The sequence below is a fragment of the Rhizobium sp. 01L419 genome (genome assembly GCF_056400025.1).
Genome location: NZ_JBFTSM010000013.1, coordinates 115,344 through 220,414 on the forward strand (window position 1 = coordinate 115,344; position 105,071 = coordinate 220,414).

The 105,071-nt window shown below is 59.8% G+C and carries 92 protein-coding genes, 5 pseudogenes and 1 riboswitch (1 of these 98 only partly in view); of the genes and pseudogenes, 32 read left to right on the forward strand and 65 right to left on the reverse strand.

Annotated features, from left to right (window positions below; all coding sequences use genetic code 11):
- The 3 genes in view from AC1DUP_RS24120 to AC1DUP_RS24130 are tightly spaced (at most 12 nt apart) and all read right to left on the reverse strand, a layout consistent with a single transcriptional unit that may run on beyond the window.
- Nucleotides 1-1,941, reverse strand: partial view of a sarcosine oxidase subunit alpha family protein gene (locus tag AC1DUP_RS24120; protein ID WP_477834971.1) — the 5' portion only. The gene continues 993 nt to the left of window position 1, outside the view; only the first 1,941 of its 2,934 coding nucleotides appear in the window; it begins with the start codon at nt 1,939-1,941; the stop codon falls past the left edge of the window.
- Entirely contained in the window at nt 1,938-2,216 is a 279-nt protein-coding gene (locus AC1DUP_RS24125) for a sarcosine oxidase subunit delta (RefSeq protein WP_477834973.1), read from the reverse strand. Before AC1DUP_RS24125 ends, AC1DUP_RS24120 begins: the two co-directional genes overlap by 4 nt.
- A gap of 12 nt (nt 2,217-2,228) precedes the next feature.
- A complete protein-coding gene (locus tag AC1DUP_RS24130; RefSeq protein WP_477834975.1) occupies nt 2,229-3,479 on the reverse strand; it encodes a sarcosine oxidase subunit beta family protein in 1,251 nt (416 codons plus the stop codon).
- Between the two features lie 88 nt (nt 3,480-3,567).
- Here AC1DUP_RS24130 and AC1DUP_RS24135 point away from each other — a divergent pair, with 88 nt between their 5' ends.
- The 14 genes from AC1DUP_RS24135 (at nt 3,568) to AC1DUP_RS24200 (ending at nt 17,678) form a co-directional block, all read left to right on the forward strand.
- Entirely contained in the window at nt 3,568-4,527 is a 960-nt protein-coding gene (locus AC1DUP_RS24135) for a GlxA family transcriptional regulator (RefSeq protein ID WP_477834977.1), read from the forward strand.
- Nucleotides 4,528-4,602: 75 nt separating this feature from the next.
- The gene (locus AC1DUP_RS24140) at nt 4,603-5,286 is read left to right on the forward strand and encodes a helix-turn-helix domain-containing protein (RefSeq protein ID WP_037098373.1); all 684 of its coding nucleotides are present in this window, start codon (nt 4,603-4,605) and stop codon (nt 5,284-5,286) included.
- A gap of 90 nt (nt 5,287-5,376) precedes the next feature.
- Complete coding sequence (locus AC1DUP_RS24145) at nt 5,377-6,273, forward strand: class II glutamine amidotransferase (protein ID WP_439018217.1); 897 nt, start codon at nt 5,377-5,379, stop codon at nt 6,271-6,273.
- A gap of 55 nt (nt 6,274-6,328) precedes the next feature.
- Entirely contained in the window at nt 6,329-7,015 is a 687-nt protein-coding gene (locus AC1DUP_RS24150; protein WP_477834980.1) for a protein GlxC, read from the forward strand.
- 17 nt (nt 7,016-7,032) lie between these two features.
- Nucleotides 7,033-8,361: an FMN-binding glutamate synthase family protein gene (locus tag AC1DUP_RS24155; RefSeq protein WP_477834982.1), complete on the forward strand. Its 1,329-nt coding sequence runs from the start codon at nt 7,033-7,035 to the stop codon at nt 8,359-8,361.
- A gap of 80 nt (nt 8,362-8,441) precedes the next feature.
- Nucleotides 8,442-9,749, forward strand: a complete 1,308-nt coding sequence (glnT, locus tag AC1DUP_RS24160) for a type III glutamate--ammonia ligase (protein ID WP_113309952.1) — start codon at nt 8,442-8,444, stop codon at nt 9,747-9,749.
- A gap of 101 nt (nt 9,750-9,850) precedes the next feature.
- A complete protein-coding gene (gene purU / locus AC1DUP_RS24165; protein WP_477834985.1) occupies nt 9,851-10,735 on the forward strand; it encodes a formyltetrahydrofolate deformylase in 885 nt (294 codons plus the stop codon).
- Between the two features lie 3 nt (nt 10,736-10,738).
- Entirely contained in the window at nt 10,739-11,638 is a 900-nt protein-coding gene (gene folD, locus AC1DUP_RS24170; protein ID WP_477834987.1) for a bifunctional methylenetetrahydrofolate dehydrogenase/methenyltetrahydrofolate cyclohydrolase FolD, read from the forward strand.
- A 114-nt stretch (nt 11,639-11,752) separates the two neighbouring features.
- On the forward strand, nt 11,753-12,886 hold the full coding sequence (locus tag AC1DUP_RS24175; RefSeq protein WP_477834989.1) for an aminomethyl transferase family protein: 1,134 nt from the start codon (nt 11,753-11,755) through the stop codon (nt 12,884-12,886).
- Between the two features lie 11 nt (nt 12,887-12,897).
- Nucleotides 12,898-13,503, forward strand: coding sequence for a dimethylamine monooxygenase subunit DmmA family protein (locus AC1DUP_RS24180; protein ID WP_477834991.1), 606 nt, complete (start codon nt 12,898-12,900; stop codon nt 13,501-13,503).
- Nucleotides 13,500-14,465, forward strand: coding sequence for a PDR/VanB family oxidoreductase (locus AC1DUP_RS24185; protein ID WP_477834993.1), 966 nt, complete (start codon nt 13,500-13,502; stop codon nt 14,463-14,465). The genes AC1DUP_RS24180 and AC1DUP_RS24185 overlap by 4 nt, the downstream gene beginning before the upstream one ends.
- Nucleotides 14,466-14,498: 33 nt before the next feature.
- Nucleotides 14,499-15,539: a heme-dependent oxidative N-demethylase family protein gene (locus AC1DUP_RS24190; RefSeq protein WP_477834995.1), complete on the forward strand. Its 1,041-nt coding sequence runs from the start codon at nt 14,499-14,501 to the stop codon at nt 15,537-15,539.
- Between the two features lie 83 nt (nt 15,540-15,622).
- Nucleotides 15,623-16,960 carry an NAD(P)-binding domain-containing protein gene (locus AC1DUP_RS24195; RefSeq protein ID WP_477834997.1) on the forward strand — a complete coding sequence of 446 codons (1,338 nt, stop codon included), beginning with the start codon at nt 15,623-15,625 and terminating at the stop codon, nt 16,958-16,960.
- A gap of 118 nt (nt 16,961-17,078) precedes the next feature.
- Complete coding sequence (locus AC1DUP_RS24200; RefSeq protein WP_477834999.1) at nt 17,079-17,678, forward strand: PAS domain-containing protein; 600 nt, start codon at nt 17,079-17,081, stop codon at nt 17,676-17,678.
- Nucleotides 17,679-17,684: 6 nt separating this feature from the next.
- Here AC1DUP_RS24200 and AC1DUP_RS24205 read toward each other — a convergent pair whose 3' ends face one another.
- Complete coding sequence (locus tag AC1DUP_RS24205; protein WP_477835001.1) at nt 17,685-20,054, reverse strand: DUF1989 domain-containing protein; 2,370 nt, start codon at nt 20,052-20,054, stop codon at nt 17,685-17,687.
- Between the two features lie 246 nt (nt 20,055-20,300).
- On the opposite strand from AC1DUP_RS24205, the gene AC1DUP_RS24210 reads away from it, so the two are divergent.
- The 3 genes from AC1DUP_RS24210 to AC1DUP_RS24220 all read left to right on the forward strand — a co-directional run bounded on the left by AC1DUP_RS24210 (nt 20,301) and on the right by AC1DUP_RS24220 (nt 23,097).
- Nucleotides 20,301-22,085, forward strand: coding sequence for an APC family permease (locus AC1DUP_RS24210; protein ID WP_477835003.1), 1,785 nt, complete (start codon nt 20,301-20,303; stop codon nt 22,083-22,085).
- A 375-nt stretch (nt 22,086-22,460) separates the two neighbouring features.
- Complete coding sequence (locus AC1DUP_RS24215) at nt 22,461-22,643, forward strand: CobW C-terminal domain-containing protein (RefSeq protein ID WP_477835005.1); 183 nt, start codon at nt 22,461-22,463, stop codon at nt 22,641-22,643.
- The gene (locus AC1DUP_RS24220) at nt 22,597-23,097 is read left to right on the forward strand and encodes a hypothetical protein (RefSeq protein WP_477835087.1); all 501 of its coding nucleotides are present in this window, start codon (nt 22,597-22,599) and stop codon (nt 23,095-23,097) included. The genes AC1DUP_RS24215 and AC1DUP_RS24220 overlap by 47 nt, the downstream gene beginning before the upstream one ends.
- Before the next feature lie 860 nt (nt 23,098-23,957).
- Here AC1DUP_RS24220 and AC1DUP_RS24225 read toward each other — a convergent pair.
- The 8 genes from AC1DUP_RS24225 to AC1DUP_RS24260 are packed head-to-tail and all read right to left on the reverse strand — an operon-like array spanning nt 23,958 to nt 31,472.
- Nucleotides 23,958-24,311, reverse strand: a complete 354-nt coding sequence (locus AC1DUP_RS24225) for a cupin domain-containing protein (RefSeq protein WP_477835007.1) — start codon at nt 24,309-24,311, stop codon at nt 23,958-23,960.
- Nucleotides 24,304-24,972: a cysteine hydrolase family protein gene (locus AC1DUP_RS24230; RefSeq protein WP_477835009.1), complete on the reverse strand. Its 669-nt coding sequence runs from the start codon at nt 24,970-24,972 to the stop codon at nt 24,304-24,306. The genes AC1DUP_RS24225 and AC1DUP_RS24230 overlap by 8 nt, the downstream gene beginning before the upstream one ends.
- Nucleotides 24,972-26,522, reverse strand: a complete 1,551-nt coding sequence (locus tag AC1DUP_RS24235; RefSeq protein ID WP_477835011.1) for an ABC transporter ATP-binding protein — start codon at nt 26,520-26,522, stop codon at nt 24,972-24,974. Before AC1DUP_RS24235 ends, AC1DUP_RS24230 begins: the two co-directional genes overlap by 1 nt.
- Nucleotides 26,519-27,220, reverse strand: a complete 702-nt coding sequence (biuH, locus tag AC1DUP_RS24240; protein ID WP_477835013.1) for a biuret amidohydrolase — start codon at nt 27,218-27,220, stop codon at nt 26,519-26,521. The genes AC1DUP_RS24235 and biuH overlap by 4 nt, the downstream gene beginning before the upstream one ends.
- A gap of 11 nt (nt 27,221-27,231) precedes the next feature.
- On the reverse strand, nt 27,232-28,248 hold the full coding sequence (locus tag AC1DUP_RS24245; protein ID WP_477835015.1) for a formamidase: 1,017 nt from the start codon (nt 28,246-28,248) through the stop codon (nt 27,232-27,234).
- Nucleotides 28,249-28,267: 19 nt separating this feature from the next.
- Nucleotides 28,268-29,194, reverse strand: a complete 927-nt coding sequence (locus tag AC1DUP_RS24250) for an ABC transporter permease (protein ID WP_113309967.1) — start codon at nt 29,192-29,194, stop codon at nt 28,268-28,270.
- Entirely contained in the window at nt 29,194-30,324 is a 1,131-nt protein-coding gene (locus AC1DUP_RS24255; RefSeq protein WP_477835017.1) for an ABC transporter permease, read from the reverse strand. Before AC1DUP_RS24255 ends, AC1DUP_RS24250 begins: the two co-directional genes overlap by 1 nt.
- A gap of 20 nt (nt 30,325-30,344) precedes the next feature.
- A complete protein-coding gene (locus tag AC1DUP_RS24260; RefSeq protein ID WP_477835019.1) occupies nt 30,345-31,472 on the reverse strand; it encodes a BMP family ABC transporter substrate-binding protein in 1,128 nt (375 codons plus the stop codon).
- Nucleotides 31,473-31,807: 335 nt separating this feature from the next.
- Here AC1DUP_RS24260 and AC1DUP_RS24265 point away from each other — a divergent pair, with 335 nt between their 5' ends.
- On the forward strand, nt 31,808-32,485 hold the full coding sequence (locus AC1DUP_RS24265) for a GntR family transcriptional regulator (protein ID WP_477835021.1): 678 nt from the start codon (nt 31,808-31,810) through the stop codon (nt 32,483-32,485).
- Nucleotides 32,486-32,568: 83 nt separating this feature from the next.
- Here AC1DUP_RS24265 and AC1DUP_RS24270 read toward each other — a convergent pair.
- From AC1DUP_RS24270 to AC1DUP_RS24330, 13 genes and pseudogenes are all read right to left on the reverse strand, one after another.
- Nucleotides 32,569-33,352, reverse strand: a pseudogene (locus AC1DUP_RS24270) (ABC transporter ATP-binding protein).
- A gap of 139 nt (nt 33,353-33,491) precedes the next feature.
- On the reverse strand, nt 33,492-35,303 hold the full coding sequence (gene atzF, locus AC1DUP_RS24275) for an allophanate hydrolase (protein WP_477835023.1): 1,812 nt from the start codon (nt 35,301-35,303) through the stop codon (nt 33,492-33,494).
- A gap of 3 nt (nt 35,304-35,306) precedes the next feature.
- Nucleotides 35,307-38,846 carry an urea carboxylase gene (uca, locus tag AC1DUP_RS24280; RefSeq protein ID WP_477835025.1) on the reverse strand — a complete coding sequence of 1,180 codons (3,540 nt, stop codon included), beginning with the start codon at nt 38,844-38,846 and terminating at the stop codon, nt 35,307-35,309.
- A 2-nt stretch (nt 38,847-38,848) separates the two neighbouring features.
- Complete coding sequence (locus tag AC1DUP_RS24285; protein ID WP_477835027.1) at nt 38,849-39,499, reverse strand: urea amidolyase associated protein UAAP2; 651 nt, start codon at nt 39,497-39,499, stop codon at nt 38,849-38,851.
- 10 nt (nt 39,500-39,509) lie between these two features.
- Nucleotides 39,510-40,331, reverse strand: coding sequence for an urea amidolyase associated protein UAAP1 (locus tag AC1DUP_RS24290; protein ID WP_477835080.1), 822 nt, complete (start codon nt 40,329-40,331; stop codon nt 39,510-39,512).
- Entirely contained in the window at nt 40,319-41,152 is an 834-nt protein-coding gene (locus AC1DUP_RS24295) for an ABC transporter ATP-binding protein (RefSeq protein WP_477835029.1), read from the reverse strand. Before AC1DUP_RS24295 ends, AC1DUP_RS24290 begins: the two co-directional genes overlap by 13 nt.
- On the reverse strand, nt 41,149-41,967 hold the full coding sequence (locus tag AC1DUP_RS24300; RefSeq protein ID WP_113309975.1) for an ABC transporter permease subunit: 819 nt from the start codon (nt 41,965-41,967) through the stop codon (nt 41,149-41,151). The genes AC1DUP_RS24295 and AC1DUP_RS24300 overlap by 4 nt, the downstream gene beginning before the upstream one ends.
- A 56-nt stretch (nt 41,968-42,023) precedes the next feature.
- Nucleotides 42,024-43,097 carry a putative urea ABC transporter substrate-binding protein gene (locus tag AC1DUP_RS24305; RefSeq protein ID WP_477835032.1) on the reverse strand — a complete coding sequence of 358 codons (1,074 nt, stop codon included), beginning with the start codon at nt 43,095-43,097 and terminating at the stop codon, nt 42,024-42,026.
- Between the two features lie 74 nt (nt 43,098-43,171).
- Nucleotides 43,172-43,282, reverse strand: a riboswitch (guanidine-I (ykkC/yxkD leader).
- 235 nt (nt 43,283-43,517) lie between these two features.
- On the reverse strand, nt 43,518-45,290 hold the full coding sequence (locus AC1DUP_RS24310; protein ID WP_115038048.1) for an adenylate/guanylate cyclase domain-containing protein: 1,773 nt from the start codon (nt 45,288-45,290) through the stop codon (nt 43,518-43,520).
- A 464-nt stretch (nt 45,291-45,754) separates the two neighbouring features.
- Nucleotides 45,755-46,780, reverse strand: coding sequence for an ABC transporter permease (locus AC1DUP_RS24315; protein WP_113309977.1), 1,026 nt, complete (start codon nt 46,778-46,780; stop codon nt 45,755-45,757).
- 41 nt (nt 46,781-46,821) lie between these two features.
- A complete protein-coding gene (locus AC1DUP_RS24320; protein ID WP_113509905.1) occupies nt 46,822-48,363 on the reverse strand; it encodes a sugar ABC transporter ATP-binding protein in 1,542 nt (513 codons plus the stop codon).
- A 72-nt stretch (nt 48,364-48,435) separates the two neighbouring features.
- The gene (locus AC1DUP_RS24325) at nt 48,436-49,401 is read right to left on the reverse strand and encodes a sugar-binding protein (protein WP_113295880.1); all 966 of its coding nucleotides are present in this window, start codon (nt 49,399-49,401) and stop codon (nt 48,436-48,438) included.
- Between the two features lie 948 nt (nt 49,402-50,349).
- Nucleotides 50,350-50,622 (reverse strand): hypothetical protein, encoded by a 273-nt coding sequence (locus AC1DUP_RS24330; RefSeq protein ID WP_162805116.1) that lies wholly within the window; start codon nt 50,620-50,622, stop codon nt 50,350-50,352.
- A gap of 320 nt (nt 50,623-50,942) precedes the next feature.
- Here AC1DUP_RS24330 and cmoA point away from each other — a divergent pair, with 320 nt between their 5' ends.
- Nucleotides 50,943-51,836 carry a carboxy-S-adenosyl-L-methionine synthase CmoA gene (cmoA, locus tag AC1DUP_RS24335; RefSeq protein ID WP_477835036.1) on the forward strand — a complete coding sequence of 298 codons (894 nt, stop codon included), beginning with the start codon at nt 50,943-50,945 and terminating at the stop codon, nt 51,834-51,836.
- The gene (locus AC1DUP_RS24340) at nt 51,800-52,600 is read left to right on the forward strand and encodes a methyltransferase family protein (protein ID WP_477835038.1); all 801 of its coding nucleotides are present in this window, start codon (nt 51,800-51,802) and stop codon (nt 52,598-52,600) included. The genes cmoA and AC1DUP_RS24340 overlap by 37 nt, the downstream gene beginning before the upstream one ends.
- A gap of 741 nt (nt 52,601-53,341) precedes the next feature.
- Here AC1DUP_RS24340 and AC1DUP_RS24345 read toward each other — a convergent pair.
- Together AC1DUP_RS24345 and AC1DUP_RS24350 are read right to left on the reverse strand one after the other, a co-directional pair.
- On the reverse strand, nt 53,342-54,295 hold the full coding sequence (locus AC1DUP_RS24345) for a sulfonate ABC transporter substrate-binding protein (RefSeq protein WP_113509902.1): 954 nt from the start codon (nt 54,293-54,295) through the stop codon (nt 53,342-53,344).
- A 159-nt stretch (nt 54,296-54,454) separates the two neighbouring features.
- Nucleotides 54,455-54,547, reverse strand: a pseudogene (locus tag AC1DUP_RS24350) (zinc-binding dehydrogenase); the annotation flags it as partial.
- A 31-nt stretch (nt 54,548-54,578) separates the two neighbouring features.
- On the opposite strand from AC1DUP_RS24350, the pseudogene AC1DUP_RS24355 reads away from it, so the two are divergent.
- Nucleotides 54,579-54,861: pseudogene (locus AC1DUP_RS24355) on the forward strand (IS110 family transposase); the annotation flags it as partial.
- Nucleotides 54,862-54,954: 93 nt separating this feature from the next.
- Here AC1DUP_RS24355 and AC1DUP_RS24360 read toward each other — a convergent pair.
- The 7 genes from AC1DUP_RS24360 to AC1DUP_RS24390 all read right to left on the reverse strand — a co-directional run bounded on the left by AC1DUP_RS24360 (nt 54,955) and on the right by AC1DUP_RS24390 (nt 63,343).
- On the reverse strand, nt 54,955-56,709 hold the full coding sequence (locus tag AC1DUP_RS24360) for a GGDEF domain-containing protein (protein ID WP_477835040.1): 1,755 nt from the start codon (nt 56,707-56,709) through the stop codon (nt 54,955-54,957).
- Between the two features lie 158 nt (nt 56,710-56,867).
- Nucleotides 56,868-57,614: a ribonuclease activity regulator RraA gene (locus AC1DUP_RS24365; protein WP_113295874.1), complete on the reverse strand. Its 747-nt coding sequence runs from the start codon at nt 57,612-57,614 to the stop codon at nt 56,868-56,870.
- A 21-nt stretch (nt 57,615-57,635) separates the two neighbouring features.
- Nucleotides 57,636-58,799: a mandelate racemase/muconate lactonizing enzyme family protein gene (locus AC1DUP_RS24370; RefSeq protein WP_113509899.1), complete on the reverse strand. Its 1,164-nt coding sequence runs from the start codon at nt 58,797-58,799 to the stop codon at nt 57,636-57,638.
- Between the two features lie 33 nt (nt 58,800-58,832).
- Entirely contained in the window at nt 58,833-59,930 is a 1,098-nt protein-coding gene (locus tag AC1DUP_RS24375; protein WP_113295872.1) for an ABC transporter ATP-binding protein, read from the reverse strand.
- Nucleotides 59,931-59,941: 11 nt separating this feature from the next.
- Nucleotides 59,942-60,832, reverse strand: a complete 891-nt coding sequence (locus AC1DUP_RS24380; RefSeq protein ID WP_113295871.1) for a carbohydrate ABC transporter permease — start codon at nt 60,830-60,832, stop codon at nt 59,942-59,944.
- Nucleotides 60,829-61,788, reverse strand: coding sequence for a carbohydrate ABC transporter permease (locus AC1DUP_RS24385; protein WP_113509898.1), 960 nt, complete (start codon nt 61,786-61,788; stop codon nt 60,829-60,831). The genes AC1DUP_RS24380 and AC1DUP_RS24385 overlap by 4 nt, the downstream gene beginning before the upstream one ends.
- Nucleotides 61,789-61,864: 76 nt before the next feature.
- A complete protein-coding gene (locus tag AC1DUP_RS24390; protein ID WP_113509897.1) occupies nt 61,865-63,343 on the reverse strand; it encodes an ABC transporter substrate-binding protein in 1,479 nt (492 codons plus the stop codon).
- Between the two features lie 208 nt (nt 63,344-63,551).
- Between AC1DUP_RS24390 and AC1DUP_RS24395 the strand changes: the two genes are divergently transcribed.
- The 4 genes from AC1DUP_RS24395 to AC1DUP_RS24410 all read left to right on the forward strand — a co-directional run bounded on the left by AC1DUP_RS24395 (nt 63,552) and on the right by AC1DUP_RS24410 (nt 68,130).
- Nucleotides 63,552-64,262, forward strand: coding sequence for a GntR family transcriptional regulator (locus AC1DUP_RS24395; RefSeq protein ID WP_113295930.1), 711 nt, complete (start codon nt 63,552-63,554; stop codon nt 64,260-64,262).
- 54 nt (nt 64,263-64,316) lie between these two features.
- On the forward strand, nt 64,317-65,483 hold the full coding sequence (locus tag AC1DUP_RS24400; RefSeq protein ID WP_477835045.1) for a mandelate racemase/muconate lactonizing enzyme family protein: 1,167 nt from the start codon (nt 64,317-64,319) through the stop codon (nt 65,481-65,483).
- 68 nt (nt 65,484-65,551) lie between these two features.
- A complete protein-coding gene (locus tag AC1DUP_RS24405) occupies nt 65,552-66,913 on the forward strand; it encodes a mandelate racemase/muconate lactonizing enzyme family protein (protein ID WP_113295867.1) in 1,362 nt (453 codons plus the stop codon).
- A 17-nt stretch (nt 66,914-66,930) separates the two neighbouring features.
- The gene (locus AC1DUP_RS24410; protein WP_477835048.1) at nt 66,931-68,130 is read left to right on the forward strand and encodes a mandelate racemase/muconate lactonizing enzyme family protein; all 1,200 of its coding nucleotides are present in this window, start codon (nt 66,931-66,933) and stop codon (nt 68,128-68,130) included.
- Nucleotides 68,131-68,266: 136 nt separating this feature from the next.
- On the opposite strand, the gene AC1DUP_RS24415 is transcribed toward AC1DUP_RS24410, so the two are convergent.
- The 9 genes from AC1DUP_RS24415 to AC1DUP_RS24455 all read right to left on the reverse strand — a co-directional run bounded on the left by AC1DUP_RS24415 (nt 68,267) and on the right by AC1DUP_RS24455 (nt 78,024).
- Entirely contained in the window at nt 68,267-68,593 is a 327-nt protein-coding gene (locus AC1DUP_RS24415) for a hypothetical protein (protein ID WP_477835050.1), read from the reverse strand.
- 495 nt (nt 68,594-69,088) lie between these two features.
- Nucleotides 69,089-69,901, reverse strand: coding sequence for a DUF1206 domain-containing protein (locus AC1DUP_RS24420; RefSeq protein ID WP_477835052.1), 813 nt, complete (start codon nt 69,899-69,901; stop codon nt 69,089-69,091).
- Between the two features lie 462 nt (nt 69,902-70,363).
- Complete coding sequence (locus tag AC1DUP_RS24425; RefSeq protein ID WP_113295863.1) at nt 70,364-70,702, reverse strand: slr1659 superfamily regulator; 339 nt, start codon at nt 70,700-70,702, stop codon at nt 70,364-70,366.
- A 7-nt stretch (nt 70,703-70,709) separates the two neighbouring features.
- Nucleotides 70,710-71,270, reverse strand: a complete 561-nt coding sequence (locus AC1DUP_RS24430) for a slr1658 superfamily regulator (protein WP_113509891.1) — start codon at nt 71,268-71,270, stop codon at nt 70,710-70,712.
- A 3-nt stretch (nt 71,271-71,273) separates the two neighbouring features.
- On the reverse strand, nt 71,274-73,631 hold the full coding sequence (locus AC1DUP_RS24435; RefSeq protein ID WP_477835082.1) for a SpoIIE family protein phosphatase: 2,358 nt from the start codon (nt 73,629-73,631) through the stop codon (nt 71,274-71,276).
- Complete coding sequence (locus AC1DUP_RS24440) at nt 73,631-74,803, reverse strand: class I SAM-dependent methyltransferase (RefSeq protein WP_477835055.1); 1,173 nt, start codon at nt 74,801-74,803, stop codon at nt 73,631-73,633. The genes AC1DUP_RS24435 and AC1DUP_RS24440 overlap by 1 nt, the downstream gene beginning before the upstream one ends.
- A complete protein-coding gene (locus AC1DUP_RS24445; protein WP_113295860.1) occupies nt 74,800-75,291 on the reverse strand; it encodes a hypothetical protein in 492 nt (163 codons plus the stop codon). Before AC1DUP_RS24445 ends, AC1DUP_RS24440 begins: the two co-directional genes overlap by 4 nt.
- Nucleotides 75,278-76,954, reverse strand: a complete 1,677-nt coding sequence (locus tag AC1DUP_RS24450; protein ID WP_477835056.1) for a putative bifunctional diguanylate cyclase/phosphodiesterase — start codon at nt 76,952-76,954, stop codon at nt 75,278-75,280. The genes AC1DUP_RS24445 and AC1DUP_RS24450 overlap by 14 nt, the downstream gene beginning before the upstream one ends.
- A 335-nt stretch (nt 76,955-77,289) precedes the next feature.
- Nucleotides 77,290-78,024, reverse strand: coding sequence for an SDR family NAD(P)-dependent oxidoreductase (locus tag AC1DUP_RS24455; protein WP_477835057.1), 735 nt, complete (start codon nt 78,022-78,024; stop codon nt 77,290-77,292).
- A gap of 167 nt (nt 78,025-78,191) precedes the next feature.
- On the opposite strand from AC1DUP_RS24455, the gene AC1DUP_RS24460 reads away from it, so the two are divergent.
- The 3 genes and pseudogenes from AC1DUP_RS24460 to AC1DUP_RS24470 all read left to right on the forward strand — a co-directional run.
- The gene (locus AC1DUP_RS24460) at nt 78,192-78,548 is read left to right on the forward strand and encodes a winged helix-turn-helix transcriptional regulator (protein WP_477835084.1); all 357 of its coding nucleotides are present in this window, start codon (nt 78,192-78,194) and stop codon (nt 78,546-78,548) included.
- Nucleotides 78,549-78,886: 338 nt separating this feature from the next.
- Nucleotides 78,887-79,126, forward strand: a complete 240-nt coding sequence (locus AC1DUP_RS24465) for a hypothetical protein (RefSeq protein ID WP_113295857.1) — start codon at nt 78,887-78,889, stop codon at nt 79,124-79,126.
- A 324-nt stretch (nt 79,127-79,450) separates the two neighbouring features.
- Nucleotides 79,451-79,679, forward strand: a pseudogene (locus AC1DUP_RS24470) (LysR family transcriptional regulator); the annotation flags it as partial.
- 74 nt (nt 79,680-79,753) lie between these two features.
- On the opposite strand, the gene AC1DUP_RS24475 reads toward AC1DUP_RS24470, so the two are convergent.
- The 9 genes from AC1DUP_RS24475 to AC1DUP_RS24515 all read right to left on the reverse strand — a co-directional run bounded on the left by AC1DUP_RS24475 (nt 79,754) and on the right by AC1DUP_RS24515 (nt 88,021).
- On the reverse strand, nt 79,754-80,581 hold the full coding sequence (locus tag AC1DUP_RS24475; RefSeq protein WP_113310001.1) for an inositol monophosphatase family protein: 828 nt from the start codon (nt 80,579-80,581) through the stop codon (nt 79,754-79,756).
- Nucleotides 80,565-81,365, reverse strand: coding sequence for a glycerophosphodiester phosphodiesterase family protein (locus tag AC1DUP_RS24480; protein ID WP_113310002.1), 801 nt, complete (start codon nt 81,363-81,365; stop codon nt 80,565-80,567). The genes AC1DUP_RS24475 and AC1DUP_RS24480 overlap by 17 nt, the downstream gene beginning before the upstream one ends.
- 16 nt (nt 81,366-81,381) lie before the next feature.
- Nucleotides 81,382-82,248: an ABC transporter permease gene (locus AC1DUP_RS24485; protein WP_162748542.1), complete on the reverse strand. Its 867-nt coding sequence runs from the start codon at nt 82,246-82,248 to the stop codon at nt 81,382-81,384.
- A 1-nt stretch (nt 82,249) separates the two neighbouring features.
- Nucleotides 82,250-83,167 carry an ABC transporter permease gene (locus AC1DUP_RS24490; protein ID WP_113310003.1) on the reverse strand — a complete coding sequence of 306 codons (918 nt, stop codon included), beginning with the start codon at nt 83,165-83,167 and terminating at the stop codon, nt 82,250-82,252.
- Nucleotides 83,164-84,180: an oligopeptide/dipeptide ABC transporter ATP-binding protein gene (locus tag AC1DUP_RS24495; RefSeq protein ID WP_113310004.1), complete on the reverse strand. Its 1,017-nt coding sequence runs from the start codon at nt 84,178-84,180 to the stop codon at nt 83,164-83,166. The genes AC1DUP_RS24490 and AC1DUP_RS24495 overlap by 4 nt, the downstream gene beginning before the upstream one ends.
- Nucleotides 84,177-85,124, reverse strand: a complete 948-nt coding sequence (locus AC1DUP_RS24500) for an ABC transporter ATP-binding protein (protein ID WP_113310005.1) — start codon at nt 85,122-85,124, stop codon at nt 84,177-84,179. The genes AC1DUP_RS24495 and AC1DUP_RS24500 overlap by 4 nt, the downstream gene beginning before the upstream one ends.
- Before the next feature lie 56 nt (nt 85,125-85,180).
- Nucleotides 85,181-86,746 (reverse strand): ABC transporter substrate-binding protein, encoded by a 1,566-nt coding sequence (locus AC1DUP_RS24505; protein WP_113310006.1) that lies wholly within the window; start codon nt 86,744-86,746, stop codon nt 85,181-85,183.
- Between the two features lie 44 nt (nt 86,747-86,790).
- Nucleotides 86,791-87,564 (reverse strand): DeoR/GlpR family DNA-binding transcription regulator, encoded by a 774-nt coding sequence (locus AC1DUP_RS24510; RefSeq protein WP_113295849.1) that lies wholly within the window; start codon nt 87,562-87,564, stop codon nt 86,791-86,793.
- Nucleotides 87,565-87,880: 316 nt separating this feature from the next.
- Nucleotides 87,881-88,021, reverse strand: a complete 141-nt coding sequence (locus AC1DUP_RS24515; RefSeq protein WP_162748543.1) for a hypothetical protein — start codon at nt 88,019-88,021, stop codon at nt 87,881-87,883.
- Nucleotides 88,022-88,470: 449 nt separating this feature from the next.
- Here AC1DUP_RS24515 and AC1DUP_RS24520 point away from each other — a divergent pair, with 449 nt between their 5' ends.
- Entirely contained in the window at nt 88,471-90,753 is a 2,283-nt protein-coding gene (locus AC1DUP_RS24520) for a caspase family protein (protein WP_477835063.1), read from the forward strand.
- Nucleotides 90,754-90,853: 100 nt separating this feature from the next.
- Nucleotides 90,854-91,678 (forward strand): MipA/OmpV family protein, encoded by an 825-nt coding sequence (locus tag AC1DUP_RS24525; RefSeq protein WP_113295846.1) that lies wholly within the window; start codon nt 90,854-90,856, stop codon nt 91,676-91,678.
- Here the strand turns inward: AC1DUP_RS24525 and AC1DUP_RS24530 are convergent.
- The 11 genes from AC1DUP_RS24530 to AC1DUP_RS24580 all read right to left on the reverse strand — a co-directional run bounded on the left by AC1DUP_RS24530 (nt 91,619) and on the right by AC1DUP_RS24580 (nt 101,780).
- A complete protein-coding gene (locus tag AC1DUP_RS24530) occupies nt 91,619-92,956 on the reverse strand; it encodes an SAM-dependent methyltransferase (protein ID WP_113310020.1) in 1,338 nt (445 codons plus the stop codon). The genes AC1DUP_RS24525 and AC1DUP_RS24530 overlap by 60 nt on opposite strands.
- Complete coding sequence (locus AC1DUP_RS24535; RefSeq protein ID WP_113310009.1) at nt 92,956-93,381, reverse strand: EamA family transporter; 426 nt, start codon at nt 93,379-93,381, stop codon at nt 92,956-92,958. Before AC1DUP_RS24535 ends, AC1DUP_RS24530 begins: the two co-directional genes overlap by 1 nt.
- Nucleotides 93,381-94,526, reverse strand: a complete 1,146-nt coding sequence (locus tag AC1DUP_RS24540) for a GNAT family N-acetyltransferase (protein ID WP_113310010.1) — start codon at nt 94,524-94,526, stop codon at nt 93,381-93,383. The genes AC1DUP_RS24535 and AC1DUP_RS24540 overlap by 1 nt, the downstream gene beginning before the upstream one ends.
- Nucleotides 94,507-95,322, reverse strand: a complete 816-nt coding sequence (locus AC1DUP_RS24545; protein WP_113310011.1) for an alpha/beta fold hydrolase — start codon at nt 95,320-95,322, stop codon at nt 94,507-94,509. Before AC1DUP_RS24545 ends, AC1DUP_RS24540 begins: the two co-directional genes overlap by 20 nt.
- Nucleotides 95,312-96,184 carry a fatty acid desaturase gene (locus AC1DUP_RS24550; RefSeq protein WP_113295842.1) on the reverse strand — a complete coding sequence of 291 codons (873 nt, stop codon included), beginning with the start codon at nt 96,182-96,184 and terminating at the stop codon, nt 95,312-95,314. Before AC1DUP_RS24550 ends, AC1DUP_RS24545 begins: the two co-directional genes overlap by 11 nt.
- Complete coding sequence (locus AC1DUP_RS24555; RefSeq protein WP_113295841.1) at nt 96,181-96,534, reverse strand: DMT family transporter; 354 nt, start codon at nt 96,532-96,534, stop codon at nt 96,181-96,183. Before AC1DUP_RS24555 ends, AC1DUP_RS24550 begins: the two co-directional genes overlap by 4 nt.
- Nucleotides 96,531-97,484, reverse strand: coding sequence for an arginase family protein (locus AC1DUP_RS24560; RefSeq protein ID WP_113310021.1), 954 nt, complete (start codon nt 97,482-97,484; stop codon nt 96,531-96,533). Before AC1DUP_RS24560 ends, AC1DUP_RS24555 begins: the two co-directional genes overlap by 4 nt.
- Before the next feature lie 4 nt (nt 97,485-97,488).
- Nucleotides 97,489-98,910 (reverse strand): aminotransferase class III-fold pyridoxal phosphate-dependent enzyme, encoded by a 1,422-nt coding sequence (locus tag AC1DUP_RS24565; protein ID WP_113310012.1) that lies wholly within the window; start codon nt 98,908-98,910, stop codon nt 97,489-97,491.
- A gap of 23 nt (nt 98,911-98,933) precedes the next feature.
- Complete coding sequence (locus AC1DUP_RS24570; RefSeq protein WP_113310013.1) at nt 98,934-99,617, reverse strand: MtnX-like HAD-IB family phosphatase; 684 nt, start codon at nt 99,615-99,617, stop codon at nt 98,934-98,936.
- 133 nt (nt 99,618-99,750) lie between these two features.
- Nucleotides 99,751-101,127 (reverse strand): ATP-binding protein, encoded by a 1,377-nt coding sequence (locus tag AC1DUP_RS24575; RefSeq protein WP_113310014.1) that lies wholly within the window; start codon nt 101,125-101,127, stop codon nt 99,751-99,753.
- Nucleotides 101,124-101,780, reverse strand: coding sequence for a response regulator transcription factor (locus AC1DUP_RS24580; RefSeq protein WP_113295925.1), 657 nt, complete (start codon nt 101,778-101,780; stop codon nt 101,124-101,126). The genes AC1DUP_RS24575 and AC1DUP_RS24580 overlap by 4 nt, the downstream gene beginning before the upstream one ends.
- Before the next feature lie 149 nt (nt 101,781-101,929).
- Here AC1DUP_RS24580 and AC1DUP_RS24585 point away from each other — a divergent pair, with 149 nt between their 5' ends.
- Complete coding sequence (locus AC1DUP_RS24585) at nt 101,930-102,247, forward strand: hypothetical protein (RefSeq protein ID WP_477835070.1); 318 nt, start codon at nt 101,930-101,932, stop codon at nt 102,245-102,247.
- Nucleotides 102,248-102,425: 178 nt separating this feature from the next.
- Here the strand turns inward: AC1DUP_RS24585 and AC1DUP_RS24590 are convergent, their stop codons facing one another.
- The gene (locus tag AC1DUP_RS24590; protein WP_113310022.1) at nt 102,426-103,076 is read right to left on the reverse strand and encodes an alpha/beta fold hydrolase; all 651 of its coding nucleotides are present in this window, start codon (nt 103,074-103,076) and stop codon (nt 102,426-102,428) included.
- Nucleotides 103,077-103,659: 583 nt separating this feature from the next.
- Here AC1DUP_RS24590 and AC1DUP_RS24595 point away from each other — a divergent pair.
- Entirely contained in the window at nt 103,660-104,574 is a 915-nt protein-coding gene (locus tag AC1DUP_RS24595; RefSeq protein ID WP_113310023.1) for a phosphotriesterase family protein, read from the forward strand.
- A gap of 369 nt (nt 104,575-104,943) precedes the next feature.
- Here AC1DUP_RS24595 and AC1DUP_RS24600 read toward each other — a convergent pair.
- Nucleotides 104,944-105,071: pseudogene (locus AC1DUP_RS24600) on the reverse strand (acetyl-CoA C-acetyltransferase); the annotation flags it as partial.

The window sequence follows — 105,071 nt, forward strand, 5'->3', positions numbered from 1 at the left end:
GATCTTGCCGAGGGTGGAGACGTCGCAAATGCCGGCATTCTGCCGGATGTTTAGAACCTCGCGATCGACGCTCTCTCGCCAGCTCGTCTCTCCCGCACGTGGAAACCAGGAGGAGCGGTACCACAGCCCGGTCTCGACGAAGACGGCGCCATTCTTCTTGGCCCAGCCATGTAGTGGTGACCTGCGCACCGGCTGGAAATGACGACCGCGCGAGCCGCCCGTCAGCGCGCCGAAGGAGACCGGCGTATAGAAGGGACGGAATGTGGTGGTGCCGACTTCGGCAGGCGACATGCCGCGGGCCTCGGCCAGGATGCCGATGGCATTGATATTGGAAAGCTTGCCCTGGTCGGTTGCCATGCCGCTGGTCGTATAGCGTTTGGCGAGTTCGACATGCCCATATCCCTCGCGAACGGCAAGGCCAAGATCTTTGAGGTGTACGTCGTTCTGATAATCGACGAAGGCCTTGCCCTTTCCGCCCTTGACGGACCAGAGCGGCTTCGATGATGCCGCGGTTTCCTCGACAGGCGCGAAGGCGGCCACGACCTTTGCGAAGCCGATCGCCTGCAGTGCCTCGACGGCCTTGGCCGCGCCATCGCCGAGGCAGGCTTCCGTCGAGCCGAGCCCGGCCGCAGAGCCGGCGATCGAGAGGCCCTGCTGGCGTTCCGGCGCCAGGAAGGCTGCCCTTTCCTCCGACCAGACCGGCTTGGCGCCGCGATGGCAGGCAAGGTGGATGATCGGGCTCCAGCCTCCGGACATGGCAAGCGCGTCCGCCTCGATGCGCTGTGTTGCCGAAGCGGTCTCGATCGTGACATGGCGCAGGCGTTTGCCGCCATGCGCGTCGCGCACCCGGCTGCCGTTCAGCACGCGGGCGCGTCCGGACCAGGTATTGTCGGCCGCATCGCGGCTGTCGACGATAGCGGCGACATCGACACCGGCGGCTTCGAGCGCGGCCGCCGTGCGATAGCCGGACGCATTACCGGTGAATATCATGGTGCGGGTGCCGGGCGCCACGGCCTGACAGCTGAGATAGCTGTGCATAGCACCAGCCATCATCACGCCTGGAATATCGTTGCCGCCGAAGACGAGCGGACGCTCTTCGGCCCCCGAGGCGAGGATTGCCTGCTTGGCGATGATACGCCAGAGGCGCTCGAGGGGCCGATGCGGATCGGGCAGTGCCACATGTTTTTGCACACGCTCGACGGCGCCGAAGACATTGTCGTCGTACCAGCCGACGACGGTGGTGCGCGCCAGGAGACGGACATTCGGCAGGCCCTCGAGTTCGTCGAGCATGTCCAGCAATGCGGTCCCGCTTTCGAGAAGCAGGCTGCCGCCGAGCGTAAAACCTTCGTCGGCGAGGATGACGCGGGCACCGGCGCGTCCTGCCGTCAGCGCCGCTGCAAGGCCGGCAGGCCCCGCACCGACGACGAGCAGATCGCAGTGAGCCCAGCGTTTTTCGTAGGAATCCGGATCCGGCTCGTAGGAAGCCCTGCCGAGGCCTGCAGCCTTGCGGATCAGCGGCTCGTAGAGCTTTTCCCAAAGGGCGGCCGGCCACATGAAGGTCTTGTAGTAGAAGCCCGCACTCAGGAACGGCGACAGCAGGCTGTTGACGGCGCCGATGTCGAAGTCGAGCGAGGGCCAGCGGTTCTGGCTGCGGGTGATGAGCCCGTCATGGAGTTCGATCATCGTCGCACGTGTATTGGCTTCAGTGCGACCGCCGGTACCCGTCGTCACCAGCGCGTTGGGCTCGGCCGCACCCGCCGTCAGGATGCCGCGCGGCCGGTGATATTTGAAGCTGCGGCCGACGAGCTGGATGCCATTGGCAAGAAGGGCGGAGGCGAGCGTATCGCCGGGATGGCCCGTCAGTTGTCTGCCATCGAAGGTAAAGTTCAGCGTGCGCGATCGGTCGATCCGGCCGCCGCTGGGAAGCCGCGAACTCGTCATGCCACACCTCCGAGCTTGGCAAGCGCGGCGTCGCTGACGGTATGAACGGCATGGGTGACAGTGTCGCGCTCGACAACCAGCCAGCGGCGGCAGCCGGAGGAATGGTGCCAGTACTCCTTGTGCCGTCCCCTCGGATTGTCGCGCAGATAGACGTAATCGTACCAGGCGTCGGCGTCGGCATCCGCTGCCGGCCGGGCGAGGCTCGCATCACCACGAATAGTGAATTCTTCCTTGGGGCGGACACCGCAATGGGGGCAGGAAATCAGGCTTGCCATGGCGTCAGGTCCTCAATGCAGGTTTGGCTGGGCGCCGACGCCCTTTTCGTCGATCTGATGGCCACGCCGGAAACGATCGAGGCGCAGCTCGCGCGCCGTCTCGTGCGGCTCGTTGCGTGCGATCAGATGGGCGTAGCAATAGCCGGAGGCGGGTGTCGCCTTGAAGCCGCCATAGCACCAACCGGCATTCAGATAGAGATTGTCGATATGTGTGCGGTCGATGATCGGCGAGCCGTCCATGCTCATGTCCATGACGCCGCCCCAGGTTCGCAGATACCTGACCCGCGTCAGCGAAGGGATCATTGCCACGCCGGCTTCGGCGACGTGCTCGACAGTGGCGAGATTGCCGCGCTGGGCATAAGAATTGTAGCCGTCGATATCGCCGCCGAAGACGAGGCCGCCCTTGTCCGACTGTGAAACGTAGAAATGGCCGGCGCCAAATGTGACGACGGTGTCGATGAAAGGTTTCAGCCCCTCGGTGACGAAGGCCTGCAGCACATGGCTTTCGATCGGCAGGCGCAGGCCCGCCATGTCGGCGACCACGGTGGAATTACCGGCGGCAGCGAGCGCCAGTTTGCCGCAACCGATGAAGCCCCTGGTGGTCTCGACGCCTGTCACCCTGCCATTCTCGCTGCGAATGCCTGTGACTTCGCAATTGGTGATGATGTCGACGCCGCGGCTGTCGGCGCCGCGGGCATAGCCCCAGGCGACCGCATCGTGGCGCACCGTGCCGCCGCGCGGCTGGCGGAGGCCGCCCATGACGGGGAAGCGGGCATTGTCGAAATCGAGGAAGGGCAGCATCTTGCGCACCGCAGCCCGGTCGAGAAGTTCTGCATCGACGCCGTGCAAGCGCATGGCATTGCCGCGCCTTGTATAGGCATCGCGCTGCGCATCGGAATGGAAAAGGTTCAAGACGCCACGCTGCGAAACCATGGCGTTGAAGTTGAAATCCTGTTCCAGCCCTTCCCAGAGCTTCATCGACAATTCGTAGAAAGGGTTGTTGGCGGGCAGCAGGTAGTTGGAGCGGATGATCGTCGTGTTGCGGCCGATATTGCCGGAGCCGAGATAGCCCTTCTCCAGCACGGCGACATTGGTGATGCCGAAAGTCTTGGCGAGATAATAGGCCGTCGAAAGGCCATGGCCGCCGCCACCCACGATGATGACGTCATAATGCGGCTTCGGCGAAGGCTGGCGCCAGGCGGGTGCCCAGCCATTGTTGCCGCGAAGCCCGTTTAAGAAGATGGAAAGAGCGGAATAGCGCATGGATAGATCCGGTGGGAGCTGATGCCATGATGCCAGAAAGGCGAGGCGCGACTTGCCTGTTTGGGACATTTATCGATAAGAAAGGGACATGGCGTCTATCGAAGCAAAAAACCTGCATTCCATCGGCTTCATTCTTCTGCCGGGATTTGCCCTGATGTCCTATGCCTCGGCGAGCGAGCCGCTGCGAGCCGCCAACCTGCTCGCCGGGCGGGAAATCTACCGCATCTCATGTTTTTCGCCGGAAGGCGGGGCGGTCTTGTCTTCCGGTGGTGCACCTGTTCCGGCCGCGCCGCTTCCCGGTCGCGGTTTCGGGCTCGGCACTGTCTTCGTCTGCGCCGGCGGTTCTCCGCGCGACTGGCACTATCCGGCCGTGCTTTCCTGCATACGGCAGCTCGCGCGCGAAGGCGTGCGCATCGGCGGCATTTCGGGCGGTCCCTATCTGCTGGCCGCGGCCGGGCTGCTGACAGGCCGTGACTTTACAATCCATTGGGAGCATGCGCCGGCGCTTCTCGAAGCCTTTCCCGACCTGTCGCCGCGCCAGGCGCGTTTCGTCGTCGACGGCAACCGCATTACCTGCGGCGGCGGCATTGCGCCGCTCGACATGATGCATGCGCTGATCGCCGAGCGTATGGGGCCGGATTTCGCCCGCCGGGTCAGCGACTGGTTCCTGCATGCCGAGGTCGCTCAGCCGACAGCGCCGCAGCGCGCTTCCCTTGCCGAGCGCTACGGCGTGCACCATCCGGGCTTGCTGAGCGTCGTAGAGAAGATGGAGGAAACCATCGAGATGCCGCTCAACCGTGCAGCCATGGCCCGCATTGCCGGGGTGACGCCGCGCCATCTCGACCGCCTGTTCGCCGCTCACCTCGATACGACCTTCCTCGAGCAATACAGACGCATCAGGCTGCAACACGCCCGAAGGCTCCTTGAGCAGAGCCCGCTGTCGATCTCCGAGATCGCCATTGCGACAGGTTTTTCCGGCGCCGCGCATTTTTCGCGCCTCTTTCGCGGCCTCTACGGCACCAGTCCGAGTTCAGTCCGCAGGCTCTGACTTTCTTCAGGGTTGAGAAGATTTCACTCTGGCGATAGGGTGCTTGCAAAGAGCGAGTGCGCGAAGGACCGTGAATTGAAGATCAAGCTGGATGAAACGTCGAGCCAGGAGCATGCCCATGCGGTTCGTCAGGCCCTGTCCCAGAATCCGCATGCGGTGCGCGAGCCGAAGGAAAACAATCTCGAAATGGCGATCGGCCATGAGGTTCGCGCCTATCGCAAGAAGCTCGGCATTACCGTAACCGACCTTGCTGCCGCGACTGGCATTTCGCTCGGCATGCTGTCGAAGATCGAGAACGGCAATATCTCGGCATCGCTGACGACATTGCAATCGCTCTCGCGCGCCCTCGGCGTGCCGTTGACGGCCTTCTTCCGCCGTTACGAGGAGCCGCGCAACGCCGTCTTCGTGAAGGCGGGGCAGGGCATCGAGCTTGAGCGCCGCGGCACGCGCGCCGGCCATCAGTATAATTTGCTCGGCCATATCGACAACAACAGCAGCGGCGTGATCGTCGAACCCTATCTCATCACGCTGACGACGGATTCGGATGTCTTTCCGACCTTCCAGCATGAGGGCATGGAGCTGATCTACATGCTGGACGGAGAGGTCGTTTATCGCCATGGCGACCAGCTTTTCCCAATGCAGCCGGGCGACAGCCTGTTCTTTGATGCTGATGCGCCGCACGGGCCGGAAAAACTTGTGAAATTGCCGAGCCGATATCTCTCCATCATCAGCTATCCGCAACGCGGCAAGAATGACTGACTTGCCTTAAAAGAAAAAAATATTCCTGCAGGTTGAAAACCCAAAACAGACCTGATAGTCATTTTGCAGACGCGAAATGGAGGTTCTGTCATGTGCGGAATTGTGGGTCTCTTCCTGAAGGATAAAAGCCTGGAGCCGGAGCTCGGCGCGATGCTGTCATCCATGCTGGTGACGATGACGGACCGCGGGCCCGATAGCGCGGGCATTGCGATCTATGGCGCAAGCAGCGGCGACAGCGCCAAGATCACCGTCCAGTCCGCCAAGCCGAAGAAGGATTTCTCGGGCCTTGAGGCTGAGCTGGAGAAGGAACTCGGCACGGAGGTCTCAATCGACATCAAGAGCACCCACGCTGTCGTCACCCTGCCGAAGGACATGCTCGAAGAGGGCCGCGCCGCTATCGCCGAGCTGCGCCCCGACATCCGCATTATGAGCAGCGGCGACGCGATCGAGATCTACAAGGAAACCGGCTTGCCGAAGGACGTAGTTTCCCGTTTCGCCGTCAATTCCATGGCTGGAACGCATGGCATCGGCCATACCCGCATGGCGACGGAATCGGCAGTCACCACGCTCGGTGCCCATCCCTTTTCCACCGGCTCCGACCAGTGCCTCGTCCACAACGGCTCGCTCTCCAACCACAACAACCTGCGCCGTGAACTGAAGCGCGAAGGCATGACTTTCGAGACCGAGAACGACACGGAAGTTGCCGCCGCCTACCTGACCGCCGAAATGGCCAAGGGCAAGAATCTCGGCGAGGCGCTGGAAGGTGCCGTCGACGATCTCGACGGTTTCTTCACCTTCGTCGTCGGCACCAAGTCCGGCTTCGGCGTCGTGCGGGATGCCATCGCCTGCAAGCCTGCCGTCATGGCCGAGACCGACCGTTACGTCGCCTTCGGTTCGGAGTACCGCGCGCTCGTCAACCTGCCCGGCATCGATGCCGCGCGCGTCTGGGAGCCGGAGCCTGCAACCGTCTATTTCTGGGAACGCTGAGGGCTGCTGCGGTCGCTCTCATCCCATCGACTCGATTTCATTTCAGGACGATTTCATGCCCACATTCGATCTTGCGGTGACGCCGCTTCGTGACCTCAATCAAGCCCTGCATGACGTGGCGTCAGGCGATAACGACCTGCAGTTCGACGTCGTCAATCCGCGCGGCCACCATGCCGTCGCCGCCGGCGTGCATACGCCCGTCAGCATCGATATCCACGGCAGCGTCGGCTATTACTGCGGTGGCATGAACGAGGAGGCGGTCATCACCGTGCACGGCTCGGCCGGTCCTGGTGTTGCCGAAAACATGATGTCCGGCCGGATCACCATCAAGGGTGACGCCAGCCAGTATGCAGGCGCCACCGGCTGCGGCGGCCTGCTCGTGATCGAGGGCAATGCTTCTTCGCGCTGCGGCATCTCGATGAAGGGCATCGATATCGTCGTGCGTGGCAATATCGGCCACATGTCCGCCTTCATGGCGCAGGCTGGCAACCTCGTTGTGCTCGGCGACGCCGGCGATGCGCTCGGAGATTCCCTTTACGAGGCCCGCATCTTCGTTCGCGGCAAGGTCGAGAGCCTCGGCGCGGACTGTATCGAGAAGGAAATGCGGGCAGAACATATCGAGCTTCTCTCCGCTCTGCTCGCAAAGGCGGGCATTACCGATGCGCTACCGGAGGAGTTCAGCCGCTACGGTTCTTCCCGGAAGCTCTACAATTTCAACGTCGACAATGCCGACGCCTATTGAGTTTATCGAGGTTTTCCATGAGCTATCAGAACCCGCCCACAAAGCCTCGCCTTTCGGCAACCTTCGATGAATACACGATGTCGGAAATCCGCCGCGCTGCGGCGACCGGCATCTATGATATTCGCGGTGGCGGCGCCAAGCGCAAGCTGCCGCATTTCGACGATCTCTTGTTCCTCGGCGCCTCGATCTCCCGCTATCCGCTCGAAGGTTACCGCGAGAAGTGCGGCACCAATGTCGTGCTCGGCTCGCGTTACGCCAAAAAGCCGATCGAACTCAAGATCCCGATCACGATCGCCGGCATGAGCTTCGGTTCGCTCTCCGGTCCGGCGAAGGAGGCGCTCGGCCGTGGTGCCACGATCGCCGGCACCTCGACGACAACGGGCGATGGTGGCATGACGGAGGAAGAGCGCGGCCATTCCCAGACGCTCGTCTACCAGTACCTGCCGTCGCGCTACGGCATGAACCCGCGAGATCTGCGCCGCTGCGACGCGATCGAGATCGTCGTTGGCCAGGGTGCCAAGCCCGGCGGCGGTGGCATGCTGCTCGGTCAGAAGATTTCCGACCGCGTCGCCGAAATGCGCACGCTGCCGAAGGGTATCGATCAGCGTTCGGCAAGCCGTCATCCCGACTGGACCGGGCCCGACGACCTTGAGATCAAGATCCTTGAACTGCGCGAGATCACCAACTGGGAAAAACCGATCTATGTGAAGGTCGGCGGTGCGCGCCCCTATTACGACACGGCCCTTGCGGTGAAGGCCGGTGCTGATGTCGTCGTGCTCGACGGCATGCAGGGCGGTACTGCGGCAACGCAGGAAGTCTTCATCGAGCATGTCGGCATGCCGACGCTTGCCTGCATCCGCCCGGCCGTGCAGGCGCTGCAGGACCTCGGCATGCACCGCAAGGTGCAACTCATCGTTTCTGGCGGCATCAGGAATGGCGCCGATGTGGCGAAGGCTCTGGCGCTCGGCGCCGACGCCGTCTCTATCGGCACGGCCGCCCTCATCGCCATCGGTGAGAATGATCCGCGCTGGGCGGCCGAATATGAGGCGCTGCATACGACGGCGGCTGCCTATGACGACTGGCACGAGGGCAAGGATCCGGCCGGCATCACCACACAGGATCCGGAACTGATGAAGCGCGTCGATCCGATCACCGCCGGTCGCCGCCTCGCCAATTACCTCAAGGTCATGGCGCTAGAGGCGCAGACGATCGCGCGCGCCTGTGGCAAGAATCATGTCCACAATCTGGAACCGGAAGACCTCTGCGCATTGACGATCGAGGCTTCCGCAATGGCACAGGTACCGCTCGCGGGAACGAGCTGGATACCGGGCAAGGGAGGCTACTGATTTCTACCGGCCGGGCAAAAAGTCCGGCCGCTTCGCATCCATAACCAAAGTGTCTCTGAGAAATCCAAAGGGGAACGAGAATGACACTGGACCTTGCTGCTTTTGCGAAAGACAAAGGCATCAAATATTTCATGATCAGCTATACTGACCTCTTCTCCGGCCAGCGTGCCAAGCTGGTGCCGGCGCAGGCGATTGCCGGCATGCAGGAAGAGGGTGCGGGTTTTGCCGGGTTCGCTACCTGGCTCGACATGACGCCCGCCCATCCCGATCTCTTTGCCGTTCCCGATGCCACCTCCGTCATCCAGCTTCCCTGGAAGAAGGACGTCGCCTGGGTAGCGGCCGATTGCATGATGGAGGGCACTCTCGTGGCGCAGGCGCCGCGCAATGTGCTGAAGAAGCTCGTCAATAAAGCCGAAGCGGCGGGCAAGCGGGTCAAGACCGGCGTCGAGGCCGAATTCTTCCTGATCACCGCGGACGGCGAACAGATTTCCGATGGCCGCGACACGGCTGAAAAGCCCTGCTACGACCAGCAGGCCGTCATGCGCCGCTACGACGTCATCGCCGAGATTTGCGACTATATGCTGGAGCTCGGCTGGGGCGCCTATCAGAACGACCACGAGGATGCCAACGGCCAGTTCGAGATGAACTGGGAATTCGACGATGCGCTGAAGACGGCCGACAAGCATTCCTTCTTCAAGTTCATGGTCAAGTCGATCGCCGAAAAGCACGGGCTTCGCGCCACCTTCATGCCGAAGCCCTTCAAGGGCCTGACCGGCAATGGCTGCCATTGCCATATCTCGGTCTGGGACAATGATGGCGAGGTCAACGTCTTCGCCGACAGGACAGCCGAATTCGGCTTGTCGGCGGAAGGCAGGCACTTCCTCGGCGGCATCATGAAGCACGCTTCGGCGCTTGCTGCGATCACCAATCCGACCGTCAATTCCTATAAGCGCATCAATGCGCCGCGCACGACCTCGGGCGCCACATGGTCGCCGAATACGGTAACCTGGACCGGCAACAACCGCACCCACATGGTGCGCGTGCCAGGCCCCGGCCGCTTCGAGCTGCGCCTGCCTGATGGTGCGGTCAACCCCTACCTGCTGCAGGCAATCATCATTGCGGCCGGTCTTGACGGGCTGAACAGCAAGGCAGATCCCGGTCCGCATCACAATATCGACATGTATGCGGAAGGCCATCTGGTCAAGGATGCGCCGCGCCTGCCGCTGAACCTGCTCGACGCGCTGCGTGCCTATGACGCCGACGAGGGTCTGAAGGCTGCGATCGGAACCGAGTTCTCCGCCGCCTATCTCAAGCTCAAGCACCAGGAATGGAATGCCTTCTGCTCGCATTTCACCCAGTGGGAACGCGACAGCACGCTCGATATCTAAGCCGACCGGTTGAGGTTTTGACATCATGTGCCTGCGGGCCGGAGCAGCAAAGCACCGGCCCGCAGGCGGCCTATGCTTCAAGTGACGAAGGAAGAGATGGCATGAAGAGCTACGTACTGACAGTATCCTGCAAGTCGACGCGCGGCATCGTTGCGGCGATCTCGGGGTATCTCGCCGAACAGGGCTGCAACATCGTCGACAGCTCGCAATTCGACGATCTGGACACCGGCCAGTTCTTCATGCGTGTATCCTTCATTTCCGAAGAGGGCATCTCCGAGGCCGATATCCGCGCCGGCTTCACCAGCATCGCCACACGCTTCGGCATGACCTACGATTTCCATGACAGCGAGAAGCGCATGAAGGTGCTGCTCATGGTCTCCCGCTTCGGCCATTGTCTCAACGACCTGCTGTACCGCTGGAAGATTGGCGCCCTGCCGATCGATATCGTCGGCGTCGTCTCCAACCATTTCGATTACCAGAAGGTCGTCGTCAACCACGACATTCCCTTCCACCATATTCCCGTCACCAAGGTCAACAAGGTGCAGGCGGAAGCCCATATCATGGAAGTGGCCGAGCAGACCGGCACGGAACTGATCGTGCTCGCCCGCTACATGCAGATCCTGTCGGACGAGATGTGTCAGAAAATGTCGGGCCGGATCATCAACATCCACCATTCCTTCCTGCCGAGCTTCAAGGGTGCCAATCCCTACAAGCAAGCCTATGAGCGCGGCGTGAAGCTGATCGGCGCCACGGCGCACTACGTGACGGCCGATCTCGACGAAGGCCCGATCATCGAGCAGGACACGGCCCGCATCACCCATGCGCAGAGCGCCGAAGACTACGTTTCGATCGGCCGCGATGTCGAAAGCCAGGTGCTGGCGCGCGCCATCCACGCCCATATCCACCACCGTACCTTCATCAACGGCAACCGCACCGTCGTCTTCCCGGCAAGCCCGGGCAGCTACGCTTCCGAGCGCATGGGCTGAGTCATGGTCACGCTCATCGATGGCAAGCAGGTTGCCGCTTTCGTAATCGAAACCGTGAAATCGGCAAATACCGCACTTGAAGCCGCCAAAGGCATCAAGGCCGGGCTTGCAGTCATCATCGTCGGCGACGATCCGGCGAGCCACACCTATGTCAGCTCGAAGAGCCGCATGGCCAAGGAATGCGGCTTCAAATCCATCCAGCACACGTTGCCGGTGGAGACGAAGCAGGAAGAACTTGCAGCGCTCGTCGCCTCGCTCAACGCCGATCCCTCGATCCATGGCATTCTCGTGCAGCTGCCATTGCCGAAACATCTCGACAGCGAGCCGATCATCCAGTCGATCCTGCCGCAAAAGGATGTCGACGGCTTGAGCGTCGTCAATGCCGGCAAGCTTGCGACCGGTGATCTGAAGACCGGCCTCGTTTCCTGTACGCCGGCCGGTGCCATGGTTTTCGTTCGTCGCACCCACGGTGAGGATCTTTCGGGCCTTAACGCGGTCGTCATCGGCCGCTCCAACCTGTTCGGCAAGCCAATGGCGCAGCTTCTGCTGAATGCCAATGCGACGGTCACCATCGCTCATTCGCGCACGAAGAATCTCGCCGAGATCTGCCGCAACGCCGATATTCTGGTGGCCGCCGTCGGCCGTCCGGAAATGGTCAGGGCCGATTGGGTGAAACCCGGCGCCACCGTCATCGATGTCGGCATCAACCGCATCGCGGCGCCGGAGCGCGGTGAGGGCAAGACCCGCCTTGTCGGCGACGTCGCCTTTGCGGAGGTCGCGCCGGTTGCTGCCGTCATCACCCCGGTGCCGGGTGGCGTCGGCCCGATGACGATCGCCATGCTGATGGCCAATACGGTGATTGCCGCCCATCGCTCGGCTGGGCTGACGCCGCCGATGTTCTAACGAAAGTGCCGTTGGGACAGCCGACAAAAATCATCGGGATCGGCTTGCCACGGCGTGAAAGACGAATATAGTCAGGAAATAAATATTCCGTAGAGGAAATAAGAGGGAACGGAAATGGCATTATCTTGGCGTTTCTCCGCCTTGGCGGATCGGCATCGGGCTCTGGGATCGAAGCTAGAGGACTGGAGCGGCATGGGAACCGCCTGGACCTACGACAAGAACATGTCAGACGAGCATGTCGCGGTCCGCACCAAGGCCGGCATCATGGATGTCTCGGGCCTGAAGAAGGTGCATCTGGTCGGCCCGCATGCGATCGCCGTGCTCGACTATATCACCACCCGCGATATGACGAAGATCTATCCCGGCCGCTCGGTCTATGCGGCCATGCTGAACGATCGCGGCCACTTCACCGACGATTGCATCGTCTATCGCACCGGCCCGAATTCCTGGATGCTGGTACACGGCTCCGGCTCAGGCCATGAGGAACTCGTCAAGCAGGCGGCGGGCCGAAACTGCGCCGTGCTCTTCGACGACGACCTGCATGACCTGTCGCTGCAGGGCCCGATCGCGGTCGATTACCTCGCCAAATATGTGCCTGGCATCCGCGACCTCAAATATTTCCATCACATGCAGACGACGCTGTTCGGCGCTCCTGTCATGATCTCGCGCACCGGCTATACCGGCGAGCGCGGCTACGAGATTTTCGTGCGCGGCCAGGACGCCGTCATGGTCTGGGACCGGATCGTCGAGGAAGGCAAGGAGATGGGCATTATTCCCTGCTGCTTCTCAGTGCTCGACATGCTGCGTGTCGAAAGCTACCTGCTGTTCTACCCCTACGACAATTCGCAGATGTATCCCTTTGCCGACCAGCCGCCCGGCGACAGCCTGTGGGAGCTCGGCCTCGATTTCACGGTCAGCCCCGGCAAGACCGGCTTCCGTGGCGCGGAGGAACATGCACGGCTGAAGGGCAAGGAACGCTTCAAGATCTTCGGCATGCTGATCGATGCCGACGGCCCGGCCGATCTCGGTGATGAAGTCTATGCCGACGGAAAGAAAGTTGGCGTCATCACCTGCCCGAGCTATTCTGCGTTGACGAAGAAGTCGATGGCAATCGCCCGCCTCGACGTCGACAAGGCTGTGCACGGCACGAAGCTTGAGGTGCGCGGCAAGACCCTGAAGACCAGCGCGACCGCCCATACACTGCCCTTCGACGATCCGGAGAAGAAGAAGAGGACTGCCGTAGGTTAAGGAGCACGCGAATGCTCGTTGCAGGCATCAAGAGCCGACCAGTCTACAAGGGCCTGACCATCCAGCCGCACGCCCGGCGGCACATTTTCGCGCTCGAAGGGGAGGGTGCCAAGGCTCTCCTCGATCAACGGGCAGCACTTGACGACGCGGCCCGTTCCCGCAGCGAGGTCCTCTATGTCGCCCGCGGCTCTAAAGCGTCCGGCCTGGACGAGGCACTCCGCCATCTCGGCTCCGACATGTTCTTCACCGCGCCGACAATCGCAACGCTGCTCTTCCGATTAAAGGGTTCGCTCGCCACCGCCCATATGGGCACGCGGCTATATATCGCGGGCACGGAAGGCTTCATCGGCCAGGCGATGCTCGTGGCGCTCGACTGCGGCATGGACCATGCCTCTGTCATTACTGAGCATCGCGGCTCGCTGGCCCGGCGCGTGCAATGCGTCCATTGCAAGGGCATCACCGACGACGTCACCAGCAGCCCGTTTGCCTGCAGCCATTGCGGGCTGACGCTTCTGGTGCGCGACCATTATTCGCGCCGGCTCGCCGCCTTCCAGGGCGTCAATATCGATGCGGAAGAGCCTGGCAGCGCGCCCGATCCGGAGGAGTTGTTCCTTTGAGCGGTGGTACAGAAATTCCCGTCCGCGTGGCGCGGATCACACCGATCGCCGAACGCGTCAAACGTTTCCGCTTCGAGCGCCTGGATGGCAAGCCGATGCCCTATTTTTCCGGCGGCGCCCATATCATCGTCTCGATGAACGATGGCGGCCATATGCGCCGCAACGCCTATTCGCTGATGTCACCGCCGCATGATTGCGCGGCCTACGAGATCAGCGTGCTGCATGTCGAGGATTCACGCGGCGGCTCCACCTTCATGCATGAGAAGGTTAGCGAAGGCGACGAGCTGAAGGTCAGCTATCCCGTCAACCTCTTCCAGCCGGACTGGCGCGGGCGCAAGCATCTTCTCATCGCCGGCGGCATCGGCATTACGCCCTTCATCGCGATGATGGAGCAGTTTTCCCGCGCAGGCGCCAATTTCGAACTGCATTATGCCATACGCACGCGCGACCGCGGCGCCTACTGGCGGGAACTCCAGGAGCGCTACGGCGGACATCGCATCAAGATCCATTGCGATGCCGAAGGCGGCGCCATCCCCCTGACGCGTCTGCTCGACAGCCAACCGCTCGGCACGCATCTCTATGTCTGCGGCCCCTCCGGCATGATCGACGGCGTGCTGAAAACCGGGCTCAACGCCGGCTGGCCGGAGCAGAACCTGCATTCGGAACGGTTCCTGTCATCGCTGCCCGGCAAACCCTTCGCGATCGAGTTGCTGCGGTCCGGCAAGACCGTGAAGGTCGGCCATCACGAAAGCATGCTGGAGGCGATCGAGGCGGCGGGGGTCGACGCGCCCTTCCTCTGTCGCGGCGGGGCCTGCGGTCAATGCGAAACCGCAGTCGTCACCTGCGACGGCAAGCTGCTGCACAATGACGTCTATCTGACGAGCGAAGAAAAAGCATCCGGCCGCAAGGTGATGATCTGCGTTTCCCGTTTCGAGGGAAACACGCTGCATCTTGATCTCTGACGGCATTGGGAAAGCGGAACAAGGAGACCGGACATGGCAATCGTCTTCAAGCAGGAAACCTTCCGGAACGATTTCAGCTATCGCAACAGCCCCGAAAACATCCGGCGTTTTCCGTTTCCCTTCGACCGCGACGAATACATGTATTCGGTCAATATGGAACAGCATGTGCACGGCCGGGCGGGAACCGTCTACGAAAGCCTGATCGACGTCGACGAGCATTACGTCGCCGAGATGCACGACCGGGCGCTGGTGTTGAAGGAAGATCCGCTGCGCTACCAGGCGCTGCCGCATATGATGAGCGCGCAGTGGGATACGCTCGAACTTTTGATGGAAGAGCAGGCGGCAGGTTATCCCGATCACTTCACGCTAATCCGCAACGGCGACCAGTGGCGCTGGATCAACCGCCCGCTCGGCATCGACGACAGCTTCACCTTCGGCGATGCTTCGACGCTGCCCTACGAGCCGTTCGAATATATCACCCGCCAGGCCCAGGGCGATTTCTGCATCGTCGACCAGCGCGACGGCAATCTCTGGATGGATGCCGGCATGGTGACGACGCAGGCCGACTGGTCGCTCGATTTCGATATCGGCATGAACTTCATGGAATGGCATGGGCCAGTGCCACTCGCTCACCAGATCGGCGTCTTCGACCGGGCTTTGAAATTTCTCCTGAATCTGCAGCAGGGCAAGCCGACGCGGCGCTTCAACTGGACGATGACCATCAATCCGCGGCTCGACACCAGCCCGGAGAATTATCACAAATGGGGTCCCGACCGCACGACGGTGACATCAGACAATGTCGGCGAGAAGGTGCATCTGCGCGTCGAGCTGCAGAGCCTGTGGCGCCTGCCGCGCTCGAACGCCATCCTCTTCGTCATCCGCTGCTATCTGATGAACATGGAAGAACTCGTCACCGTGCCGAAATGGGCGCGGCGCTTCCCGCGCGTGCTGAAGACGTTGCCGCCAGAGCTCATCGACTACAAGGGCCTCACCCGCTTCCGCGAGACGACGATCGACTGGCTTTCCAAATATGACGACGGGGCCCCGACCAGCCCCGGCATCTATCCGGACTGAGGCGCGGCAATGCGCACCAGCGCCGTGCGTCTTCTCAGACGCGCAACCCATGCAATGACATATAATCAAGAGGGGAATGCTTTATGACAAGAGTAGCCGTCATCGGTGCCGGTCCTTCCGGGTTGGCGCAGCTGCGCGCCTTTCAATCGGCCGCCCAGAAGGGCGCCGAAATCCCGGAGATCGTCTGCTTCGAAAAGCAGTCGGACTGGGGCGGGCTCTGGAATTACACCTGGCGCACCGGGCTCGACGAATATGGCGAGCCGGTCCACGGCAGCATGTATCGTTACCTCTGGTCGAACGGTCCGAAGGAATGCCTCGAATTCGCCGATTACTCCTTCGAGGAGCATTTCGGCAAGCCGATCGCCTCCTATCCGCCACGCGCCGTGCTCTGGGATTATATCAAGGGCCGCGTCGAGAAGGCGAATGTCCGCCAGTGGGTGCGGTTCAGCACGCCGGTGCGCATGGTCCGCTTCGACGAGCAGATGAAGAAATTCACAGTCACTGCGCATAACCGCATCGAGGACCGGATGTATGACGAGGAGTTCGATTATGTGGTCGTCGCCTCCGGACATTTCTCGACGCCGAATGTGCCTTACTTCGAGGGCGTCAAGACCTTCAACGGCCGCGTGCTGCACGCCCACGACTTCCGCGACGCGCTGGAGTTCAAGGGCAAGGACATCCTGCTTGTCGGTCGCAGCTATTCGGCCGAGGACATCGGCTCGCAATGCTGGAAATACGGCGCGAAATCGGTGACGACGAGCTACCGCTCGAAGCCGATGGGCTTCAAATGGCCTGAAAATTTCGAGGAGCGGCCACTGCTGACCAGGCTCGAAAACCGCACGGCGCATTTCCTCGACGGCTCGACCAAGGAGGTCGATGCGGTGATCCTCTGCACCGGCTATCAGCACCATTTCCCCTTCCTGCCAGACGATCTCCGGCTGAAAACCGCCAACCGCCTCTGGGCCGATAGCCTCTACAAGGGCGTGATCTTCGACAGGAACCCGCAGCTTTTCTATATCGGCATGCAGGACCAGTTCTACACCTTCAACATGTTCGACGTGCAGGCATGGTGGGTCCGCGACGTGATGATGGGCCGCATCACCCTGCCGCAGGAAGAGGAGCTTAAGGCCAATTTCGACGCATGGCGCGCCCGTGAGGAGACGCTCGAAGATGCCGAGCAGATGATCTGGTATCAGGGCGACTATGTGAAGGAACTGCTCGCCGAGACCGATTATCCCTCTTTCGACATCGAGGGGACGAACAAAACCTTCATGGAGTGGGAACACCACAAGGCCCACAACATCATGGGCTTCCGTGACCATGCCTACCGGTCGCTGATGACCGGCAACATGTCGCCGACGCATCACACACCCTGGGTCGAGGCGCTCGACGATTCCATGGAGGAATATCTGCGCAACTGATCTTTCCCAGGCTCCCGCGTAACCGAGAAAGGGTCGTCCGTCGCGGCCCTGTCCGGCGTGTTTGAAATGAGACGAAGCAAACCCGATCTGCAACTCATTTTCTCAAGGCGTGGTCTTCATGGATTTTCAGAGCAGTGTTCTCGGCCGCATGAGCGGTTTTCTTTATCGCTGCCGTGCGGATGAAAACTACACGATGCTGGAGATGACCGATGGCATCGAACGCATCTTCGGCTATCCGGCCGAAGAGATCATCGGCAACAGCACACGCACCTTCACCTCGATCATGTGCGAGGAGGACGTGCCGCTAATGGATGAGGTCGTCGGCAGCGCGCTGGAAAGCCGCACCGACTGGACGATGGAATATCGTATCCGCCACCGCGAGGGACATCATGTCTGGGTGACGGAGACGGGCGGAGGCGTCTGGGACGAAAACAGCGAGCTGCTCTATCTCGAGGGCAGCATTATCAACATCGAGTCGCTCTACCAGCGCATTGACGAGCAGACTGCGGGTATGCGCATCACTGCCTCGAAGACCAACGAGATCCTGCACTCGCTGCGCTATCTGAAGCTGCTCGCCGTCAATGCCGGTATTGAGGCGGCAAGGGCAGGGACGGCGGGATCCGGCTTCGCCGTGCTCGCCGCTGAGATGCGTCAGCTCGCCAATTCCTCCGAAGAGGCCGCAAGGGCAATTACCAGTGCCCAGCGCAGGGCGGAATAAAGGTTTTTACGAACGCGGCCGGGTCTTCTGCGGGTCGTAGTGCGACAGCGGCACCACGGTCGCCGGCAGGCGTTTCTGCTGGCCATCGAGCTTGCCGATCTCAACCTCGGTGCCGATGGCGGCATGGGTGACGTTGATACGGGCAAGTGCGATCGTCTTGCCGAGGATCGGAGAGCGCGTGGCGCTGGTGATAACGCCGATTTGGGCGCGGCCAACATGAACGCAATCGCCATGGCCGACCGCATCGTTCGCCTGTATGTCGAGACCGACCATCAGGTGGCGCGGATGCTCCTTGCGGGCTATCAGCGCCTCGCGGCCGATGAAATCGTCCTGCTTGGACTTGAGCGGCACGGTGAAGCCGATGCCGGCCTCGAAGGGATCGGTCTGATCGTCGAATTCGTGATGGGCGAAGATGAGACCTGCCTCGATGCGGACCATGTCGAGCGCTTCCAGTCCCATCGGCTTCAGCCCGTAAGGCTCGCCGGCCTTCCAGACGGCATCGAAGACGGTCAGCGCATCCTTCGGATGACAGAAGATCTCGTAGCCGAGTTCGCCGGTATAGCCGGTACGCGAGACGACCACAGGGGCGCCTTCAAAGCCGCTGATCCGGCCGACCGTGAAGCGGAACCATTCGAGCTCGCCGATATCAGGCTGGCGCGGTGCCGTCCAGATGATCTCCTTGAGAATGTCGCGGCTCTTGGGTCCCTGCAGGGCGATGTTGTGCATCTGGTCCGTCGAGGAGCGGACCCAGGCCTTGAAGCCCTTCTTCTCGGCCTGTTCGCGCAGCCATATGCCGCTGTAGTCGTCGCCGCCGATCCAGCGGAAATTCTTGTCGCCGAGGCGGAAGAGCGTGCCGTCGTCGATCATGCCGCCGTGCTCGTAGCACATGGCGGAATAGACGACCTGTCCGGTCGACAGCTTGCGCACGTCGCGCGTCAGGCAGTATTGCAGCAGTTCCTCGGCATCCGGGCCCGTGACTTCGAATTTGCGCAACGGCGACAGGTCGATGACGGCGGCCTTCTCACGGCAGGCCCAATATTCCTCGGCGGGACCTGCGGAGGAAAACCGGTTTGGCAGCCAGTAGCCGCGATATTCGGAGTAATCCCGCGTCAGTGCCGAGAGGCGGGGGTGGAAGGCGGTTTCCCGCGTCAGTTCTGCGTCGGCGTCAGGGGTCATGCGATAGGCTACCGCTCTTGAGAATTTTTCTTTTCCGGAGAAGGTGCGCACGTGGATATCGGTCGGATCCCAGCCGTTGGCGGCGTCGATATCGTCGGGGCAGGAGGAGGAGACGCAGACGAGATCGGTCAGCGCCCGCATCAGCACATAATCGCCCGGCCGCGACCATGGCTCGTCGAGATAAAGCTGGTTGTTGTGGTCGATATTCGTATTGTAGAAATAATTGAGCGCCTCCCAGCCCTTCCGGCCGGGTATGCCGTAGGGCGCCAGCACCGCATTGAAATTGTCGGTGCAATTGACATGGCCGGGATAGCCCATGTCGTCATAGTAGCGCGAATTGCAGGCGGTCGCGAAGGCATCATGGCGGCCGACCGTATCCTGGACGATCTCCACCAGTGGCTCGAAATCGCGGTCGAAAGCCTTGGACGGCAGGCCGGGGGCGGGATAGCTGCGGCCAAGCAGGGTGCGGGTGACAGTGGAATCGAGCGCAAGATCAAGGCCCTTGTCGACTTTGCGGGCGGCAAAGGCCTGGAAATCGGTGCATTGCCGGCCGTAGACATCAATGATCTGGATGAACTCTCCGGCACGGACGAAATAGGCCGATGCTGTCGCCGCCCTGATGCGGATGTCCTCGATCGGATCGGCCATCGGCTCGGGGAGGGCCGCGGCATAGTCGCGGATCAGCGTGCTGCGCCTGATGCGGATCTCGATCGGCGTTGCCGTATCCTGCGCGTCAGGCGACATCGCTGCTGCCGGTGCGGCGGCAATCAGCAGACCCTTCATCGTGATCGCAAACTCCGCGCTGCTGCCGGGAGTGGAGGCTTCGCTGAAAATGCGGATCGCACCTGCCGGGGCGAGATCGGCACCGCGTCGCTCAAGCGCCGTGCGGGTCCGGGCGGCGCCCTCATAACCTGAAGAGAGAATGGCCTTTAGTCCTTCGGCCGAACCGGTGAAGGCTGCGCCGAGGCCGGCCGATTGAAACTGGCCATTTTCGTCGAGGAAGGAAAGCTCGCAGGCTTGTCCGCCTTCGCTGTCGATCAGGGTGACGTGGTCGCCTGCCTCGACGCGAACAACAAGGGATCCACCGCCCTTGCAGCGGTAACGCTCGACACCTTCGGGGAGCGCGGGGATACCGGGATAGCGAATGATGCTTGCCGACACGGGTCGCACCCCTGATATCCCGGGATGGAGATCTCGCATGTGGTCCTCATGAGATTGATGTGCCCTCCGGCACGGAAATCATGCTGACAAAATGCCGCCCGAAAGTAAAGGGATGTTGACTAAAAAGAAAATATCTTCACTATGCATAAAGGGTCGAGACTCGGAAATCCGCTCGGGAGCGCGGATCGAGAAAATGCCGGGCAGCCCATGCATGCCACGGGAGGCACGTTCAGGGAGACGTACGCAAAGCTACGTCCCGAACAAATAGAATGGGGAATTTCATCGATGACGGATATCGTGGACGCCGGCGTTGCCGCCGGCACCGAAGGTAAACTTATACGCGCGCTTGACTGGAAGGGCGCGTTCTGGGTGGCAGCCGGCGTGCCACCGCTTGTTCTCTTCTCCATCGGCGGTATTGCAGGCACGACCGGCAAGCTCGCCTTTGTGGTCTGGATCATCTCGATGATCATGGGCTTCCTGCAATCCTTCACCTATGCCGAAATCGCCGGCATGTTCGCCAACAAGTCCGGCGGCGCCTCTGTCTATGGCGCCACGGCCTGGCTGCGCTATTCGAAGTTCATCGCGCCGCTATCCGTCTGGTGCAACTGGTTTGCCTGGTCGCCGGTGCTTTCTCTCGGCTGCGCCATCGCGGCCGGATACATCCTCAATGCCTTCTTCCCGATCCCGGCGGCGGATTCGCAGGCGGTCCTCGCCTGGATCAGCGCGCATGCCGCTTCAATTACGGCCGATAGCCCCCGCGTCGCCGAATATATTGCTGCCCATGCCGGCACTTCGCCTGAGGATGCGGTCAAGGCGTTGCTGAGCGCTGACGGTATCGCCGCGCTGACGCCGGCAGTCCGCAGCTGGTCACTCGTCAGCTTCAGCATTCCCTTCCTCGCCACCGCCAATATCAATGCCACCTTCTTCATCGGCGGCATCCTGATGCTGATCATCTTTGCGATCCAGCATCGCGGCATCTCCGAGACGGCGAGCGTCCAGAAATGGCTGGCGATCATCGTGCTTGTGCCGCTGCTCATCATCGGTCTCTATCCGATCATCAGTGGCCAGATCGTCAGTGCCAACGTCACCGGGCTGGTTCCGCCGACGGCGGCCTATGCCGGCACCGACGGTACCTGGAGCAATGGCGGCTGGACGCTCTTCCTCGGCGGTCTCTATATCGCCGCCTGGTCGACCTACGGTTTCGAGACTGCGGTCTGCTATACACGCGAACTGAAGAACCCGAAGACGGATACCTTCAAGGCGATCTTCTATTCGGGCCTTGCCTGCTGCCTGTTCTTCTTCCTCGTCCCCTTTGCCTTCCAGGGCGTGCTCGGTCATGCGGGCATGCTTGCGCCGGGCATCATTGACGGGACGGGTGTCGCCGAGGCGCTCGGTGGACTGATCGGCGCCGGCCGTGTCGTCACCCAGCTTCTCGTCGTGCTGATGATCATGGCGCTTTTCCTCGCCATCATGACGGCGATGGCAGGCTCCTCTCGCACGCTCTACCAGGGCTCGAAGGATGGCTGGCTGCCGAAATATCTCGACCATGTCAACGAACACGGCGCTCCGACCCGGGCGATGTGGACAGACTTTGCCTTCAACCTTTTCCTGCTGGCGATCGCGTCCGATGCTGGCGGCTACTTCTTCGTGCTCGCGGTCTCCAATGTCGGTTATATCATCTTCAACTTCCTGAACCTCAATTCCGGCTGGATCCATCGCATGGATTCCGGTCATGTAGAGCGCCCCTGGAAGGCCCCCACCTGGCTGATCGGCGTCAATACCGTGCTTGCCTTCGTCAACGCGCTCTTCCTTGGCGCCGGCGCCAAGGTCTGGGGCTATGCCAACGCGCTCTGGGTCGGCTTCATCTTTGCCGCGCTTATCCTGCCGGTTTTCGCCTATCGCCACTATGTGCGCGATGGAGGCAAATTCCCGCCCGGTGCCATGGACGACCTCGGGCTCGTGGGCCAGGATCTCGGCGTCAAGAAGGCCGGCATGTTGCCATACCTCGCTCTTGCCGCTGGGCTCGCCATCGTCCTGATCGCGAACTGGATCTTCCAATTGCCCGTCTAGGGACTGTCCGGCCGGTATTCTGAAGGATTTCTCTGATGCGTGGCCTCGCACCAGAGAAATCTACGGCGTTCGACATCAAGACGACGTTCGACACCAGCAAGCGGTACTCTTTTCGTCGACGGGATGCAGCACGTGTTGACACGAGAGCGAGAAGATCGAAGCTATACGGGTCCCTGATCAATTCCTGGGCGAATTCGGACTGCGGCGCAGGCAGCGTTCGAGAGAAATTTGACGGTGCCTTTCCTTGTCGTCGATGAAGTCCGCTTCGAGGCGAAAGCCCTGTCATTTCGCGCAATCGCGTCGCAGGTCCGCTGACAGTCGATCGATCACGCGAGATCCCCATCCTTCACTGGCTGGTGGGCGAGGATGTCGCGGGTGCAGCATCTGGTCCATATACCGGTCCACATGCAATCCTGGCCGGGCTGGGACCGGCGTTCGCGCATCGTCTTCATCGTCGATGGCATTGCACCGGCGGCGATCGAGCGATCGGTCAACGCCTTCAACGGGCTCGGTGCGGCACAACGCGCGCCGGAGCGGGTCGAGGAGATGCAGCCATGAGAAAAATGCCGACGCCGAAGAGTTTCCCAATACAGGGGGCCGGATCAAGCTGCGCATCCTGGGCACGGCGATCTCGCTGCTGGAAGAACTTCGGCTCGGTGTCGAGCGCGATCTCGGCATGGATATTGAATTCGACAGTCAGGACTTCACGACCGCCCAGCACAAGGCGGCGCTGGAGCCGATGGCCTACGACATCTACGACCAGTGCTTCCACAACCTCGACATCGTCTGGCACTGGCGCGCCGTACAGCCGATCGACATCGAGCCGATTACTCTCTGGAACGAGATCACTGATCTGACCAAGACGGGCCGCATCGGGCCGAATGCCCGGATCGGGCAGGGCGATCTACGAATTTGCCTTCTTCGGTGCATGCATCAAGTTACGCGGCGCGATGGGCACACCGATGCGACCAGTGGCGATGCCACTGACCTGAGCGCAGGGGCCGGATGGTGACATGCGGATGGAAGTGAAATTGATGATCGTGAGCCGGTAGTAGGAACCGTGATAACAGCACCACTGTTCAAATCCATTCAGGGCCACCAATACGGTAAGGCAGCTTACCGTCCGAGGCAGGCAATGTGGCCGCCGGTCTGCTCGCGAGCGTCAGAGGTGCGTGTTTCCAACAGACGTGGCCTCGCGATGTGAGGGTGGTGTTGTGATAACGCGGAGGCGATGCGGTGCTATCGCCTAATGTTGTCTAATCGTGCCAAGCCGAACTAAAGCATAGCCCGCACCGCCAATTTGAATCAAAAGGTCTGCTCTCATTTCCCTGTCGGTGACGACCTTGATTTTGGTCCATTTGTCTATCTTGGTATCGAGCGGAACAGGCAAGCCCTCTCGCAACAAGAGGGTGAACTCGGGCGCTCTCTCCGACTTATAGATGCAAATCCTCATTGCACGGCACCCCAACTGCACAGATTTATGACAGTTATATTGCAGTGCGCTATCTACTATTGCAATGCCGCAGAATCTTCTTCGCAAACATGCCCAGGTAGATTGCCGTCCTACCGGCAACATGCCGCCGCATCTTTTGGCTCTGGGCCTGAGTCCGACTTGAAGGTCGGCCGATCAGCTTTCGCAAAGCTAGCAAGGGCACACCTCGCGTGACGATATAGTCGAGATCGGGTGATCGCTCGTGCGGCCGAGCAGGTAAGGAATAGTACACCTCGATCCGCAGTGACGAATGGCTAGCGGTGGCTAACAAGTCACGTGTTCGACCGGTACAGACCGCTTCGACGATCGTCGGAGACACTGCCGCGGCTGCGACATGAAATCATGCAGCGATGCGATCCCCAAAGTCGGAATCGTCGAATTCATGTTGTCTCGTCTTCCAGTATTTTGACAGGCCGGTCCCACTGGATGAGCACGACACAGCCGGTATCGCTCCAGACCGAATGCTCAGTGCCCGGCGCATTGACGATGTAGCAGCCGCGGCCGTAATCGCCCGCTTCGTCGGATTGGACCCCATCCAGAACGAGAATTGTCTCCAGACCCTCGTGCCGATGACGGGGAACCGAGGCGCCAGCCCCGTATTTCAACAGTGCCACGCCGGGCTGATCGCCTTCGAAGGGGCGTATCCAGTGGATCGTCACCTCCTCGCGGAACGGATCGAATTCCAGCTCCTTCCAGCCACCGGCTGTGACCAGTTCGCGGGTCGTTTCAGGCATAAGCGATGCTCTCCAGGATGTCGTCGACATGGGCCGTCCAGCCGACGATCGCACCCTGGGCGCGGATCATGGCGATGGCGGCCGCCTTGAATTCGGGGAAATAGCTTTCCGTCGCTTCTTCGGCGAGCAGACATTCGTAGCCGCGGTCGTTCGCCTCTCGCATCGTCGTCTGCACGCAGACTTCGGTTGTCACGCCTGCGAACACTAACTGTTTGATACCCTTCTGCTGCAGGACGTCGCAGAGCTCAGTCGCGTAGAAGGCACCCTTGCCGGGCTTTTCGATGACGATTTCGCTCTTGAGGGGAGCGAGCTCCGGCAGGATTTCGGTTCCAGGCTCGCCGGTTATCAGGATGCGGCCCATGGGACCCTCGTCACCGATGCGGAGCGCTGGGTTGCCGCGGTTGCGTTTTGCCGGCGGCAGGTCCGATAGGTCGGGTTTGTGGCATTCCATCGTATGGATGACCGGCAGGCCGGCATCGCGGAAGCCCTGGATGAGACGTTTGACATCGGGCACGATCCTGGTGATGCGGCTGACATCGTTGCCGAGACTTGCGCCGAAGCCGCCGGGCTCGGCAAAATCGCGCTGCATGTCGATGACGATGAGGGCAAGCCTGTCGTATTTCACCGGAAAGGGGAAGGGTTCTGCCTTGATCTCCGCCATCAGTGATATCCCGCCATGTGGGCGCCGATGACGCCGATATCGGCGGATAGGGCCGGCGTCTCGTAAACCAGCTTGCCGTCGGATATCACCATGATGCGGTCGGACATTTCGAGCAGTTCATCGAGGTCCTCGGAAAGCAGCAAGACAGCGGTGCCCGAATTGCGGGCTTTCATAATACGGGCCCGGATTTCGGCGACAGCCGAAAAATCGAGGCCGAAACAGGGGTTCGAGACGATGAGCAGATCCACCTCGCCGGTCAGCTCGCGGGCAAGCACGGCGCGCTGCACATTGCCGCCCGAAAGGGCCGCGATCGGCGAGGAAGAGGAGGCCGTCTTCACTTTGAAATCCGAAATCAGGTCCGTGGCGCGCTTCTTCATCTTGCCCTTGTTCAGCCAGATCGCGTCCTTGCCGTCGGCTTTCAGGTCGAAGGTGCGGAAGGCGAGGTTTTCGCTGACCGTCATGCGCGGGGCACAGGCGTTCTGCAGCGGTTCCTCGGGGATGAAGCGGACATTGTTCTTGCGAGTCTCGGGCCGGGTCGCTCCGTAGGTCTCGCCGTTGACGCTGACACGGCCGGTATCTGTCGGCCTTTGGCCGGCAAGGATTTCCGTCAGTTCCTTCTGGCCATTGCCGGATATGCCGGCAATGCCGACGATCTCGCCAGAGCGGACCGTGAGATTGTCGATCTCGATGGTCTTGAGTCCCGATCGGTCTGGCGCCTTGATCTGCTCGACCGTCAGCACGTATCTGGCACTTTCAGTAACGGGAATGCGGGTGTCCAGTTCGGCCAGCTTGACGTCGCCGATCATCATCGCCGCCATGTCGGCGGTGGAAAGCTCGCCTACCTCGCCAGTGCCGACGAGCTTGCCGCGCCGCAGGACCGAAACGGCGTCGGCAAATTTCGTGACCTCGTGGAATTTGTGGGAGATCATCAGCACGGTCAGCTCACCGCGCTTTGTCATGGCGCGCACGAGGCCGAGCATCTCGTCGGCCTCGGCGGGTGTGAGCACCGAGGTCGGCTCGTCGAGCACCAGGAAGGATCGGCCGAGATAGAGCTGCTTGACGATCTCGAGCTTCTGCTTCTCGCCGGCGGCAAGCTCGCTCACCGGGCGGTCGAGCGGGATCTTGAAAGGCATACGCTCCATGAAGGCGGCAAGATCCTTGCGCTCCTTCGCCCAATTGATGATGGCGGGCACTTCGGCGCGACTGATGACGAGGTTTTCGGCACCCGTCAGTGACGGGACCAGCGTGAAGTGCTGGTAGACCATACCGAGGCCATAAGTTGCCGCATCCTTCGGCGAAGCGATCGCTACTTCGCGGCCATCGACGGAAAGTGAACCCGATGTTGCGTGGTAGAAGCCCATGATGCATTTGACGAGCGTCGATTTGCCGGCGCCATTTTCGCCGAGCAGCGCGTGGAAGCTGCCTGGGGGCACCTTGATCGACACGTGGTCGAGTGCGGTGAAACTGCCGAAGCGCATCGTCATGTCGATGGTGTCGATGCCGACCGCCTTGCCGGATTGCGGAAGGGGTGTGTCGCGGACTGTGCTCATGGCAGCTGGCTCACGAGCGTTTGCGAATTGGAGACGGAGCCGAAGACCCCGCCCTGCATTTTGACCATCTTGATTGCGGCCAGATGATTGCCGTAATCGGTCGCGCCGCAGCAGTCTTCCAGAAGCAGGCATTCGTAGCCGCGGTCGTTCGCCTCGCGCATGGTGGTGGAAACGCAGACATCTGTGGTGATGCCGGTCAGGATGATGTTCTCGATGCGCTTCTGGTTGAGGATCAGTTCCAGATCGGTAGCACAGAAGGAGCCTTTGCCCGGCTTGTCGATGATCGTCTCGCCCTCGATCGGATAGAGCTCGGGAATGATGTCCCAGCCGGGTTCGCCGCGTGTGAGGATGCGCCCGCACGGACCGGGGTCGCCGATGCCTGCACCGATGCGCTGCGAGCGCCAGCGCTTGTTGGCCGGCAGGTCGGCAAGGTCGGGGCGATGGCCCTCTCGTGTGTGGATGATATGGTAGCCCTTCGCCCGCATCGCGGCCAGCGTCTTCTTGGTGGGATCGATGGGCGCTTGGACCAGCGAGAGGTCATAGCCCATGTGATCGACATAACCGCCCTTACCGCAGAAATCCGTCTGCATGTCGATGATGATGAGTGCCGTATTATCAGGCCGCAGGGCGCCGTTATAGGGCCAGGCATAGGGATCGGCGTCGATATAATGTCCTTTGGTCCTCACCGTGGCGTCCATCGTCTCTTCTCCTATTCACCCGCGAGTTTGAATGTTTCGCCGTAGGCGCGCGCTGGCTTGCCGAAGCCGCAGGACGTGCCATCCGTGACCTTGACTTGGTCCTCCCAGGGGAGGCGGTATTTGCCGGCGATGAGGTCGTGCATGTAGGTGTAGGGCGCGTCGCCTGCGCCGCCGGCAACGGCGACATAGCCGCGATGGCCGAACTGGTAGATGTTGTTTTCAACGCCCCAGCCGAGGCGGGCTTCGCGCACGAGGTCGGGGCGCACTTCGGCGGTGATGATCTCGTTGACGCGTCCCGATATCCCGTGAGCGATGATCGAGCCATCGAAATTGCAGATCATGCCTTCGCCCATACTGTCGAAGGTGCCATCGGAGCCGCACATGCAGACGCTCGCCGTGACCATGAGATTGCAGAAGGCGTTCGACTGGTTGGTAAAGCGCCAGCTGTCGCGGATGGGTGCCGTATAACCGGCAGTGCGGATCATGATTTCCGCACCCCTGTAAGCGCATTCGCGGGCCATTTCCGGGAACATGCCGTCATGGCAGATGATGAGCGCGAGCTTTGCGCCCTTTGGCCCGTCGATGACGGGAATGCCGAAATTGCCGGGCTCCCAAGGCTCGACCGGCACCCATGGGTGCATCTTGCGGTAATAGAGTTTCAGGTCACCCTTATCGTCGATGATGATACCGGAATTGTAAGGCATACCATCCGGGTTCAGCTCCATGATGGAGAAGCATCCCCAGATCGCATTCTCCCTGCAGGCCTTCTTGAAGGCTGCGACCTCCGGTCCGTCGAGCGTGCACATGATCTCGGGGTTGATATCCATCGACAGGCCGTGCAGCGCATATTCAGGGAAGACGACCAGATCCATGCTCGGCTGGTTGCGGCGCGCCTTGCCGACGAGATCGACGATCAGCTGCGTCTGGCGGGCAAGATCTTCCCTCGTCACGGTGAGGGGGAGCTGCAACTGCACGAGACCGATGCCGACGCCGTGTTCCGATTTGTTCAGTCCGCCGAKGCCGTTCATGGCTTCGTTCCTTTCATGCTTATTTCGTCAGGGAAAGCGCCCCGGGTGCACCGGCGAGCGAACGCGTCGGCGAGGAGGTGGCGATCATGATGACCAGGGTCAGCACGTAAGGAGCGGCGTAGAAGAGATAGTAGCCTTGGGTGACGCCGACCGATTGCAGCGCCGGGCCAAGCGCACCAGCGCCACCGAAAAGAAGGGCGGCGAGGAAGCAACCGATCGGGTTCCAGCGGGCGAAGATGACGAGCGCCACGGCCATCAGACCCTGACCCGATGAAATGCCCTCGTTCCAGGATCCCGGATAATAGAGCGAGAGGTAGGCGCCGCCGATGGCTGCCAGTGAACCGCCGACGGCGGTTGCGAGCAGACGTACACGATCAGGATTGATGCCCATGGCGCGTGCGGCATCGGTGCTGTCGCCAACGACGCGCAGGATCAGGCCGATCCGGGTATTCTTGAAGGCCCACCAAAGGATGAAGGCGAGAGCTGCGCCAAGCAGGAAGAGCACGTTGATGTTTAACGCCGCCTGGATCTGCGGCATGGTCGACCAGAAGCCGAGTGGTATCGCCGGCAGATGCGGGGCGGCAGGCTGGATGAAGGACTTGCCGAGGAAGAAGGCAAGCCCAAGACCGAACTGCATCATGGCAATGCCGATGGCGATATCGTTGACCTTCGGCCATTTGCAGATCCAGCCATGCACGAGGCCGAACGCCGCGCCCGTCGCCATGGCCGAGAGCACTCCGAGCCAGGGCGAATTGGTCATCACGGCGACGGCGTAGGCCGTCATGGCGCCGAAGACCAGCGTACCTTCAAGTCCAAGATTGATGCGGCCGGAACGCTCGGTGACAGTTTCGCCGAGGCTGACGAAAATGAAGGGCGTGGACACGCGGATGGCGCCTGCAAGGATGGCAAGGGGCACGCCCCATAGGCCGATGCCTGTCTCTTCCATCAGAGGCTCCTTTTCCAGAGGTCGGGATTGAACATCTTGAAGCGGCCGTAGAAGGTCTCGCAGAACAGGATGACGATGAAGAGCGTGCCCTGCAGGACCAGCACGGTGGCGTCGGGCAGGCCCATGCGGCGCTGAATAAGACCGCCGGAGGCATCAATGCCGCCGAGCAGGATCGCAACGGGGATGATCGCCAGCGGATTGTGACGGGCGAGGAAGGCGACGAGGATGCCGGTATAGCCGTAACCGGCGGCAAGCGATGCATTGGCACTGCCCTGGACGGCTACGACCTCGATCATCCCGGCAAGTCCCGCGAAACTGCCGGCGATTGCGGTGAAGCTGGTAATCAGCCTGCCGACCGGCAAGCCCTGGATCTGAGCAGCGCGCACATTGCCGCCGGCGATGCGGGCGGCAAAGCCGAAACTCGTCACTTCTATCAAAATCCAGGAGAGAATGCAGGCGATGATGCCGATGACGAGGCCCCAATGCACGTCCATGCCGGGGATGTTGCCGAGCATATATTCCGGCGGCAACGGCTTGGTCGATGGCTTATTGAGGCTGGCGGGATCGCGCAGTGGCCCCTCGACGAACTGGTTCATCAGGGCGATGGCGATATAGGACAGCAGCAGCGAGGAGATCGTCTCGTTGACGCCGCGATAATGGCGCAGGAAACCGGCAAGGCCGATCCAGATGCCGCCGACCACCATGGCGGCGATGCCCATCACGATGAGGGTCAGGAGGACAGGTGCCGAGCCGGCCAGCGGCATGGCCATGGCTGCAGCGGCAACGCCGCCCAGCACGACCGCTCCTTCCCCGCCGATGATGACGAGGCCGAGGCGGGCCGGCAGGGCGACGCAAAGTGCCGTCAGGAGAAGGGGTGCGGCACGACTTAAGGTGTTCTGCACCGAAAACCAACTGCCGAAGCCGCCGGTATACATGAGCTGGAAGAGCATCGCCGGCGATTTGCCGATCGCCAGTATGAACAGGGAGAAGAGCGCAAGACCGATCAGGATGGCTGCAAGGCCGATCATAGCAGGTTCGGCGTGTCGCGCGATCCATTCGAGGGCGGGGCGCAGTGACGCCGGCTTTTCGGAAGCGACTGATAGTGCGGGATCATTGGCCTGAACGGTCATGGCGCTTCTCCCCTGACGGTTTACGCTGTTGACCCGACGACGCCCTCGACCAGGTAGTTCATGCTTTCGAGCTCGATCGCATCTTCGGCGTAGCCCTTGCCGGCCGCGACGACGGTCTCGCCCTTATTGTCCTTCAGTGGACCCTTAAACACCGAGAAGCTCCCCTTCATCATCTCCACCTGCGTCGCTTCGAATGCCTTGCGACCCGCCTCGGAAACGCCAGGACCGAGCGCGCTCATCTTCACGAAACCGTCCTTCAGGCCGCCGCGCACGAAGTTGCCGAGCTTCTCGCCCGCCTGCGCCTTCTTGACGAAGTCACTATAGACATTGCCCCAGGCCCATTCGGCGCCCGTGAGGTATTTCTCGGGCGCAAGCGGGCTCTGATTGGCGTGATAGCCGCAGACGAAGGCGCCTCGGCCGGCGGCCGTTTCCACGACCACCTTCGGGCTGTCGACATGGCAGGTGATGACGTCGGCGCCTTGGTCGATCAACACATTGGTGGCTTCGGCTTCCTTGACAGCGAGCGACCATTCGCCGGTGAAGATCACCTGACAGGTGATCGTCGGATCAACGGAGCGGGCGCCGAGCAGGAAGGCGTTGATGTTCTGAAGAACCTGCGGGATCGGCTTGGCGGCAACAAAACCGATCTTCTTGCTCTTCGTCGCATGACCGGCCGCGATGCCGTTCAGATACTGCCCCTGGAAAATATAGCCGAAATAGGAGCCGGTATTGGCCGGGTTCTTGCCCTCCTGCCACAGTCCGCCGCAATGGCGGAACTGGATATCAGGATATTTGGCGGACATAGCCAGCATATGCGGGTCGAAATAGCCGAAGGAGGTTGGGAACAGCAGGGTGGCGCCGTCGAGATTGATCATCGATTCCATCGTCTTCTGAACGTCTACCGTCTCGGGAACGTTCTCTTCTTCAACGACGGTGACGCCGGCCAGCGCCTTGACGGCAGCAGCACCCTCGGCATGCGCCTGGTTGTAGCCATAGTCATCCTTGGGGCCGACATAGATGAATCCGACCGTGAGAGCCGTCTGGGCAAGTGCGCGCGAGGAGAGGAAACCAGGTGCTGCGCCGACGAAAGCGGCGGCAGCAGAAGCCTGAAGGAAATGGCGTCGTTTCATGGAAAGGAGTCTGGTCATCGGAATGCTCCCCTACGGCGGTCTTTGCCGTTTCGATTGGTTACTCAAAAGTGTATGCAACGGATGTGCCAGATTCTACTGCTATGATTTTACGAGGAAATCTTTGGTCGCCCGGTTGATGCGATTGAAAGTGCATGCAATTTGATCGTCGAATAAGATCGAAAATTATGCATCGCATAAAAAATAATCCATCATCACCGTTGGCGACGGATTCTCCACCAGCCTGAGCGACAGTCTCAAAATATAATGTTGCATTATCAACGCGATACCTCTGCATTGACTTTAAACAACCGAGCGGGCATGTGTATGCAGCCACAACAAGGTAGAATCGTTTCTTGAAGCAAGTCAGGCGCAGAGAGATCATCCGGGCTGGAACGACCGTCGAGCAGATGGTCCGGGCGATTGCCGACTTGATCGTCACCGGGCAGATGCTGCCGGGCGAGAAGCTTGATGAAGTCTCACTCGCTGTTCGTTTCGAGGTGTCGCGGACCCCGGTGCGGGAGGCGTTGCGCGAACTCGGAGCAATGGGGCTTGTCGGTCGGGAGCCGAACCGCAGCGCAGTCGTCACCAACGTGACCGAGGCCTATCTGCATTCGATGTTCGAGGCGATGGCGGAACTCGAAGCGATCTGCGCCAGGCTCTCGGCCGAGCGCATGACAGTCGACGAGCGGCGCACCCTGGAACTGGACCACAAGGCATCGATGAGGCTGGTACGTGCCGGCGCGGAGGAAGAATATTCCGCCCACAATACCGAATTTCACACCCGCCTCTACCGAGGCGCGCATAACGATCATATTTTCGAGACAGTGACGCAGACGCGTGCGCGGCTCGCACCCTTTCGGCGAGCTCAATTCCGGCTGCCCGGGCGCTTGGCAAAATCCTACGAGGAGCACGGCCGGATCGTAACCGCCATCATGCGAGCAGATGGCCCCGTCGCTGCGCAGGCGGCATATTCCCATGTGGAAATTGTCAGCGATGCCAGCGTGGTCTTTGCAACGGCCGGAGAGGCGTGAGCGCGGGACGCCTGACCAGGTGCGTCGCATTGGCGAGAGTGCAAAGCCACGACGCACATGATCGCCATGGCCGCTCGCGGGATCTACTCTGCAGCTTCGATAAAGCGGTGCCGTTCATGGAGGAATTTCAAAACCGCTTCACGACATTTGAGATATGTCCGGTCGGAAGCGAGTTCGATGCGATTGCGAGGGCGGGAGATGACCACGTCGAGCACTTCGCCGATGCGAGCCGCCGGACCGTTGGTCATCATCACGATGCGGTCGGACAGCAGCACCGCTTCATCCACATCATGGGTGATCATCACCATCGTGTTGCCTAGCCGAGCGTGGATTTCCATCACCGCGTCCTGAAGATGGGCGCGGGTCAGTGCGTCGAGCGCGCCGAAGGGCTCGTCGAGCAGCAGGATCTTCGGCTCCATGGAAAGCGCACGCGCAATGCCGACGCGCTGTTTCATACCCCCCTGATATTTCCGAGGGTCGCTTATCTTTGGCATGCGCCATCTGCACGAGATCGAGATTGGCCATGACCCATTCATGCCGCTCGCTCTTGGTCTTCGTTCGGCTGAAGACCTTGGACACGGCGAGATTGACGTTGTCGTAGACCGTCAGCCACGGTAGGAGCGAATGGTTCTGGAAGACGACGGCGTGTTCCGGACCTGGCTGGTTGACCTCGCGGTTTTCAAGCAGCACGGCGCCCTCAGAAACCGGCGTCAGACCGGCAATGAGATTGGACTTGCCGCAGCCAGAATGGCCAATGATCGAGACGAACTCGCCCTCGCAAATCGTCAGGTTGATGTCTTTCAGGACCTCGGCGCGCACGCCGCCCCGATCGACTCCTATCGACATCATCGTCAGACATGGAAGCATTCTATGGCGAATGCGGTACCCCTCGGTCCCGCCTCGTCACCTGATCCTGCGGCGACCGAACCGCCTCGAGGCACTTCGTGCCTCGAGGCCGGCGAGCATCGCCAGCAAGAATCTTATGAGATGATACTTCACGCTCATTTCATTTCGGTATCCGTTGATCTGTCACGTAGGCGCGCCAGCCCCCCAATTCGGTGATTTCGCGCGCGCCATCGATTGCATGAGCCTCGCAGAGAAAACCTGAAATCTGGGAACCGTCATCGAGCGTTACCTTGCCTATGCCGAGCGGGGCCGGGATATTCTGGACAAAAAGCCCGAAAGCTTCCGCGGTGACTTTCCAAACCTCAACTTCGAGGCCCTTGCCATCAAAGCCGGGTTCGCGGATGAGGCCTGGCTTCGGCGGGATGGTATCGGGCAGAACGAAGAGGCGGTAGTCCGGTGCAGTCCGGCAGGATTTGACGCGCCTGCCACCTGGTCGGGTCAATTCGTGGTTGAGAGGCATGCCGGTGAGATGCGCCCCGACGACGACGATCGGCACCAAGCCGTCATCGGCCTGCGGCAGGCGGCTTTGCTCGGGGATCACCGCAAGACGATCCTTGCCCATTCCTGCGTTCGAAGTCCGATGCATGGCGTCTGCGAAGGGGGCGAGGGCGTCATCGCTAAAGGCAGGCCCGATCAAAGTCACGCCAGCAGGGAGATGACCGTTGGCGTCGAAGCCGGCTGGGACGGCGATCGCTGCGCAATCGAGCAGGTTGACGAAGTTGGTGTACCGGCCGAAATGGCCGTTTTTCACGATCGGATCCGCCATCATGTCTTCGACCGTATAGGTGGTCGGCGATGTTGGCAGCATCAGGATATCGGCCTTTTCCCATTGCCTCACCGTCTTCTGGCGCAGCGCTTCCAGCTTGTACCGGCCTTCGAAAGCGGCGACCGCGTCATAGGCTTTCGCGCCCTCGATAATGCTGAGAACCGTCGGGTCGAAATCGGCGGCATTCGTGGCAAGAAAATCCTTCACCGCCGCAAGCCGCTCGGCGACCCAGGGACCGTTGTAGAGCAGTTCAGCTGCCTGCCTGAACGGCGCGTAGTCGAAGGGAACGATGGTGGCGCCGAGTGCGCGCGCTCTTTCGATTGCGGCATCATAGAGAGCCTCGACGTGGCTGTTGCCGAAGAATTCCCGTTCCGCTCCGTCGAGCACGCCGATCCGCAAACCGGAAGCGGGCAGGCCGGACGGAACCGCTTTGCGCGAGAACGGATCGGCGGCATCATATCCCTCCATCACCTTGCGGATCGCGACGCCGTCGCCGACCGTTGCAGCAAAGACGGTGACGACGTCGACGCTGCGGCAGGCAGGCACGACGCCGACATTCGGTACCAGTCCCGGTGTCGGCTTTATGCCGACGAGATTGTTGAAGGCAGCCGGTACGCGCCCGGAGCCTGCTGTGTCGGTGCCGAGCGCGAAGCTCGCCAGGCCCGAGGCGACGGCAACCGCCGAGCCGGAGCTAGAGCCGCCCGACACATAGTTCCTGTCGAAGACTGAGCGCGGCGCGCCGTAAGGCGAACGCGTGCCGTTGAGGCCGGTCGCAAACTGATCGAGATTGGCCTTGCCGATGACGATCGCGCCCGCAGCCCTCAGCCTCGCGACGACGGTTGCGTCCCTCTCGGGATCGTAGGAAAATGCGGGGCACGCGGCCGTTGTCGGCAGACCTTCCACATCTATATTGTCCTTCACCACGAAAGGAATACCCCAGAGCGGCAGGCTGTTCGGCTGAGGCGCGCGCTCCATCAGGGCGCGTGCCTCAGCTCGCATCGTATCGTCTGGCGTCGGCGTGATGAAGATTGCCGGATCCATCGAAGCCGCGCGACGGACAATGACGGTCTCGATGACCTCCAGCGGCGTTGTGCCCGCCTCATAGGCTGTGCGAAGGCTGGTCAGATCAAGAATGGTCGGCAGCATGGTTCAGCATTCCTCCAGAACAACAATGATATCGCCCGCTTTGACATTGCGTCCGGGGCCGGCACGCAGGTCGCGGACGCGGCCTGGCGCATGTGCGGTGACGTTGATTTCCATTTTCATGGATTCGATGATGGCAAGCGTATCGCCCGCCGCAACCGGTGCGCCCGGCTCGACCAGCAGTTTCCAGATATTGCCGGGCACGGCGCTGGCCACGCCGAAACAGCCTTCGGGAATATCGCCATCGGGGCCTTCGCCGATACCTTCGTCAGTGACGAAGGTGTCGAGGCCCGCCTCCTTCCAGCGCTGGCGCTCGGCTTCGAAGGCGGCCTGCTGGCTTGCCTTGAAGGTTCCAATCGAGGCGGCATTCGCCTGCAGTTCTTTCTCGTATGCAGGGTAGGAGAATTCCGTCTCTTCGATGCGGACGGGATAGCCCCCGTGCGGGAAGGCGCTGCGCGCCTCCTTCAGCTCCTGGTGGCTGACAGGAAAGAAGCGGATCTGATCGAAGAAGTTCAGCAGCCAGGGCTTGCCCTCGGCAAAGACCGGTGTCTGCCGCCAGGTGTTCCACACCTGGATGGTGCGGCCGAAAAGCTGGTATCCGCCGGGCCCTTCCATGCCATAGATGCACATATAGGCACCGCCGATGCCGACGGCATTCTCCGGCGTCCAGGTGCGGGCCGGGTTGTATTTCGTGGTCACCAGCCTGTGGCGCGGGTCGACCGGGGTGGCGACCGGCGCCCCAAGATAGACGTCGCCGAGGCCGAGCACGAGATAGCTGGCGTCGAAGACGACGTCGCGCACGGCCTGTTCATCCGCCAGCCCGTTGATGCGCCGGATGAACTCGATATTGGAGGGGCACCAGGGCGCATTCGGCCGCACGAGCTCCTGATATTTGCGCATGGCAAGTTCGGCATCCGGGTCATTCCAGGAGAGCGGCAGATGCACGATGCGACTCGGCACCTTGACGTCCTCCGCCGTCGGCAGACTCGCTTCGATCTCGGCCAGCAGGCCGAGCAGGCGTTTGCGGGTCAGCGTCGCGCCGTCATAATGGATCTGCAGCGAGCGGATGCCGGGCGTGAGATCGATAATGCCGGGCAGGTGGGCCTGCGATACGGCCTGCATCAGAAGATGCACTCTCAGCCGCAAGGCAATATCGAGCGTCATCGGCCCGTATTCGACCAGCAGATTGTCATCGCCCTGACGGCGGTAGACGACTGAGACCGGTCCGTCGTCGCGCTTGCCGATGATGGGCGAGCCGGCATCCTCCTTCGCCCGATGCACCGCTGGACCGGCGATGGGGTCTTCGGGACGAGAGATGGGGTGAAAGCAAATGCGATCACCCGGCTTGAACTGGCCCATTTTCCATTGTTCGTCGCGAGCGATCACCGCCGGGCAGACGAAGCCGCCAAGCGATGGCCCGTCCGGTCCGAGAATGATCGGCATGTCGCCGGTGAAATCGATCGCGCCGATCGCATAGGCAGTGTCATGCAGGTTGGAGGGATGAAGGCCGGCTTCGCCGCCATCGCTGCGCGCCCATTTCGGCGCGGGGCCGATCAGGCGCACGCCGGTGCGGGCGCTGTTGAAATGCACCTCGTAGCTCGTCGAAAACAGGGCCTCGATATCGCCATCCTCAAAAAAATCCGGTGCGCCGTGCGGACCGTAGACGACACCGACATCCCATTCCCGCGTCAACTCTGCCGCCTCGGTCGCCGGCTTCGGTGCATCGGCGGCCGCCTGACGGGCAAGGTGCAGCACATGACCTGTCTTCAGCGTGCCGGTGGCATTGCCGCCGAACTGGCCGAGGCCGAAGGTGGCGCGCGAGCCGAGCACGACAGGGGCGGCAAAACCGCCCGCCACGGCGAGGTAAGCCCGCTGCCCGGGGCCGTCTATGGTGCCGATCGACAGGATCTGGCCGGCGCGGATGGTAACCGCTTCGTCATGCGGCAGTTTTTCACCATCAGTGCTCATCGCCATCCTTGCGCCGGCAAGGGCGACCACCGTATCGGTGTGAAATTTGAGGACCGGGCCTGACGCCGTCAGTTCCAGTGCCGCGACTGTATCGTCGTTGCCGACGAGACGGTTGGCGTGACGGAAGGAGCGCTCGTCCATCGGCCCGCTTGGGGGCACGCCGACATGCCAGAGGCCAAGCCGTCCCGGCAGTTCCTGGATGCTCGACTGCGCGCCGGGCGCAATCACCTCGATGACATCGGGCACGAAGGAAAAATCGCGCAGCGCCGTCGTCCCCACCTTGCCGCTCGCCAGAAGCTCGGAGCTGGCGATGGCCCTGAGATAGTCCAGATTGGTCTCGATGCCCGATATTGACATGTGGGCAAGGGCCGCCTTCAGTTTTTCGATCGCCGCCGGGCGGTCCTCGGCCGACACGATCACCTTGGCGAGCATCGGATCGTAAAAGGGTGTGACCTCCGTGCCGGTCTCGATCCAGCCGTCGATGCGCGCGTCTTTAGGAAAAACGACCTCCGTCAGCAGGCCGGCACTCGGGAGGAAATCCGCATGCGGCATCTCGGCATAGACGCGAACTTCGATCGCGGCCCCTTTCGGCTGCAGAGCCTCCGCACTGGACAGCACACCCTCGCCCGCGGCCTGCCGGATCATCCATTCGACCAGGTCGATGCCGAACACGGCTTCGGTGACGGGATGTTCGACCTGCAGGCGGGTATTGACCTCAAGGAAGTAGAATTCCTCGCGCAGGGGATCGTAGATGAATTCGACGGTGCCGGCGGATTCGTATGAGACCGCCGCGCCGAGGTCGACGGCTGCCTTGTGCAGGCGGGCGCGGGTTGCCGCCGAAAGGCCGGGGGCCGGCGTTTCCTCCACGACCTTCTGGTTCCGTCGCTGTAGCGAGCAATCGCGCTCGCCGAGCGCGATCACCTGGCCTTTTCCATCGCCGAAGATCTGCACTTCGACATGGCGTGCCTCAGCCACAAAACGCTCGATATAGACTCGCGCATCGCCGAAGCTTGCCCGCGCGGTGCGCTGCACGCTTTCGAAGGACACCTTCAGGCTTTCGGCATCGGCGCAGAGCTGCATGCCGATGCCGCCGCCGCCAGCCGTGCTTTTCAGCATCACGGGATAACCGACCGTTTCCGCCGCTGAGAGCGCTTCGTCGGCACTCGACAGCAGGCCGGTGCCGGGCAGCAGCGGCACGCCGCTCGCTTTGGCCAGTTCGCGCGCCGTATGCTTCAGGCTGAAGGCGGAGAGATGTTCGGGGCGGGGACCGATGAAGGCGATGCCTTCGGCGGCAAGCCGCTCGCCAAAGCCAATATTTTCCGACAGAAAGCCGTAGCCGGGATGCACCGCCTCGGCCCCTGTTGCCTTGCAGGCGGCAATGACGGCATCGACATTGAGATAGCTTTCGCTGGCAGGCGCCGGCCCGAGACGGATGGCCTCATCCGCCATCATCGCGGGCTTGGCGAAGCGGTCGGCATCGGAATAGACGGCGACGGAGGCAATGCCCATCCGTCGCAGCGTCTTGATGACCCGGATGGCGATTTCGCCCCGGTTGGCGATCAGGACTTTCTTGAACATGCTCAGTCCTCGCCATTCCAGATCAGCACCCGGATCGGCGTCGGATCGAAGCCGTTGCAGGGATTGTTGATCTGCGGGCAGTTGGAGATGACGCAGAGCACGTCCATTTCAGCGACGAGTTCGACATAGTCCCCAGGCGCGGAAATGCCGTCGACGATCGTCATTTCGCCATTCGGCTTAATGGGCACGTTCATGAAGAAGTTGATGTTGGGCACGATATCGCGCTTGCCCAAGCCGTATTTGCTGACCTCAAGGACGAAGTTATCGCGGCAGGCATGCAGGTATTTCGTTCCATGGCCGAAACGCACCGTATTGCTTTCGCAAGAGCAGGCGCCGGCGGACGTGTCGTGGCGACCGCAACTGTCGGCCGTCATGGTCAGCATGACATTGCCTTCATTCGACATGATCTTCGTGCCAATGCCGATATAGGCAGCACCCTGCATGCGCATCGTGTCCTGGTTGGAATAGCGCTCGGAGAAATCATCGGCACGATAGAAAAGCGTGTCGATCGCCTGTTGGCCGTAGCTGTCCTCGATGCGGATCGTCTGGCCCTTGCGCACGATGCCCGACCACGGGGCTTCGGCCGCGATGAAATGATCCTCGACGGCGGTTTGCGGGCTGCGGGCAGGCGAGGTCTGAATGAAATCGGTCATCGTCGTCTCCTCAGGCCTGCATAAGGGCGCTGTTTTCGAAGCCACGCACGGCTTCGGTCGTTGCCGTGCGGCAAAGATCATCCGCAGCCGGAGCCGCCGCCTTGTAGCGGGTGATGACAACAGGCTTCGGTTGGTAGGCTGGATCCGGATCGAGCGGATGCGGGCAATTGGAAAAGCCGACCAGTATGTCCATTTCGGCACGCAACTCGACGTAATCGCCGCTGTTGGAGCGTTTGCCCTGCCAGCCAAAGCCGCCGGCCTCGGCAATGCGCACTGGCGCGAAGAGATTGAGGATGCCTGGAATATCGCGACGGTCGAGGCCGAGCTTGACCGCGACGAGGACGAGGTTGTCGCGGGTGTTTCGGGTCTTCTGGCCGGCATATTTCGCTGCGTTCGAGGCAGCCGTCGAGCCGCCCATCAGGCAGTCATGGGCGCCGGAACTATCCTCGATCATCGAGAACATGACGCGGCCCATATCGGAGAAGATCACCCGCCCCTTGCCGAGCGCCGTCGTCCACTGAACCTTGGCGGTATCGACGAGATTGATCCGCTCGCTCGTATCCTCAGCATTCCAGGCGACGAGCGCTACCGTGGAATTGCCCTCGGCCTGATCGACGCGGATCGCCTCGCCACGCAAAAGCTTCGTCGACCAGTACCAACCACCGGGGATGGTCTCCTGGTGGATGACGGTGTTCGCATCGATGGTCGGCGCCGGCAGCGGGCTTGGGCCAGGCAGGGCCTTGGGCGCGAATTCCAGACCCTTTTTCTGGTGCTCCTCGTAGCGTGCGCGATTGGCGGCGATTTCTTCGGACGAGCGTCTTATATGCATAATAGCATCTCTCCTGACGGTGCCAGGTCGTCCCGGCTGTGCCCCAGGGAAGAGACCGGGCCGTCCCGGTCGGGGCTGAAGATCGTTGACTGGCCGGCAAGGCGCGGCGGCCAGATGGAAATATCCTTGGTAATGGTGGCGCCGTAGCGCTCCTTCTCTTCCGGCCGGTCTCGACGGCGTTCGAAGGCGACGACGCGGCTGGCGAGTGTGAAGGCCTCGCGCATGTCATGGGTAACCATGACGACCGTCATCTGCGTTTCGTGCCAGAGCCGCTTCATCAGCGTGTGGATTTCGGCACGGATGCCGGGATCGAGCGCGCCGAAGGGTTCGTCGAGCAGCAGCACTTTCGGCTTCATGATGAGTGCTTGGGCGAGCGCAAGGCGCTGCTGCATGCCGCCGGAAAGCTGGGCCGGATATTTGCTCTCCGAACCGGCGAGTCCGACCTCCGCAATCAGCTGGCGTGCTTCCGCGATGGCGTCGCGGCGTGCCGCGCCGAAGAGTTTGGCCCTGAAGCGCGCGGCGGTCAGTTCCTTGCCGAGCAGCACATTGCCGAGCACCGTCAGATGCGGAAAGACGGAATAGCGCTGGAAGACGACGCCGCGATCCGGTCCCGGCTCCGGCGGCAGGGGCTCGCCGTCGAGCAGGATCTTGCCCCTCGTCGGCTGTTCCTGGCCAAGCAGCATGCGCAGGAATGTGCTCTTGCCGCAGCCGGAAGGCCCGACAAGCGCGACGAAGGCACGCGCGGCGACGGTCAGTGACACATCCTCGAGCACGATCTGGTCGCCATATTCCTTCCAGACCCTTTCGATCTTCAGCTCGCTCATGCCTGCTTCTCCAGTTCCGACCAGGGGAAGACGGCGATGCGCAGACGGTCGAGCAAAGTGTTCATCACCACGGCAAGCAGGGTGATCCAGACGACATAGGGAAAGATGATGTCCATCGAGAGATAGCGGCGGACGAGGAAGATGCGGTAGCCGAGACCTGAATCCGACGAGATTGCCTCGGCCGCAATCAAGAACAGCCAGGCCGGGCCGAGCTGCAGCCTCAGACAGGTGATCAGCCGCGGCAGGATCTGCGGTAGCACGACACGCAGGCCGATCTGCCAGGAGGAGCCGCCGAGCGTCTCGGCCTTGACGATCTGCTCACGCGGCAATTCCAGCGCCTTCAGCGCCAAGTCACGGATCATCGTCGGCGCAACACCGATGACGATGAGGGCGATCTTCGATGTTTCGCCGAGACCCATGAGGATGAAGAGAATCGGCAGCAGTGCCAGTGGCGGCACCATGGAAATGACGGCAATGAACGGAGCGAGCAGCGCTCTGAGATAAGGTAGCATGCCGATCAGCATGCCGATCATGAGCGCGATCGCCGTCGAGATGCCGAGGCCGGAGAGCAGGCGGATGAGACTGGCGCCCGTGTCCGACCACAGCAGAAACTCGCCGGTACGCTGGTCGACGACGAAGGCCAGACGGTTGATCGCATCGCCAAAGCCGGCAAGGCTCGGCAGAAGCTTGTCATTGGCATTTTCCGCCAGTCGCGCGGCCGAGCCGAAGGCATAGGCAAGGGCGAGCAGCACGAAGGGCAGCAGCATCAAGGCGAACTGCGCGCCTCGGCTCGGCCTCGTGTTGATCCAACGCATGGGAATGCTCCGCTGATGAAGGGGAGAGGCGCGGGCAAGCCGCGCCTCCATTACGGTCAGAGCGAACCGTCGGCGGCTGCCTTCATGTAGGTTTCGGTGAAGCGCAGCTTCACGTTGCCGGCGTCGCCCAGTACCTTGCCATTAGGCATTTCGATGCCGATGACGTCGGCAGACGGCGCACCATTGCCGAGCAGGCCCTTTTCGAAGAGGAAGTTGCGCACCAGATCCATGGTCTTCGGCAGATTGGGTGAGGCGACGAAGGCAACGGCATCAGCCGGCTTGTCAAAGAGCTTGGTAGCTGCGAGCTGGGCTTCGAAGCCGGCGAGATCGGTGCCCGAAGCCGATCCCATGGCCTCGCGGGCTGCCTTGCCTTCGGCGGTGTCTGCCCGCAGCAGGGCAGCGGTCTCATACCAGATGCCGGCGAGCGCCTTGCCGAAGTTCGGATTGTCTTTCAGCACGCCGCTATTGGCGACCATCAGGTCGATAATTTCGCCTGGCACCTGCGAGCTGTCGAAAACCTTCTTCGCCGAGGGATCCTCGATGATGGTGGAGACCAGCGGGTTCCAGGTGACGACGGCGGTGACATCGGGCGTCTTGTAGGCGGCAACCATGTCGGCATCAGATGTGTTGACGACCTTCACGTCTCGCTCCGTCAGCTTGATGCTTTCGAGCGCGCGGGCGAGCAGATAGTGCGAGACGGAGAATTCGACGAGATTGACGTTCTGGCCCTTGATATCGGCAAGGCTCGCCTTGTCCTTCAGGATAACGGCGTCATTGCCGTTCGAGAAGTCGCCGACGATCACGGCGGTCGTATCGACGCCGCCGGCGGCCGGGATCGACAGCCCGTCCATATTGGTCAGCGTCACGGCGTCGAAGGCGCCGGCCGTGTATTGGTTCATCGACTCCACATAGTCGTTGAACTGCGTGACATCGATCTTGAGGTCGTATTTGTCAGCCCATTTCTTGACGATGCCGTGATCGGCTGCATAACCCCAAGGCATCCAGCCCACATAGATGGACCAGGCCACCTTGAATTCGGTCTTCTGTTCCGCCTCTGCGACGGAAGCCAGCCCAAGCATCAGCGATACCGCCAGCGCTGGGATGGAAACAATCTTTGAAAAAGTCTGCATTGAAATTCCCCTTCTGCTTTTCTTCAAAAGGGATCGGCAATGACCATCGTGCCACCAATCCCTTGGCTTACGAGGTCTCCCGGGCTTTTGTCCCGCCGTGCACCCAACGGGATTTCTCCCCCGCCGGTGGTGGCTCTCGGACCAGCCGCGCTCTATAAAGCGCCGGAACCCTAGCCACCAACTCAACTCATCTCACGCAAGAGGCGTGCCAGCTTATAACTATTTGATTTTTCTTGGCTCAGCCGCTTTGGCACTTTGATATTGTGCACACTTGCAGCATTTTGCTCAATATTTGAGCGCCGATGGAGGTAGACCTTGCGGGCGATCACGTTAGGGTCGTAGTTGCGCCGACACACTGGCTATTGCGCACCCTGTGTGCAAATGGCGGCAACAGGTTCAAGGTCGGGCATTAATCATCCGTCATTGTATGATGCCCGCCTTGCGGAGCCCTTCCGTGACGAGCTCGAAATCGGCGGGATTCTTGAAGGGCAAGACTTTGCGACGGTATTCCAAGGAGTAGCCGGGATTGACGCGCAGCACCTCTTGCCACCTCGCGCGAGCCTCTTCGAAATGGCCGAGGTGTCCGTAACAGGCGGCCAGAAGCGCGCGCGAGACATCGGTGACGGGGTTGCGGCTCACGCGTTGCAGCAACAGTTCGACGGCCTCTTCGTACTTTCCCAATTGGAACAAGGCCCAGGCCTGAAAGTGGAGAACGACATCCGGAAAGTACGGGTTCAAAACCCTTGCCCGATCGAAATAGGCGAGTGCCTCCTCGGATCTGCCTGAATAGAGAAGTGCCTCGCCGAGGCTGACCTGCCCTTCGGCGAAGTTCGGATTGAGGACTATCGCACGCTCGGCCTCGCTGATGGCTCCATCGTGCTGTCGCGAGTAAAGGTTGACCAGACTCAGTGCCCAGTGCGCCACGGGATCGCTATCATCCAGCGCTACCGCCAGCGTTGCAGCGTCTTCGGCTTGCTCGATAGAGCGCTGCGGCGACGCGCTCCACCGGTTCAAGTAGTCGAGCCCGTGGGAAAGGGCGAGAAAGGCGTGGGCCGAGGCGAAGTTCGGGTCCAGTTCGACGGCATGTTGCAAAAGGTCGCGGGCGTCGCTGTTCGTCTGCTTCGTCAGCCGGTGCCACAGCTCGCGGCCACGCAAGAAGCAGTCATACGCCTCGGGGTGCCGGGTCTGCCCCGGGGCCAGTTTTTTCCGATCGCCGTCTGTCAGGTTGACCGCCAGCGCGCCGACGATCTGCTGCGTGACATCGTCCTGAACCGCGAATATGTCGGTCAGGTCGCGATCGAACCGCTCCGCCCATAGATGCCCGCCGGTGCTCGCGTCGATGAGTTGCGCGGTGATGCGTACCTTGTTCCCCGATTTGCGTACGCTGCCCTCAAGTAAATGCCGAACGCCGAGCTTCCTGCCCACCTCCTGCACATCGACGTTCTTGCCCTTGAARGTGAATGACGAATTGCGGGCGATGACGAAGAGCTGCGACAGCTTCGATAGTGCCGTGATGATGTCTTCCGAGATGCCGTCAGCGAAGTAGTCCTGTTCGGCGTCACCGCTCATGTTGGCGAAGGGCAGGACCGCGATCGACAGCATCTGCGACGCTTCCGTCGCCGGTTGGCTCGTCGCGGTTTCCGAGGCCGCGGCTACCTTGGACCCGGCGCTGCCGACTTGCAACGAATAGACCCGGATCGGCTCTGTGATGTTCCTGAGCTGCGTGGTGCCGAGATCGCTGACCGAGAGGTCGAGCCTCGCCTTGACCTGGCGGTAGGCATCCTCGGACAGGCAGATCGCGCCCGCCGCGGCGACGCCCTCCAATCGCGAAGCGATGTTGACGCCGTCGCCCATCAGATCGCCGTCACTTTCCTCGACAACGTCGCCCAGATGGATACCGATCCGGAAGTCTATGCGACGGTCCTGCGGCACGCCGTCATTGCGTTCCACCATACCGTTCTGCACCTCAATGGCGCAGCGCACGGCGTCCACCACGCTGCGGAACTCGACCAGCGCACCATCGCCGGTGCGCTTCACCACCCGGCCATGGTGCACAGCGATCGTCGGATCGATGAGATCACTGCGCAGCGCACGCAACCTCGCCAGGGTGCGGTCCTCGTCGGCGCCGGCAAGCCGGCTGTACCCGACCACGTCCGCAACGAGGATTGCAGCCAGCTTTCGGTTCTCGCTCATGGAGCCTCTCCTCACGTCCACGATAGCAGGGAGACAGAGGGCAAAAAAGAACTTTTAGCCTCTGCTCAGAGCGATCTTGGTTGAGATCGAGTTGGCCATGGCTCATGTGGCGCAGCCGACATTGTAGCCCACGTGCAATGTCCGCTCTGCCAGCCTCCCCTCGTTCCGCGGTCGTTCCGAAAGCCCACTCCGGTCAGGTCACGAGGATGTATGCGCTTTGAAGAACCGCAGCCTGAAGGCCCGGTCAGCTTTCGGCCCCAAATTAGTCACTCCAGCCAGCCTAAGTTCAGCGGGTTCTGCTAGAAGCTCGCAAACCCGGCATTCAAGGACGCTAGCGAACCCGGCAGCAGCGACGTGCTTCAGAGGTTCAGAAGGTCTGGTAGCTGAGGGGTCATCTGCATGCCAAGGCAGAAGAGGCTGCATGGTTTGCTGGCGGCAGTTGTATTCTGGTCCCATCCGCCAGCCTAGTCCTGATTGGCAGCCACCGGCAATGTGCGTTCGTCGGGAACACGAGCCTCGGTCTGCCTTGCTGCTGCCACGAGGCGCCGCTTTGCTCGGATTGCGTGCCATTGTTGGTCAAGGAGGACGCCAATGAGAATTACACCACCCATGACGGCGAAATTCAGCGACGAGGGGATGCCAAGCAGATTAACGAGGTTCTGCAACTCCTGGAGAAGCACCGTCCCGAGCACGACGCCAACGATCGATCCCTCGCCGCCGCGGAGCGAAAAGCCGCCGAGTACGGCAGCGGCAATCGCGTAGAGTTCATAGAACTGGCCATGGCTCGCCGGCGAGATCGAGCGTGTATACATGGCGAAATAGATTGCTGAAAGCGCCGTAAGCAGTCCGCAGATGACATAGGCCGACATTACCATTCGGCCGGTACGGATACCGGAATAGCGGGCCGCCTCCTCGTTTTTGCCGATCGCGTAGAGATAACGTCCAAAGACAGAGCGATGCAGTACCACCCACATGACCACGGAAATGATGACGAGCGCAGTGAAGGTGTTGGGGACGCCATAGAACCGTCCCGCCGTCAGAAATTCAAGGTCCGGGAAATTTTGGCCGAACGCAAACCCCGCCGTCCCGTCGGCCGTATAGAAGCGCGCCGCCCCGCGGTAGATAAGGAGGCCACAGAGGGTGACGACGAAGGGTTGCAGGTTCAGCCGGGTGATCAGCAAGCCGTGAATGGCGCCTATGGCCCCACCGAGCACGAGAATGAGCGGTAACGCCAGCATCCATGACATGTCCTGGACCGCGACGAAATCCACAAACAATACGCCAAGAAGGGCTACGAGCGAGCCAACGGAAAGTTCGATACCGCCTGTAATGATGACGTAGGCCTGGCCGATCGACAGGATGCCGAACAGGCCGATCAGGTTGGCCGTATTCGCCAAGTTGATGGGCAGCAGGAAGCGCGGGTTGATGATGGCGACGATGACGCCGACGACGACGATCAGAAGCAGCAGTCCAAGATCTTTTTTGACCATTCGAGATCCACCCCCGATACCCAATTATATTGACGCAGCTGCTATTTTACGCGTTTGCCGACAGCAAGCAAAAGGACGCTTTCCTGACTGACCTCGTCCTCATCGAGAATGCCGGCAATCTGGCCTTCGTGCATGACGGCAATGCGGTCGGAAACGCCGATCACCTCCTCCATGTCGCTGGAGATCATCAGGATCGCAACTCCGGCATCTGCAAGCGCCCGCATAAGGCCGTAGATCTCGTTCTTCGCGCCGATATCGATACCGCGCGTCGGCTCGTCGAAGATCATCACCTTCGGGCTCATCGACAACCATTTGGCAAGAACTACTTTTTGCTGGTTGCCGCCCGACAGAGTGCCGGTTCGGGTCGAAACGGAAGGGGCCTTGATGCCGAGGCGAACGCGCTGCTTTTCGGCCGCCGCCATCTCCCGCTCGTCGGAAAGCATGAAGCGGCTGGCGAGCGTGGGGAGGTCGGCAAGCGTTATGTTCTGCGCGATTGGAAAGTCAAGAAGTATGCCGTTGCGCTTTCGATCCTCCGGGACCAGGAAAATGCCGCGAGCAACGGCGTCCCGCGCGGAACGGACAGCAATTCGCTGCCCATCCTGCAGGATGACTCCGCCGTAGCTGCGATCAATGCCAAAGAGCACCCTGGCAAGCTCGGTACGGCCGGACCCGACGAGGCCCGCAAGTCCCAGGATTTCTCCATACCTGATTTCCAGATCAACGGGACGGCTGGGGTAGGCCTCGGTGCGCACGGCACTTACTTTCAGCGCAACTGAGCCGGGTGAGCGCTGCGGCTTTGCGGTACGGGCTGCAAGCATCCGGCCGATCATCAACTTGACCATTTGGTCGTGGCCGATGTCCTCCTTGGAGAGCGTGCCGACAAGGGCGCCGTCGCGCAGGACTACGACCCGGTCGGCGACGCGCTCAACCTCGTGGAGGCGATGCGAGATGAAAATAACACTGATGCCATCCGCCTTTAGCAATTTGATGATGCTGAGCAGCCGCTCGGTTTCCGCCATCGGAAGGCTGGAAGTTGGCTCGTCGAAGATGACGAGCCTCGCGTTGATAGACAGCGCCTTGGCGATTTCCACCATCTGCTGCTCGGCCAGCGAAAGCGACGCCACGGGTGTGTCGGCGGAAAAATGCGCGCCCACGCGCATCAAGAGCGGCTTCACCATGTCCCTTAGTCGATCGCGATCGACGAGCTTAAGAGGACCCGCCTTCAGTGGTTCGCGCCCCAGAAAGATATTGGCAGCGACGTCGAGATTCTCAAAGAGATTGAGTTCCTGATGCACGAAGGCAATGCCAGACGAGATGCTCGATTCGACGGTGAGGAAACGAAGCTCTGTCCCGTCAAGCAGGATCGTGCCCCGATCGGGTGCGATCACACCGCCGAGGATCTTCATCAACGTCGATTTGCCGGCCCCGTTTTCGCCGACAAGGCCAATGACCTCTCCCGGCACGATGTCCATCGAAAGATCCTCGAGTGCAATGACGCCTGGATAGGTCTTGCCGACTCCGGAAAGCGAAAGGAACGGCATTGAGGGCACGCCCGGTGAGGGGATGTCGCTGCTATGATTCATCGCCTGCCCATGACTGCTGGTAATGTCGACGTGATCCGCGGCGGCGGCGAGGGCCGCCGCCGCGAAGGTGGATTATTTTCCAGCCATGGCCTTCAGGTTGGCGGCATACTTATCAACGTCATCCTTGCCGATGATCACCGTCGGGATGATGATTAAGCCATCGGCGGGAACGCCGGACTTGTCGCCCTTGAGGTAGGCGGCCATCAATTTCATACCCTGATAGGCCCATTCGAACGGCTGCTGTACGACGGTCGCCGCGATCGTGCCTTCCTTGACGCCGCCGAGCGTGATCGGATCGTCATCAAAGCCGACGACGGTGATCTGGCCGAGTTTGCCTGCGTCGCGCAACGCCTCATAGATGCGCGGCGTGTTGTAGGAGTAGAAGCCGACCATGCAGGTCAGGTCGGGGCTGGCCACCAACGCATCCTCGACGTTCTTCTTGGCGCGCGTCTGGTCGATGTCGTCCCCGCGAACATCAACAAGCTCGATCTTGGTACCCTTGAGCCCTTCCTTCATTCCTTCGATGCGTTCGCGGGCGTTGTCGGCGCCCAGCAGCCCGACGAAGCCCATGCACTTGCCGCCGTCCGGCATTGCCTTCTTGGCGATTTCGGCGGCCTGCTTGCCGGCATCGACGTTCGAAGAACCGATGTAGGCGACACGGTTGGTCTTCGGCGCGTCGCTGTCGGTGGTGAAGAGAGCCGTCTGCGAGCCGATCTTGTTGAGGCCGTCCGTCTGGGTCTTGGGATCGACGGCGGAAACCATAATCCCCTTGACGCCGGCACTGACGAGATCTTCCATGAGACGCTGCTGAATGGCGACGGCTGCCTGCTCAGGATATTTCAACTCCATGGTGTAGTCTGGCATTTCGCTCTGCGCCTTCTTCACCCCCGCCTCGGCAGCTTTCCAGAAGTCGGACGCTCCGTTGACGACGAAGGCGAGCGTCGGCTTGTCGGCAGCGTGGGATGTAGCCATAGGTGCAGCACTAAGCATTAACCCGGTGAAAAACAAGGCTGCATGTTTGCGTTTAATTTGTTTCATAATACACCTCCCGAAGGCCGCAATTGCGAGGGCCCGTTCGCGACTTACGGCCGGCCGAATGCGCGCCCTTCAAAGGCTCGTCGCAAGGCGACGTCTGGCATGGTGCCGATCGCCCTGCGACGGTATACAAGAATCTTAATTAGTAAATAGTAATATTAGTGAGGAGCGGGGGGGGGCTTCAGCATAGCCGTTCGATCGAGAGGCCATACCTACTACCCGCGACTGCGTGCTACATTTCCAGCGGAACTCGAGATCAGTCGATATCCTCGCTACCGTCGGCCCGTATTTTACGCCACTAATCGTGCCTCGATATCTTCAAATGGACAAGCCGACGCAGGTGTCGATCAAGCAGTTCTTTCGAGAGGGCGGAACGAGAGAAGTGCAAAATCGTATGCAAAGGGCGAACGGAGCGGGAAATTATGCGACGCGCCGTAGCCTTGGTGGAAGGCGGAACGGTCGGAATTCGTTCAGCATCTGGTGTTCCGCATCCAGGTGTAGATGCCGGTAAAGTTGAAATGTTCACAAATCAATGGCGAGAGCTGCTTCAGCCCTTGCTGACACGAGAAGGCGTTTCAGGTATGTCGCCCGTTATCTGCCGGTGTCCATGCTGGATAAGGATGGCGAGGTCGATGGGAGCGTGTAGCCCCAGACTGCCAGTTCAATATCTGCAGGATAGAGCGTTGGTCGGCCTGAAGCCTTGGCTGCACGCCGGGTTTCTCGAATTCCAGGGCTGATACTGGAAATCGGCGCTGTTTGCTCTTTGGTTCGTCGTGCACGATGACGCTAACGTGGCCAAGCCGATAACCAATCCAGCTACTATAAGCGTCCCAATTCTGGTCATCACGGTCACCTTCAAGGTAGCAGCTCGAAAAATAGAATTCATGGCATGACCCGCCGTGTCAACGGAGAGAGAACGCGAGCGATTTTCCGGGGGATTGACGCATGTGGTCATGGCTTCAGCTCCTTCCGATCAGCGTGCAGTTGCTCGAAGCAATTTGCCGCCGCCATGTGTCTGTTTGACTGGGCACCAACAATTGCTGCAGTATTACCCGCCGATTTGCCCACGGATATAGCTGCAGATTGTTGACTGAGCGAATGGCGAGCCTGCGTCGTGCCACCTTCACGACACGCCAAATGCAAGCATGGCCGCTGCATTTGGCCCGGATCTGAAAATCCCGCACTGCCCAGACGTCGTTTGTCGATCACAAGCAGTTCAGCCATCCGGAGGCACTCTTATTCGGTTTTCCGCAAGACGTTGAGGATTGGGGTCCTCCTTGCAAAACGTAAAGCTGTTCGCCACGCCCAGTTTAAGGATCGATCTAAACCGGTGAAATCTTTCGCGGAGCGTCTCGGCCTCGCGCTGGCGTTTCCACGCCTCGGCAGCGCCGTGCGATGGATTTTAAGCTCCGTAATACTGCTGCAACCAAAGAAGTGAAAACCAAGACAGATCAAAAGAGGATCCGTGATGAGGAATTCGCTGAGTTGGGTCACAAACGCAGAGACGAACGTGCTGAATAAAATGCATCGGCCCGCGCTCACTATTGGTACGCGAAAAGCGTCAGCAGCCCAGATCGTCTAGCTGGCCCCGAAACGCGTCGCCGTACACCGATGAAATCGGTGCGCAGGAAAGCCAGAAGCGCATCAGATATTATCAAAAGCCGCAGCAGGTGAAAATGTCGAATAAAGCCGTGAAGATCGCGCTGCACACCGAGCAGAGAGATGAATATTTCCGCGAGCAGAACCAGGTATTCGGGGATTTTGCATTTACAGCGAAGGTCGCTAATGTCTTCGACGACATGGTTTCCCGATCTGTGCCGTTCTACATGGAAATGCAGCGCATGGTCTCCGAACTCGCGCTCGATTTTTCCAAGCCCGACACCAGCCTCTATGACATAGGCTGCTCAACCGCGACAACGCTTCTGACGCTCGATCCGCTTCTTGATCCGAGTATGAAATTCATTGGCCTCGATAATGCACCCGAAATGCTGGAGAAGGCGCGGCAGAAACTCCAGACCATGGAGACGCGCCGAATAATTGATTTGCAGGTCGTCGATCTCCACCAGGGGATACCGGTGGAAAATGCAAGCGTCGTTACGATGCTGCTGACCCTGCAATTCGTCCGCCCGCTATATCGCGAACGCACGATGAAGGCCATTCATGCGGGGTTGAACGATCAGGGATGTCTGCTTCTGATCGAGAAGCTCACCAGCGAAGACACAATATTCAATCGGCTTTTCATTCAGCATTATTACGATTTCAAGCGCTTTAACGGCTATTCCGAAATTGAGATCGCCAACAAGCGCGAGTCTCTGAAGAATGTCCTGATACCTTACCGGCTCGAAGAAAATTTCCAGCTGCTCAAGGAAGCGGGCTTCCGCAGCGTTGAAGTTTTCTTTCGGTGGTACAATTTCTGCGGGATCATCGCCGTCAAGTGACGCCCAGGCATGACAAAACTCATGAAGACAATAATGATACCGATCGGAGAGTTTCTCTTCCGACACAGAAACCAGGTGTTCCCTCTCATTATCGTGGCGCTGTTCGTGCTGGCCGCGCCCCCCCGGCGCTGTTTGACAGCAAAGCGCTTGAGCAGGTCAAGGACTGGGTGGCTCTGCTGATTGCGCTATCGGGCCTCGTACTGCGTGCGACCGTCATCGGTTACGTCTACATCCGGCGCGGCGGGCACAACAAAAAGGTCTATGCGGGTGACCTTATAACGGAAGGAATGTTCGCCGTTTGCCGCAATCCTCTTTATGTCGGCAATATGCTTATTTACGCCAGCATCTTCCTGATGCACGGTCACCCAATTGTCGTGATCGCAGGCATCGGCCTTTTTGCCTTCATGTATAAATGTAACGTCCTGGCGGAAGAGGCTTATCTCGAGGAGAAATTCAGGGATGGCTATCGCGATTATTGCGCGGCTGTACCCCGCTGGCTTCCTCGGTTCAGCAGGTTTGCCGAAGCGGCAGAAGGGATGACGTTCAAGTTCAGACGTGTCCTCCTGAAAGATTACTCAACTGTGGGCGCGACCTTGATCGCTCTCTCGCTGGTCAAGATCTACGAACGTATCGTCCTGCCGGATCCGTTGCAGTATACCGGTGACTTCGTGCAGTTTGGCTTCCTGATCGTCGTGCTTTCGACGCTTACAGGTTTGGTCAGCTACGGCAAGAAACGTGGGTATTTGGCCGAGAACAAACCTTAAACCGGGACGTCTGCAGCGACAGCCCCAAGGCGGGCTTTTCGTCGCTCCGAACTGCACCGCTGCCAGATAAGGACCAGGCTCCACTGTTTTCAGCATGGACCGCATCTAAGCCTGAAGACAACACGGCCGTCGCGCCCATAGGTTCGTTCGTTGAGGAACTTCTCCAGGTCCAACGCCTGATCCACCTTTCATCGCGATGTTTCGAAAGTCTTGATCGCCTGCGGATCGCTGATGAGGATCGTCGACGGGGCGTGACGGCAGGATGACCGTGTGGAGGAAATCCTGTGAGAGGAAGTGCTCCATCAGCTCCTCCAAGCATGTTAGCATCCGCAACCAGATCACCGATGATGACCGTTCGCTGTGCCGAGGTGGACCAGTTTTCGGACGGTTGGACGTGGAACCTCAGATAGCCGCGTTCGGTACCCTCAGCTCCGATGACGACCGCATGATGTGGCGGCGATCCCTGTGTCGCGCGAAACTTCTGGATCTGCAACCAAACATCCCAGGGGAGAAGGGTGGTGGCGCGGTGCCGGCGCGGAGTTGGCTATGCCTTACGAGGGAACCGCGCCCACCTTATCCAGGTTCAGGGCGGCCCGATCGCAGCTGCACCGCTGTCGCAGATCATCACATCGACGATCCTCGGCCACGAGCCGTTCGATCCCTATCCGACCGAAGGCAACATGCGAGAAGGCAGCCAAGCCTTCTCGCTGGATCCGGCTGTTCGGATCTTGAAGATGGGCATCACGCCTTACCCTTGCGGACAACGCCCGCAATCGTCACTTCCTTCGGAATGAGCTTGAGCTTGAAAAAGGTATCGGCGATGCTCTGCTGTTGCGCTACGACGGAGTCATCCAGGCTCTTGACTCCATAGGACTGACGTTCGAGCGCCTTGACGAGGACAGGTTCGGGGATGCCGACCGACGGTGATAGCTCCGCAGCCGCAGCCGCGATGTCGGACTTGGTCCATTCGTCAATCTCGGCAATGGCGTCGATCAAGACATCGATCGCCTCCGCGTGGTCGTCGACCAGCGCCTCGGTGCCGAGATAGAACTGGTGATTGGGAACGAGGCCTTCGCCGTTCTTGAGTTCTCGCGCTTCGATTGCGACTTCCGCCGCTGCCTGGAAGGGATCCCAGATGACCCATGCATCCACCGCGCCCTTTTCGAAGGCTGCGCGGCCGTCGGCCGGGGCGAGAAAGGATGATTCCACGTCCTCATAGGTCAAGCCGGCTTCTTCGAGCGCCTTGACGAGCAGGTAATGCACGTTCGAGCCCTTGTTGAAGGCGACCTTCTTGCCTTTCAGTTCCGCGACGGACTTGATGGGACTGTCCTTCGGGACAAGTATGGCTTCGCCGCGCGGGGCGGGCGGCTCGTGTGCGATGTAGACAAGCGGCGCATTGGCGGCCTGGGCGAAGATCGGCGGCGTTTCGCCGGTCGATCCGAAGTCGACGGCGCCGGCGTTCAGGGCCTCGAGCAGCTGGGGACCGCCTGGAAACTCGGTCCATTCAACCTTGTAGCCGATGGATTCAAGTTTCTTCTCCAGCGTGCCTTTACCCTTGAGAAGTACCAGCGTTCCATATTTCTGATAGCCGATACGTACGACCTTTTCGGCCGCACCAGCCAGTCGAACATGCGTCAACGGTGTCGCGATGGCACCTGCCACCACCGCGGTGAAAGCGCGTCTTGTGATCTTCATCATAGCCTCCGGAATAGACGAGGCTAAATTAAAGCGTCTCTATATTTTTCATAGAATATACGTGCTCCGGCATCCGGTTCTGCGGGATTGGCTTTTTGTTCTGTTTCGACAACGAGCAAAAAGAACCGCGCTGCGAAATAGATACGCCAAGGCGATGCATTAGGGTGCGACGCGCACGATCAGCTTTCTGAGGTTGTTTCCTTTCAGAAGACCAGGAAGAGCTTCCGGAGCACTTTCAAGTCCGTCAACGATAAGCGTCGGATGGTAAGGCTTTGACGTAGGATGGTTGTGCCTCGCGCCCGGCAACAAGATCTCGGGGGACAAGATGCTTTCGTCGCGAACCCGTCGATCATCCAGTCGAGTGGCTGCATTGTTGCGATTGGCGACAACCACATCGGCCGAAGCGATACTGCGCTAGGTCCATTCTATCGGCGTCTGGCTGGAAGGATCGGCACGCAGAAGGCCGTGACGGCGACCGCGCGCAAGATTGCCGTTCTGTTTACGACGCTCTCCGATTTGGAATGGTCTACCGGGATCCGGGCGCTGCGGTATTTGATGAGCGGCATTGTTGCCCTGCATCGCTTGCATTTCTCGGTGTGGGATGTGCCGCCTTGCCCCTGGCCAAGGGGTTAGCAGCCAGTGGCCGTTGGTTCATCCGCTCAAGAGCTCAGATGCTCTGATCGCGCGGGCTTGGCTGCACCGTCGATCATTGAATTCGTATCATCCCTTGGCCTCTGCGAGAGCGTTGATTTTGATCGATTACGTCCGGAAAGTTTGGCGTCATAAAGTAGCTTGTCTGCTTGTTTATAAAGCTCCGTGAACCTTACATCTGCATTAGGCGGCGCATCCGAAATGCCCATGCTGGCAGTAACGGGATGGCCGAGGCCTGGAACTGCGTTTGCAACAGCGGAGGGGATCGCTTGCCTGCGGCGTTCGGCCCGCAATTGGGCATCCTCGCCGCGCACGAGCAGCACGAATTCCTCGCCGCCGAGGCGAAACGCATGAATTTGCGGGTCCGTTTGGAGGGCCTCACCCACGGCCTTCAGTACCGCGTCGCCGGTCCCGTGGCCGTGAGCATCATTGATTGCCTTGAAGTGGTCGAGGTCGAGCACGGCAAGCGCGCTGTAGCCCTCATTACGGTACTTTTCGAAATTCTGTTCGATCGCCCGACGATTGAGCAGTCCGGTCAGAGCGTCACGTTCGGAAATACTCTTCAGAGCATCAGCTTCAAAGCGTGCCTTGTCTCGTTGGCGCCGGATCGTCATGAAACGATCGGCAACGCCAAGTGTGGTGAACAGGACTTCGCATGCACAACCCAGATAAAACAGGAGCATCGCATCATTGCTCTCCAGCCATGGAACTACGCCTGTGATCAGGCGCACAAGGCCGGACGCAATCATTGGTATATAACCGATTGCCTGAAACTTTGCGGCTCGACTGCCGCGCCGAAGTGCGTCGGCAACCGACAGGAAGAAAATAACCAGCACCGGCGCGAAAGCTGCGGTGTAGGTAGTTGACTGAATGGGGCGTGCAACAAAGGGGAAAGCTGCGTGAAATGCACTTAGGAGCATTGCCCAAACGGCGCAATAAATGAGTGCCCGCCGAAGCAAGGGATGCATATGGTTTGGTTCGATAAAGCTGTGGGTAAACAACGCCCCTGACCCAACGGTGAGGCCGAAGATCATGGTCGTCGTCCAGCTCAGCGTCATCGCCGGCGTTTCGAAGAGCACGACTGCAAGTTCCGATGAGGTCAGGATCGTCGCTAGCAACGAGAGCGTGAGCGCGGAATGCCAAAGCACGAAGGGCTCGCGCAGGACTCGATAAAAGGCAGCGTTGAAAATGAGCGGCATGGACAGCATGCCGGCAAGGACGGCAAGAAACACCAGTGAGCGCAAAAAATCGGGGCTGACGGCCACATCAGACGGTGACAGATAAGCTCTTTCCAGCGTCATCCGGTGGCTTGGCAAATCGAAAGCAACGACAACTTGTTGCGTGTCGCGGGTTACGCCCGGTAGAGGAGCTTTGAAATATCCGCCACGCAGAGAGCTGGGCAGGTCGCCCGCAGGGAACGAGGCTTGGTGCACTTCGCCGTTCCGGTCGATCGCCAGCAGATGCACTTTCTCGAGTGCGCTTCTTCTGGAAAAGACATATTGTGGAAGGGCATCATCGGGACCGATTTCAAAACGTAGAAACGCCCGCTCGCCTTCAAGCGAGTAGGCCCGATTCCGGCAATTCCAGCGTGCGGGCGAGTGAACAATGGTGACAAGGTCCTCCGACAAACTGCCGGACGCCCAGCAAGAACTTTGAATCTCCATAGATTCAGCAGCCCCAACCTGTGTCGCATGCAATGATGCCAACAGCACGAGGCTCAGCACAATTTTCGAAAGCGCTTTTCGGACGACGTGCCAGAACATTGCCCTACGCTACACGTCAAACATTGCGATGCAGTTACACAAAGTGGGCGTTGTCTGGGCCACAGCAGGTGTCCACAGCGAAATTCGACTTCGTGCTTTTTGTGTAAACGCCGGCGCTACCCCAGAAAGTTCGCCACCCGTTTAGAGTGTTCCATTGACTAAGTCGTTCCCAAGCGGTTTGTTTTGCGCCACTCTTCGTACTCTCCGCGAGCATCGTCATGGAGCGGATAGTAGCGCTGCAACGACCCGCCCCCCATAAGTTTCGCGCGCGAGAATTCCTCCCAATCGTGATGCTTTTGCGATTCTTCGATAACCTTCGAGGCCATTGCGACCGGAAGCATCACCACGCCATCATCGTCGGCGACGATGATGTCTCCGGGGATGACCGTGACACCGCCGCAGGCAATCGGGACGTTGACGGCGTTGGGATAGATGCCGGTCTGCACATGATAGTTGGGTGTCCAGCCGCGCAGCCATAAAGGCAGATCCAGCTTCTCGACATTGGGCCGATCGCGCATGCAACCATCGATCACGATGCCAGCGCCGCCTCTGCCTTTGAAATAGGTCGACATCATATCGCCGAAGACGCCAGAACTCATGTCGCCGCGCGCGTCGACGACGACCACATCGCCCTCCTGCACGTGATAAAGCACATGGCGGTGCAGCTGCGTCTCCGGATCTGCATATTCTCCCTCGTTAAAAAGGTCCGGCCGCTGCGGCAGGAATTGAAGCGTCAGGGCAGGCCCGACGATCGACTTCCCGCGATTCTGCGCTACGGGACCGACCATGTGCGGATTGCGGAAGCCCATGTGGCCAAGCGTGCCGGCAACGGTCGCGGCGCCGATCTCCTTCAGCGCGTCGATCAGTTCCTTGGGCGGTCGCGTAATGTCGGGCGTATGTGTCATTTTGTACTCCGGTGGATGAAACTACCAGTTGGTGACAGAACCGTCGCGGCGCTTCAGGTGAGGCGCTTCCCAGAAACGAAAGCTCTCCGCCTTGACCGCCTCTTCGTTGACCTCGACGCCGAGCCCCGGCAGATCGCTGACCGGATAGTCGGGGCCGTCGAGCCGGGGTTGAACGGGGAAGAACTCGGAATTATCGAAGCCCAGTTTTGCTTCGGGCGCCCTGGTCTCGAGCCAGGCGAAATTCGGCACCGCGGCGGCGAGATGGATGGTCGCCGCCGTGCAGACCGGGCCCAAGGGATTGTGCGGCATCAGGTCCACATAGTGCGCCTCGCTCCAACCAGCGACTTTCATCGCTTCGGTGAGCCCGCCAACATTGCAAACATCGAGCCGGTTGAACTGATGGATGCCACGCTCGATATAGGGCAGGAATTGCCACTTGCTGGCAAATTCCTCGCCGATGGCGAACGGGATGTCGGTCATCCTACGCAGGGATTCGTAGGCCTCGGGCGTTTCGTCTCGTATCGGCTCCTCGAGAAAATCAAGCACCCCGCGGCCGAGCTTGTTGCAGAAGCTCGCCGCCTCTGCCACCGACAGCCGATGATGATAGTCGATGCCGAGGACGACCTCGTCGCCCAGCGCCTCGCGCGCCTTGTTCAGCATGGTTGCGGTAGCGCCGATCGACTCCCGCGGCTCAAAGATATCCCTGCTGCTTTGCCCGATGGGGAAAAAGCGGATCGCCTGCCAACCCTGGGCGCGTAGTTCGCGAGCTCGTTCGATAGCAACATCGCCCTCGGCCTCGTCACCGGTCGAGGCGAAAGTTGGAATGCGGTCGCGCTGCTTACCGCCCAGCAGTTCATAGGCCGGCACGCCAAGCGCCTTGCCCTTGATGTCGTGAAGAGCAATGTCGATGGCGGATATCGCTGCCTGCAGAACGCGCCCGCCTTCAAAATATTGGCTGCGATAGGCTTCCTGCCAGATCCGACCAATCTGCATCGGGTCGCGGCCGATGAGAAATTCGCGATAGTGCTCGATCGCGCCGGCCACGGCCTTCTCGCGACCGCTCAGGCCGCTCTCGCCCCAGCCGAAGATGCCGTTGTCGGTCTCGACCTTGACCAGCATCTGGTTGCGCGTTCCTACCCATACTGGATAGGGCTTGATCGCCGTGATTTTAAGCTTCGCAGTCATCCACGCTCTCGTTTCACACGCATCCGCCTGATCTCAGTTGGCCTTGAGAGCCATTTCTGTTTCGCCGTCGAACAGATGCATCCGCTCCTGATCGAACTCGAGCCAAATTTGTTCATCAGGCGCCACGGCAATGGTCGGCGGCACGCTGACGTTGACGATGGCGCCAGACAGGAAGGCTTGCACGAAAGTGACGTCTCCGGTGGGCTCTACCGTGTAGGCCTTGGCAGGGACGCTTCCCGGCATCGCACTTTTATGCAGCCTGATCGTCGAGTGACGCGCGCCGAGCACGATCTTCTTTGTTGTTGCCCTAGCGACCTTCTGGACGTTTTCCGGGGAGAGTTCGAGGCGCCAACCCTCCGCGCTAGTCAACACGGTGTTGCCGCTCGCCGTCGATGCCTCCAGCGGAACAAGGCTCATCGCCGGGCTGCCGACGAAGCTGGCGACGAACATGTTCACCGGATGGGCAAAGACCTGCGCCGGAGTATCGTATTGCTGCAGGTAGCCGCCATTCATCACCGCCATCCTGTCGGCCATGGTTACCGCTTCGAGCTGATCGTGTGTCACGTAGATGATCGTCGCGTTGAGGTCCTGGTGGAAACGCTTGATCTCTGAGCGCATCTGCACGCGCAGCTTTGCGTCGAGGTTGGAGAGTGGTTCATCCATCAGGAAGACCGCCGGATCGCGAACGAGGGCGCGGCCGAGCGCCACGCGCTGCTGTTGCCCGCCCGAAAGTTCGCGCGGCTTGCGCTCGAGCAGCTGCGTCATGTCGAGCACGCGCGCTGCTTCTCTGACCTTTTTGTCGATCTCGTCGCTTGGCAGTTTGCGCATCTGCAGCGGGAAAGCCAGATTCTTGTAGACCGATTTCTGCGGATAGAGCGCGTAGTTCTGGAACACCATTGCGATGTCCCGGTCCTTGGGGTCGAGGTCGTTGACCACCCTGTCGCCGATGACGATGTCGCCCGATGTGATGGGGATGAGCCCCGCCACAAGATTGAGTGTGGTTGTCTTGCCGCAGCCTGAGGGGCCGACGAGTGCGACGAATTCGCCGTCGTTGACCGTCAGCGAAACGTCGTTGACAGCTTTGAAGCTGCCATAGGTCTTGACCAGATCTTTGAGGACCACGTGGGCCACCGGCAACTCCCTTAGTGCTTGACTGCGCCTTCTGTAAGGGCGCGTACGAAGTATCGTTGCAGAACGAGGAACAGGACCACGACGGGCACGCTCATCATGAAGCTGGCCGCCATCAGGCCCGGAAAGTCCGTTGTATTTTCCGAGAAGAAGCGCTGGATGCCGACCGGCAGTGTCAACTGCTCGTTCTTGGACAGAAAGGTGTAGGCGTAGATGTACTCGTTCCACGCGCCAATGAAGGAATAGATCGCCGTGGCGATGATCCCCGGCGCCGAGAGCGGCATCACGATCAGGACAAAGGCCTGGAACCGCGTTGCCCCGTCGATGCGCGCCGCCTGCTCGAGTTGCACCGGAATGTTGTCGTAGAAGCCCTTGAGGAGCCAGATTGCCAGCGGCAGCCCGAATGTGAGGTAGGTGAGAACAAGCGACCCATGGGTGTTCACAAGCCCGATCGCGCGCATCAGGATGAAGAGCGGCACGAGAAAGATCACTGCCGGGAACATGTTGCGAAGCAGGACGGCAAAGAACAGAAAGTTCCGGCCCGGGAAGGTGAAGCGCGAAAACGCGTAGGCGGCAGGAACTGCCACGATCACCGAAAGGATGGTCGTAGTTGTGGAGACGAAAAGGCTGTTCCAGAAAAAGCGCAGGAAGTCCTGGCCGACGCTGTTTTGCGGATCGAGCAGCTTCTCGTAGCTGGCAAGGGTAGGCTGGTCCGGCCACCATTGGGGCGGGAATTGCATGGCCGCGAAGCCGGACTTGATCGAGGTGATCAGCATCCAGATCATCGGCAAGGCGGTATAAAGCAGCATGAACACGAGGAAGATGCGTCCGCCCCACCGCCATCCATCGATGCGCGTACGGCGACGCCCCTGGCCTCGACGAGCAGTCCCGGCAATGGCGCTCATTCGCTTCCATCCTTCCGTTCGTTGCCGCTCAGCGCGCGGACGTAAAAATAGCCGAACGACATCAGGATCAGGAAGAGCAGCACCGAATAGGCCGATGCGACGCCCCAGCGCTGGCGGCCGAAGGCGAGCTCATAAATGTGGGTGATCCAGATATGCGATGCGTTCGACGGCCCGCCGCCGGTCATGATCCAGGGGATGATGAAAGAATTGAAATTGGCGACTGCCAAGAGCAGGATCGTAACCGTCGAGACGTTTCTCAAGTGCGGAAAGGTGACGTGCCAGAACCGCTGCCATGCATTGGCGCCGTCGACCTTTGCGGCGCGCAGCAACTGGTCGGGAACAGTCTGCAGGCCAGCCATCATCATGATCATGGCAAACGGAAACTCTCGCCAGATATTGACGACGATCAGCGAGGGCAGCACCGTGCTGACGCTGTCGATGAAATTCGGCGGCCGGTCGGCCAGTCCGAGGCCAACAAGCACCGCGCCGATGATTCCGAAGTCCGAATGGTAGATCCACTTCCAGATATAGGACGCGGCGACCGCGCTGATGACCCAGGGAATGATCAGAATGGCCCGCAGGATGCCGCGGCCGAGAAAGTCGCGATGGAGCGCCAGGGCGCAGGCAAACCCCAGGACGAATGAGATGAAGGTGGATCCCAGTGTCCAGATAAGAGTGTTCCAGGTGACCGTCCAGAATACCGGACTTGTGAGGATGGCGGAGTAGTTGTCGAAGCCAACGAAAATCTTGTCCCGAAGCTGCAGGCCAGGGGGTGTATTAAAGAACGACAGCTCGATCGTGTAGTAGATCGGATAGGCAATAACGATGAGCATCACGGCGATCGCGGGAAGCACATACGCGTAGTCAGCGCGGTGCTCCCAGATCTTTCGCAGCACGCCGGACCTGTCGGGTTGCAGTCTTCGGCGCGCCTCGGCCTTGCCAGTCAAGATCGTCACTGTGCCCTGCCCTTATTCTTCGGAAGAAACCGGCTGCAATCGCGATGCAGCCGGTCAGATCGTGCTCAGGCTTGGACTAGAGTCCGCCGTCCGTCAGGTTTTTTACCTTCTTGGCCGCGTCGTCCGCTGCCTGGTCGACAGTCATTGCTCCGGTGAGGGCATTCTGCAGCATGTCAGGGACGATGATGTTCATGATCTCGGGCGACTGTGGCAGCGCCGGGAACGGGATGCCGTATGGCAGCATCGAGGTCGTGACATCAAGGAACTTGATACTATCAAGGCGTTCCTTCATCCACTTGGTCTTGAAGCCGTTAAGATTCCCCGGGTTCGAGCCGGCATAGGCCATCTTCAACGACCATTCGGGGCTCGCCCACATGCAGCCGAGAGCCTTTGCCGCCGGCTCGTCGACCTTGCCGCCCTCGACATATTCGGGCTTCAGGATGTGAATGTTCGAGCCACCAAACACGACGGCACGCTTGCCGTCAGGGCCAGTCGGTATCAGACCGTAGCGCATGTTGTCGATGACGGTCTGCGCCTTGTCCTTGTCGCTGCCCGTCGTCTTCTTCTGCAGGTCGAGCATGACGTTATAGTCGGAAGGGTGGGAGACCATCATGCCGAGCTGGCCGGCCAGGAAGAGGGGCTGGTTGTCCGCCTGTTGATTGGTGAGTGCCGAAACCGGAACCGACTTGTCGCGAACATACATATCGTAGGAGGCTTGCAATGCCGCCTTGCTCTGCGGGCTATCGAGTTCGACCTGCTTATAGGTCGGGCTCGCAGTGGCTTCGTCGAAGACGCCGCCGCCATAGGCCCACAGCTGCGGCATGAAGCGATATGGCGTATTACCGGCATTCTTTCGCGCCACGAGGCCGTAACCGGCAATGCCGAGCCTGTCGTGGATCTGCTTGGAATATTTGACGACGTCGTCCCAGGTTGCCGGAGCTTTGTCCGGATCGAGGCCTGCGCGCTTGAAGATATCGGCGTTCCAGATGAAGGCCATCGTCTCGTTGTTGGTTGGGACGCCGTAGGTCACCCCTTCCCAGGTTACGGCCTTCATTGCACCGGGCCAGAAGTCCTCGGTCGAATACCCTACATCCTCGGGTTTGAGCGGTTCCAGATAGCCCTTTGCGGCGAACTCGGTGCCACCAAGGATTTGCAGGCGCACCGCCATGGGCGCTGCGTTGCCCAGAAGTGCAGTCCGGAACTTGTCCAGTAGGTCATTATAGGTGAGGGCTTGTTCCTCAAGCTGGATGTTTGGATAGGTCTTGCGGAACGTCTCGAAGAAGTCCTTGTAATACTGGCGTAGCAGGTCGGGGTCGCCCTCGAACACACCCTGATACCAGAAAGTCAGCCGCCCCTTATAGTCGAGTGGGGTGACCTTGGCGCAATCGCCCGCCGTGTCAAAATCCTGTGTGCCGGCGATGGAGCGCACATATTCCGGCGACCACTTGCTCAAGTCGACCGGCGCAGCCAGCGCGGACGCTGACATCAACGATAGCATCAAGGCAGTGGATACAGTTCCGCGCACGGCGATACCGCCGAGTGAAATCCTCGTCATAGGAATCCTCCAGGTTCTCTCCCAAGCCGCTCTGCATCGAGGCAAGCGGTCTCTGCTCCCCGGTCGCGGGACTTTCCACCCAATGTATCCCTTCGACCTCATTGCACGTTTCCAGATTAAAGATTGCCTGTCAATTGAAGAAATCGTACATTGTTTGCAGATGCCTCGCATGATATCCGAGCAATATGTGTATTGATTGGGGACAGTCTTGGCCGAAACAAGTGATTTTAAAGCGAAACCACCGGAAGGGATCGACGCTATCGGGGCCTCCAGCGAGGGCGCCTCGGTTTATCAATTGATCAGGGACGACATCATCGAAGGGCGGCTCGCAGCCAACGATCGGCTTGTGGTCACCGACCTCGCCCGGCGCCACGGCACCTCAACCAACCCCGTACGCGAGGCTTTGCAACTGTTGCGCGGCGAGGGCTTTGTCACCTTGGTTCCCAACCGCGGAGCACGCGTCCGGCCGATAGATCAGGATTTTGTTCGCGACATCTACGAGATAGGAGTCTTGATCGAGCCGGCACTGACGCGATGGTTCGTGAATATGGCTACCGTCGAGGACATTGCTGACCTCGAACGCATCCAAGGCCTGATTGAAGAGAACAACTTCGCCGACACGGTCAGGCACAGCGAGCTGGACACCGCCTTTCACACAGTCATGTACCAAAAGCACTACAACCGCCACGCCGCTGAACTTTGGTGGAAGCATCGCGAAGTGCTTCGAGCCGTGAGCCGGCGCTTCAACTTTACGCTTGCCCGGCGTGCCTCGATCCTGAGCGAGCATCGCGAGCTCATCGCGCATGTCAAAGCAGGAATGGCAAACGAGGCAGCCGAACTCATTGCACGCCATGTCGAGGGCTCTGGCCGACACATCCTCGAACATATGCGGGCGCGGAACGCCGCCCGGGCAGGATAGAATACATAGCCTCAAATATCGTTATCCCAACCATTTCAGATAAAGGCAGTTGAGATGAAAATCACTAGCGTCCGGCCGTGGCTCATCAGATCCGATGCTTCTTATTGGGGAGAGTTTCTGTTCGTCGAAGTGACGACCGACGAGGGGGTGAGCGGCTGGGGTGAGATCACCACCACGACAAGGCTCGCCAATCGCGCCCTCTGCACGATCCTGCGGCAGATCGGTGCCGCTGTGACAGGCGAGGACCCGGCCCGCATCGAGTATCTGTGGCACAAGATATTCCGTGGCTTCACCTATATGGGAAGTCGCGGTGCCGCAGTCGAATGCGTCAGTGCCATCGACATAGCCCTCTGGGACATCCGCGGCAAAGTTCTTGGCAAGCCGATTTACGAGCTGCTGGGCGGACCGGTCCGCGATGAAATCTCGCTCTATACCCATCCCAACCAGGCCAAGTTTACCAGCAAGGAGGCTGTGGTCCGCGAAATCAGAGACATCGTCGAATCCGGCCATACCGCGCTCAAGTTCGATCCGTTCCCCCATCAGGGCCGCACCGCCGATGGACAGTCTCGCGAACAACGTGACGGCTACCTGGATGGCAGCATGACTCGCAAGGATGAGCGCGAGGCCGCCGAACTCACTGCTCTGATCCGCGAAACGGCGGGCTCCGATGTCGACATCCTCATCGATGCGCATGGCCGGTTCGACGTTCCCACCGCCATTCGCCTTTGTCGCAGCCTCGAGGAAGCTGGTCAGATCGACTGGTTCGAGGAGCCCTGTCCACCGGAGAGCCTCAACGCTCTCAAACAGGTCCGTGAGAAGGTCAGCGCCGCCATATCCTGGGGCGAGCGCGGCCACACGAAGTGGGATTTCGTGCCGGTGCTCGAAAATAGGCTCGCCGATTACATCATGCCGGATGTCACCTGGACCGGCGGCATTACCGAACTCAAGAAGATTTCTGCCCTCTGCGAAGCCTACTACATCCCGGTTTCGCCGCATGACGCCGCAGGGCCGATCAACGTGGTTGCGGGAGCGCAGGTGATGATGACTGTTCCCAATTTCTACAAGCTTGAAACGTCGGAGTGGAACCTGGGCAAATACGATCACCTCATCGACAGACCACTCGATGTTTCGAACGGCAGCCTCAAGCTTACGCCCAAGCCTGGTCTCGGCGTCGAAATGAACCGCGAATACCTTCAAAATCACGAGATAGAGCTGGACTAGCTATCACCACTCTACGCCGCTCAAGCTTGCGCGACGACGAGCCCTGCTGACCAGAACGAGGATAAATCATGCCAGAGGCACATGGAGCCGACGAGGCGCTCAATCGAGTGAACACGCATTCCAAGCCGTCCGACCTTCGCATCACCGACATGCGGGTGGCCGAAATTGTCGGTGCGCCGTTCACCTCGGTGCTGCTCAAGATCTACACCAATCAGGGCATCGTCGGGCTTGGCGAGGTGCGCGACGGCGCCAGCGCCACCTACGCGCTGATGCTGAAGAGCCGATTGCTTGGCGAGAACCCTTGCGATATCGACCGCCTGTTTCGCCGGATCAAGCAATTCGGCGGGCACGGCCGGCAAGGCGGCGGCGTATCGGCGGTTGAAATCGCGTTGTGGGATCTTGCCGGCAAGGCCTATGGCGTCCCTATCTACCAGATGCTCGGCGGCCGGTTTCGGGAGAAAGTGCGCGTCTACTGCGATACCGACGCCACCGTGCCGAGCGGTACCGAGACCGGTAAGCGGCTCAAGCAGCGCATGGAGCTCGGATTCACCTTCCTCAAGATGGATCTGGGTTTGATGCAGATCGCGGATGTGCCCGGTGCGGTCGTGTTTCCTGCTGGCTCACTCGAAGGGTACCGCGACAGTCCCAGTCGCGGGCCGCTGAAGAGCGTTGAAGAGCGGCGTCTCCGCAATGCTGCATACGATTTGCATAACGTCCCGCACCCGTTCACCGGCCTGCATTTTTCCGACAAGGGCCTCGACCTGCTTGAGCAATACATCGCCGAGGTCCGTGAGGTCATCGGCATGGATGTGCCGCTTGCGATCGATCATATCGGCCATATCTCCATGCAGAACGGCATTCGCCTTGCCAGGCGCATTGAAAAATACGTGCCAGCCTGGCTCGAGGATGTGATCCCCTGGCAATATACCGAACAATACCGACAACTGCAGGACGCCACGACGATACCGATCTGCACTGGCGAGGATATATACCTCAAGGAGGGCTTCGAGCCCCTGCTCAACAGCGGCGGCGTCTCCGTTATCCACCCGGACCTGCTCACGAGTGGGGGCATCCTCGAGACCAAGAAGATCGGCGATATGGCGCAGGACCGTGGTGTCGCCATGGCCATCCACATGGCAGAAAGTCCAATCGCCGCAATGGCCGCGGCACATGTCGCGACCGCGACCGAAAATTTCATGGCGCTCGAATATCATTCCGCCGACGTTGACTGGTGGGACGATATCGTCACAGGCCTTCCCAAGCCCCTGGTGAAGGACGGCTTCATCACTGTTACGGACAAGCCGGGCCTCGGGATTGACGACGTCGTCGACGAGGTGATCTCGCAGCATCTGCAGCCAGGTGTCACCGGCATTTGGCAGCCTACGGATCGATGGGACGATGAGTATTCCTGGGATCGCACCTGGAGCTGAAGCGAAAAGGAACGAAGATGAAGATCACCGATCTGCGCTGCGCCGTAATCGGCAAACACCCGATCGTCCGCATCGTTACGGACGAGGGCCTCTATGGCTTGGGTGAAGTCGAATTCACCAAGTCCTACCTCAAGCCTTTTGTGCTGCATTTCCGCGAGGCACTGATCGGCGAGGATCCGACCGACGTCGAGAGAGTGATGTTGAAGATCCGCCAGCGCGGCTCTTTCAAGCCGTACGGCGCGGCGGTGAGCGCCATCGAGCATGCCCTGTGGGATATTGCCGGCAAGGCCGCGGGCGTGCCCGTCTACAAACTGCTCGGCGGCAAGGTACGGGACAAGGTGCGCGTCTACAATGGCTCTATTCGCCAGAAACGCACGGGCGACCGGCCGGAGGATTACGCGGCTGACGTCAAATGGATGATGGAACAGCCGCAGAACTTCTTCATGGTCAAGCAAGGAATCTCGTTCCACTCCAACATGAAGGACACGATCGAGGACTTCCACTACGGCGTGACGCAGAAGAAGGCCGGCTATCACGGTGCCATGGATCAGGGCGTGATCAGCGAGCGCGGGTTCAATCACATGCTCGACTGTGTGATCGCGATGAAGGAAGTGCTGGGCGACAAGGTCAGCCTGGCACTCGACTGCGGCCCAGGCTGGATGCTGCCCGATGCGATCAAGTTCGCGCGCGCAGTCGAGAAGTACAATTTGATGTGGCTCGAGGACATGCTGACTGGCGACTACGTGCCGTGGGTCAATCCGCAAGCCTATCGGGAGCTGACGACCTCCACCTCGACGCCGATCCACACTGGTGAGCAGATCTATCTGCGGCACAATTTCAAGGAACTGATCGAGACGCAGGCGGTGCGCGTCATCGGCCCCGATCCAGCCGATATTGGCGGCATTGCCGAGCTCAAATGGGTCGCCGAGCACGCCTATATGCACTCGATCCTGATGGCACCGCACGGCACCGCTAACGGCCTGCTGGGACTTGGTGCGTTGATCAATGTCTGCGCCACCTTGCCAGCAAATTACGTCGCGTTCGAATATCCGAGCGCCTCCGACCCCTGGTGGGAGGATCTGGTAATCGGCTTGCCGACGCAGATCGTGAAGGACAGCATGGTCGACCTGCTGGAAGCGCCGGGGCTCGGCCTTGATATCGACGCTGAAGGGGCCAGGAGATATCTCATGGAAGAGGATGCGGGCTTTTTCGACTGATCCTCCTCCACCTGCCGTGCCGGTCTTGTCGGGGAACAGGTGATAGGGCCTATCGAAATAGTTGGTATCGATCTGCAACCACGGAATGAAGGCCGACATTCATAGTCTTGTCGCAATCGGGTACGGCGGCGGCTCGCTACAGACTGTAGTCGGGAATGAAGAACCCGCTACCGGGTCGGCTGTCCAGGTTTCGGCATGCCAAGACCTGGCAGGCGCGATCATCGCGGGTCGGGATACCCCTCCACTCAGCATATTCATTGGCGTCACAGAAGCGGCTATTTCGAATGAACCGATCGTACAGCGGCAAACCCCTTGGCGATGTCCATCTGAAGATGACCGCACCCTGATTAGGGACGGCCGCACGGGCGCTTGCACAGCTCATCGAAAGCGGATTGAGCCGTGAGATCGCAAAAGACTGGGTCGCAATGAGGGCGACAGCAGCGGTCAGCAGTAACGTCTTCATGGTTTTGATCCACTTCTCTGCGAAGGGGCGGTCGCGGCATCGCGATCTATCTCGATAACGAAGTTGGCCGTCGGAAGTTCAACAATGACACAAGATTGAGAACGTTTCCGGGATGATTCGTCTCCTCAGGTCGCACCTGCCGCACTTCTGGTGCGTTTCAAAGCTCAGCGGGAGCGGAGCTGGAGGTCAACTGGTTCTGCCGCTCAGCATGATGCTTTACGACGCTCGCCGTTTCGAACATGGCTTTGATGCTGCGGATCTTCGCGAGAATGTCTTCAACTTCCGTCGCGTTTAGTAGGGATGGGCAAGGCGGACGGTTGCCCTTGGCGGCATTGCTGCTCCAGTGCGCGTTCGATCCGCCGACACCTGGGGGCAGGGCACCCGCTGCCGACAAGCGGGCCGGATGCAGCAACACAAGCGACGCCGAGAAATGCCGTCATAGCCATCATGGTCGACTTTGTTGGGCTGCCTCGATCATGTTGTCGACGTAGCCTCTTACCGGCTTAACGTCGGCAGTTCTCTGCGGACAGCCGAGAGGTTTGGAGAATGCACCCGTCGATACCGCGCCTCGACCAGGTTGTAGATGCCGAAAGCGGCAAGGCCGATGGCGACCGCAAAGTACAGAATGCTGCCGAAGGGAAGTTGCCTGATCCATGACAAGGCTTCGCTCATGCTTGCGGCCTGACTCGGGTCCACTTTGAAAGCTGCATAACAAAAGAAGATGCCGATAATGGCGAAGACCGCGCCGCGAGCTAAGAGGCCGTAGACGCAGACCAAAAAGAGCAGACGATTTTGCCGAAGATCGAGATAGCGTTCAAAGCGGCGGGTCAAGCCTTTGAGCGCGGTGATGACGCCCCCGATGATGAATCCGACACCTATCGCTCCAGCGAGATATCGGCCGAAAGGTTGAGACATGACCCAGGCAGCGAGGCCTTGTTCTCCGCTAGCGCCGCCAGCTCCTGCACCTATCGCTGCTTCGAACGCGTAGATTGCCAGACTGATGTAGGTGACCGCGCTGCCGAAGAGCGAAGCCCGGATCAGATAGCTTTTCGCGCTACGATCATGATTGTCGGCGTTGGCAAGCGACTGAGCGAGCCGCCATGCGACGAAGCCAAGTAGACCCAGGCCGATCAACGCAAGCCAGACCTGGCCGAGGGGCTGGTTTAGCAGCACGTCGAGAGCTGATTTTGTGTCGGCCTTGCTGCCGCCAAAGCTTGAAAACATGGCCAATGCGGCAACCAGGAGAAAGACAATCCCCCTCGCGCCGTATCCTGAACGAGCCAGCCACTCAAACTTTGATTTATTCATGTTGGGTCCCCCGTTGCCATCACAACGAGAAACCGCGAATTCGGTTCCGGGATGACCGACAGGCGGACCCGCTTGGATGGCAGTGTTCTCACGCTGTTCCAAGTGAGATCCGATGTTCATTCCGTGAGGCGACCAGTTCGTTTCGAACGCGCCTGTCAATATTGCCATCGGGAACATTTGCTCCAGGAAGGCGCCGAAAACTGCCAATCTGTGAGTTGATCCGATAGAGGGGGCATGATGCCGTCGCGTCCACGGAACCTCGAAGATTTCGAGCTGAAACTGCGGTGCTCGACAAACTGCACCAGCTGGGATTTAAACCGTCCGCGACCTCGGTGAGGTGGAAACCGTGCAAATGTTGAGAGCGTCCGGTATTCACCGGCTACGGATGGCGGAAGATCGCTCGGCATTGCCGTCTGCTCGTCGGACAAGTCAGTAGGCAATTTGACCGAGCCACGAGCGCAGTCAAGCAAGGCGAAGGTCGATCTGCGGGTATAGTTTCTTCAAGTTCGGCAAAGATTTGGTCTGCCACGGATACTGGCTCGTGCCTTTCACTACAAGTTGGACTTCCGGGCGCTTTCGAGCCTCGATCGTCAATTTGGCGAGCAGGTTGATACCTGAAGAATTGAGAAACTCAAGTCCGGTCAGATCGAAAGACACGCGGGCGTGGTGACCGGAAAGAATGCCGGACGCCAGGGAGAATATCGGCGCGTACGCATCTGGTCCTGCAAGCCTTAGGGTTCCTTCGAAGAAGACCTCGCTGCCTTCTGCCCACACTCTGAAATCTTCATCTCGAATTTCCATTGTACCCTCACATGTTGGAAACCATCGGTACCGACACTGCTGCAGTCGTGGTGAGCATAACGCTGCCCTCGCGATAGTCATCGAATTCCCAAGTCATCCTTGCCCCGTAATCGCTGAGTAGCGTTAACAAACCGAGGCCGGAGGCGTTTGAATCGGCCAGCGCATTTGCTTCGATCTGCCGAATAAGCAGGTCGCCGGGATCGCTCTCGAGCATATGATCGAGCGTCCGCTGAAACCTTGCCGAACTCTCGAGCGCGATCGGGTTCCTCACACGCAGCAGGAACTCCGCCGAGCGAAGGCAGGCTTGGATTTCTATCGATGAAGGCAGCCGGAACTTCACTGCGTTCTCGATCAGTTCGTTAGCGAGGTACACGATGCTGTGATGGACCACAGTGTAATGTTGCTTGCTGGAGGCGTAGGGCATCGCCATCACGCCCGCGATGAAGTCGGATGTAATGCCCGAATGCCTCCAGCCAAGCTGCAATGGCCCGTCTGTCAGCGTGAGCCGCGCACCGCGCTGCAAATTGATCTCAGCCAAGTCGATCGAGCCATATAATCTTCTAGCCATAGCTCACCTGTGCCGCAAAACGAGGAGGGTGATGTCGTCACGTATTTTCTGGGTGCCCACGTATTCCATCAGGGCGGTTACGATCCCCGACACGATTGCGTTTGCGCTCCTTTCTTTCAGGCGCAGTGCTTCGTTACACAGTCTCTCGATGCCGAAGAGCTCCCCCGAGCTGTTCTCCGCCTCCGTGACGCCGTCAGTGTGAAGCAGGATGAGGTCGTCCTTCTCGAACGGTATCCTGACGGAGTTCACAAAGGGGGCGATGTCGGCTTCCAGGCCGATCGGTAACCCAAGATCGATGGTATCGATCCGTTCCATGTCCCCGTTTGCCCGCACCACGATGACGTCCTCGTGCTGTCCGGACAGCACCATGTCCGTGCCGTCGTAGTCGAGGAAGGCCAGCGTCATGTGCTTGTCGATCTTCGTTCTTTCGATATTCTTGAACAGGGCACTGTTCAGATCAGTCAGAAATTTCACCGGGTCGGTGCTGCCGGCTTCCTGAAGTGCGCGCGCCACCGACTGGACCATCAGCATGAGGACACCGCTTTCCAGGCCGTGACCCGTGACGTCTCCGATACCGATCTTGAGCCTGTCGCCGCTTTCGAGAACGTCGTAGTAGTCGCCGCCGACCTCTTCAGCGGCCCTCATGTATCCAGCTACTTCGAGGGTTGGAAACGATTGCAACTCTTCCTCCAGCGGCAGGACCATCATCTGGATTCTCTCCGCAACGGCCAGCTCTGTTCCTAGCCGTCGGTTTTCCCGCTCCAACTGTGCATTGAGCGTCGAAATCTCCTCCTTGGCGTCCTCGATTTCAGCGGTGCGCTCGGCTACGATCTGCTCGAGGTTTTCGGTGTGAAAGCTGATCTCCTCGGCCATCCTGTTGAAAGCCTCGCCAGCTTCGCCGACTTCGTCCCGGCTGGTGACAGCTACGCGGACGGAATAGTCCTTCGCCTGGATTTTCCGAGCGGCACTCGCCAACGCACTGATTCCTGCCGTAATGCGCTTGGAGGCCGCGACGACCGCGATGAGCACGATGATCAGCGACGCGAGGATCGCCAGGATCTGATAGAGAACGATGCGATTGGTCGCGTCTGTGATCTTGGCCTGGGCGGCCACCAGGGACGCGTAGATTTCCTGTTCCGGTACAACGATGCCAAGGGACATTGCTTCAGCCTTCACGGGCCCCGATGACCAAAGATTCGTTGCGGGAAGGTTCTTCATGATGACCATGAAAGGCACTTCGTTGCCGCCTATATTCAAAAGCAGGTGCCTTATTCCTTCCCGCTGGTCGGAGGCGAGTTTGACGATTGACGGCTGAGTGCTAGTCTTCAGCGATCGCTCGATGCCAGCTACGCCGCTGCCGTTGCCTTCGCTTGCGGCATTCACCCCGATCGTTTGCTCGCCAGCCTTGTTGATCGCGATCACGTTTCCATCTGACATCGACAGAAACCCGAACCCGGACTGCGCGACCTTCACATTCTCGACGATCTGGGCGAGCTGATCGAGCGTGATGTCTGCTCCGACCGTGCCCGCAACTTTCTTCCTGTCCGGGGACCACAGGGGATGGAAGAAGCTAACGATGAGCTTTCCGGTGATTGCGTCGGTGTAGGGCGCAGTCTGTGTGATGTCGCTGGAGGCAGGCCGCAGCTTGGGATCCGTCGCCCAGCTCTGCCATGATTCATACAGGCCCGGAAAGAAGAAGTCCCAGAAGTTCGCATCGTTGTGGCCGGGATAGAGGCGGTCAAACGTCTGCGCCTGATCGGTGTAGGGGGCAGTCCTGAAGATCGGTCTCTCCTTCGGACCGATGTAGTACATCTGCAGCTTCGCGGATCCGGTTTTGAGCAAGCTCGGGGCTACGAGGTTCAGTACCGCACTGGTGTTTATGTCCGCCTGCACGTCAGCTCGGGGCATGTTATCGGGTCCTAGCAGATAGCCCCACGCGCTAACGACCGAGGAAGTCCCTGGCGCATTCTGCGCCCATCGCCCGCCGACATTGTACGTCAACTCTACGCTGCCTGGCGAGCTTTTTGAAACTGAGCTACCGACATCAGCACCGGTTGCGGGATCGTCGATCTGAGCCTGCATGACGCCCGCGAGCGTGGACACGTCGCTGTGAACTTGACCGAGCAGGAGCGAGACCTGGGCAGCGGTGGAATTCGCGTATGTCTGCAGGTAGTCTTGGCTGGCATTCTCAAGGCCATGCCCGACCTCGACGGTCGCGTTGCGCGATAGTCGTTGGACATTCCATAGGGCGAGACCGCCGCTGACCAGCAGGTCGAACAGCACCGCGCCACCAACCAAAAGGATGAACTTGGCTCGGAACGAGTCCCATCGAACAAAGGATCTGGCAGAGGTGTCATCCATTAGAACGGCTTCCGTCCCGAGGCTGCCCAGATTGGCCATCCGGCATATCCCTTGGGGTGAAGGGCAGCGGCTATATGGTCTCGGAAACCCTGACGGAATTTTCTGATGAACTCAGGAGTATCTCCACGACGCACCGCCATTTCCCCAGCATAGACATTCTCCCAAGCCTCGATCATGTCGGCAAAGTCTTGCGGGTCGCCATCGAGATTGGTCACCATGAAGCTCTCGACTTGGATTTGCTCGAAACCCGCATCCGTCAGGAAGCGTCTGCTCTTCGGGCCCATCTCGACGTCCATATCGAAGTGGCTGAAAAGCCTGGCGACTTCGTTGTAGGTCCATTGGATGGACTGCGAATGTGGCTCGCCGAGGCAGTGTGAATTTTTCTCATTGGTGATGTAGACCCGGCCCCCCGGCTTGCAGATGCGATGAAGTTCCCGCAGCAGCAGGTCGGGCCTGTCGAAAATCTGGAGCGAGTGGCGGCAGGTGACAAAATCGAACAGGTTGTCCCCGAGAAGCATCTGCGAGGCGTCACCATAGGTGTATTCGATGCCCGAAAGTCCGAATTCGGCTGCTACACGGCGTGCGTATTCCAGGCTTCGTTTCGAGTGGTCCAATGCCACCAGACGGGCAGGGCTGAATTCCTTGTGTATAAGAGTGGCAAAATCGCCGATGCCGCAACAGATATCGGCGACAACTGCGCCGCTCCGCAGGCCGTGACGAGGTAGCATCTGACGTTCGTGCCTCCACGTCATCTTCGTCTGTGTCCGCAGAATAGGTATGAAGCTCTCGTCCTCGACGAACGTTTGGCCGGGATAGAATGCGGAGTCGTAGACCTGGACCGTGATGTTCGGCTCTCTCTCCGCCAGTTCACGGAACAGCGTGGCCGACCAGGATATCACGCTGGATGTCACGACCACGACGCTGAAGTCAGCTCTGTGTGAGCATACGGATGAGAGGACCTCGCCCAAGGCATGGAATGCGGTTTGGTTGATGTTGGTCAGTCTCTTGACGTTGAGGTACGCGACGCCTTTGCATGCGTCGAGGCCATGCCTCACCTGACCGAGGATCTCGCGCATGTCGATTGGAGATCGCGGCCTCAGTTTCCCAACGAGAGCGATCTCCTGGTTTGTTGGGTCGAATTGCAGCGTGAACTTGCCGAGATTCGCGTTCAATGGAACTCCCCGCGCCATTTCAACGACGATGCGATTGCAATCCGACCGGACGGCGCAGCGTGCGCTGACAGTTCAACGTGGAACAGCTTTGCGAGGCGAACTAAGCGCAACTCATCATCGATGATCGCGCTAGCGGCTCTCGGTCGAAGCTTCTCTGCCGATGCTTCCCCGATGAGCCGAACGATGTTCTGGCAATCGTCTTCACGACACAGGTAGCCTACGCTTATGTGCAAATCTTCGGCGTCCTTGTGAACTTCGAATTTGACGGTTCCTTCTCCGGAGGACGTCTTGAAGGCCAGTTCCACCAGCTCGTTGACGATCAGCGACAGGAAATTGGAGTACCGTGCTGCATCCTCGTGCATTTGGCCCGCAACCTGGGCAAGGTATTCGACGACGCGGTCGCAGAGTGCCCATTCCGCCATCAGGAGACCCGAGTCCAATTCCAATGCCGCCATCGGCTTCAATTTACAGCCCTCAAGGTCGCGCATGGTTAGGTGACTCGGTGCGATTGTACATCGCGCTATGTCGCCGATCCGGCGTAGACAGGAACTTCTTCAAGGAATTGACCGAAAGGGGAGCGCTGATGAGAAACCCCTGGATCCGATCGCATCCGATTTCCGTCAGCCATTGCGCCTGCGCTTGGGTCTCGACACCTTCTGCTGTCACCTGCATGTCGAGGTCATGCGCAAGCACGGTGATGGCACGTACGATGGCCTGGCTTTTCGGATTGGTTTCGATATCCGCGACGAAGTACTTGTCGATCTTGATGGTGTCGAAGGGGAAATTCTTCAGATAACTCAGCGAGGAGTACTGGGTCCCGAAGTCGTCGAGGGAAATCCGGATGCCCAGGATGCTGAGCGTGTTGAGCGTGTCCAGATTGTTCACGGTGCGCTCGAGGAGGACGCTTTCGGTAATCTCTAGTTCCAGTCGCTCGGCCGGAAGTCCGATTTCGTCCAGTGTCTGCGAAATTCGGTCCGTAAGTCCGTCCCACAGGAATTCGGCCGGAGACACGTTGACCGCCAGAGTGAAATCTTCCGGCCAGTCGAGCGCTTGTCGACACGCCTGTTGCAAGGTCCAGGAGCCGATCTCCGGCATCAGCCCGTCACGTTCAGCCATCGGGATGAAAACGGAAGGTGGTATGTGGCCGAGCAAGGGATGCTTCCAGCGTAGGAGTGCCTCGAATCCTACGACGCAAGAGCTTTCCACGATGGGCTGATATTCGACGGAGAATTGCTGTTTTTCCAAGGCTATGCGAAGACTTCGGCGCAGCAATTCCCGCTGCTCGATGATGTGAAGCATTTTCGCCTCGAACATGCTCGCTCGTCCCCTGCCTTCCGTCTTTGCAGCATAAAGCGCAACATCGGATGCCTTCATTAACGTCTCCGGATCCCGGCCATCGACAGGTGCCACCGATATCCCCACGCTCAAGCCGACGAACACAGCGATGCCATCGAGCGTAAAGGGATCTTTGAACGCGCGGACCAAGCGCTCGCCGAGCTCCCGACTTCGTGCCGGATGTCCATGTCCAAGCGAAATCACTGCAAATTCGTCACCCGCAAGCCGATATGCGCGATCCTCGCTGCCGAGGCAGCTCACAATGCGGTTGGCTGCGAGCTGGAGAAGCTTGTCTCCGGCCGGGTGGCCGAGGGTGTCGTTCACGGGCTTGAAGTCGTCGAGGTCCAACTGCATTAGGGAGACCACGTCGGGGCCGCCGTCGATTCCCCGCAACCCATCGCTGAGGTCGCTGCTGAACTGTCGACGGTTCGGTAATCCTGTCAACGCATCGTGATGGGCCTGGTGCAGGAGGGTGTTGCGCTCGTCGTGATCCGGTCGATAGGACTGCACCACGGCCAGGAAGTTTCCAGCCGCAAATATCGTGAGGTGCCCAGATTCCCCGGCGAAGAGGACAGGCGACAGGCGGAGGGGAACTGGGTCCCCTGACTGCGCGTACCGGGCCACCACGGACATATCCAAATTAGGATACATTTCCGGAAGGGATGCGTTCGGACCGAGATTAGCAGCCGCTTCAATATTTGAAGGGCAGGCAACGAGATTGAACTGGCTATCGAAGAGGAAGAGCCTGTCGAATTTACCCTCCGTCGCGGCGGCGGGAGCTGAAGGTCCCTGCCAGCTTGATCGGGGCTTTGTCATGCTTCCTGGCCTCTATTGCTTCCTACAAGCTGAACCGACACTCTAAGGCACTTTAAGAGTGCATATTAGTAGCAGCTGTTTGAAATAATAGAAACAAGCATAGTGTCGGAGCTTTACCTCCTCCACGCCGATCGCACCCGCCACCAAAGCGGGGCGAGTGGACGGGCCAACGCCGCTGATTGACAACGAACCCAGCACGCTGGCGAGAGTCTCACGTCTTGCTTTGCAGCATGAGGATCAGCCGGGGATACGATACAAGCTCGACCCGACCGCCGAGCAGGCGAGTACCTTCGCTCGAATGCCGATCTTCGCAGCAGGACCGGGTGCCGAGGTCCTCAGACCTGTGTTGCGCCACCGTCGACGCAGAGCTCGGCTCCAGTCGTGAAGCTGCTCTCATCGCTCGCGAGAAAGAGTGCAGCGGCCGCCACCTCTTCGGGACGTCCCAACCGGCCAAGAGGTATCATGCCCGTCAGGGCGGCGCGTACTTCGGGTGTCGTGTCGGCCATCATCGCAGTGTCGGTTGGACCGGGGCTAACGACGTTCACACGGATGTTGCGTGGAGCGAGCTCGTTTGCCCATGTTCGGGTGAACGACCGGACTGCAGCCTTGCTGGCGCTGTAGACGCCGTATCCTTTCACGCCAACCGCATCCGCGATCGAGCCGATCAAAACGATCGATCCTCCCGGTTGCATCAGATCGAGCGCGCCTTGGGCTGCGAAAAGCGTCGAACGCACGTTTAGCCCGAAGATGCGGTCAAAAAGCTCTTCGGTGATATCGCCTAGTAGCGAAAACTCCGAGATGCCGGCGTTGAGCACCAGGACGTCGATATGTCTCTCTTCAGCACGTATCCTTTCGAAGACCTTGCCGAGGTCTTCCGTGCTGCCCGCGTCCGCACGGATCGTCTGGATATTTCCCTCGCCCGGAACTCGGGTGACAGGTGCGCTTTCGATGGCCTTCCTGCTCGTCGCGTACACCCGCGCGCCCTCGGCAGCGAACCGCTGTGATATCGCACCGCCGATCCCGCCTGCGCCGCCGATTACTACTGCGACCCTGTTTGCCAATCTGCTCATGTGAACTCCTTGCAATTTTTTCGATGCAAGGAAAAGATATACGTTCTATATCAACGCTAAAATACGCACTAACCGTAAAGCAGATATCGTGGAGTATATCTATGCCCGAAACCCGCAAAGGTCCGGTTTCCCATATTTCAGTAGTAAGACAGTCGAACAAGAAGGTCATGGAGGAAGCCTTGATCGACGCCAGGCGGGCGCGGCCGATCCTMGAGCAGATTGGCAACAAATGGTCGGTGTTGATCCTTAGCGTTCTTTGCACTCGACCATCGCGATTTAATGAAATCATGCGCCGCTTGGATGGGATAACCCACAAGGCGTTGGCAGATGCGCTCAAACGGCTTGAGCGAAATGGGCTGGTTGAGCGCCATGTGTTGCCGACGGCACCCGTTGGCGTCGAGTATTCCATCACGCCGATGGCGGAATCCCTGCGTCAGCCGTTTGCTGCGCTATACGAATGGGCGATCACCAACGGGCCGGAGATGGAGCGCGCTCAGGCGGAATACGACAGTGACCGCGCTTGAATGTGCGGCTGAATATGTCTTGCTGTCGCAGACACGTCATCGATTCTTGTCACGCGGATCGCCAGGTCAATTGCGGTCCGGGTAGAATTGGAACAGAGTAAGAACAAAGCTGGTAAACCTGCCATTTTTGGTTTACCGCATTAAATACTGCAAAGGTGAGGGCGAGATGAGTCGGCTGAAACTACTGAGAGACCAACGTCAGCTAGCGCAATCAAAATTCGAGGGGCTCCCGGAGGACCATCCGCTTCGCTCGCGCTACCTCGAGTGGCTACGCGCGCTCGATGAGCAGATCGAAGCTCTGACCTGAATCGCGCATTCGAAACATCCGGAGATCAATGATGTCGCTGTCGGAGAAATTTATCGTCGTCCCGTTCAAGCGCAACCGGGCGGGCTTGGTGCCAGGAGACATGCGGCAGGCCTCGAATGGGACGTCTGCGGAGAAGATAGCTTTAGCGATGTCGGCCAGGTCTATTGGCGTAGGAGCCTATTCAGTGATGGTCGACAGCGAAACGGGCGATATGAGTTCGCCAAGACTGCTTGCTGGTTTCGGTGAAGTCGGTGATCTGACGCAGGATTGAGCCGACGCGGTCGGACGTCCGTCCCTTATTGATCATGGCCGCCGGGCTAGCGTCGTTTCGCTTATCGCACGGCGGCTACCACAGTACCTGAACGGCGACGGCGGCGAGAAAACCAATCCCCACCGCGAGAGCAATCCGCAAAACAGTGCGATTGGCCTCGGCGAGTACTTCTGGCTTAGGGTCTCGCTTGGCATTGAATTTGTGGTGACGTTTATGTGGCGCTCCCGCCTGGGACGATTTGTTTCCTGCTGCCATGGCTGTTTCGCTCGAGGGTGGTAGATTTTCTGGAACGCCAATCTAGCATGAAAGATGCGTGGTGCTTAGTGCTGCGATACCTTCTCGCTGGTGTCGCTTGTCTCAGCCGGTCTTGGCCTTGGCATCGGCTTCGTGCCGGAACGGACACAGGATCTGCCTAACCGCGGTTTCGAGTTGAAGAAGGTGCGAGGCGTCGATTTCAAGATCGAACTCGGTGTCGCCTGGAACAGGGAGGACCCGCCCCCCTCGCGATGACATCATCGATATTGCCCGGTCGCTGGTGTGGCCGGACAGGTGAAGCGATGGCCGGTCGCCCGTGAACGTTTGCGAGACCGGAATCAATGTAGTGGAGATTAGTTGGACTCTATTTCCTCACGCGGCATGTGTAACGCTCCGCAGGAGCGGGACTAGCATCGACAGGAGCTCATCGTTTCCGCATGCAAACCGCAATTTCTCGGAAAGGCCGGTTCGGCTCCAGTCAATGGTATGAGAAAGACCGAGGCTCTCGAGGATTGGCAGGGCCGCCATCACGTCCCAAGTCGAGTCCCCAAGCGAGATGTAGCCGTCGGTTTCCCCCATCGCAACCTCGACCAGCGACAGCGTCGCTGATCCGCATAAGCGGAAGTTGATCTGCAACTCGTCTGAAAGGAAGCGCACCACCTCGATGCGGTCTGACGTCGGGATGGAGGGGTGGAAACTGAAACCGACCGATGCTGCCGACATGTCCAGGGCTGGCAACGGCTTGACAGGTTTGCCGTTCAACCGTGCCCCGACCGATCGCCCCCCGACCAACATCAGCTGACGGATCGGGGCATAAATCACCCCAAACGTAGGGCTCCGGTTTTCGAACAGGCCAATGGAGATCGCCCAGTTCTGGCCGCCTCGAACGAAATTGAATGTGCCATCGATCGGATCGATGACCCAAATACGGCCAGATGTACCTGGAATTTCACCACCTTCTTCGCCGAAAACTCCGTCATCGGGGAAGGCTTCCCGCAGTCTGGCGACCAGGAATTCCTCGACCTGCCTGTCGGCCTTTGTCACCAGATCGAGGTGCCCCTTCCTTTCGACCGGCAGGCTAGCCAGCGACCGGAAATGGGCCAAGGCCAGTTCCCCAGCTTCCCTTGCGATGTCTTCAACGATAGCCTCGGCTGGACGACCAGACGAGGCATAGCCATGCGTATCAACCACGCGCTTCATCCCTAAGCCTTGTGACCTGCGCCACATCGTCGCCGAGGAGCTGGTCCAACTGGCCTTCACGAACCCATTGGATGATCTGCGCCTCGATATCGACGCCATACTGCATCAGTTTTTCATGATATCCCGCCGGCAAATAGGTGAACGCGGCGAAGCCTTCTTCGTGAAGCTGGTGCGCCTCGCCGCTGGCGAAGTGATAGACCTCGATATTCATGGCATCGAGATTGGCCTGCCGGGCGATCGCAGCCGGGTCGATCAGACGGGAGTGCATCAGACCGACTGTCGGCACGTCGGGAATAACCTCCTTCACGGCCTTCAGCTGGACGTAGTCGAACGAAGAAAACTGCAAGAGGTCGGCGCAACCCAGTTCATCGATCAGGGCCCGCAGTTTCGCGAAAAGGACATCGTTGCGGTCGTAGATCTTGAGCTCGAGCTGATAGATGATGCCGAGTTCACGGGCGAGTTGCAGGGCATCGCGGAGCCGCGGGACCCGCTCTCCGGTAAATTCGTGGTCGAACCAGCTGCCCGCATCGAGCTTGGAGATTTCCGAATAGGTCATCTTTTGCACGATGCCGTGACCGTTGGTGGTGCGGTCGACGGTCTTATCGTGCATCAGGATGAGTTCGCCATCACTGGTGATGCTGAGATCGGTCTCGCAGGTGGCCAGCGGACCGACAAACTCGAAAGCCTTTTTAAATGCGGCGAGCGTGTTTTCCGGCGCGCCGGCGCTATGGCCGCGGTGGCCGCCGAGGCGCATGTTTTCAATCGTCATTCTGAGCGGGTTCATGCCTATTTCCTTTCAATTAACGGAGGCGCGCGTCGAGCCGGTCACGCAGGTAGTCGCCGAGCAGGCTGATCGACAGGGTCGTGAGAACGATGACGGCACCGGGGAATGCTGCGAGCCACCAGGCGATCGCCAGGTAGTTCCGGCCGTCGGCCACCATCAGCCCGAGACTGGTCTCGGGCGGCTGGATGCCGAGCCCGAGAAAACTCAAGCCGCTTTCCAGGAGGATGATTTCCGGGAAGTTGATGGTGAACTGCACGATGAGCGGACCGGCGATGTTCGGCAGCATATGACGCAGATAAATGCGCATTGGTGGAACGCCGACAATACGGGCCGCTTCCGCATAGCCCTCTTCCTTGGCACTGATGACGAGGCCGCGCGTCAGTCGCGCATAGCGTTCCCAGCTTGCAAAACCGACGAGAAAGACGAACAGCAGCGGGCTGGAACCGAGGAGCGCGAGAACGCTGAGCGCAACGATGATAAACGGCACCGCCGCCATCGCATCGGCAAAGCCCATGATGGCATTGTCGATCCAGCCGCCGAAATGAGCGGCAAGCAGGCCGAGGCTCGTTCCGATCAAGGCGCAGATGAGCGATCCGACGAGCGCAATCATCAATGTCGTCTGGGTCGCGATCAGCAGATTGCTGACGATGTCCCGTCCCAGGTAATCGGTTCCAAGAAGATGGGCGACGGATGCGAGCGGCCGCGCGAACCGCGCAAGCGGATCCTGATGCGTGTAATCGAAAGGGGCCGACCATCGGCCCGTGATGCCGGCGATAACCACGACGGCGATCCATGCGCAGCATAGGGCGATGCTGCCCGGCATGCGGACAAACGGAGCCGATATCGTGCTGCGCATCGAGCGGGATGAGGGCGCTGCCGTCATGTCAGTGCTTCCTGATTTTCGGATTGAGAACCGCATAGAGGACATCGACGGTCAGGTTGATCGCGACCATGAAGGCCGTAAACAGCACGATCATCGCCTGTATCACGGGGAGGTCCCCGGTGTTTGTCGCATTCACAAACCCGCTGCCGAGACCGGGCCAGGAAAAGACCGGCTCGATGAGCGCGGAGCCGCCGAGCAGGCCGCCGGCGGCGAAGCCGAGTGTCGTCACCATCGGGATCGCGGCATTGGGAAGCGCGTGGCGGAGAATGATCTCCCAGTGCGGGATGCCGTCGGCGCGAGCGGCTGCGATATAGGGCTCGCCTAGCACGTCGATCAGGGTGGAGCGCATGAAGCGCGCCACGGCCGCCGCGTTGAACAGAGCAAAGGTCGCGACCGGCAGGATCGCATGGTTCCAGGTCGAACTGCCCGAACTCGGCAATACGCGAAGCCAGACGGCGAAGATAAAGATGAAGACCAGGCCGAGCAGGAAGTTCGGAACGCTGTAGCCTAGCACCGCTGCCGCCATCACGCCCTTGTCGAGAGCGGACTCGCGCCGCACGGCTGCAATGATCCCGGCCGGCACGCCGACCAGGATGCTGAGGATGAAGGCAGAGATCGTTACGACAAGTGTTTTGGGAATTCGTTCGCTGACGACGGTGAAGACCTCACGCCCGTCCGCGAACGAAACGCCGAAATCGCCACGCAGGGCATTTGCGACGTAATACAGATATTGCTCCGGGATCGATCGGTCCAGGCCCCATTTGGCATTGAAGGCTGCAAGCGCCTCGGGACCGGCATTGTCGGAGAGCATCTGCTGGGCGGGATCGCCACTCAACCGCAGAACGACAAAGACGAGCGTAACGGTGAATAAGAGGACCACGATGGCCCGGATGAGGCGGGCAAGGATGAAGGCCATCATAGCGCCATCTCCTTCTGCGTTACCGCACTTTGCGGTGCGATCGCCTGCGGAAATTCCTCGGCACGATGACATGCTGTCTGTTGGCTGGCCACAGCCCGCAGCTCGGGTGTTTCGGTTGCACACCTGTCGAGCGCGAAGGGACAGCGCGATCGGAAGGCGCAGCCTTTCGATATTGCCGACGTATCGAGTTCTCCCTTGATGGGCGGCTCGATGTTGCGAACCGTCGGGTCCATGCTGGGGACGGAGGCGAGCAGAGCACGCGTATAGGGATGGCGCGGCCATTCGTAGACGGATCGGATGTCGCCCGTCTCCACGATGCGGCCGAGATACATGACGGCGATGCGATCGACGAGATGGCGCACGATACGCAGGTCATGAGTGATGAAGACATAGGCCAGGTCGAGCTCCTGCCAGAGAGACCGCAGGAGTGCGACAACCTGGGCCTGAACGGATACGTCGAGCGCGGACACGGCTTCGTCAAAGACGACCAGCTTCGGGTCGAGGATCAACGCTCTGGCGATCACCACGCGCTGTCGCTGACCTCCCGACATCTGGTGAGGATAGCGGTTCATCATCGCGCTCGACAGCCCGACACGCTCGAGCATGGCGGCGACGCGTTCGTCGGCACCCGCCCGACTGGTGATGCGATGTACAAGCAGCCCCTCGGCGATCTGCTGCCCGATGGACATTTGCGGATTAAGGGCTGAAAGCGGGTTCTGCTGTACCAATGCGGTGCGGATGCGGAATGCTCTCCAGTCGTCGGCCTGGCGCCGCTTGTGATTGACACCTTCGAAGCAGACGTCGCCGCCTGTCGGTTCCGTCAGTCCGAGCAGAAGTCGGCCAAGGGTTGACTTCCCGCTTCCGGATTCTCCGACCACACCGATGCGTTCGCGAGCCGCAAGGTCCAGACTGATCGCATTCACTGCAAGCTGGCTGGTCGGCCTCGCGAAAAAGCCGGTCTTGTGTCGGAACACCTTGGTTAGCCCCGTGGCCTGAAGGAAAGGCGCGCTCATGCGGCCACCGGATGGTGACAGGAAGCCTCATGGACGGGGCCGATAGTGGCGGGGACGGGGAAACCGACGGAGCATTCGGCGCTTGCGCGCGGACAGCGTGGATGAAAATGGCATCCCGGCGGAAGGCTGTCGAGCAGCGGCACGGAACCAGGGATAGGAGCCGGCGGTTCGAGATCGTTCGGATCGATGTTTGGCATGCAGTCGACCAGGGCGCGCGCATAGGGATGCGCCGGTCGCTGGAGCAGTTCGGCCACGGGCGCCGTCTCGATGATCTTGCCGCAATACATGACGGCCGCTTTGTCGGCGAGGCGTGCGATGACGCCGAGATCGTGGGACACGATCATCAGCGCCATGCCGGTCTCCGCTTTCAGCTCTTCGAGTAGATGCAGGATCTGGGCCTGCATCGTGACATCGAGCGCCGTCGTCGGCTCGTCGGCGATCAGCAATTGAGGTTTCGCGGCAAGCGCATGAGCGATCATGACACGCTGGTTCATGCCGCCGGAAAATTGATGAGGATAGGCACGCATCCTGCTCCTGGCGCGATCGATGCCGACGCGCTCCAGAAGTCGCATCGCTTCCAGCCTTGCGTCGCTGCCTTTCAAACCTTGATGGCGATGAAGAGCCGATTCCAGATAATAGCCGATCGTGTGAACTGGATTGAGACTGCTGGTCGGATCCTGAAAGATCATCGCGATCTTCGGGGCCTTTGCCGTCACCCCGGTTGGAGCGCTGTTTTGGATGGTCACGCTGCCGCTCGCGCGGGTAATGCCGCGTGGCAGCATGCTGGCAACCGCGTAGCAGGTCATCGACTTGCCGCAGCCGGATTCGCCGACGAGGCCGAGCGTTTGCCCGCTTTCGAGCGAAAAACTGATGCCGTCGAGGATTTTGATGTTCCGCGCAGGAACCTCGACGACGAGGTCGCGAACGGTCAGAAAATCGGACATGGCCGCCTCCAGGATGCGGTGCGCACGAATGCGCGCCGCAAGTTCGTTTGCTGGCGTCAGCCGAAGCTGAGATTGTTGCGGAATTCCATCATCTCGAAGCTGATCGGATTCCAGTGCACGTCCTTGCGGGCAGCGTAGACGTCGAACGGCTGGTAGAGGATGACCGCCGGCGCCTCTTCCTCGAAGATGTCGCGCAGGCGATTGAAGGCGTCAAACCGCTCCTTGCCGTCGGGCATCTGGGAGACCTTGGTGCACAGCTCGTTGAATTCCGCCGGAGCCTTCCAGCCCCAACGATTCTGAACTTGGCCCTTCGGGCCGAATTCGCAAACCATCGTCGCCCAGGCGTCGGTCAGCCACTGGCCGTTCGACCAGTTGCGCATGTAGCTGTCCTGGTCCTTCGGAGCTGCGCCGGGAGCATAGACCTTCGGCACCACGTTGACGCCGATCTGCTTCCACATCTCGATCATCATCAACAATGCGGGGGTGGCGTTGGCGTAATAGTTGCCCATCGTGTGGTAGGTGATCGGCGAGCCGTCGTAGCCGCTTTCCTTCACGAGGCGCTTTGCCTCCTCGATCTCATAGGCCAGAGCGCGGCGATCGGGATCGAAGGTCTTGCCATAGTTCGGAAAGTTGAAGCCGTGCGGGATAACCGCCTTGTTGTGCCACAGGGACTCGACCAGCAGCGGGCGGTTGACCGCAAGTGCCAGCGCGCGGCGCAGCATCTTCGACTGGAAGATCGGCTGGTTCATGTTGAACGTGAACATGTGGAAATTTTCGACGACGTTTCCACGCGTTTCCAGATCCGAGTAGCCGTTGATCATCGGCATGTCGTCCGGCGTCAGCGTGGTGACGATATCATATTCGCCGCTGATGAGGCCGGCGACACGCGTCGCCGGTTCGGCCACGAGCTGGTAGGTGATTTTTGATGCGGTGGGCTTCACTCCCCAATAGTCGTCATTGGCTTCGACGACGACGCGATCGTTGGCGACGAACTCGACGAACTTATAGGGGCCCGTGCCGACCGGCTTGTTACCGAACGCGACCGTTCCGAGCGACTTGTAATAGTCCTTGGGAACGATGCGCCCCATCCAGGACGCAACGTAGGACTCGGTCAGAGGGGTCGGCGTCTTCGTGCGCAGGACGACCGTGTACTTATCCTCGACGAGTGCCTCGTCGAAGTCGAGCGAGTAGGCGCCACCGAGTGGAATCGTCTTGATCGCATCGGGTCCCCACAGCCGTTCGGAGGAGAACGTGTAGGCGACGTCGTCTGCGGTCATCTCGACGCCATTGTGGAACATAACCTTCTGGCGCAGTCTGAAGCGAACCGACTTGTCGTCGATCCGTTCCCAGCTTTCGGCCAGCGACGGCATCAGATCGATGCCGTTGCCCGATGCACCTTTTCCGAAAAAGTCGCGCGCAAGCAGCGTGTCGAAAATCTGGTTGACGATGCGAGGACCGACGTTGCTGATCGCATTAATCGGTTCCAGCGTCACGGGAATGCCATTGACGCCGATCTTCAGCGCACGGCGTTCCGCCGAAAAGGCAAACTGGGCACTTGTCGTCGAGGCAAGCGCTGCAACGCTTGCGCCGATCATGAACTTTCTGCGGCTTGTCTTGAGCATCTGTTTCTCCTGGCGAGATGCTGTTGATGAAAACTTGGATTTGCTCAGTTCGCGATAACGAACTTCTTGCGCAGCTGTTCGGGAGCTGCGTCGATGATGGATTTCGCGCCGGCGTCGGTCACGATGACGCCGAGGTCTTCGATCCTGGCGACAACCGACAGGCTGGATTTCGTGAATTTCGAGTGATCCGCCACAACGATCACGCGGCGCGATACCTCGATCATGGCGCGCGCCACACTTGCGTTCACCGGTTCCACGGTGCAGACCAATCCGCGATCCATATCAATCGAGGCGGCGTTGAGAATGAGCTTGTCGACATTGAACTGGCGAATGAGCTGCTCCGCCAATGGCCCGCGGAAGGATCGGTTCGTTTCGGTATATTCCCCGCCGACCGCGTAAATGTTCTGGCCGTCGAAACGCGTCAGTTCGGCGATGATGTCGAGGCCGTTCGAAATGAATGTGAGGCTGCTTCGGCCCGTGAGTCGCTTGGCGACTTCGAGCGCCGTGGTACCCGCATCGAGAAGCACCGTGTCGCCATCAGCGATCATTTCCGCGACTACAGCGGCGATCGCCGCCTTCTCAGCCTGTTTCCAAATGGAGCGGGCCGCATTGCTCTTATCGAGGGCAACCTGATTGATGTTGAGCGCACCACCGTGGGTCCGGCGCAGGAGGCCCGCTTCCTCCAACTCTCCGAGGTCGCGACGAACGGTCGCGACGGAAACTTCAAACCGCTCGGTGAGCATCCCGATGCCCAGAAACTGCTCCTCTTTCAGAAGTTCAACGATTTTTGCCTGGCGGTCCTGAGCTGCGGTTAGCACGTAGCTTTGTCCTCAAAATGATGTATTTCGCTCAAATTATGATCGCAATACATCTTGAGTCAAATGAAGAATTCATGACATTCGGCGTGCTGGTATCCGATCCGTGGCCCGTAAATCAAAAAATTTCACGGTAGGTCGAAATAAATGAGCGATATCGCTCAATTATCATTCACCACTGGTGGGCGCATTAGAAAGTGTCTTTGTGCCACGAGAAATGACGATGGCGGGCCGGTTGGCTCCAGAGCTGAATATCCCATTTGAGGACACGCCTCCTGTGAACGTGTCGCAGGTCCACGATGGTCAGGCCTGACCAATTCTAGAACCGCTTCACATCCGGAGTGTCGTTGACGTCCTCCTGTGCCGTCGCGATCAGGGTGACGCCTGACGCGAAGTCGGCATGCAGGCGGAACACGCGGTCGTGGGGCAGTTGGTCCCTCGTCTCCTTCGGACCGCTCACGCTGACGCTCCTGCGGCTGCCCTTCCTCACGCCCTCGTGTGACGCGAATTTCTGCTTTCGCGCGTGTCGCCGCGCGACTCCTATGCGGAGAGCTCCGACTCGCCAGAAGTCGGCGGCCACTCGACGCACTGTGCCTGCGAATGGCTGGGGGACAGTCTCGTCGGGCTGCACGTTTAGGAAGCTCGGCCCATCCTGTGGCCGCTCCAACTCTGTGCACGCCCTCGAGTGGATGTCGCCGGCTTGCCAGGGGTCCGAGCTGTCTTCAGTTTCACTTCAGTTACGCCTAATCCCGCGCTCATAAACGATTGCTAGAGAGAGATACGAAGCTCGCCAGCCGATCTCTGGCGAAAGCTCATATGGCTGGCCCCGACTTTGCGGGGACTCACAGTGAACTGCATCACATGTTGATTGGAAAAACCTGTATGCCTTCTTTTCTTCGGACAATAAGAATGGCTAGAAAGGCGATCTGGACATTCTTTGCCGTCGCCCTGGTTCTGGCTGGCATCGCTTCGGTAGATCCAGTCGAAGCGCAAGGTTCCCCTGAAAAGAGAATAGCATTCGTCGTGGGTAATGCCGCCTATAAGGCAGGCGCCTTGCCGACCCCGGCCAACGATGCCGGGCTGATTGCGCAAACGCTGCAGGCGGCCGGCTTCGACGTGATCGGCGCGCGCGACCTCGACCAGAATGGATTGCGCGACGCGATGCGGGACTTTCTGACGAAAGCGAATGCATCGGGACCCGATACCGTCATTTTCGTTTATCTGGCAGGCTACGGAGTGCAATATCAGGGCGATAACTATTTCGTGCCGGTCGACGCCCAGATCGCCAATGCCACGGATGTGCCGGTCGAAGCTCTGCGGATAACCGATTTCACGAGATCGCTGGCCGGCATCAACAATCGCGGCAGCATCGTCGTGCTCGATGCTGCAAGAGCCAATCCCTTCGTGCAGTCCAATCAGCCGCTGGCCGGTGGTCTGGCACTCGTCGATCCGGACGCCAATCAGCTGATTGCCTTCAATGCCGCGCCGGGCACCGTCGCCCCGGAGGAAGGCGGCCCCTATGGTTCCTATGCCCATGCCCTGGCGGAAATGATCCGCATCGGCGGCATTGCGCTCGATGACGTGTTTGACCGGACACGGTTGCGGGTCAGCGATCTGACCAAGGGCGCGCAGATTTCCTGGAATGCTTCCAAATTCAAGAACGCCTTTGCGTTTTTCGACCGCGGTCCCAATCCTCCGGCCGCGCAGCTGTCCAGCTACGACAATGCCACGATCCGGATGAAGCCGATCGGTGATTTCGATGAGCGCGATGCCTATTTCGCCGCGCTCGATCGCGACACGATGCGTGGTTACGAGGATTTCCTGGCAGACTATCCGAACGACTCCATGGCAAGGCGGGTGCGTGCGATCATTGCAGCGCGTCGCGAAGCGATCACCTGGCGTGAAACCTGGAATGCGGATACGCCGGAGGCCTATTGGTCCTATCTGGGACGTTATCCGCGTGGTCCCCATGTCTGGGATGCCCGCCGTCGTCTGGAACATTTCGAGGCAGCACTCGAGCCGCCCCCGTCATTTTCGGTGATCGAGTATGACGTGCCGCCTCCACCACCACCGGAAATCGTCTATGTCGACCGGCCTGTCTTGTATTTCGATGATGCCGACTTCGGTTATGCGCCGCCGCCGCCCGTCGTCTTCCTGGCACCGCCGCCGCCAGATTTCGTAATGCTTGCGCCGCCCAGGCCACCGGTCGATCTCTACGTGCTACCGGCGCCCGTCTTCGTTCCGGTCCCCGAATGGGTGGAACTCCCGCGTGATATCGTGCCGCCCGAAAACAACATCATTTTCAACAACATTCACAACACGGTCGTCAACAACACGGTTGTCAACGGGAACGAGGCGGCATCGGCTGCGCCCGGATGGCCGACGGGAAACAAGCTTGCCGGTGCGGCCGCCATCGCCGCGGCGGGTACAGCTGCGCTTCACGTTGCCCTGCCGCCCTCGGTGCAGAAAAAGGCTGCGGTTTTGCAAAGGCAAGTCCCGGCCGCAGCAGAAAAACCGATACCTGGAGCCGGTTTGGCGCCGGCGCTCGTCCCTTCGGTCCAGCCACAGCCGCAAACACAGACCACTGCCTCCCACGCGCTTCCCGGCGCCAATGGCCAGCCGCTTCCGCTCGCCGGCACACTGGTGAATAAGCCGCAAGCGACTCCTGCAGAAAAAACGCCGCCGTCCGGAGCAGAGCCCAATGCGGCGCATCATCCGAAGACGGTCGCCCAACCACCGCTTCAGAGCGCAAATCCCGACGCGCGGGCGGCTCCCGGTTCAAAGGGCCAGCCGCAGTTGCCCGACACCAATACGCCTGCCGACAAAGGTCAAAGCCAGATTGCCAAGACCTCGCCCGAAGCTCCGAATGCGAAGCTGAAGGGAGGTGTCACAGCCCCGAAATCCGACGCTAACGGCTTGTCGACAAGGCCTGCGCCGGCAATCATCGACAACTCCCCGGCAAAACCCAACGTTCCCGATAGCAGCGAGCCGCAGGCACCTGCGCCAAAACCGCAGGCCGAACCCAAGCGACAGGTCGAACTCAAACCCCACGCTAAGCCAAAATCTCAGGCTGAATCCGAGCCTCAGCCTCAGCTTCAGCCCAAGCCGGCGACCGTGGAGCAGCTGACGAAGAGACCGCCGGCTGCAGAAAAGAAGAAGTGCGGCGTTACAGATTTACCTGCATGTCCCTAAGGCAGTTGGCACAGAAGAGAAAATTGCTTTAAAAGACTGCAGCGGCGCAACCTCCAAGCGGGGTCGTTGGCTGACGTTCGAGACGTGGAGCAGGGCGTAAATGGTCTCATCGGACACGGCATTATTCCGGGCGGCGGCGCTAACGTTGCCGCTGATATTCCTGGGGTCTCATTCGGCCTTGAGCCAGGATGCAAAATCCTCCGATAACCAGTGGATCATAACGCTTGGCGGGTCCGTCGAATACGGTCCCTCGTATGAAGGATCGAAGCACCTTTCCTTCAGCGGCATGCCGTCTTTCGATTTTCGACGCCTCGGAGAAGCGCCTGAACACAGCGCGCCGGACGATAATATCGACTACGGGCTGTTCGATATCGGCGGCGTCGAAATCGGTCCCGTCGTCGGCCTGAGAGGGGGACGGTCGGCATTCGACGATTCCGAACTGAAGGGTTTGCATTCGGTCCAGTGGAATCTGGACGCCGGCGTCTTTGCGCAATACTGGCCGATAGAGGATCGCCTGCGAGTGCGGGTGGAAACACGGCAGGCGCTGTGGGGCGGCGATGGTCTGCTGGCCGATCTCTATCTCGATTGGTTCCAGCCGGTCGGCGATCGCTGGCTTCTGTCTGCCGGTCCGCGCCTGTCTCTGGCAAACGGCACCTATATGCGCAACAATTTCGGGGTTTCCGCCGAGGAAGCTGCCAATAGTGGCCGCGTCGAGGCGTTCAACGCGAATGGCGGTCTCAAATCCATCGGTTTAACGGTGGCCGCCACCTATACGCTCTCACCGGCTTGGAGTGTGCAGATCTACGACACATATAGCCGCCTGGTGGGGGATGCCGCCGACAGCCCGATCACCTCAAGACTTGGCTCAGCCGATCAGAACGTCATCGGTATTACGCTCAACCGCTCGTTCCAGATCGGCTTTTGAGCTTTGCGTTGCCGCTTTCTCATGCTGGCCGATATAATCCCGCGTGACGGGAATGACGTCATTGCGCTTGCTTAACTGAATCTGGAAAACCACCAGATCTTCGTAGCGGAACGCGGCTTCGGCGCTTGCAAGGTAGAATTCCCACATGCGGCAGAAGCGCTCGTCGTAAAGTGCGGCTGCCTCGTGCCAGCGCGCCAGGAAGCGCTTTCGCCAATGTGCCAGCGTCCAGGCATAATGCAGGCGCAGGATCTCGATATCGGTAACCGCAAGACCGGCTTTTTCAATTTGGGGAAGGATCTCCGACAGCGCGGGAATGTAGCCGCCCGGAAAGATATATTTGTCGAGCCAAGGTGTGGTGAAGCCAGGTGTCGCAGAACAGCCGATCGTGTGCAAAACCATGATGCCGTCATCTTCCAGCAGGTCCGCACATTTCTCGAAGAAGGCGCGGAAGGATGCGAGGCCGACATGTTCGAACATGCCAACCGACACGATCCGGTCGAACCGTCCACTCAGGCTGCGATAATCCTGAAGGGAAAATTGGATGCCTGCCTCCATCCTCTCATGTTCGGCAAGCCGCTTCAGGGCGTAGCCATGCTGCTCCTCCGACAGGGTGATGCCAAGCACATGCCCGCACGGTACATGCCTGGCCATGTGCAGGGCCAGCCCACCCCAACCGCAACCGATATCGAGCACGCTCTTGCCGGGCCCAAGCTGCAATTTCGCGGCGAGATGCCGCTTCTTGGCGCGTTGTGCCGCATCGAGCGACTGGTCGGGATTCTCGAAATAGGCGCAGGAATATTGCCGGTCCGCGTCGAGGAAGATGTCGTAGAGCCGGCCATCCAGATCGTAGTGGTGGGCGACATTGGCTTTGGAGCGCGCCGGCAGATTGCGATGGCGGAAGATGCGCAACCAGACGCGGGCACTGTCGATCAGCCGGGCGATAAGCGGATGGTTGGTGTTCTGCGCCTCACGCAGCATCATCGCTAGGAAGTCGTGGAGCGAGCCCTGTTCGATGAGAAAGCGGCGATCCATATAGAGTTCGCCGAGCCGCAGATCTGCGTCGATGAGGAATGCCCACTGCGCTGCAAGGTCCGCAAAGCTGACATGCATCCGCTCTCCGGACCCGTCGTCGAAGGAAAGCTGCTGCCCATTGGATGTCGTGACATTGAGGCAACCGCGGGTGACGATATGCGAGAGTGCACGCTCCAGGACCCAATTGCTGAGTGCCGACGCAGCCGCTTCGCCATGACGGAGGATGAAATTCAGTGTTGGCCGCATCATCGATCCTTGCTGACATGGGCGTGCGGCAGGACGCGCCCGGCTTCTAGGTCACCGACGGAGTCCGTTTGCGCTGCGCCGGCGATCAGCCAGACACCGGCGAGGATCAGACCGCTGCCGACGATCTGAAGGCCGACGATTGGTTCGCCGAAAGCGAACCAGCCGGTGGCGATGATCAACACGTAGCTGATGCCGGAAAGCGGAAAGGCCCTGCTGAGGTCGAGTTCGGCGAGCACCGTCATCCAGATGAAGAAGCAGACGATCTCGACGACGATGGCCGCCAGGATCCAGTGCGAGGTCAACGCATCCTCCAGCCAGGTCGTCCCCTCGACATTGCCGAGCTGCGTCGCGCCAAGCTTGGTGAAGATCTGGAACAGCGTGTTGAGGACAGGCACGGAGAGCCATGTCAGGCGCATCGACGTCATCACTTGGCCTGCTCCTGCGAAAAGAGCGGGGAGACCAGCCGCAACAGCGCCTGCAGCAGCGGATTGCGATGGCGGAAGAACATGGTGTTTGACGTGAGCTGGCTGCCGAGCCGCACCTTGTTTTCATAATAAGCCTGACCGCTCTGGTAGCGGGAAAGGCCATGACTGAGGCAATAGCGCAGATTGGTGAACCAGCTGAGGAAATAGAGGTTGTAGGGACGTCCTCCCTCGCCATCCATGCAAAAGAACTTGTCGATCGCGAGCCGTTCGTCATGAACGATCAGGTTGGCGGCGAGCAGCTCGTCGCCGACGAAATAAAGCGCGCAGAACGCGCGGCCAGCCATATGGGTGAGGATGCCTTCGAAATAGGCCGGGGTCAGTTCCTCGAACTGCCATTCGCTGCGATTGCGCGTGTCATGATAGAGCGTCATCACCCGGTTAAGCAGATCGCCGATATCGGTTCTGATTTCGACCCTGACGGCATCAAAGGATTTCAGCTTGCGCCGCATGTCCTTTCGGGTGCCCGCCGACAGTCGGGCCATGTAGTCGTCGATGGTCTTGAAATCGATATCGAGCCAGGCGGACGGCAGGCCGCCGATGGCAGCATAACCGCATTTTGAAAACAGCGTGCCGAATTCGCCGGCAACCGGTGAAGGAATATCCTTGATCCCCATCAGCGCACAGCACTCTTCGGCCGCAAGCGCCTCGAAGGCGGCGAGCAATTCGCCAAACAGCCCCTCGCGACGTTCCTCCGGCACGTCGGCATGAAAACCTATCGCGCCGGTTTCCGTGCAGGGCGAGCCAAGGCAGGCAAGCCGCAGAACGAGGAAACCCGATGCATGCTGCCGCACGCGACGTATCAGCCGCCGCGCCATGCCCTCTTCCAGCGTGGTATCCAATGGATAGGGGCACAGGAACGCCGACATGGCCGCGCTGACCTTACCGTCTTCCACGACGGTCAGGTAGCGCCACTCGAAGTCGCCGATGCCGGCGCTTTCTATCGCCAGAAGGCAATCATAATCCTCGACATGGCCGCGGAAGCAGGCGTTCCACGCCTCGCGGCCGATGGCGCGGATCGTGTCGTGGACCTGCGTGAGGGGCTCGGCACTTCCGGGAAAGGGACGTTTATGCGCGAATTGCAGCATGGCTTGCCTCGAAAAAATCCGCCGTGAACGCTGCGACCTGCCTATGCTGGCGATCGAGATGGATCATGTGGTAGCTGTCCTTGATCCACCTGAGTTGGTGCGGCCCGCCAATATGCTCGGAAATGTAGAGGGCATGTCGTGGATTGCTCAGATCGTCTTCTTCCGCATGCAGGATCAGCGTCGGTGTCTGGATCTGCGGCAAGGTTTGGCGAAGCGCCTTGCCCAGCCGGTGCATTTCGACGATGCCGCGGCCGGGGAATTTCTCGAGCATGCCTTCGCCGACCATGCCTTCGACCATCCGCCGCATCCGCTCGTCCTTGATGCCGAGTGAGTCATTCTCCCTGAAATTGAGACGGTCGAGGAAAGGGATGCGGGACAACCATCCGATATGCGGTGAGAGCAGCGCATAGTGTCTTGGAACATCCCAGCCGTCATAGTGGAAGCACGGCGAATAGATGGCGACCGCCTTTATCAGATCCGGCCGCTGCTCGGCCGCAAGCAGCGAAAGCTTGCCGCCAACGCAGATGCCGGCCGCAAATATCGCCTGCGTTCGCTCGGCCAGGAATTCGGAGGCCTGCAGCACGCTTGTCAGCCAGTCTTCCCAATGCGTCCGGCGCAATGTCCTGATATCCTCTCCATGACCGGCCAGCAGCGGCGCATGCACGCTGTAGCCGCGACGATTGAGCTGGCGAGCGACAAGCTTCATCTCGGCCGGTGCGCCGGTCAGGCCGTGGATCAGCAGCACACCTTTGCCATTCGTGCCTTCCAGGAAGAAACTCAATTGCTCAGACCTCATGCCGAAGCTCCGTCTCGCGGTTTTCCGGAGCCATGAAGCCGAGCGCATGGCAGGTGCTGATCACGTGCGTGCCGGCTCTTTCCTGCTCGTCCTTGATCTGTTCATGCAGGGCCGAAAGCTTCGTCCAGTGGGTGCGCGGCCGATAATGATGTTCGGCATGATAGCCATTGCCGAACCACAGCCAGTTGTAGAACGGCTTGTGGCTGCTTACACCCCAGGCGATTGGTTCGTCCGGATCGCCGTGAAGATGCTCGTAATAACCGTTGAGCGACGACAGGCAGTTGCCGGCATAATAGAAGGGCACGAAGAACAGTAGGGCCTTCCAGTCGTAGATCAGCGCAATCGCCGCCAGGCCGAGAAAGGCCACCAGCTCGAAACGGCCCCATGCGGCATCGAAGGGACGCCGCTTGGCAATGGCCTTGTGGATATCGCCGAGACTGTCGCGGAAGAAGCTCTTTAGCGTGTAGGACCAGACGTTTTCCGGTTCGCCGTTCCTGCCATGACGATAGATCGACAGAAGATCGATCGTCTCGCCTTTCTCGTCCGGCCGGTCACTGTTGCCGGAGTGATGGCGCATATGTACCCAGTGGTAATAGGTCTGGGAAAAGCCGATCGCCACCGACTCCATCAGGCTGAATGCGTAATTCATCCAGCGCGGCTTGAAATAGGGGGTGTGGATGAAATTATGCGAGATGCTGTTGATGTTCCAGGATATCGAGAGGGCATAAACGCAGCCCAGGATCAATGAGGCCCAGAGCGGCCGGCTCTGGAAGCCGACGATCAGGTAGACGTCGAAAACGAGATGTGCCACGGCGGCAAGCACGGGGGCGGCATCCCACCTGGCATGAGCAAAGATTTTCATAGTCCGGTTGCTCCGACACAGGCCACGCCGGCGGTAACGAGAAACACGCCCGCCGCGTGACGAAGGTTGATATTTTCCCTGAAGATGACGGCGCCGGCGATGACGATCGCCACATAGCTGAGCGCCATCAGCGGAAAGGCGACGGTGAGCGGCACCCTGCCAAGTACGACCGTCCAGGCAAGCAGTTCGATCGCCCAGAAGGCGATGCCGAGCCAGGTCAGCGGCTTGGTGAGCGTCGTCAGCACCGGGCTGTCGCTGGCAACCTGCTTGAAGCAGACCTCGCGCGCCGTTTCCGCCAGAACGCAGAAGAGGATCAGGCCGACCATCGGCAATGTGAGGCCGCCGATCATCCCATCGATTCCGCCAGGACTTCCAGCAATGCGTGATTTGCAGCGCTGTTGATATTTCGCACCGCATCGGCGGCGTGCCGCAGACGCGGTTGATCGATGAAGGTTTCGGCTTGCTTGAGCAGGCGGGTCGTGAAGCCACCAGCATAGCTTGGCACCGAATAGTCGCCTACGACGTCGGCGCCAATGATGCGATGGCGGCTCCCGATCTCGCTGACAAGCGCCATCAGATAAGGCAGCCGCATGCGCCCCTGATCCCAGTTGGTTACGGCGTCATCGGCGGCGAGCACGTCCTTGTCGATCGTGACATAGACTGCCTCGGTGCCGATGCGGGTGAGGATGCGGTCGATGAAATTTTCCTCGCCAATCTCGGAGATGGAATTCCAGTGCAAGGCACCCCTGTGTTGGCGGTAGCTCGGGCCATTGCCATAATCGGCCTTCACGCGGCTGGGTGGATGCTCGTAAGGATAAAGTTCGAGTTTGCCTTGCCGCAGCCGGCCCAGATTGGCGCCCTTGCGCTCGGGATTGCGCAGGTCGTGGCTGCAGACCCCGACGGTAACAACCCTTTCGATATAAGGGTTTGAAAGTGCGCTGTTGATCCATGAGCCGCAATGCATACCGCCCTCGAAGTTCACCCAGTCGGGGTGATTGTCGAAATGAACGAGCGTGGTCGAAACCGGGCGCCGTTCGAGAGCGGTATCGAGCAGCAGGGCGGTCACATGATGGAAATCGCCCGAGCCCATGAAGGCAAGCTGCGGCCCTCTGCTGCGCGGCGGCAGCGATCTGGCTATGTCCCGGCCGAGTTCGGCAAGCATTTTCTGCCTGCCCCACAGTCTGATCGTCTTCCCGCTCAGCTTGTCGACATGGTGGCACGCGCCCGCGAGCGTGCAGGCGCGCACGAAGTCCGGCTGCAACTCCAAAGCATCGTCGAGATGAAGGAGGAGAAGCTGCACCATCCTACCTCCGGACCGCACGTGTGAAGAGCTGGTCGAGCAGCGTCAGCGCCAGGTCGATCTCCTCGCGAGTAATCAACAGGTTCGGGGCCAGCGTGATGACGTTTTTATGGTAGCCGCCGACATCGAGAACGAGGCCATAGGTCTTGTTGCCGACCCTGAGATCGCCCTTCATGCCCTCGTCGCAGAGCCAGTCCATCGTCGCCTTGTCCGGCGTGAAGCCGTCTTCCTTGCAGATCTCGCATCTCAGGGCCAATCCGAGCCCGTCGACATCGCCGACGATCGCATGGCGTTTCTGAAGCTGTTTGAGGCCATCGAGGAAATATGCTCCTTTGGCCATGATCGCAGCACCAAAATCCTCCTCTTCCAGCATCTTCATCGTTTCGAGCGCGACGGCCGTACCCATCGGGTTGCTGGCAAAGGTGGAATGGGTGGAACCGGGCGGAAAGATTGTCGGATTGATCATTTCTTCCCTGGCCCAAACGCCCGAAAGCGGATTGAGCCCGTTGGTGATCGCCTTGCCGAAGACAAGAACGTCCGGGGAGACGCCGAAATGTTCGATCGACCAGAGTTTGCCCGTCCGGTAGACACCCATTTGGATCTCGTCGACGACGAGCAAGATGCCGTGCTGATCCAGAACCTTCTTGAGTTCGGTGAAGAAGTTCATGGGCGGAATGACATAGCCACCGGTGCCCTGGATCGGTTCGATATAGAAGGCGGCATATTCTGCGCTGCCGACCTTCGGATCCCAGACGCCGTTATATTCGCTTTCGAAGAGGCGAGCGAATTTGCGCACGCAATGTTCGCCATATTCCTCCTTGGTCATGCCCTTCCCGCCGCGGAAATGGTAAGGAAACTCGACGAATTGGGCCCTTTCGCCGAAATGGCCGAAGCGGCGGCGATAGCGATAGCTGGAGGTGATCGCCGAGGCGCCCAGCGTGCGGCCGTGATAGCCGCCCTCGAAGGCGAACATCAGGCTTTTGCCACCGGTATAGTTGCGCACCAGCTTCAGCGAATCCTCGATCGCCTGCGATCCGCCGACATTGAAATGAACGCGCCCCTTGCGGCCGAATTTGCGTTCGGCGTCCTGCGCGATCATGGCGGCCAGTTCGACCTTCTCGCGATGCAGATATTGCGAGGCGACCTGCGGCAGCCGGTCCAGCTGGCGATGGAGGGCGGCATTCAGCCTTTCGTTTCGGTAGCCGAAATTGACGGCGGAATACCACATTTGCAGATCGAGAAACGGTGTTCCCTTGGCGTCATAGACGTAGGAACCTTCGCATTCTTCGAAGAATTTCGGCTCCGCCGAATAATGAACCGTATCGCCGTGAGAGCAGTAGGTCTCCTCCAGCAAGCGCAGTTCGGCTTCCGACAGGTCGGAGAGTGGCGTTTTTTTGTTGAAGGTTTCAGCATTCACAATGTTCATGAGAGGCCTCTTGGTCTTCTGGTTCAGGCGATTTTCGATTGCAGCGCCGCTCGGCGCGGACGCGCGATCTTCGGGATGACGGCTTTCATCTTGGAAAGCAGGTCGGCGAAATCATCGAAAGCGATGAAGGGGATGTTGCTGTCGCCGCAGTAATCGGCGAGCGTGTCCTTGGCGAAGACAAGGTCGGCTCTGCCGGCGACGCAGAAATCGCTCCGTCCGTCGCCAATATAGACCTGCGGCTCCATGCCGGAGACGACCCGACATTTGCACACGCCCGAGCCGGAGGAACAGCCGGCCGAGTTCGGGGCGGGTGCCAGGATGTAGCTCTCAAGGCCGTCGACGACGCTACAGCGAAGGTGATTGGCGATGACGGGCAGATCGGTGATGCCGTTGCGCCTCAGCACATGGCGGATGAAATAGTCGACGCCGTCGCTGACGATCGTCAGGGGCAGGCCGTTCACGCGGCAGTAGTCGCGAAACGCGAGGACGCCGGGGTCGATGGCAACGGTGTCCAGGATCGCATCGAGTTCGTGACGGCTTGCCCGGATGAGGGCAATCTGGCGGCGCATGCACTCTGCCGATCCAATCAGACCGTCTTTCCATTGCTGCTCGATGTCTTCCCATTCAGGCTCGGCAAAACAGGACAGCACGACATCCGTCACATCCTGAATGGAAATCGTGCCGTCAAAATCAGAGAATACCTGCATCGAATCGTCCTTCGATCTGCCTTGCGGTCGTGTTTAACGACGGCCGATGAGGCTGACCTGAGAGGAAAATGATGCGAAAATGAAAAATGAGGGAGCCGTTGTCGCGGACCTGATCGACGCCGTCGTTGCTGCGTCAGTTCCTGGACAGTCGCAGCTCGACCCGCAGCCCGCTGCCCCGCGGGGGTGTGGAAAGCTTTACGGAAGCGGCAAGCCGGTCCGCGGTGTCGGCAACGATTGCAAGCCCGAGGCCCGCACCTTCGGCATTCAGCGTGTCGAGGCGATAGAAGCGATTGAACACGGCCTCTCGCTCCTCGGGCGGTATGCCCGGCCCGCTATCGCTGATCGATATCAGCCAGAACTCGACTTCGCAGGAGAGGATGACCTCGATCATACCGCCCACCGGCGTATATTTGATGGCATTGTCCAGGAGGTTGCTGATCATCATCTGCAGCAGCGATTCATCTGTCATGATCTCGGCCGACTCCAGGCCTTCCAGCGAGACGTCGAGATTGCGGCTGTTGATGATGTTGCCGAAGTCCGCCAAGGTCGACGCGATCATATGGTAGAGCGGAACCGGTATCGGATTGAGCGGATGGTGGCTGACCCTGGCAAGGCGCAGCAATTGCTCGATGAGATGGGTGGCTCTGTTGTTGCTGGTCACCAGATCCGAGATGATCGCCTTCTGCTCCTGCTGGTCATCGGTGCTCGCCAGCATCTGCAGCAGCAGCTTGACGCTTGCCTGCGGCGTGCGCAGCTGGTGGGCCGCCAGATCAGAAAAGCGCCGCTCGAGGGTCAGGGAGCGGCCGAGCTTTTCGAGAAGCTGGTTGATTGACTTTCCGAGGGGCAGAAAATCCCTCGGCAGGTCCCCGACCGCAATGGCTGAAAGATCGTCGGGCGAACGGGTGCGGATCTGGTGGACAAGCCCGTGTATGGTCCGAAGGCCATTGTGGATCCCGAGCCAGATCAGAAAGCCTATCACCGGCACTAGCACGAGCAGCGGAAAGAACAGGTTCAGAAGGATGTTGGAAACCAGCGTCTGACGCAGGGACATCTTTTCTCCGACTTCCATGACAATGTCTGAAGCGGGGATCGGCAGTGAATAGACCCGCCAGTTCTCGCCGCCGTAAGAAAGGTCGGTGAAGCCTGCCTTCTGGTACGGCACGTCGGCAAGAAAGGCCGTGCTGGAGTAGAACATGATCTTGCCGTTCACCCAGGCACGGAACATATGCGCATCGGCGTAATCGTCCGCGTCCTCGTTGAAGGCGAGCTGATTGTTCATGTTGAGGTCGATGTCATCGACTTGTCGCGGTGTGCGCTCCGGCGAGTGCCGTAGCCGGTTATGCAGCAGTCCCCATAAGACGTTCGCATCGTTGATAAGCTGCGCGTCGTAGATATTATTGATCTCGCGCGTGGCGCTGTTGAAGGCGAAGGCGCCGATCACCAGGATGGTCACCACGACGACGGGGGCGATCCGCAGGAAGAGCTTGCGCGTAAGGGTTGAGGGGCTCATCGTTCGATCATGTAGCCGATGCCGCGGATCGATTTGATGAATTCGGTGCCGAGCTTCTTGCGCAGATTGTAGATCGTCACCTCGATGGCATTGCTTTCGACGCTGCTATAGGCATCGTAAAGCGCGTATTCGATATCGTTTTTCGTCACGTAGCGACCGCTGCGCTCCATCAGGAGCTTGAGCAGGTGGAATTCCTTTGCCGTCGTGTGCACCTGTATATTGGCTTTGCGCGTTATCATTGCCGACGGATCCACCTCGACATCGCCGCACCGAAGCAGGCTTTCCGTCCGGCCGTCGCGTCGCCGGATCAGCGCACGCAGACGGGCAAGCAATTCATCGAGATCAAAGGGTTTGACCAGATAGTCGTCGGCTCCCTCGTCGAGACCCTCGACCTTGCGCCGGACGTTGTCGAGCGCCGTCAAAAGCAGGATGGGGACGGCGTTGCCTTTGCGTCTTACACCTTTGAGGAGCTCGATGCCGCTGAGCAGCGGCAGGTTGATGTCGAGGACAATAGCTGCAAAATCCGAATGCTCCGTCGCTTCAAGACCGGACTGGCCGTCACGCATCCAGTCGACGCCATAGGCATGCTTTTCTAGTGCCTTCTTCAGGGACGGGCCGAGAATGCTGTCGTCTTCGACAAGTAGGATGCGCACGGTCGTTTCATTCCTGCAAAGGCGGATAATGTCGATGAGAAGCGCGATTTGAAGCATTGTTATGGCAGGCCGCGATAGAAACGGCTGAATCGCTGCTAAGGCGCCGGCTTGGAATTATCGGAACATGCCGGCTTTGGCTCGCCGGCGCAATGGCGTCATTCCTGGCCGCAGCGACCGCTTCACGCGCCTATATTGCGACCAACAGCATTCTCGTGTTGGTCCCGTCACTCGCGCTTTATTGCGTGGGTAATCTCATCATGGTGCGGCTGACCAGAGAGGGTGGAATGGGGCTTGTGATATCGGTTTCCGCCGTTTCTCAGCTGCTGCTAATCAACCTGATTGCAATGGAATCGATCCCGGCTCTCTTCGATCAGCTTAATGGTGAACTCAGCGAAAGAAACGGAAGCAAGCTGGGTAACCGCTCAAGTCATCGAGGCAAGCGGAGGTTACAAGCTCTGAGCGATTAAGCACATTAGAGGGCGCGCGAAGCAATCTATTCGTCAGCGGTTCGCGCGCCCGCCGCCAATCCTGGTGTTGGTCACAGAAATCCAGCGGGCAGCCGCTTAGAGTGGCGCCAACCCGAATCCCATCAACTGCCCGATTGCAGAATAGCGGAGGTCGACGGTTCCTTTCCCATCAAGGTGCTCATCGGTGGAACCTGCCGTCCCGAAGAAACGAAAGGGCTTGCGCCCACATGGTCCTGTTGGATGGGATGAAGGTGTGGTTGGCCGCGATTACGATATGGTCGGCAGCTCCTGCAAGACGCGTGCTTTCTACAGTTACCTTTCCGTCATTGGCTTTTTGATAGCCAATGATCAAGGACGAAACCGGATCGATGCTCCGGGTTCCGGCGATGATGCCCAGTTCGAAATCCACCGGACCGAAAATATGGCCGAACGTGCTCTGATCGCTGACGAGCTGCTGACCGGCAGGGCCGTAAGCCGCTTTGTACAGCGGCACATTTTTCAGGAAATCTGCGACCTGGCTGCCATTGTTCGGAGTGCCGACCATCACCACTCGCCCGAGATTTGACGGTCGGTAACTCTTTAACATCGCCCTTATGACCAATCCGCCCATGGAATGTCCGACCAGATGAATACGGCCTCCACGGTTGCTTTCAGCTGCATCTTCCACTTCTGCCGCAACGATTTTCGCCAGTCGTTCGATTGGGTAGCGGGTCGAAGGATAATCAACGTTACGAGTGATGTAGCCCTGCATCTGCAGGTGCTTTTCGAACTTGCGCATGCAAGCGCTGGTCCTCTTGATGCCGTGGAGAAGAACGACTGTGTCGGCCATGTCGGGTGTGGTCTTTCGGTCAAAGGTCGCCCCGCGGGCGCAACGCTGCTTCGTTTCCTGCGTCAGCGCGTTGTTGTCTGCCATTTCGATGATCGTGGTAGAACCTCATCCGTTCTGCACCCTACATCGATCGCACTGACGTTGAAAGATCCTAGGTTGTCGGCAACTTTGCGCACGGACAGGTGTTACGACCGAGCTGCCGCTGCCTTGAAGAGCGAGATCGATCGAGGATCTCAGGGACGAGAAGATTATCTTCTTTTCCCGCCACCTCTCCCACAGCGAGCGCTAAATCGCCGAGAAGTTCGAGGCGCACGATCCAACAGATCGGCCTCCGCCTCAACGAGCTCGCGTACCTTTTCCTTCGAATGTCCCTGCCGACACCACGCCGACCTTAAGCCCGAAGTTGCTCAGCAGCCCACGCATATCGAAGCTTTTAGGAAGGGATACGAAGCCGATTACCCCATCTATGCTGAAAGCTGCGATACGCTTCTTTACACGCTCTTGGGGATCAGTTGGCGATCGCCACTTCATTATATGTCCTGTACAGTCACCGTTGTGCCAAATCCTACGGAAGCCTCAAATGATGACGCAGATTTACACCACCCTGGGGCCAAGGCGCCGCGACGAAGTCGGGATGATTCTCCCGCACGAGCATGTGTTCGTCGATCTTAGAACGCCCGACCAACCAGGCTACGCAGAGGCGGAGATAGACGCAGTTCTGGCACTGATGGTCCCGCAGATTGAGGCGATCAAACGGCAAGGCATAACACTGCTCGTAGAGTGTACGACGGGGGGCGTAGGAAGACGTGCGGACATCGATCTCGCCGTGTCGAAGGCAGCCGATTTTCCGATCGTCGTCCCGACCGGCAACTACCGCGAACCGTGGATACCCGCCTGGGTAGCAGAGGCTAATGAGGACGATCTTGAACAATGGATGGTCAGCGAGCTTACCGAAGGAATCGAGGACACTGGCGTCTTGGCGGGATGGATCAAGCTCAGCGCTGGCGACGACGGGATCTCGCCTCTCGAAGCCCGCATTCTCCGCGCGGCAGCAAGAGCATCCGTGCAGACCAATGCCGTGATCGGCTCCCACACGATCCGAGGAAGGGTTGTGATGGAGCAGTTGGACATTCTTCAGTCGGAGGGCTGCTCACCAGAGCGCTTTATATCGATCCATACCCAGCAGGAAAGGGACTTCGGGCTTCACCGGGCATTGGTGGAGCGCGGTGCGTGGATCGAATACGACCATGTCGGGAGGGCGCCCGACGAGGATCTGGTCGCAATGATAATGCGTGCCCTTGAAAACGGCCTCGGCGAGAAGCTGCTCATAAGCCACGATCTCGGCTGGTATGATCCGGCGCAACCCGGTGGTGGGACCCCGAGACCTTACACGCATCTTGTCGAGAGCCTTCTTCCATCGCTCAAAATCGCGGGAGCAAGCGAGGATGCGATCCGGCAACTCACCGAAGTCAATCCGTTTGAGGCATTCGCACGCTGAAGCAAGGCTTCGACCGTCACCGAAAAGCGCGGAATATCAGGCATCCAGCGTCGCGCCGCCGACCAGGGTCTCGCTTGCGGCGATGGAGCCGGGTTCGCGCTGAATTCGCTAGGGCGTCTTCTGCCAATCAAACGCGATAGCTACGCGTTGTGCCACTCGCATATTCCACCACCGCAACGAGGCTGATGCTTTGATACCGGTTATGCGCTCGTGGCGTCGGTTGGTCGCGCTCAATAATGGTGCCTACCCTTCGCTTCCTCATGAAGAAGGGGCGGTTTGCCTAAATAGCAGCTCAAGACATGCTTGCCGATCTCATCAGGTTCTGGCGACTACGATCAAGGGTTCGTGCAGCTCGATGTTAATTCCTGCTCAAAACGCCTCGAAGCACATGGCGACACCCATGCCGCCGCCAATGCATAATGTGGCAAGACCTTTCCTGGCGCCGCGGCGCTTCATCTCGAAAAGCAGCGTGTTGAGGACGCGTGCGCCCGACGCAC

Excerpts from the sequence above, each read along its gene's own strand:
- AC1DUP_RS24450 (WP_477835056.1), bottom strand. The coding sequence starts at position 76,954 with ATGACAAAGCCCCGATCAAGCTGGCAGGGACCTTCAGCTCCCGCCGCC.
- AC1DUP_RS24330 (WP_162805116.1), bottom strand. The coding sequence starts at position 50,622 with ATGGCTGAACTGCTTGTGATCGACAAACGACGTCTGGGCAGTGCGGGA.
- AC1DUP_RS24425 (WP_113295863.1), bottom strand. The coding sequence starts at position 70,702 with ATGGAAATTCGAGATGAAGATTTCAGAGTGTGGGCAGAAGGCAGCGAG.
- AC1DUP_RS24285 (WP_477835027.1), bottom strand. The coding sequence starts at position 39,499 with ATGACCGATTTCATTCAGACCTCGCCTGCCCGCAGCCCGCAAACCGCC.
- uca (WP_477835025.1), bottom strand. The coding sequence starts at position 38,846 with ATGTTCAAGAAAGTCCTGATCGCCAACCGGGGCGAAATCGCCATCCGG.
- AC1DUP_RS24415 (WP_477835050.1), bottom strand. The coding sequence starts at position 68,593 with ATGAAGACGTTACTGCTGACCGCTGCTGTCGCCCTCATTGCGACCCAG.
- AC1DUP_RS24135 (WP_477834977.1), top strand. The coding sequence starts at position 3,568 with ATGGCGTCTATCGAAGCAAAAAACCTGCATTCCATCGGCTTCATTCTT.
- folD (WP_477834987.1), top strand. The coding sequence starts at position 10,739 with ATGGTCACGCTCATCGATGGCAAGCAGGTTGCCGCTTTCGTAATCGAA.
- AC1DUP_RS24445 (WP_113295860.1), bottom strand. The coding sequence starts at position 75,291 with ATGCGCGACCTTGAGGGCTGTAAATTGAAGCCGATGGCGGCATTGGAA.
- AC1DUP_RS24315 (WP_113309977.1), bottom strand. The coding sequence starts at position 46,780 with ATGGTCAAAAAAGATCTTGGACTGCTGCTTCTGATCGTCGTCGTCGGC.
- AC1DUP_RS24305 (WP_477835032.1), bottom strand. The coding sequence starts at position 43,097 with ATGCAGACTTTTTCAAAGATTGTTTCCATCCCAGCGCTGGCGGTATCG.
- AC1DUP_RS24530 (WP_113310020.1), bottom strand. The coding sequence starts at position 92,956 with ATGCGGCCAACACTGAATTTCATCCTCCGTCATGGCGAAGCGGCTGCG.
- AC1DUP_RS24130 (WP_477834975.1), bottom strand. The coding sequence starts at position 3,479 with ATGCGCTATTCCGCTCTTTCCATCTTCTTAAACGGGCTTCGCGGCAAC.
- AC1DUP_RS24555 (WP_113295841.1), bottom strand. The coding sequence starts at position 96,534 with ATGATCGGCGGCCTCACATTGCCGATGGTCGGCCTGATCCTCTTCTGC.
- AC1DUP_RS24465 (WP_113295857.1), top strand. The coding sequence starts at position 78,887 with ATGTCGCTGTCGGAGAAATTTATCGTCGTCCCGTTCAAGCGCAACCGG.
- AC1DUP_RS24570 (WP_113310013.1), bottom strand. The coding sequence starts at position 99,617 with ATGCAGGTATTCTCTGATTTTGACGGCACGATTTCCATTCAGGATGTG.
- AC1DUP_RS24155 (WP_477834982.1), top strand. The coding sequence starts at position 7,033 with ATGAGCTATCAGAACCCGCCCACAAAGCCTCGCCTTTCGGCAACCTTC.
- AC1DUP_RS24495 (WP_113310004.1), bottom strand. The coding sequence starts at position 84,180 with ATGAGCGCGCCTTTCCTTCAGGCCACGGGGCTAACCAAGGTGTTCCGA.
- AC1DUP_RS24320 (WP_113509905.1), bottom strand. The coding sequence starts at position 48,363 with ATGAATCATAGCAGCGACATCCCCTCACCGGGCGTGCCCTCAATGCCG.
- AC1DUP_RS24455 (WP_477835057.1), bottom strand. The coding sequence starts at position 78,024 with ATGAGCAGATTGGCAAACAGGGTCGCAGTAGTAATCGGCGGCGCAGGC.
- AC1DUP_RS24150 (WP_477834980.1), top strand. The coding sequence starts at position 6,329 with ATGCCCACATTCGATCTTGCGGTGACGCCGCTTCGTGACCTCAATCAA.
- AC1DUP_RS24380 (WP_113295871.1), bottom strand. The coding sequence starts at position 60,832 with ATGAGCGCCATTGCCGGGACTGCTCGTCGAGGCCAGGGGCGTCGCCGT.
- AC1DUP_RS24255 (WP_477835017.1), bottom strand. The coding sequence starts at position 30,324 with ATGACCGTTCAGGCCAATGATCCCGCACTATCAGTCGCTTCCGAAAAG.
- AC1DUP_RS24325 (WP_113295880.1), bottom strand. The coding sequence starts at position 49,401 with ATGAAACAAATTAAACGCAAACATGCAGCCTTGTTTTTCACCGGGTTA.
- AC1DUP_RS24195 (WP_477834997.1), top strand. The coding sequence starts at position 15,623 with ATGACAAGAGTAGCCGTCATCGGTGCCGGTCCTTCCGGGTTGGCGCAG.
- AC1DUP_RS24200 (WP_477834999.1), top strand. The coding sequence starts at position 17,079 with ATGGATTTTCAGAGCAGTGTTCTCGGCCGCATGAGCGGTTTTCTTTAT.
- AC1DUP_RS24365 (WP_113295874.1), bottom strand. The coding sequence starts at position 57,614 with ATGACACATACGCCCGACATTACGCGACCGCCCAAGGAACTGATCGAC.
- AC1DUP_RS24225 (WP_477835007.1), bottom strand. The coding sequence starts at position 24,311 with ATGCCTGAAACGACCCGCGAACTGGTCACAGCCGGTGGCTGGAAGGAG.
- AC1DUP_RS24300 (WP_113309975.1), bottom strand. The coding sequence starts at position 41,967 with ATGCGTTGGATCAACACGAGGCCGAGCCGAGGCGCGCAGTTCGCCTTG.
- AC1DUP_RS24505 (WP_113310006.1), bottom strand. The coding sequence starts at position 86,746 with ATGCTCAAGACAAGCCGCAGAAAGTTCATGATCGGCGCAAGCGTTGCA.
- AC1DUP_RS24400 (WP_477835045.1), top strand. The coding sequence starts at position 64,317 with ATGAAAATCACTAGCGTCCGGCCGTGGCTCATCAGATCCGATGCTTCT.
- AC1DUP_RS24390 (WP_113509897.1), bottom strand. The coding sequence starts at position 63,343 with ATGACGAGGATTTCACTCGGCGGTATCGCCGTGCGCGGAACTGTATCC.
- AC1DUP_RS24575 (WP_113310014.1), bottom strand. The coding sequence starts at position 101,127 with ATGAGCCCCTCAACCCTTACGCGCAAGCTCTTCCTGCGGATCGCCCCC.
- AC1DUP_RS24525 (WP_113295846.1), top strand. The coding sequence starts at position 90,854 with ATGGTCTCATCGGACACGGCATTATTCCGGGCGGCGGCGCTAACGTTG.
- AC1DUP_RS24260 (WP_477835019.1), bottom strand. The coding sequence starts at position 31,472 with ATGACCAGACTCCTTTCCATGAAACGACGCCATTTCCTTCAGGCTTCT.
- AC1DUP_RS24485 (WP_162748542.1), bottom strand. The coding sequence starts at position 82,248 with ATGACGGCAGCGCCCTCATCCCGCTCGATGCGCAGCACGATATCGGCT.
- AC1DUP_RS24430 (WP_113509891.1), bottom strand. The coding sequence starts at position 71,270 with ATGGCTAGAAGATTATATGGCTCGATCGACTTGGCTGAGATCAATTTG.
- AC1DUP_RS24250 (WP_113309967.1), bottom strand. The coding sequence starts at position 29,194 with ATGGAAGAGACAGGCATCGGCCTATGGGGCGTGCCCCTTGCCATCCTT.
- AC1DUP_RS24545 (WP_113310011.1), bottom strand. The coding sequence starts at position 95,322 with ATGAGGTCTGAGCAATTGAGTTTCTTCCTGGAAGGCACGAATGGCAAA.
- AC1DUP_RS24595 (WP_113310023.1), top strand. The coding sequence starts at position 103,660 with ATGACGCAGATTTACACCACCCTGGGGCCAAGGCGCCGCGACGAAGTC.
- AC1DUP_RS24180 (WP_477834991.1), top strand. The coding sequence starts at position 12,898 with ATGCTCGTTGCAGGCATCAAGAGCCGACCAGTCTACAAGGGCCTGACC.
- AC1DUP_RS24550 (WP_113295842.1), bottom strand. The coding sequence starts at position 96,184 with ATGAAAATCTTTGCTCATGCCAGGTGGGATGCCGCCCCCGTGCTTGCC.
- AC1DUP_RS24370 (WP_113509899.1), bottom strand. The coding sequence starts at position 58,799 with ATGACTGCGAAGCTTAAAATCACGGCGATCAAGCCCTATCCAGTATGG.
- AC1DUP_RS24590 (WP_113310022.1), bottom strand. The coding sequence starts at position 103,076 with ATGGCCGACACAGTCGTTCTTCTCCACGGCATCAAGAGGACCAGCGCT.
- AC1DUP_RS24235 (WP_477835011.1), bottom strand. The coding sequence starts at position 26,522 with ATGAGCACAGTCCGCGACACACCCCTTCCGCAATCCGGCAAGGCGGTC.
- AC1DUP_RS24410 (WP_477835048.1), top strand. The coding sequence starts at position 66,931 with ATGAAGATCACCGATCTGCGCTGCGCCGTAATCGGCAAACACCCGATC.
- AC1DUP_RS24145 (WP_439018217.1), top strand. The coding sequence starts at position 5,377 with ATGTGCGGAATTGTGGGTCTCTTCCTGAAGGATAAAAGCCTGGAGCCG.
- AC1DUP_RS24405 (WP_113295867.1), top strand. The coding sequence starts at position 65,552 with ATGCCAGAGGCACATGGAGCCGACGAGGCGCTCAATCGAGTGAACACG.
- glnT (WP_113309952.1), top strand. The coding sequence starts at position 8,442 with ATGACACTGGACCTTGCTGCTTTTGCGAAAGACAAAGGCATCAAATAT.
- AC1DUP_RS24535 (WP_113310009.1), bottom strand. The coding sequence starts at position 93,381 with ATGACGTCGATGCGCCTGACATGGCTCTCCGTGCCTGTCCTCAACACG.
- AC1DUP_RS24420 (WP_477835052.1), bottom strand. The coding sequence starts at position 69,901 with ATGAATAAATCAAAGTTTGAGTGGCTGGCTCGTTCAGGATACGGCGCG.
- AC1DUP_RS24360 (WP_477835040.1), bottom strand. The coding sequence starts at position 56,709 with ATGTTCTGGCACGTCGTCCGAAAAGCGCTTTCGAAAATTGTGCTGAGC.
- AC1DUP_RS24520 (WP_477835063.1), top strand. The coding sequence starts at position 88,471 with ATGGCTAGAAAGGCGATCTGGACATTCTTTGCCGTCGCCCTGGTTCTG.
- AC1DUP_RS24435 (WP_477835082.1), bottom strand. The coding sequence starts at position 73,631 with ATGGATGACACCTCTGCCAGATCCTTTGTTCGATGGGACTCGTTCCGA.
- AC1DUP_RS24490 (WP_113310003.1), bottom strand. The coding sequence starts at position 83,167 with ATGATGGCCTTCATCCTTGCCCGCCTCATCCGGGCCATCGTGGTCCTC.
- atzF (WP_477835023.1), bottom strand. The coding sequence starts at position 35,303 with ATGCTGCCGACCATTCTTGATCTGACCAGCCTTCGCACAGCCTATGAG.
- AC1DUP_RS24205 (WP_477835001.1), bottom strand. The coding sequence starts at position 20,054 with ATGCGAGATCTCCATCCCGGGATATCAGGGGTGCGACCCGTGTCGGCA.
- AC1DUP_RS24565 (WP_113310012.1), bottom strand. The coding sequence starts at position 98,910 with ATGAACATTGTGAATGCTGAAACCTTCAACAAAAAAACGCCACTCTCC.
- AC1DUP_RS24475 (WP_113310001.1), bottom strand. The coding sequence starts at position 80,581 with ATGAAGCGCGTGGTTGATACGCATGGCTATGCCTCGTCTGGTCGTCCA.
- AC1DUP_RS24125 (WP_477834973.1), bottom strand. The coding sequence starts at position 2,216 with ATGGCAAGCCTGATTTCCTGCCCCCATTGCGGTGTCCGCCCCAAGGAA.
- AC1DUP_RS24585 (WP_477835070.1), top strand. The coding sequence starts at position 101,930 with ATGGCGTCATTCCTGGCCGCAGCGACCGCTTCACGCGCCTATATTGCG.
- purU (WP_477834985.1), top strand. The coding sequence starts at position 9,851 with ATGAAGAGCTACGTACTGACAGTATCCTGCAAGTCGACGCGCGGCATC.
- AC1DUP_RS24480 (WP_113310002.1), bottom strand. The coding sequence starts at position 81,365 with ATGAACCCGCTCAGAATGACGATTGAAAACATGCGCCTCGGCGGCCAC.
- biuH (WP_477835013.1), bottom strand. The coding sequence starts at position 27,220 with ATGGACGCCACGGTGAGGACCAAAGGACATTATATCGACGCCGATCCC.
- AC1DUP_RS24295 (WP_477835029.1), bottom strand. The coding sequence starts at position 41,152 with ATGAGCGAGCTGAAGATCGAAAGGGTCTGGAAGGAATATGGCGACCAG.
- AC1DUP_RS24210 (WP_477835003.1), top strand. The coding sequence starts at position 20,301 with ATGACGGATATCGTGGACGCCGGCGTTGCCGCCGGCACCGAAGGTAAA.
- AC1DUP_RS24540 (WP_113310010.1), bottom strand. The coding sequence starts at position 94,526 with ATGCTGCAATTCGCGCATAAACGTCCCTTTCCCGGAAGTGCCGAGCCC.
- AC1DUP_RS24500 (WP_113310005.1), bottom strand. The coding sequence starts at position 85,124 with ATGTCCGATTTTCTGACCGTTCGCGACCTCGTCGTCGAGGTTCCTGCG.
- AC1DUP_RS24190 (WP_477834995.1), top strand. The coding sequence starts at position 14,499 with ATGGCAATCGTCTTCAAGCAGGAAACCTTCCGGAACGATTTCAGCTAT.
- AC1DUP_RS24175 (WP_477834989.1), top strand. The coding sequence starts at position 11,753 with ATGGCATTATCTTGGCGTTTCTCCGCCTTGGCGGATCGGCATCGGGCT.
- AC1DUP_RS24230 (WP_477835009.1), bottom strand. The coding sequence starts at position 24,972 with ATGGCGGAGATCAAGGCAGAACCCTTCCCCTTTCCGGTGAAATACGAC.
- AC1DUP_RS24345 (WP_113509902.1), bottom strand. The coding sequence starts at position 54,295 with ATGAAGATCACAAGACGCGCTTTCACCGCGGTGGTGGCAGGTGCCATC.